Genomic DNA, 115,343 nt, shown 5'->3' with positions numbered 1-115,343 from the left:
ATTTCTCCGGTGATAATCAGGACTAAAAACTTTAACTTTTATTCTCCCATAGTTGTGCAAAGTTTGTCAAAGACCCTTGCAGTTATTGTTTAAAAATTAAACTCAACTCCTTCAGTATTCTTTTACAAGCTCCCGGATTTTTTTACCAGTGTTTTCTTCTGAAATTTCCATAAATAATTTACTTCCTCTGCTCAGGTGGGAATACGCGTAGGTACTTTCGTGTTGTTTTTATCTCGGATGAAATTATATTGCTTTTCTTACCAAAAAATACCTCCCTAAAAGCTGTCCCAAACCGACTGGATAGCAAGTGAGCTCCAGAGCATACAAAAAGACCACGAATAGACGCTTTATACGCTTCATTCGTGGCCTTGCTTTTATGGAATAAAATATGTGACCATTTTAGAAATGTTACAACGTTCCGTCTGATCCATTTCCTTTGAACCAACCAGTTTTACAGTTGATTGTCACTAGATAATAAGGTGTGGCTGGTTTCCAATTGTTAAATAAAGGTGCGCTGGTGTCAGTGGCATACAAATCATAATAACCTTCTCCATCGACAATTTTACTTTGAACTAGATAAAAGCCGCCTTCTACGATATACCCCCGACGGAAACATTCATTCAGGACGGTCTCTTGAACACCCGGCGCCCATACCCAAGGGTCGCTGGATACTGCTCCCGGATCAAGATTGCTTAACATCCCGCTTTGAACTGTCGGATTTTTCTCATGCCATTTTTGAATTCGGTCTGCCCCAAAAATATTGGTGCCGCTACCTTGAGCTGCTTGATTCGCCTGAGCGTTCTGGGACGGAGCAGCTCCAGCAGCCTGTGCGTTTGCTGCCGCTTGTGCAGCTTCTTTTTCTTTTGTTTCTTTTTCCTTAGCAACGAGAAAATCATCCACAGATTTTAATTGCTTTTCAAATGTTTCTTTTAATTCTTTTCGCTTGATTTTCCCAACAGCTTCTTTAGCTTTGTTGTAATCTTCCCGCTTGACGTTTTCAACGATTTTATTGTCTTTGAAAACAACTGTCATTAACTCCTTGGCTTTATTGTTGTCCTCTACCTGATCTTTTGCCAATTGAATGCCTTCGTTTATTTTTTTATCAAAAGCATCTTGTTCTTTGTCAGAAATTTCCAGTGACACACTGGAAATGTTCTCTTTGACCAATGCTTTATCATCCAAAGTATCTCCAACAAGGACAGGTTGGTCGAATAAAATATTTAAACCATCTTGTTTTTCAAAACGCTCTCTGACATCTGACTCAATTTCTTTCAAGTCTTCTTGAAATTCTTTGTTATCAATGGTTTCGATTTTATCGCTGGCTTTATCGATTTTATCTTTTGAGACATCTGAATGTAGGAAAATTTTATTCTCATCAAAATAAAGTTTCTCAAAATCTATTTTGGCTTGTTTATAAGCTTTTTCGGTTTGTGCTGCTCGTTTTTCTCTGGCATTACTTTCGTATTTGTTGTAACCCCAGATTCCTGCACCCAGCAACAAGACAATCACTACACCAAAAATGAGATTGTTACGTTTCTTATTTCCTGTTTTCTTGTCATCAGAAGTTTCTGAGGAACTTGCTTCATCTTCCTGACGCTTTTCTGGACGTTTCCAGCTTTTATCCTCTGAAATTTTGGCACTCTCTGTTTGTTTTTCTTGTGTCGCCGAAGAAACCGCTGCTTCTTTGACAGACTCAACTTCTGACTCTGGAACTTTATCTGCTTTATGTTTAGCTTCCGCTTCGTCTAAAGCTTCTTTGAGTTCCTCTTTTTCAAGTGTTTTAGTTTCCTGCTCGTATTTTTCCCTTAACCGTTGACGAATTTCTTCGTCAGTAGCCTGTTCCATTTGTTTTGCTGCTAAAATTTCTTCCGCTGTCGGCTTTTTATGAATATATTTTGAGTTAGGATTAATCACATCACAATTAGGACAAAATTCAGTTCCTTCATCATATTCAAAGCCGCAATTGGGACATTTTATTTTTTTTGTCATTGATTATTCTTCTCCATATTCATCAGTATGAACACAATTTTAACATATTTTTACGTTCGCTGAAACTTTTTCTATCATCTCAATCATTATCATCGAACTTTTCTTTTACTGCTGCTCTAGTGTGGTGATTTCAAAATCGGTCACGTAGCCTTGTACTAGCTCGTCAACCATTCGAGCCTTAAATTTCACATGGTCATTTTTCTCTAAAAAGATTCCTTCAGGATAGGTACTTTCCGACACCGTATAAATGATACCGTCTCCCATCAGAAATTTCACGATGATGCCGTCTTCTGTTTCGATTGGACTGCTGACCCTTAAAACCTTACCTTCTAACTCTTGTTCAACAATCTCATCTGTTGCACCCACATTAGCATTTTTCTCCCCTAACTTCAGCCGATAGGTTTGCAAAGCTCTGGTCACATTGTCTTCCATCGCTAAAATGTCGCTGTCAGTGGCATTCACATAAGCAATTTTTTTGAAAATCCCATTCTCATCCAACATGGACACTACCCAGGTCGGAATCCCGTCAATATTATAAAGTAAAGGCATACTGCCTTTGAGCTTTTTCTCCGGATAAACTAAATTTACCAAATTTAACAAGCCTTCACTGTCCATCATATTTTTCTTACTGTAATAGGTCAGCTCCCCTGTCCGTGCGTTGATGAATGAGTAGCCAATGGCTGAATCATCTGAACTGGAAGGAGAGGTAAAATCGGTAAAATAAAGCATTTCTCCTTTTTCATTGAAAATTGGTGTCACATCATCTTCTGTTCCATTTTCAGTGGCCAGCTTGACGCCTTTTTTAGCCATCTTGCTGTTGAGCCAGCCGTTTTCATACTTACCGTAGACACTGTTCATCTCGCTAGCCATTTCTGGTGAAATCGGCGCATCAATAAACTCAGGAACATCTTTTAAATCATACACCTTAACTTTTCCCGTGACAGTATCCAAGACAGCAATTTTCATCTTTCGATAGTTTGGGTTTTCAGAAATCCCTCTTGCCTTGTACAACGTCTGCACATAATAAGCTTTTCCATCGTCATCAACTTCTAGCTGTGGGACCCCCATTGTTTTGTAAGTAGATGTGGCAAAGTAAATTTTTCGCTCCACATCTTTAAAAAAGTAAGCACTAGGGATATATGTCATGGGATTCTTAACGGCTATCGGCTGGGCATAAATATCCGTTGCTGACATCATCAAGTACCCTTCAGAGGCTTTCCCTTTAAACCAGCGCCAAAACCCCTTAAATTCCAACGGGGCGATATAAACGACTTCATCTTTGATTTTTTGAACTTGTAATTCTCCTAAGTCATAAAATTGCTGATTATCAAACTGATTCATGGATTTTTTCATTTTATTACGAACTGTTTTCGGAGGAATCGTCACAGGAGTGTCCTCTTTATCCAATTCAGGGGTATCCGTTCCTTCCATGATATTCAACGTACGATACACTTGTTTCTTACTGTAAATATCATAGCCTGCCGAAGCAACCAGCAGCAAAATAAAAGCCGCTACAATCACAACAGACTGCCAGAATCGGGGTTTTAGAAGCTCGACTACCAGTTCATCAGCTTCTTTCAACAACCAGACCACACCTTTGGCCAGTGCCAGCATGATTAAGTTTATCAGCAAATAGTTCAACAAAGATTTGCTGGGCAAGATAAACCAAATAAAAATAAACTGACCCACAATTAAAAAAATGATGGACAGTGCGAGTCGCAACCGCTGCACTCGATTGATCGAAAATTTCTTTTTGATTAAATACACTCCGACCACGATTAAAAAAAGAATACTATTTAAAAATATTTGAATAATCATTATTGCTCCTCCCTCTTTGAAGTTATTCTAACCCTTTTTGATAAGATAGACAATGCTTGTTATAATTTACTTACACCCACAACTTTTTTTAGTATAATAGAAAATAACTAAAACAAATGAGGAATGGCCAATGAAAACAACGATATTTTTTCAATTAAAAAATAAGATTTCACGCTATTTATCATCACATGTTTCTAGTATTCAACGGATTGTTGCCTACTACATACTTTTAACCTTGATTTCTTTTATACTACTAAAAATTCCATGGTTTAGACACCCCGGGGTGAAAACTGCCTTCATCGATGATCTCTTTATGGCCATCAGCACGATCAGTGTGACTGGTCTGAGCACGTTCAATATTAATCAGGTCTTTAATCATCGGGGGATTATATTACTTGAAGTCCTTTTTCAAGTGGGCGGTTTAGGGATAATGATGATTGTGACATATTTTTTGATTATTTCACGAAAAAAGATCACGCTAAGTCAGCGTCAGTTGATCATGACGGACATGAATCAGCCGAAATTAAGCGGAGTCGTCAGACTGATTCGCGTAACATTGAATTTTCTGATTGCGATCCAACTGTTTTTCGGTGTTATTTATTCTTTTCATTTTTATCTCACTGATGCCCATGCAACAATTTCTGAATCGATTTTCTTTGGCTTTTATCAAGCAATTTCTGCCGTTACTAACTCAGGTTTTGATGTAACAGGTGCCTCCATCATGCCATACAAGAATGACTTTTTCTTTTTGATCAGCACCATGTTTTTGATTATGATTGGTGGGATTGGATTTCCGGTCATCATGGAAATTCGTGAATGGCTCTCCCACAAGCGAAAGAAAAATAGTTTTCCTTTTAGATTTTCACTTTTTAGCAAACTTGCTATTTTTTCTTTTATTATTTTATTTATTTTTGGGACGATTATGGTTTACTTGCTTGAAAAAAATCATCTCTTTTCTTCCATGGCAGAAAATCAAAAATGGATCAGCTCCATGTTTTATTCTATCAGCACCCGTAATGCAGGACTGCAATTGCACAGTTTAGACCGGTTTCAACCGGCCACTTTGCTGTTGTTTTCTTCTTTGATGTTTATTGGCTGCAGTCCTAGTTCAGTTGGAGGCGGGGTTCGAACGACCACTGTTGCCATTCTCTTTCTATATTTGGCTTCATTCATCAAAAGCGAGGAAAACGTCAATATTTTCGGAAGACAAATTTCCAAAGAAGACATCAAAAAAGCCGTTGTGGTTTTCAACTTATCTCTTTTCATGTGCTTCTTTTCTATTATTATTTTATCTGCCACGGAAAAGCATTCACTGCTAGCCATCATCATTGAGGTAACTTCTGCATTCGGGACCACAGGACTGTCTTTGGGGATTACTTCTGATTTAACTCCTATCGGAAAAATCATTATTGCTCTTTTGATGTTTATTGGACGAGTGGGAATGTTATACACCTTGATGACTTTTGTTCCCAAGGAAAAGCAAGACAAAGCGTTTGCCTATCCTACCGAACAAATCATCATCGGCTGACTCTCTTTAGTATGTTTTTATTAAATTGAGAAAAAACTCTCTTACAATAATTAAATCCCAGTCTAGGACTCAGGGATATCTATCTGATAAATTTGTTTAAAGAATTACCTGTCAGTTTTAAGAATATGGTATGATAGATGTTGTTTTGAATGATGCACACTCTCACAAATATTAGGGGGATTCATGATGAGTTTACGTAGTCAGTTAGCACTCGCTGTTGGTAAATCAAGCCAGTGGTTTCTAAAAACTTTTACCAAAGGCGGCAGCAGTCTGCCGGGAAAATTAGCTTTAAAAATTGACCCGGACATTCTAGACATGATTGCAAAAGATTATGAAGTCGTCGTCGTCACAGGAACCAATGGAAAAACTTTGACGACCGCTTTAACAGTCAATATATTAAAACAGGCCTATGACAATGTCCTGACCAATACGACCGGTGCCAACATGCTTCAAGGCATCGTTTCCACATTTCTATCTGCCAAAACACACCAAAAAGGAAAAAAGTTTGCGGTGCTGGAAATTGATGAAGCAAGCTTGGCCAAAGTCACCAGCTATTTCAAACCTTCTTTGTTTTTATTTACCAATATTTTCCGCGATCAAATGGATCGTTACGGAGAAATATACACGACCTACCAAATGATTTTAGATGGGGCAGCCAAGGCACCAGAGGCTGTAATTTTAGCCAATGGGGACCTGCCGATTTTCAATTCGAAAGAAACCAGCAATCCGCGGGTGTATTACGGCTTCGATCACGAACCTGATGAAGAAGTCACGCCTCATTCAAACACAGATGGATTGCTGTGTCCAAAATGTCATCACATTCTTCAATACAAAATGATTACTTATAGCAATCAGGGAAAATACTACTGCCCTCATTGCGGGTTTAAACGACCGGAACTAACGTATCAGCTGACTAAACTCAAAGGGATGGACCATACATATTCTGAATTTGAAATCGACGGAGAATCTTACCGCATTGAAGTAGGCGGTCTGTATAACGTGTACAATGCTCTAGCCGCAACAGCGGTTGGAAGCTATTACCAAGTCTCCCCTGAAAAAATCCGTCAAGGACTCTCCAGCGACCAAAAAGTATTTGGACGACAAGAAGTCATTCACGTTGGAGACAAAGAATGTACGTTGGTTCTCGTAAAAAATCCAGTGGGACTCAATCAAGTTATTGATATGGTCGCACTTGCGCCCCAACCCTTCCAGTTAGTTCATTTGCTTAATGCTAATTATGCTGACGGTATCGATGTCAGCTGGATTTGGGACGGCGACTATGAAAAATTTGCCCATATGGCTATCCCTCATGTCATCGCCGGGGGAGAACGTTCTGAAGAAATTGCCTTGCGTCTAAAGGTGGCGGGACTGGAAGGGAATCATTTTAAAGAAATCAAAGAAATCCCCAAAGTTGTCGAGGCAATCAAAGAACTCCCATCAGGCCGGGTATTTATTCTAGCCACTTATACGGCAGTTCTGCAATTAAGAAAAGAATTAGCTGCCCAAGGCTATATTGACGGAGGAATGTAAAATGACCGATTATTCGATTCATGCCTGCCACTTATATGGCAATCTTTTAAATACTTATGGCGACATCGGCAATTTACTTATTTTAGAATATTTTGCCAAAAAAATCGGTGTCTCGTTCACTTATGAAGTCATTAGTTTAGATGAAGCGTTTGAACAAACGGCCTATGATTTTGTTCTTTTCGGAGGAGGCCAAGATTTCGAACAATCTATCGTCTCCAAAGATATACAATCAAAAAAAGAGTCCCTCACAAACTATATACATAACAACGGTGTTTTCCTTGGCATCTGTGGGGGTTTTCAACTTTTAGGAGATTACTACATAGGGGCAAATGGTGAAAAAATCTCTGGTATTTCTGCCATCGATTATCACACCGACAGTCAGAAAAATCATCGCTTTATAGGTGATATAAAAATTTACAACAAGGAATTTGATGAAACATATGTGGGATTTGAAAATCATAATGGTTTGACTTATCTAGGAAAAGGCATCCAGCCTCTAGGGATTGTACAGGAAGGGTTTGGAAACAACGGAGAAGATCAGACTGAAGGAGTTCATTTTAAAAATACGTTTGGTTCTTATTTTCATGGTCCTATATTGCCTCGAAATGTACATTTAGCGAAAAGACTGCTGAAAATAATGTTGGAAAAAAAATACCAAGAAGATTTTTCATCTGTGCTGGAGTTGAAATAACTCATAATTTTTATCAAAACTAAACCACTTACTTTGATTTTGTCAAAGTAAGTGGTTTTTTAATTTTTTAGTAACTATCTCCGGTTTCTTCTGTATCAATAAACATCTCTCGGGTAAATCCTTCCCCTATGACACTTTGTGCATCGCTGATCGTCACAAATGCCAAAGGATCTATATCGTTAATCAAATTTTGGATAGCCATCAGCTGATCACGACTAATCACCACGTACAAGATTTTTTTAGGCTCTCTTTTATAATACCCGACCCCATTTAGCAGCGTAATTCCACGACTGATTTTTTGATCGATAGCTAAAGCTATCTCTTCGTAATGATCTGAAACAATCATGACAGTCTTCTTTGGATTAGAACCTTCTAAAATAAAATCCAGCACCTTAGTGGAAATCATGAGTGAAACGATTGTCAGCAAGAACTTTTCGATCCCGATCACAGAAAGAGAAGTAATCACAACAATAATATCAAAAAACAGCAAGGCATAACTAACTTTCCAACCTAAAAACTTATTCATGATTTTAGCTAAAATCATACTACCGGCAGTGGTTCCTTCTCCTTTCATAATAAATCCCATGCCTAATCCCATAAGACCGCCGGCTGCTATTGCCGCAACGATGCCTTCATCAGCTACAAATTGAAGTCCTTCAGTAAATTTCAGAAACACGGATAAAATTCCCACTGCAAGTATTGTATACAAAATGGTTTGTTTATCTAGCAGCTTCCAACCAATGACTAATATGACGGCATTGAACAAGATATTAGTCACAGCGGGTGAAATATTATGTGTGTAGTATAATATCATCGTAATTCCTGTCACACCGCCTTCACCGAGTTTGTTCGGCAATGCGAACATGTTGACCGCTACCGCAAAAACAAAACAACCGATCATAATCTTGATTACGTTAAAAATAATTTTTTTTCCTTCTTTTGTCATCTAAGCTCCCCCTTTACCCCACTCATCTACTTAAACAAATTTATATTTTTTAGTCAACCCCTTCAAGAAAAAAACTCTAAGATTGACTATTAAATTCTAGTGACAAATCAGTAATTTACACTCATTAAAAATATATCCTCCGATGATGTCCTTCACGTGTCAATTGAAATCTAGACAGTTACCAATAGAGTGAGCTTTGAGCGGCAATGCCAGAGACAAAATTGTTTCCACTTTTTTCCCGACAAAAAACTTCAACGGCTCTCGCAGTTGAAGTTATCGATAGTTTTTATTTCTTAAAAAAACGTCTTCGCTCACCATCTATTCACAGCTATAGTGGTGGATATTAACGTTGTCTTCTTCGCCCAAGATACGACAAGCTTTTTTAGTTGTTTCTCAGCTGGTCTACCACACTGTCCCGATGAATGAAACGGTAGACTAGGTTGGGCAAAAAGAGACAAATCCATGCCGCAAAAAAATAAAGTAGCAGCAACATGGTCAATGGTGCTTCATAGGTTATCTCGTACACATTGGTCAGGGAAAAAATCAGGTAACTCAAACTATTTCCCACAATGACCGAGAAGAGCAGCGAAATACCAGCATAAATCATCCCCTCGTGCAGAAGCATTTTTTTGATTTGCTGAGTGGTCATGCCGATGCTGCTCAAAACCGCTAAATCTTTTGACCGGCTAAATATACTTGTAGACAATACGTTGATATAGTTCAGCAAACCCAGAAGAGCTAAAACGAAAGCAATGACCGTACCCATGATCAAGAGCTGATTTTCTGATTCCTTCATATTTTCATAGCGTTCGATTTTTGATTCATGGTCAATATGCTTATTCTCTTTGATCATGGATAAGATTTCTAAGTCCGTTTCCTGATCATAGGCTTGCTGATAATCTATGACTAGATGATCCACAAAAGTTTCTGAACCTGTCAAACGGTCTAAATATTGATTAGAAACATAAATCTCAGGGAAAAAGCCGTTGTATTGGATGGAATCAAAAAGTTCAAAGGGCTTTGTGACATAGTCAATGTTGATTTCCAGAAGTCTATTTTCAAAACGATAGTCTATCCTCTGGTTTTCTAACGCTTTTAGCCCCTGATAATTATGTTCTAGTGTACGGGCGATTACTCCCACTCTGCCTTCATGAAACTCTTTTTCAGAAATGGTCAATTGAAATTTTTTCTTCATTTGCTGAAACTGCTGGCTGTCAAGACCGACAAGGGTCCCGAAAAAGTTCTCAGGTCTATCAATCATCATCTGCCGTCCTTCTTTTTCATAATCCACCCCGTAAGCCATCTCAAATTCTGGTTTTAAATACGCTGAAAATTGCTCATGGGGTTTTGTTATATCAATATTAAGTGCGCTCACCGGGTGAACAGCTTTTACTCCCTTTATTGATTCAATTTGAGAAATAAAGTCTTTCGAAAATACTTGAACCTGATTATCATCGCCCGAGCTGCGATTGAGCAGCTCCATATCAGAAACCTCCAGCGCTTCCAAGATCTTTTTAGCGTTATTATTTTTTATGATCGATGAAACTACCGTGAAAGAGGTCATTCCGATAAATAATGAGAGAAAAACCAGTATTGCCTGTTTTTTGTTACGAAAAACATTACGCCATGCCATTCCCCGGATACTGCTGCCAGTCTTGCTTTTATTAGATTGTTTTACACCCATGTCCTCTTGCTTTACCGCCTCGACCGGTGACATCTGCGCGATTGATTTTGCCGGCTTGGCCACACTGATAAAAATCGTCAGCAAGCTGAAAAATCCGGCCAGAACATAAATGACAGGCTGAAACTCCCCGCGAAAACTCACCACTCCCGGAATCATGGTAACAACCAGTTTTGGTATCAAATAGTTGGAAATCCCTGCTCCCAGTATTAAGCCAGCTGGAATCCCTATCATTGACAACAGAATGATTTGTCTAAAGACGATTTCTCGAATTTGTCTGCTAGTAGTCCCAATAGTTTTTAGCAAACCGAAATACAGTACTTCTTTTCTTAAAGATATATACACGATATTATAAATCAGCAAGTAACCGCTGATCATGATGACACCAGCGATGGCAATGACGGACACCGCTACTTTAAACAACATGTCGCCCATTTCAGTGTCAGCAAAAAAATGTTGATATTTATTCAGCTTTAGGGATTCTTCCATTTCTGCTTCCTCTTGTTCACTGATAAAAGGGGTGGAGAAATTGATATACAGACGACTCCTGTCCAAATCGTCAGACTTGATACCCGACTGTTGATAAAATGTTTTTGAAATAAATCCCCGATTTTTTCCAGAATAATCATTAAAATAACCGGAGAGTATCATTTCTTCATCCCTGAGTCCATCATAATAGGCCAAAGACATTGGCAGGACCATCCCGACTTCTGGCTGAGTGACTCCCATTTTTTTCAATGCTTTTTCTGAGAGCATGACTTCCTCTTTTTTTTGCGGATAAGAACCCACCAAATGGATAAACACTGGCTGGAGTTGTTCCTGCCAATGGTTCTCATCTGCCCAAACAAGGCTCGTGCCAACGGCGATTCCTTCATATTCTGCCACGGTGACACTCCCCACAGCCATCCCCACTGTTTTTACTTTTTTCATCTCTTTAACAACATTGATTTGTTCTTCGGTAGGTCCCGTCAGCATACCGTTATAATCGCTGCCGTACATTGATAAATTCCGTTGATTTAAAACGGTGTAGTAATTGATGCCGATACTAAATACAGCGACTAACATCATTGTGGCAAGAGCCACCGCCAACACGAGCAACCGATTTTTTAATGGCTGCTGTTTCATTTGAGTTCTAGCTAGACGTTTGATAACTTTACGATTATTTACTTTCAGCATCTCAGTCATCCCCCAACAGTTTGCCATCTTCGAGACGAATGATACGGTCTGCCAGCTGGGCAAAATCATCATTGTGTGTAATCATCACAATCGTCTGATGCCATTTTTTACTCGTAAATTTTAACAAACCTAAAACGTCTAGCGCAGTTTTGCTGTCCAGATTCCCAGTGGGTTCGTCTGCTAAAATAATGGCTGGTTTTGCTGCCAATGCTCTGGCAATTGCCACCCGCTGTTGTTGCCCGCCAGATAAATTATTAGGCATCTCAAATTTTTTATCCGCCAAGCCAAGTGTCTCTAAAATCAGTTGGATATATTCTTCATCAACTTTTTGTCCATCTAGTTGAATCGGTAAAACGATATTTTCATAGACATTTTGTAAAGGTAAAAGATTGAAGCTTTGAAATACAAAGCCTATTTTCCTGCGCCGGAAAATTGTCAATTCATCTTTTGAAAGCTGCGATATATCCTGATGTTCAATCCAGACTTTCCCTTCTGTTAATGTATCCAAACCTCCCAGCATATGGAGTAATGTAGATTTTCCGCTTCCTGATGTCCCCACGACAGCTACAAATTCACCTGCATCAACTGAAAAAGAAATACCGTCCAGAGCTTTCACTAGGTTATTGCCTGCCCCATAATATTTTTTCAAATTTTCTGCTCTCAAACTTTTCATAGTTTTCCCTCCTTTATACAGTTGATCATAGCAGGCAAATCTATCAGCTCTCTGTCTCAAATCTGTCATTTTTGACAGAATTAACTTTCTCTAGGGAAAAATAAAGAGAATTCAGCACCGCCTGTACTTGGAGTGCTGACTTTTACAAAACCATTTTGTTCTTCCATGATTTTTCTCACCAAAAATAACCCGATACCCAGTCCTTCTTTTCCCAGACTGCCCTTGCCGCGGAAGAACCGCTTGAAAATTTGCGCTTGCTCTCCTTCTGGTATTCCTTCGCCTTCATCTCTGATAGTGATCTTGGTGAAAAATTCTTGCTGTTCACAGGAAAAAGAAACCGTCCCATGAGAAGGAGAATATTTGACTGCATTATCTAAGACATTATTCAACGCTTCTAAAGTCCACCTTCTATCACAAAAAATTTCATTGGTAATAGCCGTCTGACCAACAAAGGAAAGATTTTTTGATTGCCCTTGAAGAGCAACGGATGACAGAGACTCTTCTAACAGTTGTTTGACAGAAATTTTTTCCTTGTGAATGTTAATTAAATTATTTTCCATATAAGAGGTTTTCATCAAACGTTCTACTAGAAAAGACATTTTATTGGTATGTGTCTGAATTTCATTTGCAAACATTTCAGCCTCTTTTGGCAAAGGCTGCTCTAATAACAATTGGCTGTAAATAGTCAAATTAGCCAGCGGGGTTTTGGTTTGGTGAGAGATATTGGAGACTAACTCCTTGACCCCATCCTTTTCCTCTTGGTTTTTTTCTTGTTGAAAAGAAGTCATGGAAAGAAAACGGTTGATTTTTTCTCCAATTTGTGAAATATAGTGTTCATCGTAAGATACTTCCACTAAATTTCCCTTTAGTGCTTCATCCAGCTGGTGGTTAAAAGTATCCAAGGTACGTTGCGCTTGAATTGATAAATAGCGGCTCCTGATACATATCGCCAGAGAAACTATTATGATTAAAATCATCAGCATTGTGCCCATTATATTTTTACCTCCCAACGATAACCGATTCCATAAACAGTTTTGATTGAAATATCTGAATTACCGCCTAATTTATCACGCAAACGTTTCACTGTGACAGATAAGGCATTTTCGTCGATAAAATCTGAGTCGATTGACCACAACAATTCTTCCAAATAATGTCGTTCCAGTGTTCGATTAGGATTGGCACAAAATACTTTCAACAGTTTGATGTCATTTTTGGTCAACGCCAGTGGTTGCCCGTTCTTGCTGAAAGTTAGATTTTCAAAATCAAACATCAGCTCCGAAAATTGATAAAATTTTCGCTGTTGAAGGTCACTTCTTCTTAAAATCGCTTCAACTCTTGCCCTCAAAATCGTCAAGCTGAAAGGTTTTGTGATATAGTCATCGGCTCCCAGACCCAATCCTGTCACTATATCCATTTCCAAATCTCTTGCCGTCAGAAGAATAATCGGTACTGAGGAAGTCCGTCTGACATCCTCGCACAAGTCAAAACCGCTGCCGTCTGGTAAATTCACATCCAGTAAAAGCAACTGGAAAAGGTCAGAGTTTAATTGCTCTTTTGCTTCTTTCAGCGTCCCGCATTCAATGATTTCAAAGTCTTTTAAGGCGAGACCGTAGATAATCCCTTTCCTTAAAGACACATCATCTTCCACTAATAAAATTTTCCCCATATTTTTTTATTCCTTTATTTATTTTTTGTGCTCTCTAGTTATTTTTTGTACTGTCTAAAAGTAAAATATCCTCGTCATTTTGACGATTATTAAGATCTAAGGCTGTTCGTCACTCAGACCAGATGGCATCTTGAACGATGCCGGCGGCCTTTAAAAATATCGTAGTGACCACTGGGCCGACAAAGGTGAACCCTCTGTTCTTCATGTCTTTGGCAATCCGCCTTCCCTCTGGCAGTGTATTCGATATGTCATCCAAAGTTTCATAGTGCTTTACTAAGGCCACATCGCCAACGAAATCCCATAAGTAATCAGCAAAACTTACCCCTTCTTTTTCCAACATCACAATAGCCCTTGCATTTTGGATCACGGCACGGATTTTTCTTTTATTTCGAATCATTTCCGGATCTTCAGCAATCCTATCAACATCTTCCTCAAAAAATCCGGCAACTTTTTGATAATCCATGTTGCAAAAATGTTTTAAAAAGACTTCCCGTTTACTTGCCGCCGCTTTCCAGCTCAAGCCTGCTTGAAAGACGCCCACTGTTAATAATAGAAAAAGCATTTGCGCATCTCTGGTTGGCTGCCCCCACTGCTGCGAATACCAATCATATTTTTTCACATTTGATTTCTCCATAACATCCCATTCCCTGATTGTAAATTCATCTTTTAATAAACAATGACGCTGATTTGACTGCTACTTAACTGAAACTATGATAGCATTTTCCAGACGCTAATTATAGCTTAACCGTTGAGATTATTGAGTGAGATTATTTTATCCTCAATTCAAAATATGATATGCTTGTGCTAATGAGAGAAGAGGGCTGACTATGTATCCTAAAACAAAAAATAAAATCGAAGAATTAGTGAACAAAGGCATCATGCCAGGGGCGGCGTATTGTTTTATCAAAGGAAATCAAATCTACCAAAGAGCATTAGGTCTGAGACAAATCATTCCTTCAAAGGAACAGATGACCATCGACACCCTTTTTGATGTGGCCTCTTTAACAAAAGTGGTGGGAACTAATTCAGTCATTTTAAAATTACTGGAAGAAAAGCGAATCAATATAGACGATGGCTTGCAGCTCTATTTACCTGAGTTTCAAGATAAATATGTCACAATCAGACATCTGCTGACCCATACTTCCGGAATCAACGGCTTTATTCCTAACCGACAGCAACTTTCTCAAGAGGAACTGATTCAAGCTTTCTTAAGCTTGAAATCAAACCCTAATCTAAGAGGGAAAGAAATCAACTATACAGATACCGGCACAGTTCTCCTTGGTTTAATGATTGAACAACTCTATCATAAACCAGTGCAGCGAGTCATTGAAGAAGAAGTTCTTCAACCATTGAAAATGACCCAAGCGACTTTCTCACCTACAGGAAATAAAATTGCTCCCACTGAACTGGACAGTCGCAGAGGGATAATCAAGGGAGAGGTCCATGACCCTAAAGCGTTCATCTTAAAGGAACGTTGTGGCAGCGCAGGACTTTTTGCCACGCTGAACGACTTGATGAGTTTTACTTTTATGATGCTTTATAGAGGCAAAATGCGTGATGGTGAATACTTTTTAAAAGAAGAGACGGTCACTTCTTTGTACCAAAGCTGGTCAAACATTGAGTCGGCCCCCCGTACTCTGGGATGGGATTTGAGATTCGAGCCGGAGACAAAAAAGCCGATTCTTTTCCACACAGGCTATACTGGTACGTTCATGCTGATTGACAGCGACCAGATGGAAGCCTTCATTTTATTATCCAATCGCGTCCACCCCTTAGATAACAAACCTCTTTACCAAATCAATCGGGACGAGTTAATCGATAGTTATCTAGAAGAAAAACAAGCTCTCTGAGACAAACATCTCTCAGAAAGCTTGTTTATTTTTTTATAAGTCTCTAACCTTTAGCTGTCGTATCTCTAATAGAATCATTACTGTCTTCATCTTCTTCAGAATAAAAATCTCCCGTAATAATCTGTGTGAGCTTGCGTTTATGTTTGAATTTAGTGTCAAGAATCAAAGGCACCCGTTCTGTCACTACATCGCTATATTCCAAACCAAACCAATTAGCCGTTGAAGTAGTGATCGTTTTAATCGCAATTTTTAACTGATAAATGACTTTATCAAAATTAGATAACCCAGTATTGACTCGTGCCAACTCTTCTTTCAACAGTACAAAACTGAAATCACCCACTTCTCGGCCTGGCAAAATCGTATACTTCTGAGGTTGTTTTTCAATCATGCCCTGTTCCATCAAGTCGTTGACAATTTGCCGGATATAAAGATTCACATCCTGACGCACACGGAAGCCTAATTTCAACTGCACATTGACGATGCAGTCGGTTCCCATCATGTCCACCAAATATTCCTTTGTATAAGGTTCATCAGTAACAAACACATTGACAAACCAGTAGACCTTCGCTCGTTTTGGTTTTTTGTCCAAAATAGAATACAAGATATCTCTGCCAATTCTATGTCCCCTGAGGTTCGTCGTTAAATAGACCACATTGGTTTGGAATAAAGGTAAAGACTCGTCATTACTCAATGAAACCAGCTGATCCACATAATCTTTTAAGTCGACACGGACGGATACTCTTTCTCTAATCAAATAGCTTCTTTCCCAAATAATCATGATAAGCAGAATTGCCAGGGCAATCCCTACTGCTGTGTATCCTCCATGGAGAAATTTCGTCGCACTTGACAAGAAGAAAATCGTTTCTATGGCGCCAAAAAAGATAAAAATACCAAAGGAAATAATTTTCGGCACATTGTTTTTCAATAGATAGAACAAAAGCAAAATCGTCGTCATCAACATGGTGATTGTAATCGCCAAACCATAGGCAGCTTCCAAGTGAGCCGATGTTCTAAAAGCCACAACAATGCTGACACACAACAGACATAACGCCCAGTTGATCGCCGGGATATAAAGTTGGCCTTTTTGATCTGTCGGATAGATGATTCTCAGTTTTGGGAATAAATGCAACTTGATTGCTTCCGATACCAAAGTATAAGAACCTGAAATTAACGCCTGAGAAGCAATCACTGCCGCTATTGTTGCAAAAACTACCGAAAAGATAGACAGGCTGTCAGGAATCATTCTGAAAAATGGATTCAAGACTTCAACAGCCAAATACTTAGGGTCATTGCTGACGGAAATAATCCATGCCGCTTGCCCCAAATAATTTAAAATCAGACATACTTTGATATAGGGCCAACTGCCTAAAATGTTTTTACGTCCCACGTGACCCATATCGGAATACAATGCTTCAGCCCCAGTGGTTGCCAAGAAGACACTGCCTAAAATAAAAATCCCTGCTTTATTTTGCGGGCTGGTCAATAATTTGATCGCATAGTATGGATTTATCGCCCGAATGACAGACAAATCCCCTAAAAAATTATACGCACCAACTAAACCGATGAACGTAAACCATCCGAGCATAATCGGTCCAAAGGCTTTACCTACTTTCTCAGTACCAAATCGCTGAATCATAAACAAAATTAAAACAATAGTGATGGTGATGGCCACAATGACGTTTTGGTTGTTTCCAAAAATATTGTAAAAAACTGGAATTCCCCGCAATCCTTCGACAGCTGTCGTAATCGTAACAGCCGGGGTCAATACACCATCCGCTAATAAGGTGGCTCCTCCGATCATTGCCGGAATAATCAGATACGGACTCATTTTTCTAACCAGTGTATAAAGAGAAAAAATCCCGCCTTCTCCATGGTTATCGGCACGCAGGGCAATCATCACATATTTGACCGTTGTCAAAAGGGTCACCGTCCAAATGACTAGAGACACAGCGCCAATGATAAAGTCAGGTGATACTTCACTTAATCCGCCATTCCCTTCAATGATAGCCTTCATCACGTACAGCGGACTTGTTCCGATATCCCCGTACACCACACCCATTGCGATTAAAGCGCCACTCAATTTAAATTTGTCAAATTGATTGTCCACAACAGTTTTACTCATTTTTTTCCTCCAAATTTTTAAGCACTTCTATAAAATTTTTACTAATCAAATGAAACACTGATAGTAATTATAAAACTTTTATTTTTAAAGTCAATTCGATTTTTATCCTCACATTCCCATTATTTTTCCTTCTGTGATAAAATGGTAGAAACAATTATTCGCAGGGGAATTTAAATGAACACAACGTTAAAATCGATTATTTCTAAGGAAAAAAAATACTGGCTTGCAGCCTTTCTGCTGCCAGTCGTTGTTATGGTCATCAGCTTACTGACAGTCGGCGTCTATCCCGGCAGTGACATCAGTATCATGGCCAGTGATTCTTTTTCTCAATTTTCAAATTTCCACGCCAGCTTTCATAATGTGTTGACTGGCAAGCAAAGTATCTTTTACACTTGGAATGCCTCTCTAGGCTTAAACTATCTTGCCTTGATTTCGTATTACCTAGGCGGTGTCTTTACGCCGTTAGTTGCCCTAGTACCAAACCAGTTTATGCCTGACACCTTATATTTTCTCACCTTATTGAAATTTGGCTTTTCCGGGTTATCCTTTTGGATTTTTTCGCGGAACACTTATAAAGTAGCACCGATTTTCCATGTTGGAATGTCAACTATCTACGCGTTGATGGCTTTCTCTGTCGTCCATTCAGAATTGGTCATGTGGCAAGACACCTTTGTTTGGCTGCCGCTGATTTTACTGGGGATTCATCGCTTAATGGACAGCAGAAACCCAAGACTGTTGTTTATTTCCTATTTTATTTTATTTGTCAGCAACTTTTATTTCGGATTTATGGTAGGGGTCTTCTCACTGCTTTATTATTTCGCCAGATTATTGACGGATTGGAAAAAATATAAAAACAGTCTCCCCCATTATTTTTTAACATCCTTTTTAGCAGGTTTCGCCTCGATGATAATTATTTTACCCACACTTCTTGACTTGCGCGCCAACGGTGAAACATTGACAGAAATCACTAAGTGGAAAACACCTGATTCTTCTTGGTTTGACCTGATTGTCAAAAATATGGTCGGCGTCTATGACACTACAAAATACGGCTCCATCCCGTTTATATATATCGGACTGCTGCCCCTGATTTTTTGTACGTTTTATTTTATTTCAAGGAAAATCCCGGGGAAAAACAAATTGCTTTTCGGCGGCATTCTTGCCCTGTTGATTGCCAGCTTTTATCTTGAACCATTAAATCTTTTCTGGCATGGGTTTCATGCGCCAAATATGTTTCTGTTTCGCTACAGCTTCCTTTTGTCTGTTTTGGTCATCGTTTTGGCAGGGTATGCCTTAGAAGTATTCAGGCGGGAAGACTTTTTGCTTTTAGCCAGCATTATCATCGGATGGTCGCTTTTATTCATTGCTGCCTTTAGTTTCAAAGCTCCTGCTGACTATTCTTATGTGACTGTGAGCCACTTAGCTATCACCGTAGGCTTGTTGATGGGGTATCTGATTTTAAGTGTCTTGTATGACTATATGACAGGAAAACATCGCTTTTCCAAAAACAGCAAACGGTTTTTCACACTGATTGTTTCTGCTTTTGTATTCGCTGAAGTGACCATCAACTCCATCCAGCTAGTTCAGGGAATTTTAGACGACTGGAACTATCCGTCCAGAAGTCTTTACACGGAACCTTATAAAGACTATAAAAATGCTGTGGATACCGTCAAAAATAAAGATGACGACGAATTTTATCGGATGGAAAATCTTACTCCTGTTTCTTCCAACGATGCATTCAATTATGGATTTAGCGGAGTTAGTATGTTCTCTTCCATCCGTAATCGCAACACGTCGAATTTTTTAAATACTTTAGGTTTCCGCTCACGAGGCACTAATCTGAATATTCGTTATTCGAACAACACGCTCATCATGGACAGCTTATTAGGTATCCGCTATAACCAAACCAAAAATAATTTGTTTAAGTATGGTTTTGGGATTGACTATCATAACGAGACTTATACGATGTATCGCAACCAATTCGCTGCAAGTTTGGGGATTTTGACAGATAACTCTATCTATTCTGTTTCTTTCCCGGAAAATGACAATCTGTCTTCTCAAGAAAGTTTATTAAATCAACTAGCAGGAACTAATGCATCCTACTTTTCTCACATTTCTCCTGAGGTTATAGGAACTGATAACACCCAGCTTACGATGACTGATAACACTTTAAACATTAGAGAAAAAGAAAAAGATCAAGGTCAGTCGATCACATGGACTGTCAATATGCCTGCACAAAAACAAGCTTACCTCAGTCTGTTTCCGAAAAACTTTTCTGAATTAGATGGTGCCCATGCTGAGCTGACGGTCAACGGCATCAATCAAACATCTCAAATAAACATCAGCGGACAATATTATGATCTTGGGTACTTTCCCAATGACAGCACCGTCGAATTTACGGTCACTTTTACTGGGTCGAAAAGTTTATCATTTATAAAGCCGCCAATCATTTTATTGGACATCCCTGCCTATGAAGAAGCTATGACCGGCATTCAGAAAAATAATGTTCCTTTCCAAGTGACAGGAAGAAAAGCAAACGCTGCTGTTTCCGTTGAAGAAAATAGTGTGTTATTTACCACTATTCCTTATGACAAGGGGTGGTCGGCAAAAGTCAATGGTAAAAAAGTTGAGATAAAAGAGTTTAAAAATGCCTTTATCACTTTACCTCTAGAAAAAGGTGTGAATACAATCGAATTGACATTCTTGCCTCAAGGATTTCTGATTGGTCTGCTGTTGTGTATCGGGTCCATCCTTATTTTTATTATTTATGAAAGAAAACTCAAGAACCGCGAAAAAACTTAGCGGTTCTTGAGTTTTTGTTCTCTTCACTTTTACAAATTTTAAACAAAAGCGGATGTTTAAATCAGCTTTCTTTTTCTTCTCCATAAACTAATTGCAGCAATTCAAATGGCCGTGAGGAAAAGACTTTACTGCCGGTCAAAAGCAGATGTAATTGAATGGCAATCAGCCAAAAGCCGCTGCGACTTCGGTAACTCAGATAACGTGCTTCCCATTCTGTGGCAAACCCTTCCTTGAAAACCCTCAAATCTTTCCAGCCATATTGAGGGTAGCTATATTGATACAACAAGTTCACAATTTTTTCTGAAATAAAAGACCCTTGATACTCTCCGACTTTCGCAAAAGGCGTCAGCCCGATGCTAAAGTAAGGCAAACCCTTTTCACGATAGTAGTCAAGCAAACTGACAAGCATGAACGCACCAATCGTTACAGGGGCTTCTGCTCGATATTGCAATAAGTCATAGGAGAGTCTCTCCCCTTCTTTAATCGGCTTCAATGTGACAAAACCTTGAACCACATGATCTTGATCGCGGACAATGCCAATCGGCGCCTTAGCTAAATAGTCTTCGTCAAAATGGCCGGTAGAAAAATAACGCCGCCCATGGACCTCCTGCCATTCGGCCGCAACTTCTTTCACTGGCAGTAGTAATTCTTCATCAGGAAGGGAATGGTACATGGTGAACGTGTATCCACGACTTCTTAATCGTTCCACTTCCAAACGGATTTCTGTTCTGTCACTTAACTCCCCAGAACTTCTTCCTTGTAAATCTACTATTCCTTCCTCGCCTATTTTGATAAAATGAAAGCCGATGTCATGTAAAAGCAAGGCAAAACGATCACTCACACTATAAAAAATCAGTTCATAGCCGTGCTGATCAGCATATTGATGAAAAGCTGTGACGCTCTCTTCAAAAAATTCAGCTTCCCCCACCGGGTCCCCCAAGACAAATAATTTATTAGCTTTGATTTGAAACTGAAAAAATACTTTGTCATAACCGCTTTGCTGATAGAAAAAGTAACGGCGGTCTTTTAAATAGTTAAGATGGGAATAACTGGTTCCTTCGTGCCGACTTAAAAGCCAATTGATTCGGGCATAGTCATAGCCTTCCCCGGGCTTTTCCTTTTCTGCCAAATAACGGTCCAGCAAAAAAATAGTTATAAAAGCAATCAGCAAGCCAAGCAGTCCTTTAAGCCAAACATTGGAAGAAGGAAATAAAATAAAATTCAGTTTCTCAAAGGCCACTGGCTGTTCTGAACTGGACAAATAGCCAACCACTGAATACAATGCGAATAAAACACCATAAAGCAGTGCATCAAACCCGATGGCTTCCCAAGAAAACACCAATTGCTTACGATAAAATTCTTTACGTGATAAGTATAAGCATCCTAAGATGAAAAGATAAAATGCTGTCAATTTCCAAGAACGAACATTACTGAGTGTGTTCACAATACAAAATACCAAGACGAAAACCGTAGGCCAATAGGCTTTTTTCACTTGATTAGCTACTCCCCTTGCCAATCCAAGAAGCAAGAATCCCATCATCATGTTAAGCGTCTGATCTAAAAAATCAAAAGAATAAGAAGAGATGCTGGCAAAAAAATTAGATAAGTGGGATAGATTAGGAATGGTAGATAAAATCACCATTAAAATCCCTGCTAAATAAACCAAAATGACTAAAAAAACATGGGCAAGCTTTTCTGAGATCAGCTTGGGCAAACCATCGAAAAAAACATTTATTTTTACGCCCGTCCTGATTAAATAAGTAGCTAATCCTGAAAGAAAGGGAATCACAAAATAAAAGATACGATAAAATAGCAGCCAGACCAACGCCATTTCTTTTGTCACACCCAAGCTCGCTAGCCCCATGATCATTAAGACGTCAAATGTTCCCATTCCTCCCGGTACCATTGTAATCATCCCGATCAAAGTAGCGGAAACAAACAGGGGGTACAAGTCCAGTGGGGAGATTTTTACATTTAAAGTAAAGCCGATAAACATGAAAAATACCATGGCAAACAACCATTGCCCCAGCGAAGCTGACAACAACTGGATCACTCTTGTGACGGTAAAACCTGAGAACAAATTTTTTCGGCGAATAATGATTACCCCGACTAAAACAGGTGTGTACAAGCTGCCCAGCAGCAGCCAAACCCAATAATTTTGAAAGATATGCTCCGGTCGAAAGAACAAAAGGTCCCCTAAAGTGACAAGAGAAAGAATAGACAGACCTGACAGCATAAACAGTGCCACTTTGGAAACTGCGGCGACAATCGTCTTGCCTTTAAGGTCAGACCCATAAAATTTCCCTCTCAGCGTAGCACCAATCACTCCGCCAAATCCCGCAAAATTATTCAACGTATTGATAATCCATGCAGCAGAAAAAAATTCTTTCTTTTCCATTGGTTCTCTGCCCTTGTCTTCCAGTATTTTCACCGTTGCCCAATCGTAAAGCATCAAGGGGACAGCGGCAAAAAAACCTAACAAAGCAAAGATGAACAGTGTGCTTTTACTTTGACTGAACATGATTTCTTTCAGCTCGGACCATGTCATCCCATGTAAAATTTGCGCAAATTGGTTAATGACAAATAAAATAATCGAAGCCATAAAAATCAGTTTGATTACCAGCTGATATTTTTTTATCACTGCCAGCCACTTATTGATATGAGCTTTCATCTGACACACCCTCCTAGCTTATTCTCTATTATTTTACCACATTATGATAAAAACAATTATGATTGCAATTCTATACCTGTTTGGATTATAGTAAATCTATTAAGAAGAAATGAGGTCATCCCATGCAAATTGGATTTATCGGGGCAGGCAACATGAGTACTGCTATTATCAAAGGTTTGATCGACAGCCGATTCACTTCCCCTGAACAAGTGACGCTGACTAAATCAACGGCGGAACGCTCTAAGGCACAAGCTGATCAATTAGGTGTTGCCTTCTCATCAAACAACACGGAACTTGTTCAGCAAGCGGATATAATTATTTTAGGGGTGAAGCCCCAGAAATTACCGGATGTACTAAATGAGATTGCTTCCGAAATAAAAGATTCTAAAAAAATCGTCGTTTCTATTGCTGCCGGTTTTAATATTACTAAAATACAGTCTTTTCTTGGCGATGAGGCAAAAATTGTCCGTGTGATGCCAAACATGAATATTGCTATCCGTCGAAGTGTCTCTGGACTATCCTTCTCTGATAATTTTTCAGTGGAAGAAAAACAGCTCGTTTCGGAATTGTTCGAACAGCTTGGAGTGACTTATGAGCTAGCTGAAAAAGACTTTGTCACATTTACTGCTATCGCTGGCTGTTCCCCAGCCTTTACCGCTATGTATATCGACGGTTTAACACGAGCTGCTGTAAAAAATGGTCTCCCTTATGAATTAGCTCAAGCGATCACTCTTGAAGCGGTGAGCGGTACTCTAGAACTGATGAAAGATAAAACTCTCAGTTCGTGGGATTTAATCAATCAAGTATCATCTCCCGGGGGCACCACGATTGAAGGGGTAGCTTCATTGGAAAATGACGGATTTATTCCTAGTCTTTTCCATGCCGTAGATGCCACAATCAAGAAGGACCAAGAGATGTCAAAGGAATAAAAAAACTCACCCCTTAAAAGCTAGAATAAACAATCTAACTTTTAGGGGGTGTATAAATTTATATTCACTTTTAGTACCATCATCACCATTTGACGAAAAGCCCCAACCTTGGGCGAAGATGACCCGAAGGACTTGCTTCGCCTAGTCTGATGCTTTAATAACACCATAGTCTTTTAATAGTTTTTGCTCATCCCCTGCAATCCAGCCAAATATCTGCAACTTGCCGCCAAGCTCTTGCATGAGATAATGTACTTCGAAATCAATTGCTATGTTTGATTTTTCAGCAGTGGCATAGGTTGCTGTCCAAGCTACATGAGCTACGCAATGAAGCTCGTCTATTGGAGAAGTTTTTACACTCCGAACTGTCATTTTTTTAGTACCAATTTGGCGGTATTGCTCGTAGCCTTGCACCAAGGCTTGCTGAAATTGATGGTCGTTTTTCCCCGACATTGTCCCCATGGGCGAAGCGGCAATAAATTCTTGTGCATACAACGATGATATTTCGTCAACATCTACATCTCCGTCAAGCGATTGCATGAAAAACTGCTCATAACGTAAGAAGAACTCTCTGATGCTTTCGTTCGTCATTTTCACAACCTCCTAAACGCTGTACACTTCATTTCTCTAAAACCAATTATACCATGCTCACATTCCACGACCAATTAGGAAGTACACGCTTCTGGCCAACTTAACACTCAGTAGTCAGAGTTCCGCACTATAATTCAGGAGCTTTAGAACTGATGTAAAAAAATGGATAAATCATTTACGGTGCATGCCGCGAGTCTATATCGTTAGCTCTCAAAAATACGGAAACAGTAAAAAGTGCGTTTCCTTTGCTGGGGAACGCACTTTTTGATGCCTTTATGAAATTAAGAAGTTAGAGCACAAAAGTTTCAGGTGTTCTTAAAGACAAACAAAGCATCCGGTCTCAGCTCCTGAACGAATATAAAAACAGAAAATATTCAGAGAACCTATCAAGCATTTCAGATTTCCAAATCCGGACTTTATCCAGTCTATGACTATGTTTTATTGGCTGATCAGTTTCATAAAGCTATTGTGCTATCTCTTTTAACGCTTGGATAGCCGCAAGGACTTCTTCCTCCGTATTAAAATATGAAAAGCTGAAACGAACCACGCTTTGTTCCTTGGTCCCCAGCGCTTCGTGAATCAACGGGGCACAATGTCCACCAGATCTAGTGGCAATACCATAGTCGCTGGCGAGTCTATCGCTGATTTCTGACGAATCTTCTTCACCAATAGTCAAGCTGACAATCGGGCAGCGTGCCTTAGTTGTAAAATCTCCATACACTGTCACCCCATCTATTTGACAAACCTCTTCGTAAAAAAGCTGAACTAAGGACATCTCATGTTGATGGATACTTTGTAAGGTTTTATTTAAAATAAACTCTATACCGGCTTTTAAACCAGCAATACCATGTCCGTTTAATGTCCCTGCTTCCAATGCAGTTGGCATAGTGGTCGGATGAGTTTTACTAAAGGTAGCAATCCCACTACCTCCAACCTTTAAAGGTTTTAGACTTATCATTGGATTGACATAGAGCCCTCCTGTGCCTTGAGGACCAAATAACCCTTTATGGCCGGTAAAACATAAAATATCTATTTGTTGTTTCTGAATATCGATTGGCAAAGTTCCTGCAGATTGTGCACTGTCAACAATAAATATCACATCGTTTTTAGCGGCAATCTTGCCAATTTTTTCCAGATTGACACTATTTCCTGTAACATTTGAGCCATGAGAAATAATCAGTGACTTAGTGTTCAGCTGAATGGCCTCTTCCAAACCTTTATAACTTATACACCCTTTTTCATCCACCGGTAAAATCGTCAACTCGATTATTTGCTGTGCCTCTAAGCGGTACAATGGGCGCAATACAGAATTATGTTCCATCATCGTCGTTATGACGTGATCTCCTTTTTCATGAAGACCATTGATGACTAGGTTGAGACTTTCTGTGGCTCCCGAAGTAAACACAATCTGACTTGACTGTTCCCCATTGAAAAACTCACACAACAGTTGGCGAGTCTTAAATAACAACTGAGAACTTTCCAAAGATGCCTCATGAACACCTCTATCAGGGTTTCCAATATGATTTAAGGCATCCATGACTGCTTGAATCACACTATCTGGTTTTTTCAACGTTGTTGCTGAGTTATCTAAATAAATCATTTTCCCTCTCCTTTTGAGGATTTTTAAATGAGCTAAAAATTCAGGCATTTTTTCAATAAAGAAGAAACACAATCACAAGGAACAACCTGCAAATATATCTCCTATATTTTATTCTATTGACTATACTTGAAATAGATTATAATCAACTCCAGTATAGCTAAAAGAAATTCTCATGGCAATCATCGAGAAAGACATGAGAAGGATGCGGAAATCACTTGAAAAATCAGCAAAAATAAAATCCCGCGAAATCTACACTGCCTGATGACCTCACGGAAACTTTATTTTTCTTCTGAATCTTCCTCTACAAGAATATTATTAAATTAAGAATTAATTCGTCATATAATCTTCCAATGCCAGCATAGCCTCTTTAATCACTTGTTGGTTGACCGGCTTCGCCAATAAATGAATAAACTCTTTAGGAGAGGCAGCCTTTTCAACCACCTTATCCAAGCCATCCAAGGGAATCTTCATGTCTTTTAATGACAATGGCAGACCTAATTCTTCATAAAATGGCTGTAAATTTTTAATCTCTTCCCATTTGTCTTCAATCACCAGCTGAACTAAAATACCGTAGGCCACCTTATTTCCATGAAGAACAGCACGGCTTTCCGGAACAACTGTCAGAGCATCGTGAATCGTATGTGCACCCGCCGTCCGCCCATAATCGTCCCCAAAGCCCCCAACAAGACCCGCCAACATGATATTGGTTTCGATCACTTTTTTAAAAGCTTCAGTTAAATTTTTTTCTCCATGTGCTTTAATAGCTTCACTACTATATTCAAGTAAATTATCACGGCATTTTTTTGCCATACTTTGAGCGATTTCCACCGCAACAGATTTTTCCTCCAGCTGGGAGATAATCGCATTAGATTCGTACCATTTGGCGATGGTGTCTCCGATGCCGGCAATCAAATATTCTTCAGGCGAATCCAGCAACATCTCCGGTTCTACCAAGACTAAATCTGTACTATAAGGAAAAATCCGCATTTCCGAATGTTCCCCGTTATCATTATAGACAGAACTCAAAGAAGAATAAGCAGCACACGTGGCAGCTAAAGTTGGTAAAATAACTATTCTGATTTTCATTTCATGGGCAATCATTTTACCTAAATCAGAAATTTTTCCTCCACCCACTGCAACCACTGTATCTATCTGATTTTCTTTCGCAACAGCGATGTGCTGATCCCGCAACGTATCCGTACAATGATTGCCATAATGACGGAACAGCACTTGAAAATCGGATAAATCAGGAAAATAAGGTTCCGCTGCTTTCCAAGACTTCTCCCCATGAAGAACTAAAATATTTTCGACGCCCCTTTTAGCTAAATGATCGGGCAATTCCTGCCAGCTGCCTGTCTTGCATATATATTCCTGAGGCGCTCCTCGGACGACTAAATTCATTTTCATTGCAATCAACTCCCTTTTCTTTCCCATATTATACATAAATATCACCAATAATTACAAGAGCATGAATAAATATCACTAACAATTTAAAAATAATGCATAAAAAATCTGTTTACATCGCTAAAAACATCTTATTTTTGACTTTTAATGAATATTCCAATTTTCTTATTGCATATTTTTCCATTTTACTTTATAATCCATACATATTCACATCTAGGAGGAGAATCAATGAAACACTTTAAAAAGTATTTTTCCATTTTAATGTTAGCTATTATTGGTATGTCTTTTTTTATTCCTATTAAAGCTGATGCAAACACAGAAGATAAAATTTACGACCGTATTCAGGAAGATGGTGTCCTGCGTGTCGGTTTATCAGCTGATTATCCGCCTTATGAATTCCATACGACTATCGATGGCAAAGACACCATTGTGGGAATCGATATTTTAATTGCCGAAAAAATAGCTGCGGACATGGGTGTAAAATTAAAAATCGAAGAGTTCGGCTTTGATGCCCTGTTAGGTGCATTAAAAACCGGTAAAATCGATTTGATTATTTCCGGAATGTCCCCTACACCAGAGCGATTACAAGAAGTTAATTTCTCCGACCCCTACATGGAAGTCAAACAGCGAGTTGTGGTTCGTAAGGGTGAAGAAGAACGCTTTAACAGCGTCAATGATTTTGACGGTATCAAAGTTGGTGCGCAAAAACAAACCACTCAAGAAGACCTTGCTAAAAATGAACTGATTGGGTCTCAGGTTGTTTCTCTACAAAAATTTACTGATATTATTTTACAGCTTCAAAACAAAAAAATCGATGCGGCAGTGGTAGAAGGTCCTGTTGCCGAGGCTTATCTGTCCCAAACCGAAGATTTGTCTTTCGCTGATAATGTTCAGTTTGCTGATGCAGACAAACAAACAGCGGTAGCTTTATCAAAAGAAGCTCCTGTGCTGCTGGAAAGAATCAATGAAACCATCGCTACCATCAAAGAAGAAAATTTAGTCGAACGATACAAAAAAGAAGCGTCTGCTCTTATGTTCAATGAAGAATCCTTCTTTGAAAAATATGCGTCTTACTTTTTAAAAGGAACAGGCTTCACGATTCTTTTAGCAATCGTCGGTGTATTTTTTGGCGCTATTTTAGGAGCGATTCTAGCTATAATGAAAATATCTGCCAACAAACTGCTGAAAATCATCGCTACAGTTTATATTGAATATGTTCGTGGGACACCGCTGCTGGTTCAAATTTTCTTGGTGTTCTTCGGAACCAACGTGATTGGACTGGATTTGTCAGCCTTAGCATCAAGCTTGATTGCTTTATCCTTGAATAGTGCTGCTTATGTGGCTGAAATCGTCCGTGCAGGAATCAATGCTGTAGATGTGGGCCAAATGGAGTCTGCACGTTCACTGGGAATGAATAAATTTCAAGCTATGAAGTTGATCATCATGCCCCAAGCCATCAAAAATATTTTGCCTGCACTGGGTAATGAGTTTGTCACAGTCATTAAAGAATCCTCTGTCGTCTCAGTCGTAGGGGTATCCGAATTGATGTTCCAAGCTGGTGTCGTTCAAGGCGCAAGCTTTAAACCATTTATTCCAATTGTGATAGCTTCAATTATTTACTTCATATTAACATTTGGTTTGTCTAGAGTTTTGGGAGTTGCTGAAAGGAGATTAGGAGCTAATGATTAAAGTTGAAAATTTACATAAGTCGTTTGATAAAGTTGATGTACTAAAAGGTATCGATGCCACCGTCAATCAAGGGGAAGTGGTCGTGGTTATCGGACCCTCTGGAAGCGGGAAAAGTACATTCCTTCGCTGTCTGAACTTGCTGGAAAAACCTCAACAAGGTAAAATATTGTTTGAAGGAAAAAATTTATTAGATGCCGATACAAATATTAATGAATTGCGTCAAAAAATGGGAATGGTTTTTCAAAACTTTAATCTTTTCCCTCACAAGAATGTCTTGGAAAATATTACAATTAGTCCCACTCAAGTGAAAAAAGAGTCGCCTGAAAAAGCAAAAGCCCACGCTTTAGAGTTATTGGATCAAGTCGGATTGAGTGATAAAGCCGACAGCTACCCTTCACAACTCTCCGGGGGACAAAAACAGCGGGTCGCCATTGCAAGAGCTTTAGCGATGGAGCCTACCGTCATGTTGTTTGATGAACCCACCTCTGCCCTTGACCCGGAAATGGTCGGCGAGGTACTAAACGTTATGAAATCTTTGGCTCAATCAGGCATGACCATGGTCGTGGTGACCCATGAGATGGGCTTTGCCAGAGAGGTGGCGGACCGCGTGCTCTTTATGGCAGATGGTATCATCCAAGAAGAAGGGGCACCGGAGGATATTTTCACCGCACCAAAAAATCCACGGACGCAAGATTTTCTAGGTAAAGTTTTATAAAAAATGAAGGGAACAGACTTATGAACCAACAGTTTTTAAATCATTATTATCAGCAGCCTGAGGAAAGTATTTTAATGGAAATTGCCAACTTAGCAAAAAAAAGCACAGATTTGATTGATCTTTCTATTGGAGATCCAGATTTGATTACTGATGAAAGTATCATTCAATCGGCTTTTGAGGATGTGAAAAGAGGACATACTAAGTATACTGCTCCCGATGGCAGTGCTGAGTTCATTGAGGCAGTCATTCAATTTTACAAAAAAACTTACGGTCTAACGTTTAATCCCGATCAAGTTAGAGGGACTGTCGGTGCATTACATGGTATGTACCTTGCACTGCAAGTTCTCTTAAATACAGGAGACGAAGTGATTATTCATGAGCCTTACTTCTCTCCTTATAAAGAACAAGTCATCGCTGCCGGGGGAACTCCTGTGATTATTCCGACCTATGAAAAAGACGGCTTTCAAATCGATACGGATATTCTGGAAAAAGCGATTACGCCGAAAACAAAAGCACTCATTTTGAATACGCCGAATAATCCGACAGGGGCGGTCTTTTCTAAAGAAACATCTGAAAAAATTGTGGCATTAGCCAAAAAATATCATTTCTATATTTTATCAGATGAAGTGTACGAAGCTTTTACTTTTTATGATACTTTCACGCCTCTTGCCTCGTTGGCTCCAGAGCACTCAATTACTTTCGGAAGTTTTTCGAAAGCATTTGCCATGACAGGCTGGCGTATCGGCTACATGATTGCTCCAAACTATATCAACGAAGCCGTCAGCTTGCTGAACGAGAATGTCACATATTCCGCACCTACCCCTTCTCAACGGGCTGGAATTTATGCGTTGGAACATAGTGAAGAGTTGATTCCAAAAGTTGTTGATGTGTTCAAGGAACGCATGGAATATATCGCTGACCGGGTTGCCGCTATTGACTATCTCTCGCTGCATGAATTAAAAGGCAGTATTTACGCCTTTATCAATATTTCCCGCACAGGCATGACTTCAGTGGCATTTTCAAAGTATTTGCTGGAGAAAACGAAAGTATTAGTCATCCCGGGAAAAGCCTTCGGAGATAGCGGAGATGATTACGTCAGACTTGCAGCAACACAAGAAACAGCTGTCTTGAAAGAAGCCTTTGACCGAATGGAAAAACTGGCATTTTAGTTTTTTTAAAACTCGTCTGTCCCTTGACAGCAAATCTTAAAACAAAAACGTTAAGCAGATTGACAAAAGTCGCTGCTTAACGTTTTTTAATCTGTCTCATCAAGACAACAATTGAGCCTTCCAGACACCTATCATAATTTATAAAAGTTTGGCTCCATCAGATCGTACGTACAAAAATAAGTGTAGCCGATATCTTTTAACATCTTTCTTGCTTCTTTGATATGATACCCTAAATGTTCAGGTTCGTGACTGTCACTCCCGATGGTTAAAATAGTGCCTCCCAGTTCACGATAAAGTTTCAAAATTTCTAGCGAAGGTGTCAATCCGGGAATCCCGTAGCGAAAAGAAGAGGTGTTTAACTCTATCCCCTTGTTATCTTGAATAACGATTTTTAAAATCTCTTCTATTTTTTCTCTGCTGTAATTAACTGTATCTACTTCTTTATCCAAATATCGTCTGACCAAATCCATGTGTGCCAGCACGCTGTAATCTTTATAAGTAGTCACCAGTTGATACATTTCATCGTAATATCTGTCACAACTCTCCTGATGGGAATGCCCTTGTTGGAATTCTCCTGTCCAAAATTCTTTGTCATCTATTTGATGGACAGACAGTAAAATAAAATCAAAAACATAGGATTCATAAAGTTTTTCAAATTGAGGGATCGTGTGTATCTGCATGCCGAATTCTAGTCCTGTTTTGATGGAGATTTGATTGCTATATTTTTGAGTCAATGCACGCAACTCAGAAAAATATCGCTCATAGTGGACATTTTTAACTTCTTGATTTTTTCCAACCAGAAAAACATCCTCTGGTTTCCAATCCGGCTTAACGCCATAATCCACATGATCGGTAAAACAAAGCTCCTCTAGTCCCATCTCAAGAGCATCTCTGACGACATCTTCCATCAAGTACCAAGAGTCATCACTATAGTCGCTATGAACATGATAATCAGCATACACCATGTAAGAATCCCCCTTCCAATTTTAAAAATTCTGTTAACTGTACGATTACCGGTAAAAAATATCAATTTCAAACTGCTGATTTGTTTCTCTGGGAATGACTTCAATCACTGTGTTCCCCTCATGCGTTAGGGCTATAACGGCGTGACTGGCTGCAATCCCCAAGTCTATTTTATTTAATTTGTTTTTCAAAAACATCCGCTTGATGCCGCTCCCCACATCGGTAATGGTTACTTTTTCCTCTCCAAATGCCAGTCGCCAAGGTTGCGAATTTAATGACGAAGGGGCTAAACGAACGGCCGCTGCCACTGCGTTAGCCATAGGACTGATTGTCTCAATGGATTTTCGTTTAAACTCATCCTCACTTTTTCTTGCGGGAACATCGGTTTTTCCGAAAGCCAGACCAATACAAAAACGATCATCGTGACGTTTAGGCTTGACGCCAGCAAACCAGCCGCTGCCAAGGCCCAGACTTTGAAGATACAAATCTCCTTGTTGCAAAACAAACCCTGCGTTCCCATAGGCTGAACTATGGTTGTCACAATAGACTAACAAATAATACGGAGCACCTTGTCCATGGCTCACTTCATTGTCGGTTACCAACGCCACCTTCGCCTGTTGACCGGAAAACTGTTTTGCATTCAAAATCCATGTTTCAATATCCAAAAGTTGCTGCTGGTCCAACAAATCATCTCTAAAGCGCCTGACTTGTCTTCGTGTAAAAATCGTTTCATATAATGTCATTTTGCCACTCCTTTTTAGTATCGAAAACGTCACAGATGAAAGAGTTTCATTTTAATTTATTTATTTTCTAGCCCGATTTTTTGATGATTCAGTTCTACTAAAAGGGCAGAAAAAATAATATCGATAATATATTGGGCAGAAAAAAGCGATGAAAGAGTGTCGATATGAAAATATCGGTTAGTGTCCAACTTAATTAATTCATCACAGTAATCGAGAAGGTCTGCCGCCCTTCCACCGCCTATGACCACCGTATAAACATGGTTCTTCTTTAATCTTTTGGCGATTTTTAAAATCGTTTCATTCATGCCCGTCAGTGTGATAAGGACAGCCACTGTCTCATTTTTATGAGCGGATTTGTAAACATAACTGCCATTATATCCGCTGTGGGACTGGCAAAAAACACCTGTAGAATTTAACTTGAAAGCCATTTGGTCCGCCAATGATGACGTAATCCCGATACCATAGACATCCACCATCTTCGCCTGAACAATTTTTTCACACACATGCTGTAAAACTTTCCTGTCCAATAACAACTTCGTATTGATAGCTGTTTTCTGATAAAGATTAGGCAGGGTTTCTATAATGTCTTCTAGCTCCAATTCATCGTGAATCGGATTATTATCCACAATCAAATTCTCAGCACGGCGGAGTTCCTGAAGTTCGTTATTCAAGTCTACCACAAATTCCCGATAAGATTTGCTGCCGATTTTTTGATAAAACCTTGTCACCGTTGCTTGTGAGGTGTAGGTTAATTTTCCCAACTCTTCACTGGAGAGATTGATCACATCGTTGTCACGGTCTAACACAAATTCTGCTATCACCCGTTCAGAAGGAGTCAAATTTTTCTCATCTTTTAATTTTTCTATCAGCATATTTACACCATCCGTTTATCTTTTCCCAAAATTATGATTTGATTCTAAAAAGCCCTAACGCTCCCTCTATAAAAAAATCTTGTTGTTTTTTCACACACTCGTTTAACAATCTACCATCATTTTTTGCTTCAATCGATTCCCAACTACTTCCTTTATTATAGCAATAATTCTTTGTTTCCAAAAACATTTATGAAGAAATATTTCATTTTGCTGCCGTTCCCGTCATTGCTTTTGAATACTTCAACCATAATTGGCAAATCTATTGTTTCTCCCGTCAGAAACCGTTAACATAGTGGTATGAGTATTTTTACATCATTATTTTAGGAGGAATTCTTAAATGTCAAAAAACGCACTTAAAATTGCAACAATCGGTGGCGGTTCCAGTTACACACCAGAATTGATTGAAGGTTATATCAAAAGGAAAGATGAACTGCCAATCAAAGAAATTTGGCTGCTCGATATTCCTGAAGGAGAAGAAAAATTATCTATCGTTGGTGAAATGGCCAAGCGAATGGTCAAAGCTGCCGGATTAGACTGGGAAGTCCATTTGACCCTTGACCGTCGCGCTGCTTTGAAAGATGCAGACTTTGTAACGACACAATTCCGTGTCGGCTTACTTGATGCCCGTGTGAAAGATGAGCGTATCCCTCTGTCTCATGGCGTTTTAGGTCAAGAGACTAATGGAGCTGGCGGAATTTTTAAAGCACTTAGAACTATTCCTGTGATTTTGGACATCATCGAAGAAATGAAAGAGCTCTGCCCTGATGCTTGGTTGATTAACTTTACCAATCCAGCTGGAATGGTCACAGAAGCTGCTATCAAACATGGCGGATGGAAAAAAACTGTAGGATTATGTAATGTTCCTATTGGACATACAAAACAGGCGGCTGAAAAACTTGGATTAACTGAGGACGACATATTCGTCAAGTATGCAGGTATCAACCACTTCCACTGGCACCGTGTTTGGGATAAAGAAGGCAATGAACGGACAGATGAGCTGATCGACTTGATCTATGGACCGAAAAGCGAAGCTGAAAGCCATCTGAAAAATATCCATAGCGTACCATTCCCTTACGAACAAATAAAAGATTTAGGCATGCTGCCATGCGGTTACCATCGTTATTACTATATCGAAGATGAGATGCTGAAACACTCTATCGAAGAGTTTAAAGAAGGAAAAACCCGTGCACAAGTCGTTAAACAAACAGAAAAAAGTTTGTTCGAACTTTATAAAGACCCTAACCTAGACTATAAACCAAAAGAATTAGAACAACGAGGCGGAACACATTATAGTGATGCTGCCTGCGAAGTGATCGCAAGTATTCAAAACGATAAACGTACGAATATGGTTGTTTCAGTTGAAAACAATGGCACAATCAATGATCTTCCATACGACTGTGCGGTTGAAGTATCTGCTTCTGTCACAGCTCACGGACCTGAAAACTACAATTGGGGCAAATTCCCGCCAGCTGCTCGTGGAATTCTTCAATTAATGAAAGGGATGGAAGAAACGGTTATCAGAGCCGCAATCACTGGTGACTATGGTGCTGCACTCCATGCGTTTACTATCAATCCTTTGATTCCAGGTGGTACAATGGCAAAAACATTATTGGATGAGCTCTTGATTGCACATAAAAAGCATCTACCTCAATTCTCTGATGACATCAAACGTATTGAAGAAACACAGCCTGAAACTGTTTCTTACGTTGAAGAATTGATGAAGAGCAACTAGAACATATTAAGCATTAGCGTCAGTCAACGGAAACACGAGTTGAATGACTTAACAAAAACTGCTTTATTCCATAAAAATTTGGAATGAAGCAGTTTTTCTTTTTTATCGGACTGCCGTCTAAAATCAGTGCTATTTAAGAATTATCATACAAGACAAACTTGATTTTTGCTTTATTATCGCTGTCCTTTTATAATTTGATAAAAGGAAATGATTAAAAGAAAGCTGGTGCAAATCGATGAAATTCCACTTTATTGATATTTCCCTCCAATGGATGGAAATCATGACAGAACAAGAGGTGCATTTTTATATTGACCAAAAAGACAGAAACATTCATTTAGGAGACATTGTTCAGTTTATTCCCTACACTGGTTGACGTTTCTCTTCTAGACAGTCTGTCTATGGAAAAGTTACTTTCATCACAGATTATGAACAAAAACCCGGGATGGTCGTATTCAGTTTTAAAGAATTATCCCCACAGTCTGTGATACTCTTTAATGAATTACTCGATGTGTTCTATGATGCGTTTGACGATGACCTCATAAATCTTTCTGACATTCCAAAGGATTTTAGCCTCTTGGCAGAAAAAAATGAACAGGTCAAAGAGGCCTATTTGACCTTCAAAGCAAGTCTGGCATAAGCCATAATTTTCAGCAACACCCGATATCTCAATCGAAACTTTTCATTAGCAAGCACTGAAAATCAAAAACATTTTCAGTGCTTGCTAGGCTAAATGCTACCCTAAGCCTAGGCTATAATTGATGCACCGCCCATATAAGGACGTAATATTTCAGGAATCGTGACCGTGCCGTCTTCATTTTGATAATTCTCTAAAATGGCAGCCACGGTTCGCCCCACCGCCAAGCCTGAACCATTTAAAGTATGGGCATACGTTACCTGCCCTTCTGTGTCACGATAGCGGATTTTAGCACGACGAGCCTGAAAATCCGTACAGTTTGAGCAAGAACTGATTTCACGATAAGTATTTTGTGCGGGCATCCAAACTTCGATATCATATGTCTTCGCTGCTGAAAACCCCATATCCCCTGTACACAATACTATCCTTCGAAAAGGTAAGCCTAATTTTTTTAAAATATCTTCGCCATTATCAGTCAATTTTTCTAATTCATCATAAGATGTTTCCTTGGCCGTAAATTTGACCATCTCCACCTTATGAAATTGATGGAGCCGGATAATCCCACGGGTGTCCCGCCCCGCACTGCCCGCCTCAGACCTGAAACAAGGACTCAAAGCTGTCAGATAAACCGGCAATTCTTCTTCTTTCAAGATTTCGTTTGCGTAATAGTTAGTCAGCGGTACTTCCGAAGTGGGAATCAAAGTATAATCAGCGCCTTGAATTTGAAAAACATCTTCTTTAAATTTCGGGAATTGTCCCGTTCCAAACATGGCTTGACTATTTACCATATAAGGTGGGATGATTTCCTGATAGCCGTGCTCATTGATATGTGTGTCCAGCATGAAATTGTACAATGCCCGTTCCAAACGGGCGCCTAAGCATTTGTAGTAAAGAAAGCGGCTGCCTGCCACTTTTGCTCCCCGCTGAAAATCAAAAATATCCAAATTTTCCCCAATTTCCCAATGGGGTTTCGGTTCAAAGTCAAATAGCGCTGGCCTCCCCCATCGTCTGATTTCCACATTGTCTTCCTCATCTTCTCCCACTGGAACTGTTTCGTGAGGAATATTCGGCAAGCCTTCCATCAATTCTTTAAAAGAATTTTCTACGCCTTCCAACTCTTTCGTAAATTCTTTTGTTTGCTGGTTGAGTTCCTTTGTCTTATCGATGATTTCTGACAAATCTTTACCCTCATTTTTCAAAAGTGCTGCCTCATCAGAAAGTTGATTTCGCAAATTATTTCTTTGCTCAATTTTAGGTAGCAACTCTCTTCGTTTTTGATCCAATGTAAAAAGGTGAGCCAGCTCACTTTCCAAAACCCCACGAGAATTCAGCGCAGAAGAAAGCGTTTTAAAATTTGTTCTCAATTCTTTGACATCAAGCATCCAGTATCATTCCTTTCAGTTTTATAGTCTAAAAAAGCTTTCCCGCCCAAATAGAATTTATCTATTGGGACGAAAAAGCATCACTTTTATCCGCGGTACCACCCAAAATCAACGACATCTGACCGGCCGTTGCACTTTGTCAGTTGATAACGGTAACTATCCGAAATAAATCAACTTTATTTCCTCTACCAGGAATGGAATTCATCCAGTCATTCTGCCGATTTTCACCAGATATCGGCTCTCTGAAAAAACGACTCAGATTACTAGTTTCCATGAGTATTTTCTAATATATCTCTCACTTCATATAATACCCGTTATATACAACTTGTCAACTTTAGGTCTATTTCTAAAAAATGCTGTCGAGATGAAATCATAAAAATCCCATTATCCTTTGTTATTAACCATGAAATGATATACTATAGAAAGTATTTAGAGAGAGTTGTTAGAAAATATTTTTGTATTGGAAGGAGTTTTTTAACTTGATGGATGAAAAAAAAATCAAAACTGCAGTAAAGATGCTCCTCGAAGGCATGGGCGAGGATATCCAAAGACCGGGCCTTTTGGAAACCCCTGAACGAGTAGCAAAATCCTATAAAGAAATTTTTGGCGGTCTCTACGAAGATGCTGCCGTACATTTAACCAAGACTTTCCCCGTTGAAAGCAATGAATTTGTTTTGGAAAAGGATATTCCTTTTTATTCCACCTGTGAACATCATCTAATACCTTTTTTTGGTGTCGCCCATGTGGCTTATGTCCCCACAGACAAAGTTGTTGGTCTGAGTAAATTGGCCCGGACGGTTGATATTTTTGCAAGACGTCCGCAAATTCAAGAACAACTGACGAATCAAATAGCGGATGCCATCACAGAACATCTGGAACCTGCCGGCGTCATGGTCATCATCGAAGCTGAACATCTTTGCATGTCCATGAGAGGCGTCAAAAAACCGGGTGCTAAAACTCTGACGATGGTTTCCAGAGGTGTTCTCCAAACAGATAGTGAATTAAAAAACACCATTTTAAGCATGGTGGGCATTAAATAATGAAACGAATCAATCAACTCATTCGTCATCGGGACTTTCAATTTTATTTAAAAGAAATCGAAAGGTTTGAAGCTGAACGTATTTTCTGTAAACATGACATCGCTCATTTTTTTGATGTAGCAAGAATTGCTTACATCCTAAAACTGGAAAATCATTTAAAAGTAGATAGAGAAATAATTTATGCCGCTGCTCTGCTCCATGACATCGGCCGGTATCTGGAATATAAAAAAGATATTCCCCACGATCAGGCAAGTGTTCAATTAGCTGAACCATTATTGATAGAAACTAAGTTCAATCAGGCTGAACGAGAAATAATTTTATCTGCCATCAGCAGCCATCGGCGAGTACCTGTGGAAATCAGCAAAATGAATGAAAGCCAAGAATTGGCCTATCTGCTTTTCCACGCAGACAAATCATCTCGACTGTGCTTGTTCTGCCCTGCCAGAGATGCTTGTTACTGGGAAGAAACAAGGAAAAACAGAGACATCAATTATTAATTGAAAGAAGGTTATCAAGTGATTATTGGCAATAAAAACTTTGACGTGGCCCATCACACCTATATCATGGGCATTTTGAATGTCACACCCGATTCTTTTTCAGATGGAGGAAAATGGCATGATAGAGATGCTGCTTTGAAACATGCAGAAACCATGATAACTGAGGGGGCTGATTTGATCGATATCGGCGGAGAATCCACGAGGCCGGGACACGTCCAAATTACAGAACAGGAAGAAATCGAGCGAGTGCTTCCAATCATTGAAGCAGTCAAATCTCATTTCGAAATACCTGTGTCCATCGATACCTACAAAGCATCAGTCGCAGAGGCCGCCATCAAAGCGGGAGCTGATTTAGTGAATGACATTTGGGGACTGCAATATGATTCCCGTATGGCTGAGGTCATTCAAACCGCCCAAGTCCCCTGCTGTTTGATGCATAATCGGAAAAAAGCGGACTATCAGCATTTCGAAACTGATTTTATCAGCGATTTAGAACAAATCGTCGCCCGTGCTAAAAAAGCTGGTATCCCTGATGATAAGATCATCCTTGATCCCGGTGTGGGCTTTGGCAAATCGTATCAGAATAATCTTTCGGCCGTTGCCAATGTGGGGAAAATCCATCAGCTTGGCTATCCAATCTTGCTGGCAACTTCTCGCAAAGGGTTTATCGACAAAACCCTTCATGTTTCTGTGGATGATCGTTTAGAAGGAACCTTGGCCACCACTGTTATTGGGGTACTCAATCAATGTGCTTTCATCCGAGTACACGACGTCAAAGAAAACAAAAGAGTTATTCAGATGACCGAAGCCATCATGGCACAAAAAATCTAAAGACAAGTGAGGAAATTAAGGTGGCAGACATTATTCGTATTAAAAATTTAGAAACCTTTGGCAATCATGGACTGATACCCGAAGAAAATGTTTTGGGACAGAAATTTTTTATTTCCGCAGATATGTACACAAAGACACGTCAAGCTGGCAAAAATGACACCATGAATCAGTCCATTCATTACGGAGAAGTGTGCCATGAAATCGATTCGTTTGTCCGTCAAAAGACGTTCAAATTAATCGAAAAAGTAGCAGAAAGCTTGGCAGAGCACTTATTGCTCACTTATCCCCTAATGACTGGTATCGAACTGGAAATAAAAAAACCATGGGCACCTATCGGATTACCTCTGGACTTTGTTTCTATTGAAATCTTTCGTTCATGGCATGATGTCTATATTGGCCTTGGGTCAAACATTGGCGAAAGTGAACAACTGATTCATGAGGCGATAACTCAATTAGATGAGTTAGAAACCAGTCAGGTGGTAAACGTCTCCAAGTTGATTAAAACCAAACCTTATGGCGGAGTAGAACAACCTGATTTTATCAATGGGGCCCTTCACCTAAAAACGTTGCTGACTCCAAATGAATTGCTTGAGGTCCTGCATCAGATAGAACACCAAGCCGGCAGAGAACGCTCCATTCACTGGGGACCACGGACATTAGATTTAGATATCCTGCTTTATGATGAGGAACTTATCTTTGAAGAAAATCTGACGATTCCTCATATCGATATGACCAATCGAGAGTTCGTCTTGACCCCTCTAGCTGAAATAGCACCCTATGCTATCCATCCGGCAAGCGGTAAAACTATTTTAACACTGCAGCAAGAATTGATGAGAGAAAGTAGTCATCACAGTTTATAAAAAAATGAAAAAGTAGAATTCTCCGTTATTTCTACTTTTTTATTTTTTCATCTATTTTATTGTGTCTATTTCTAAACTTAGCCTTTATAATAGACTTGGATGTAAATTCACATAACACGTTGAAAAGAAGAGGAAGCCACATGCAGACAAAACAATTATTTAATGCCTTAGCTCTTAATCCAATCATTGCCGCAATCAAAGATATGGATGATCTGGAAGCCGCATTGCAAACGGATGTGGAGGTCATTTTTGTCCTTCATTCGGATATCTTCAATATCAAGGAAATCTCAGGTAAAATCAAAGCATCCGGTAAAATCGGATTTTTACACTTTAACTTTGTCAAAGGTTTGTCCGATGAGGATATCAGTTTAAAATATATACGAGAAAACACTGATTTTGATGGGATTATCTCCACAAAAGCTAATCATATTTCTGCTGCAAAAGCTTTGGGTTTTTTCACGATTCAGCGACTTTTCCTGCTGGACTCCATGTCTTTGGAAAATATCCACTCCCAAGTTCAAATGAAACATTCTGATTTAATTGAAATTTTACCCAACGTCAATAAAAAAATAATTCACATTGTCAGGCAGAAAATCAAGCGTCCTCTACTGGTCAGCGGACTGATTTTGGATAAGGAAGATGTGATGAATGCCTTAGCCAATGGGGCTGCCGCCATCTCCTCCACCAATCACTCCGTATGGGAGCTTTAATTTAAAATTGGATTGTCAAAACATGTGAAAAATAGTATACTTGAGATAAGTTAATAATTGCTAGAGAGATGAGTGCATACAATTGATTGCCATAGACAATATGGGGTCAGTTTTGTGCACTCTTTTTGTATTGATGACAGGAGGAAAGAAAATGTACGATATCATTATTATTGGTGCAGGCATCATTGGAACATCTGTTGCCTACGAATTGGCAAAATATCAGCTGAATATCTGTGTTTTAGAAGCTGAAAATGATGTGAGTGTGGGGACCACAAAAGCTAACAGCGCTATTCTCCATGCAGGCTATGATCCTAAGACGGGCTCTTTGAATGCCAAACTGAATGTGGAGGGATCAATCTTAGCGAAAGAGCTTTGCGAAAAACTCGATGTGCCGCGAAAGCAAATCGGTTCACTAGTAATCGCTTTTTCTAAAGAAGATTTGTCCACTTTGGAGGCGCTTTATGAGCGAGGCAAACAAAATGGGGTAGCAGACCTGCAACTGCTGACGGCGGAAGAAACACTGGAGATGGAGCCTCACTTGAACTCAGAGATTTTTGGTGCCCTCTACGCTCCTACTGCAGCCGTTGTCAATCCTTGGGAGTTTGCATTGGCACTTGGTGAAACAGCCAAAATAAACGGTGTTGAATTTAAATTCAATCAACGAGTATTAGATATCCAAGAAGAAAACGACTTTTTTTCAGTCATCACAGAAAAAGGGTCCTTTAAGACAAAACAAGTAATCAATGCTGCCGGTATCCACGCAGAGGAAATCCATCGTTTGGTAGCGCCCCCAACCTTTAAAACGATTCCTTGCCGGGGTGAATATTATTTACTGGATTTAGAAGAGGGAGAAACTGTCAACCATGTGATTTTCCAATGCCCGACAAAGGCAGGCAAAGGGATTTTAATCAGTCCCACGACTCATGGCAACATCATTGTAGGACCTAATGCAGAAAATATTGCTCCCGAGCTGATAAATACTGGCGCAGACATCGCCAACACTTCCATGGGGCTGGAACAAGTGGCCAAAGGAGCCAGACTTAGTGTGCCAACGATTAATTTGTCAAATTCTATCAGAAATTTTTCTGGTATCAGAGCAAACACCGATCGGGAAGAATTTGTAATTGAAAAAGTCATTGACGATTTTTATGATATTGCAGGAATCAATTCGCCGGGACTCACAGCAGCTCCTGCAATTGCCCGTTACTTGGTGGATTTGATGGCTGAAGATGGTCTAGTTCTCACAGAAAAAGAAACATTTATTGATGAAAGAACAAGAGTCCATTTTAATGATGCTTCTATTGAAGAAAAACAAAAAATCATCAAAGAAAATCCTGATTATGGCCGTATTATCTGTCGTTGTGAAAACATCACGGAAGGCGACATTCGCCAGAGTCTTCGTCAGACTTTGCCTGCCAGTTCAGTAGATGGGGTCAAAAGACGGACTATTGCCGGAATGGGAAGATGTCAAGGAGGCTTCTGCGGCCCCCGTGTCGTGGAAATTATCGCAGATGAATTAAACATTGCTCCGACTGAAGTAGATTTGGATAAGCTGGGAAGCCGTATCTTGACCGGCATTACAAAGGAGGTTAACTAAATGTATGATTTAATCGTCGTTGGCGGTGGCCCAGCTGGTCTTGCTGCTGCCTTAAGCGCCTATGAAAATGGCTGTGAAAAAATCTTGATTGTAGAACGTGATCTCGAACTGGGAGGAATTTTAAATCAATGTATCCATAATGGATTTGGCTTGCATTATTTTAAAGAAGAATTAACTGGTCCAGAGTATGCAGAGCGTTTTATCGACCAATTAAAAAATACTTCCATCGAAGTGATGCTGGATACTATTGTTTTAGAAATAACTGAGGATAAACAAGTACATACCATGAGCAAAGAAAATGGCTATCAGCTGTTGCAAAGCAAGGCAATTGTCTTGGCCATGGGCTGCCGTGAAAGAACTCGAGGAGCTATTCAAATGCCCGGCTCTCGCCCTGCTGGCATCTTAACTGCCGGGGCTGCCCAACGTTACGTCAACATTGAAGGCTATATGGTCGGAAAAAAAGTCGTGATTTTAGGTTCAGGAGATATCGGTCTGATCATGGCCAGACGTATGGTTCTGGAAGGTGCTGAGGTGCTGGCGTGTATCGAACTGATGCCCTATTCAGGAGGACTCACTAGAAATATTGTTCAGTGCTTGGATGATTTTAATATTCCCCTTTATCTCTCCCACACGATCACTGATGTAACCGGAAAAGATAGACTGGAATCCATCACTATGGCAAAGGTGGACGATAAAAGAAAACCAATACCAGGAACTGAGCAAGTCATTGATTGTGACACCCTTCTTCTGTCTGTCGGCTTAATACCGGAAAATGAATTGTCCCGCAATGTGGGCATCCAAATGGACCAGCAAACCCGAGGCGCCATGGTGTATGAAAATATGGAAACCTCTATCTCCGGGATATTTGCTTGCGGAAACGTACTCCATGTTCATGATCTGGTGGATTATGTCAGTGCAGAAAGTTCTCTAGCTGGAAAAGCAGCGGCAGAATATGTGCAACAACAAAATAACATCGCCGAAAAAGACTTTTTAACAATTAATAACGGTCAAGGGATTTCATACATTTTGCCTCAAAAAATCCGCAAGGAAAATGTTGATAAAAAAGTGGATTTATACTACCGTGTCAATCAAGTGTACGATACTTGTATCGTATCTATCCAACATCAAGGAGAAGAACTGGCAAAATTCAAACGGAAAAATCTGGCTCCGGGGGAAATGGAAACTATTCCCCTTAGAAAAAAATTGTTAGACAAAGTCGACATTAAAGAACTAGACATTGTCGTAAGGGAGGCGTAAAAAATGGCTGAAATCATTTGTATCGTTTGTCCAGTGGGCTGTCATCTTACAGTTGATGAAGAGAATGACTACAAAGTAACTGGCAATCAATGTAACAAGGGAGCAATCTACGGAAAACAAGAACTGCAAAATCCGGTAAGGACGGTCACTTCCACTATCAAAATCAAAGCCGGCAGTCATCCCCGTCTGCCAGTGAAAACCAGTGACACGATTCCTAAAGGAAAAATAACAGACATCATGACTTTAATCAATCAAACAGAAGTTACTGCTCCTGTTTCAGTTGGTGACGTAATTATTCCAAATATTTTAGACACTGGGGTCGATATCGTGGCCACAAGGAGCATGTCGTAAAAATAGCGACCTCCAAATGTTAGATTTTTGGTCTAACTTTTGGGGGTCGTTTCAATTTTAAGACTGTTTTTCTAATTCTCAATGAAAGTATCTTTTTTAGCTTTTTGATAGACATAGGAAATGGCTAGGCAAATGATACTGATATATAAAACGATGATAAACACAAAGATGAAGCTGAAATGTAGTAATATGTCTAAAGTGCTATATATTTTTAGAAACTTTGAAAACAAGAAAATAACAACCAACATCAACACGGGTAATGGTATCACAAAGCGAGTGATAATCTTCCTTTTCTCGATTTTAAATATATTACCTGATAATGTACTATCCATACCAACCGCTTGATACAGAAAAAGGTCTGATTTTCTTTTTAAAAATAAATTATAAAAGGCAAAGTAACATCTGTCTTGAAATCAAAAAAATGTTTAGCCTCAGCAAGATTGCGAGCTAAAGTTACTGAATAACCCTCATTTTCTAAAAACGTTTTGATACCAAATCCTAGAGTTTCATCATCTTCCAGTAAAAATATCTTGGCTTGTCCCATCCTCTTTTCCTTTCTAAGTCTCTACTTATTTTTCTTTTATTAAAACGAACACCCTCGTTGTTTGCTGCTTTTTAAATCAGGAATAAACAACTTTAGCTTAACTTTACAGGATAAATATTTAGGGTGCAACTTTACTTTCGACCAGCTTCTTCCCTATCTAAAAACTCAGTATTTAAAAAACAAATCCATCAAAAAATCTTGAAACTAATTCCGTGCTTGAGTTGTGTTCTTATTGTTTGTTAATCCATTACGTTAGCGCTTATGATTAATTTAACTGTGCTTTCCCAAAAATAATGTTAAGGCATTTTATCATGAACTTAGTTGCCAATGAAAATGAAAAAAACCGAAAAGAGGAACTTCCCTCTTTCCAGTTTTTTTATAACTTGATTAATTTAGCTATTTGACTACGCTCGGCATCTTCGATTTTCATCTTGATATAAGCGATGGTCTCCGTCAAATCTGGTATTGTTTTATACTCTAAAGAATTCACTCGACGTCTGGTCGCAATGATTTCTTCCCCTATCAGAAAACATTTTTTTTCAAGTTCTGCCAGCTTCACCAAATTTTCACTTAGTTCTTCCTGATCCACCTCTAGCTCTTTGATAACAATTGGGGTATAGTAACTGCTTGTCTCCCCACCAACGGGGACTGAGTTTTTGTCAGGCAGTTCGGCTAGCCGGTAGCTGGGAACACGTACTCCCAGCACATGATGCAAAGAAGTGCTTACATCCATTTGGAATTGGGAAGCATTTAAACTGTGCTGCAAAAAACGATCATCAGATTCGATACTTGCGTGCTGATAGTTTTTAAACAACGTTCCCAATCTTTCTTCTACGATTCGGCGCTGAATCACCGCTTCTTCCGTCATCTCTCTGAAATTTCTGACTAAAGAATCCTGTTTTTCTTTCAATAACGTATGTCCGCGAGTGGCGATTTGAAGCCGGTCAGTTAAATTTCTCAACTCCACCCTCGTCGGATTGACATTTAATCGGGCCATTCTATCACCCCTTAATAATATTGCTCCAAGTAAGTACTGCGAATCCGTTTCAATTGATTTTTTGGAAGCATCCGCAATAATTTCCAGCCTAAATTCAATGTTTCTTCGATAGTACGATTTTCATAAAATCCTTGATCAATATATTCCCTTTCAAAAGCCCGCGAAAAGGCTGCATACTGATGGTCAAGTTCAGTTAAGGCGCTGTCGCCCAAGATACTGGCTAATTCGATTGTTTCTTTCCCTTTTGCATAAGAAGCAAACAGTTGATTCATCACGTCTGCATGGTCTTCTCTAGTTTTATCCTTACCGATACCTTTATCCTTCAGCCGCGAAAGACTTGGCAAAACATCAATCGGCGGACGGTACTCAAGTTTGGATAAATCTCTGGAAAGAATGATTTGCCCCTCCGTGATATAACCAGTCAAGTCAGGAATCGGATGGGTCTTGTCATCTTCGGGCATGGATAAAATCGGCATCATTGTAATAGAACCGACTTTATTCTGCAAGCGTCCGGCACGTTCGTAGATACTCGCTAAATCAGTATACATATAGCCAGGGTAGCCTCGTCTTGAGGGAACCTCTTTTCTTGACGCCGATACTTCACGCAAAGCCTCACAGTAATTACTCATGTCCGTCATGATAACCAGCACATGCATATCTAAATCAAAGGCCAGATATTCTGCGGCTGCTAGAGCCATCCTCGGGGCGGACAATCGCTCGATGGCGGGGTCGTCGGCCAGATTCATAAATAGAACTGAACGTTCGATAGCACCAGTCCGGGTAAATTCATCAATAAAGAAGCGAGATTCTTCAAATGAAATTCCCATGGCACAAAAAACGACGGCAAAATTTATATCGTCTTCCAGCACTTGCGCTTGTCTGGCAATTTGTGCCGCCAATTCATTATGGGGCAGACCTGAACCAGAAAAAATCGGCAGCTTTTGACCAACCACGAGCGTATTCACACCGTCAATGGCACTTATCCCTGTTTGGATAAACTGGTTAGGGTATTGACGCAACACCGGATTCATCACACTTCCATTGATATCCCGGCGTTCGTATGTCAGCAAATCAGGACCATTGTCTATCAAACGGCCTTGCCCATCAAAAATTCTGCCCACCATTTCTCGAGAGACGTTTAGACTGACTGGACGTCCTCTAAAACGTAGCTTAGCTTCATCAGGATTTAGACCGATATTAGAATCATACAGCTGGATGACCGCATAATCCCCTTCGATCTCCAGCACTTTTCCCACCCGAACATCATTTTCACTCTGATAAATTTCAACTTCTTCGTCGTAGGCGATATCAGAAACACCTTCGACAATCAGCAGTGGACCGGCAATTTTTTGAATATTTTTAAATTCCTTCAATAATCTGGTCCTCCTTTAAACTTTCGGCAATTTGCGACAATTCTTCTTCATTTTCTTTGATGATTTGACGAATCTTATCCAAATGAGTTTCATCGATATACTTCATCTGTCCGATTTTTTGAATACTCTCTCCGTTTAAAATATCTGCGATATAGACATGTTCATGCATCAGAGCATCCCGCGCCTCGGCAAAAAACTCCATGATACACGTCAGCATCAGCATCTGTTTCGTGTGGGAAGTAAACATATCTTCTTCCACAAACGCATTTTGCTGAAGAAAATCTTCTCTAAGCATCCGGGCGATCTCCAGTTTTAAAACTTCAAAATCCGATAGCCCGTCTTTTCCAATTAATTGAACGACTTCCTGTAACTGTTGTTCTTCTTTTAACAAAGCCATGGCACGTTTTCGATATTTAGGAAAATTCCGATTCACTTGCCTGCGCATATAATGGTCCACTCTCTCTTGATACAAAGAATAACTTTCCAGCCAATCAATGGCAGGAAAATGTCTGGCATAAGCCAAACTTGAATCAAGGGCCCAGAACACTTTAGCTACTCTTAATGTGGCTTGGGTGACTGGCTCGGATAAATCTCCCCCTGCAGGAGAAACAGCACCAATCATTGTCACAGAGCCTTCTCTTGTCTTTTCGCCTAAACATTTGACGATACCCGCCCGCTCATAGACTTGCGCCAGACGAGATGCTAGATAAGCGGGATACCCTTCATCACCGGGCATCTCTTGTAAACGTCCGCTCATCTCACGCAGAGCTTCCGCCCATCTTGAAGTAGAATCTGCCATAAGCGACACATCATAGCCCATGTCTCTAAAATACTCTGCAATCGTGATACCAGTATAAATAGAAGCTTCACGAGCCGCCACAGGCATATTTGACGTGTTAGCAATCAAAACCGTCTTGTTCATCAGCGGTTCTTTCGTTTTCGGGTCGATCAACTCAGGAAATTCATATAACACATCTGTCATTTCATTTCCCCGCTCACCGCAACCAATATAAACGACCACATCTGAGTTAGACCACTTAGCCAACTGATGCTGAACCACTGTTTTTCCTGAACCGAAAGGACCGGGGATACAAGCCGTTCCCCCTTTTGCCACGGGGAAAAAGGTATCAATCACACGCTGTCCAGTGACCAATGGAACTTCAGGTAGACCTTTTCCTTTATAAGGCCGCTGTTTCCGAATCGGCCAATATTGACGCATAACAACCCCTTGCTCCTGTTCATCATCTTTTAAGACGGTGGCAATCCTCTCAATGATTGTATATTCTCCGTCAGCAATCCAGTTGACAACACCTGCCACTCCCTCGGGTACAAGGATGTAGTGCTTAAATTTATTTTCCATCACATAACCGAGATAATCTCCCGGAATGACCCTCTGACCTATTGTTGCGATGGGATGAAAATACCACTTGCGTTTATCATTTAAAGTCGTAATTTTTGAGCCTCTAGTCAAGTAATACCCTTCTTGGGCTGCAAATTCTTTTAAATCACGGCCGATACCATCCAGCATACTTGATAAAAGTCCCGGTCCCAGTTCCACACTGAGGGGACGATGTTGGGAAACGACTTTTTCTCCCAACTTTATGCCAGACGTTTCCTCATAGACCTGGATAGAAACTTTATCGTCATTGACTTCAATGATTTCTCCAAGTAATTCCAAATCAGAAACTAGCACTGTATCAAAAAGACGGGCATTTTTAATCCCGTTTGCCACTACTAAGGGGCCGGATACTTTGATTATTTGTCCATCTTGCAAACGTCTTCCTCCTAACTAATTGTGACGCCTAAAGCTTCTTCCGTCAGTTCTTTGAGTCTCTTTTGCGCCAGTTGATGATGGTGCAGCTGATTAGAGAGAACACTTATAGCCACTTCGAATTCCTTATTATACTGTTGAATAACATCCTGATAGTCCTGATAAATTGCTTCGGTAACAAAAATAATATTGATTCCCCCATGCTGAAGCTGACGGACCAGATGTTTGAAGTCTCCATTTTTCTCAAGAGTAACGACCTCAAGACCTAAAGTTTTCATCATTCCTTCTGTCTTCTCATAACTTAAATAGACAACTTTAGCCATTTATCGTCCTCACCCTTTCCAATACTTCTTTATTCGGCAAATGATACAATTTGCTCTTTAAAATCAGTCGTAGATTAAACAACTCATACACTTTTTCCAGACTGTAAGTAAAAATACCTTCCAGACCAATCGTTTGATAACGATAGGTTTGGTAATTTTCGATTAACCAGTTATCAAATCTTTTTTCTAGTTCGATCGGGTGAAATCTATCCCGAAAAACATCTTGATAAAATGAGTGCTGCAGCCAGCGAATCCCTTCTTTTAATCGTAAACTTTCTAAATGATCTAAATCTGCCCGCGAAAAATTCCCATAAGCATACTCTTTAAAAGTGATTTGATGATTTGAATGACGAAAATAATCATTTAGAAAAAACTCATCAATCCTGCTTTTGGCGTAGCTGGAGATGATCGGATGCAGGCCGTTTTGGGCGTATTTGCTATACTCAGCTAACACTTTTTCATCTAAGTTTTGATAACCTGTGCCCTGATTTTTCTGGAAAATATCCCGCTTAACAAAAAGAACTTTCAAATATTCATCGGGAAAATTCAGCTGAAACAATGTTTCCTCCAGCTTTGCCAGATTATCCTGATACAGGTCATCGATTGTTTCAACGGTGACCTCCCCTCGAAGGGAATAATCAAAGCGAGCGAGAAATCTGCGGATATCCTCCCATTGATTTAATTGAATCAACTCATGAAAATCAGATTTTTTCAGCAGTTTTTTCTGCATATACACCACTTGGATGTTAGACATTAGAAAGTCATCTAATTGTTTACTTTTTCTCATCATGCTCATCCTCGAATAAGTAGTCCATCATCTGGTTAGTCATTTCCTGTTTCCTGTAGCGCATGACTTGGTTCATATCATAGTTGATATCAAAAGTTTTGTAGCATAAGAGGAAACCGATTTTCAACTCCTCTTTCAGCCTGATGTCATACTCGTGGCCAAAACGTGAACGGGCACTTTCAAAACGGGAAGGTCCAATAAAGATAACCGGATGCTCATCATGCTGACCTAAAAAACGGGACATCCAATCGAAAAATATCTCATCAGGCAAATCATGAAAGTATTGAACACATTTTTCCAACTCTTGATCGATTAATTTTTGTCTAAATTCATTGACTCTTAGTTGTTCCGACATTGAGATGCGAATCATCTCCTGTCTTTTTTCCGCATTCAATTTCCTGCGGTAGCGAGACTTTCGTTGCTCTAACCGGGCAACCCCTTCATCAAAGATTTTTTGATAAGCTTCATCTGCCTTTTGTTGAGCAGAAACAAAGAAGGCAGTTTCTTTTTTTAGCTCTCTTTCTTCGAGATTTTCGATGATGTTTGATAGATTTCCATATCTCATCAGAAACTCACCGTATTCAAAATAATCAAGGAGCTAACGAACGCCAGTAATGCGTAAGTCTCCACCATGATTGTATAAATAATCGTCTTGGTCATCTGCTCTTCGTCACGGGCCAGTAAGGCAATACCGTTGACTGAAATACGACCTTGGGCCAAAGCACTTGGATAGCCGACGATAGCCATTGGCAGACAGGCCGCTAATACAAACAGGCCTTCTTGTAATGGCATGGATGCTGAAAGACGTGCCAGACACATAATAGCAATAACGAAACCGTAAAGTCCCTGGGAAGCCGGCAGCAACTGAATAATCAGTGTTTTACCAAATTTTTCAGGTTCTTCTGCCATCAAGCCAGAAGCCGCATCACCGACCATCCCCACACCTTTAGCACTTCCGCTTCCCGGTATGATGATGACTAAAGCCATACCTAAAACGGCCATGATGATACCGCCATTTTCTATAAAAAATTCTGTGAATTTCATTTATCTTCCTCCTGAATGATATTAATATATGTGTTGGGACTTCTAAATTCATGGAATCTCTTTCCTCCACCAACATAAAATTTCCCGAAAAATTCAACATAAGTCAAACGCGCCGAGTGCACATAGGAACTTAACCCGCTGATCCCCAAATTAAAGGTATGTCCTCCGACAAAGACGATTGCACCGGCAATCACGCCGATAACACCAAAGCCGCTCAGCATTTCAACAATCAAGTTGAAAGCAAACCCGATGGAAGCACCGGCCAAGCCTAGAGCCATCAGACGGGAGTACGATAAAACATCTCCGATATAACCTGTCATGCCATACAAGCTGTACAAGCCGCTGGCAAGCTTACCAAAAGGTGTTTTGGCATCTCGTCCGTTTGTCAATACGATGCCTACCATCCCGGCGATGAGAATAATCGTTCCCACTTGAGTATATGGTTCAAGTAAAGGAGTAAACATTTGGGAGACTAATATGATGGCGCCGCCCAAAGCTAAATACCAAAAGATAACATCAAACAAAACATACCAGGGCTGTTTCCATTTGATAAAAAGATAGCCTTTGATTGCCAGACCGATGAACAAATGACCGATCCCAAAACAAATCGAAAAAATCAAGACAGTCATAAAGTCTTTGTTGATATCTAAAAGTCCTTTAACTCGAATAAGTCCGCCGAAGAAAGAACCGTAAGCCCAGCCGATTAAAATGGTTGGAACACTCAGGCACATCAAAAATCGAATGAAATTTGCGGTACTTTCTTTAAATGACCCGAATTTAAGGGCGAGAAGAGTAGCCAATCCCATCAGCAAACCATAACCGATATCTCCTAGCATCATTCCAAAAAAGATGGCGTAAAATGGCGTAAATAACGGTGTGGGGTCCAGTTCGTTATATCTAGGAAGAGAATACATATTAGTAATTCCTTCAAAGGCCCCAAAAAGTTTGTTGTTTTTTAATTTTATCGGAACATCTTCCGAGTCGATTGGTGTTTCTATAATGTCTACTACATAATGGTCGTCGGTAACTTGTTTGAGAAGCTGAACAAATGTTTCAGTATCAGAAGTGAAAATCCATCCATCAATCCGGGTCGTAGTTTCAGAAACCAAGAATTTTTCAACGGTTTCATAACGAAGCATTTCATTATTCAAGTATTCATAATAAAGTTGTAATTCCTCGCGGTAATTACCAATACTTCCTAAGCGATCCTCAATAGTTTTTCTTTTTTCAATGAGTTGAGTTAACTGATATTGCAGTTCTTTCATGTCATCAGTTATTTGAAGTGACTTGCTGCTGCGTTTTTCGAAGTGATATTTATCAAGGATGATATCAATTTGTGCTCTTTTATCTATCCCGGGGAGAATCACCACCACATTCAGGTGATTCGCTAAAGTTTTCGTCATGTAAAAAGTATTGCCGATTTTTTCCAGATCTTTGGCAAAACCCTCATAGTCTTTTTTATCTACTGTACCAATAATTGGTTTTTCTTTACTTAATTGAATGATTTCTTCACTGCTCATCCGGACATTTTCGTTCCACGGACGGTAATACTCAAAATCAGCAATTGTTTTTTTCGATGCATCGTAATACTTGTCATAAGTATCCAGCAGCATTTCAATGTCGATATGCTGACATCTCTGAATAAGCTCATCGAAAGTGATGGATAATACGGGTTGCTTTTTTCTTTTTTTCTTTACTTTTTGACTCTTTTCAATCTTTTTGATTGCATTCAATATGTCTTTTAAATGTTCACGCATGAATCGATTTCTCTCAAAGTCGTAAGCACTTCTTTCATTCTTAAAAAAAGACGTTCCCTCAGAAGAGATATCTTTAAAAGAAATGTTTTTATAGTGCTGCAGCCTTTCAAGAAGCGGTTCAACATGCTCATTTAGAAGAATGAGTTGAAATTCACTCATCTTTACTATGGCCATAACCGAATATCTCCTTTATTAATTCTTCTCTGGCGTAACTTTTATTTTCTTCATACTGCTTACGATAAAACTCTATTTCATTTTCAACTTGTTGAGCCATTGAAATCTTATAAGCTTCGACTTCTTCTTCAACTTGTTTTCGCCAGGTGGATTCTTCTTGATCAAAATCATGATTCATGTCTTGCACTAATTTATGCGCCCGTTGTTTAGCGTCGCGAATCAACTTTGATTCTTTTTCAAGAAGAACAGATTGATTTTCATCCGTCTTTCTTGCTATTGTCTCAAGTTGCTGCATTTCTTTTTCCAAAAATCCAGAACCCCCTTCCTGTCATTCAGTGATCAGCAAGTGTTTATTTTTTTATTATAACCTGCCAAATTTTAACACTATATCTCTAGTATAAATAAAATTTTATAACGGATTCAATAAAAAGACAAGATTCTCATAATTTTATTAGATTTATTTCTTTAAAAAATCTAACAATACCAAAGCTTTAGATGACAAAACCAATAATTCATGAGTTTATCTTAATTTTAAAATACGTCCAGTATTTTTCTTCTTCTCTTAAAAAAAAGAATTTTGTATTAAAAATATATTATCGAATTATAAAATGACTAGAACCTCTATTATAGAACAATTTTCACCTATTAAACAAGGTTAATCCCTTAAAGAGTCCTCTGATCAAATTAAAAACAGTCCTGAAAAGCTATCAGGACTGTAAATAAAATATAGATTTTTTATTTTGTGAAATTATCAAAATAACCTTGAATATAGACTATTGGTGTACCTTTATCACCACTGCCAGATGTCAAGTCTGCCAGAGAACCAATCAGGTCGGTCAATCTCCGAGGAGTTGTTCCTTGTGCCTCCATAGCGCCGGTCAAGTCATCACCTTTATTATGGATATGCTGTTTGATAGCTTCTTCTAATTCGGCACCATCTAGGTCAGAAAAATTATTGTCTGCCAAATATTTTAATTTCACTTCATTAGGTTTTCCTTCCAAGCCTGATGTATAGGCTGGAGAAACTACAGGGTCGGCTAACTCCCAAATTTTTCCTACAGGGTCTTTAAACGCACCATCACCGTAAACCATGACTTCTACGTCTTTCCCAGTTTCTTTTTTGAAAATTGACTGAATAGTGTCAACTACCGGCTGGCTTTCCCGAGGAAATAATTTTACCCCGTCTTCAGTAGACTTATTAGAACCTAACAAACCGTACTGTTCATTATAGCCGCTGCCATCCACTGACTCAGATAAAATATTGTCTAAAGTATAAACTTTTTCTGCCCCGTTTTGTTCTAATATTCTTTTCGTACGGTAACGTGTGTGAATATCACAAGCGAGGATATTTTTTGTATAATTTAAAATCGTTTTCGGTTTTTGAGAAAACACCACTTCACATTGTGCGCCCTCAGCCGAAATCAATTCTTTATAATACTCTATATAGTCAACACCGGTAAAACGATGCTGATTAAATCCGAACAAATCGCGGAATTCTTTTTCAGTCAGCACGTCGGTCCAAGGATTGACTCCTTTTTCGTCCAGCATGTCGAGAGTAATTAAATGGTTGCCAACTTCATCAGAAGGGTAACTTAACATCAGCACGATTTTTTTTGCCCCTCGTGCAATCCCTCTTAAACAATTAGCAAATCGATTGCGGCTCAAGATCGGAAAAATGACTCCGATAGTATCATCAGCAAACTTACTTTTAATATCCGTTGCAATTTGGTCTATGCTAGCATAATTATTTTGGGCACGGGCAACGATTGATTCGGTAATCGCAACAATATCCTGATCAAGGATATCGAAATTTTCGGCTGCCGCTGCTCGTAAAATACTGTCTACTACAATTCGTTCAATGTTATCTCCAGTTTTGATGATAGGGCAACGAATACCTCTTGACACTGTTCCAACTGTTCGTTCCACTAAAGATCGCTCCTTTTAGACTCAATGGTCTCATAAAATATCATTACCCTAGTACTATACACGTTTTATGACCATAAGTAAAATAAATTTAAGTCAATTGAACCGGTATTATTTATCACAGCTAAATTTTAAAACTAAACAATCTTTTCCAAGATGTAAGAAGACCTTGTCCCCAGAAAAAAAACTTGCAATGTCTAGTAAAGTAACCAACAACTGGACAAAAACAATGGATTAAAAGAAACAAATAATATGTAGCTTTCGGCAATAATTTTTCAATTAATTCGTATTCCTACTCTTCAAACATTTCTGCCAAAAACCCTACCGTTAATTGTTCTTTTTCTTTTTGAGAAAATTCCCGGTGAATCTTACCATCCTTTAAAAGAATCAGCCGATTTCCATATGTTATGGCATCCTCCAGCCGATGAGTAATCATCAAACACGTCAGATTTTTTTCTCTGATTCGTTCATCTGTCAATGCCATCAACGACCGAGCGGTTTTGGGGTCTAACGCTGCAGTGTGTTCATCCAGCAGCAGCAAATCTGGTATGGTGATGGTGGCCATAATCAAGCTCAATGCCTGACGCTGTCCCCCAGAAAGCTGACCTGTGGGCACATCCAAGTGCTTCTCCAGTCCATTGCCGATTTGGCTAGTGAGCTGATAAAATTTTTCCTTATGTTGTGCCAGCTGACGATTTTTAAACAACCTTTTTTTTCCGCGAAGTGTGGCCAGTAATAAATTTTCGGATACAGTCATTCGAGGAGCGGTGCCCATTTTAGGGTCTTGAAACACTCGTCCGATATATTTTGCACGCTCTTCTTCTTTCTGCTGACTAACTTCTTGATTGTTTAATTTCACATGACCCTCAGTCAGCATCAAACTACCGGAAATACTATTGAAAAGTGTTGATTTTCCAGCACCATTACCACCTAAGACGACCACAAAGTCACCCTTTTTCACTTTTAAATTCACATGATCGAGAATATTTCGGGTCGCTTCAAATTCCCCTTTGATTGTTTTCGTCGCATTGACTAATTCTAAAACAGTCTCTGTCATCTGCTATCCCCTGCCTTTCTTCACAAATTTTCGTGTGGAAATCTGCGGCAGAATTAAAAACAGCGCTAAGATAGCTGAAGAAAAGATTTTTAAATAGTTGGTATCTACTCCTAGCTTGATTACGCCTAAAATAAGCAATTGATAAAAAATACTTCCCACAACGATGGCGACTAATCGTTCACCTAAACGCAATTCGCCAAAAACAACCTCACCAATGATGATTGACGCAAGCCCAATAACAATTACACCAATCCCTTTACTCATGTCGGCACTGCCCTCATACTGTGCCATCAAGGAACCTGAAAGAGCAATGATGCCGTTGGAAATAGACAATCCCAGTAATTTCATATTATCAGTTTTAATCCCTAAAGATTTCGCCATAGATTCATTATCTCCTGTAGCGATGTATCCTTGCCCCAATTGTGTATGAAAAAAGAAAAATAAGAATAAAACAATGAGCGCCACGGCAATCAAACCAATCAAAATCGTATCATAATTTTTCGGCAAGCCAGAACCGGACAAAAAATCACTCAGACGGCGATGATTTAGTAAAGATAAATTTGAACGCTTCATCACAAAAAGCATGACCGACTGCAACGCAGACATCACCAATATCCCGGATAAAATGACCGGAACTTTCCCTTTAGTATAAAGCAGACCTGTCGCTAATCCTGCCAGCATGCCGGCAAGAATACCTAAAACAGTCGCTGGCACTGGATGAATCCCCATCGTGATGGCAGTGACACTCACTGCCCCGCCTAGGGGAAAAGAACCCTCAGCTGTCATATCTGGGAAATTTAATATCCGGTAAGTCATAAAAATCCCCAAACCTAAAATCGACATTAATAACCCCTGTCCAATACTTAATATCATTAGTCATCTTCCCCCTTGATAAAAATCGCTTCATCCTGATACTTTTCAGGTAATTGAAGATTGAAAAATGCCAACTGTTTCTCATTGACAACTAACTCTCCTGTCTTGTAGGCATAGACCGGTGTCGTCGCCGGATCGCTTTTTCCATCCAGCACATCTGCTGCCATCTCACCAGTCTTTTCACCTAAAGCATACTGGTTGATGCCAATCGTCGCCAGACCGCCTTCGACCACCATCGTATCCACCGCAGGAAAAATCGGAACTTTATGTTGATTGGCGATTTGGACAACGGTTGAAATGGCATTGGCAATTGTATTGTCTGTCGGGATATAAATCACATCCACTTCACTTGCCATGACCGTTACCATCTGAGTAATTTCATTGGTGGAAGGCACTCCATATAACTTTGCTTCAAGGCCCATTTTTTGAGCTTTATCTTTTACGATTTCCACCTGACTTTTAGAATTATCTTCAGATAACGAATATAAAATTCCCATGGTTTCCGCGTCAGGAAGCAATTCTGTTAAAAATGCCAGCTGCTCGTCTACTGGCGATTCCAAGCTGACACCAGTGATATTTCCTCCGGGTTTGGCATTAGACGCCACTAGCCCTGCCTGTTGCGGATTAGTGATACCGCCAAGGATAATCGGAAGCTCTTCTGTTTGATTAGCCAATGCTTGGACAGCAGAGGTGCCAATGCCAACAAATATATCTGATCCCTTATCCAACAACTGCTGGCTCATGACCCCCAGTTTATTTTGATCCCCTTGCCCGTTTAAATAATGGATGGTGACTGTTTCTCCATCCTTGTAACCTCTTTTTGCTAAATAATCTACTGTTCCCCGATGAATATCGTCAAGTCCGGGATGGGTAATATATTGTAAAATCCCAACTGTGGGAAGGTCTGTTTCTCCCTTGACCTTCGTTGAACTTGGCAGGAGGCCTCCATCAATCAATCCGTAAATCAGAAAGGCACAGACGAAACTGAAGACTGCAAGCACAACAGAATTATTCGTTAGTCGTTTCATCCACTTTCTCCTCCTTTTCTCCTGTAACAAATGTTGCCTCTTCTTGACGTTTTTTCGACAGTGTCACGTTGAAACGGGCCATCTGCTTTTCATTGACAATCAAATCACCTGTTTTAAACGTATAAACTGGGGTGGTCGCAGGTTCGCTCTTTTCTTCCAGTATATCGGCAACCATCTCTCCTGTTTGAAGGCCTAACTCGTACTGATTGATGCCGATAGTGGCCAGTCCCCCTTCTGCCACCATTGTATCCACTGAAGGAATGATAGGAATGTTTTCCTGATTGGCAATTTGTGTGACTGTAGGCATCACATTGGCGATTGTATTGTCCGTCGGGATATAGATGACATCCACCTCACCTGCCATGACTGACACCATCTGAGTAATTTCATTGGTGGAAGGAATCGCATAACGCTTGGTTTCCAGCCCTCTTTTTTTAGCCTCTTTTTCCACCATTTGTACTTGAAACTCTGAATTATCTTCTGCTAATGAAAATAAGATACCGATTTTTTGGGCTTCCGGCAATATTTCTTTCAGTAATTCAATTTGACTGTTCACTGGCGACTGATCGCTGACACCGGTGATGTTTCCGCCGGGTTTTTCATTAGAAGCCACCAAGCCGGCACTTTCAGGATTAGTGATGGCTCCCAATATGATGGGGATATCTTTGGTGACATTAGCCAAAGATTGGGCAGCTGGTGTGGCAATACCGACCAAAACATCAGATTTTTTATCTAACAACTGTTGGCTCATCATCGTCAGTTTATTATGATCCGCCTGACCATTTTGAAATTCGATTGTCACGGTCTTACCGTCTTGAAAGCCCCTTTCTTCTAAACGATCCACCATCCCTTGATAAATTTGATCTAGCGCAGGGTGGCTGACAAATTGCAAAACACCAACAGTGGGAATCTCAGTGACCGCCTTTTTTTCATTTTCAGCTGGTTCATTTTTCCCAGCAATAAACCCATACGTTAAAATTCCCAAAAGTGCAGCAATCGCTACTAATAATCTCTTGTTCATCTCATTTAACCTCCAATAAAATAATAAAAAAAAACAATAACCAAAACTAATGTTAGTGTGGTTATTGTGTCATACAAAAACCCACATAGACTATCCGCTCTATGTGGGTTCAATTATTTATAATCAAATAAATCATTACCGACATAGATACAAAATTTAGATGTACTCTAAAGTTGTATCTACGATATCTTCAATCAAAGAAATCATACATACAACCATCTACGCCAGTTTTGCCAAGCCTTATTCACTTTTACGACATTTTTGTTAAGATGTTGCATGTTAATCCCTCTTTTCTCTCTAAGTTGCCTATAAGTTTACACATCATTCATTCATTTGTCAATCGGATTTTGAATAATTAAACATCCGTCTCTGTAGCGTTACAATTGATGTGAGACCATAATGAAGTTAAGGAGGTGATAGTTATGTCAAAACTTCATCATACACAACGATACTTACCTCACGAAGTGATTACTCGTTTTCATGCTTGTAAACTATATGATACGAAAAGGTATAGTGTTTCCTTTGTTTGTAGACGCTATAAAATATCTAAGGCATCATTGATGCGCTGGATGAATTGTTATGATGGCACTATAGAATCATTAGTAGATAAATCTCATAGACCACACTCTAAGCACCCAAACTCTCATACAGACACAGAAATCAAATGGATTAATAATTACTTAAGACGCAACCCAAACATATCTATGATTGAACTTTACACCAAATTACGTATTAAACGTGGTTACTCAAGAAACCCCGCTTCTTTATTCCGTTTTCTTAGAAAACAAGGTTACTTCAAGAAAGAAAAGCCAAAGAAGAAACCCTATAAACCACAACCTTATGACACTCCTACTGAGTTAGGGGGTAAGTGGCAAATTAATGTAAAGTACGTTCCAACCGAATGCAAAGCAACTACTTTACCTCACGATAAGCAATTCTTTCAATATACAGCGATTGATGAAGCTTCAAGAGAACGCTTCTTATTCTACTATGACGAACAAACTGCTTACAACTCTGTTGATTTCATTAAACGAGCAATTAAGTATTTCAAGTATCAACCTCAAATAATTCAAACAGATAATGGTAACGAATTCACCTACATTATGAAGACTGATAAGGTTCATCCTGTAGATCAACTGTGTAATTCGCTTGGAATAAGACATCAACTAATCAGACCACGAACTCCACGACACAATGGCAAGGTTGAAAGAAGTCATCGTAACGATAATGAACGCTTTTATAGATATCTTAAGTTCTATTCTCTGAAGATTTACGTTATCAAGGGAAACAATATCTTAAACGAGCAAATAACACTGCAATGACGACTTTAGGGTATTTCACTCCTTCAGAAAAAAGAAAATCACTAAAAGAAGTTATATAAGTTATTCTTTTATTTCCGACACAATAGTTCCTATTACGACCCCAAACAGAAGTCCAATGGAGCTTCCAACAGGTATTGCGTATAAAATTTCAAATTTAAAAAACAATCCAACAAGCAATCCTAAAGCCGTTCCTATCATTGTCCCAAACGATATGAATAATGCTAATTTATTGTTATCAAACGAGTTTTGTTGTTGATTTTTTTTATCTTCCATTACTTTATTATGAAATCTGTTAACTCTCACCATATTATAAATGCAGACTATTAGCAATATGCTTATCAAAACTACAATAGTAAGTGATATAATAGAAACTATTCCAAAATCTTTATCAGATAGAAAAATCATGTAGCCTATCGAAGAGATTAAGGACAATATTGTTACTACAAGCACTCTATCGGTTGCTTTTTTTACATCCGTATCATTGTACAATTTGTTCATTACTTTTTCCTCCCCTATTAATAAATAGTCTAAGGAGACGTGATATAGAGAACTAATTAGAACAATACTTCTCAGGTCAGGCAAGCTTCTGTTATTTTCCCAATTAGAAATTGTCTGCCTAGACACTTGAATATGTTCAGCAACTTCCTCTTGAGTTAAATTAGCCTTTATCCTACTATCTTTTAACTTAGTTCCAAACTCCATATCTTCCTCCTAAACCAACTATATAAGAGAGTAAATGTTTCATCAATCTAAAATTCTTTTACATGGTTGTTTTGTTAATGTAAAAAAGCTTTTACACTACTAAACAATCATATCATAAATGACTTATTAAGAATCTAAGGATTAATCTATCATAATTTAGCACATAAAATTAAAATTATGGTCTCACATCATTGACAAGTCTACAATTTTGAATAATTAAACATCCGTCTCTATTGGATAATAAATTCAGAACCTTAAAGAGATTCTTCTCCTGCTGCTTCAGGATTTTTTAAATCATCGATCACATCGCCATTGTCAGCTTCCTCAGAAGTTCCTTCTGTTGTTTCTGCTTCTTGATTACTAGTTTTAGTTTCCTCTGTTTTTTCCTCAGATTTTTCCCGATGTATCGGCTGACGGACACTCTCCAAATGATCCATAAAATAAAGATCGATTTCTTGAGGCTCAGTGAAACTCACCCGCCGAACTTCTGTCTGATTTGAAAAATGTATTAGCGTAACGTCTGATGTCAAATTAAAAAATCGTTTCGTTTCCTTTATATCGTAGATCAAAGGGTAAACATAAACCTTTTTAGTCATCCCTTCCTTCTTTTTTTCATCTTGAATGACTTTTACTAAATTAGAGTAGTTTTTCCCATTGGGATCGACAAACAAAAGGGTGACTTCATTTTTATCAAGAATCAAGGGCTTGGCGCCTTGATAATCTACTGCAATAAAATTTTCTCCATCCACCAGACGTGAAGATAAAACTGAATGTATCTGCTTGTTTCTGATGTTTGCCCGAACATTTGGAACGACACCAAAACCTAACAGAAGAAACATGACCACTGTCAAGGCAATCAGGATATATCTCTTCTTCTGATCATCTAAATTGTTATTTAAATTTGCCAGTTTTTCTGACAATTGTTCTTTTAAATGTTTTATTTTATCCAATCATCTCACCTCTCACATAGCCTTAGTATACTCATTCTTTTAAAAAAAAGAAAGCACTTATCAAATTAAATTGGACATCCTTTTGATTTAACGATATATTTAAACCAGTCGAATTAGAAAGGGGGATTTCCCATGTCCTTTGACGGTTATTTTACACATGGCATGGTTCAAGAACTCAATCAAATCCTTAGCGGCGGTCGAATAGCCAAAATTCACCAGCCTTTTGAAAACGAAGTCATCCTTGTGATTAGAAATCAACGGAAAAATTTCAAACTGCTTTTATCTGCCCATCCCAGCTACGCACGGATGCAGATTACAGAAGTGGATTACAGCAATCCAGACAATCCTCCAAACTTCTGCATGATGTTAAGAAAATACCTTGATAGTGCAATTTTAGAGAAAATAGAGCAGATTGAAAATGACCGTATCATTCATTATTCATTTTCAAGAAGAAATGAACTTGGCGATCTGGAAGATATCGTACTGGTCGTTGAACTCATGGGCAGACACAGTGCAATTATTTTAGTCAATAAAGAAACGGGTAAAATTTTAGATTGTCTCAAACACGTCGGCCCTTCGCAAAACTCTTATCGTTTGCTGCTGCCAGGGACCAATTACATTGAACCACCAAAAAATGAGAATCAAAGCGATCCGTTTTTCGTAGATGAAAAAAAACTGTTCCATTTATTGTCAACCGCAGAAGAATTGACGCCTCATTATCTGCAGCAGCATTTTCAAGGTCTGGGATTTGATACTGCCAATGAACTTTGCTTTAGATTAACACAACGCAGTCAAGAAAAATTAAAAATTTGGCGGAATTTTTTCACGCCACAACAAGAGTTAGTACCCTCAATCTATGAAAAAGATGCCAAAGAATATTTCAGTTCTGTTCCTTTTACCAATCTGGGACATCCTGCCGCAACTTTTTCCAGTCTCAGTCAGTTGCTAGATGTTTTTTATGAAGGTAAAGCAGAAAAAGATCGTGTCAGACAACAAGCTGGGTCTTTAATAAAAAAAATCGAGACAGAATTTAAGAAAAATCAAAAGAAAATCAAGAAGCTGGAAAAATCATTAGCAGATACTGAATCTGCCGACACCTATCAATTGAGAGGGGAATTGTTGACAACCTATCTATATCTTATCAATCCGGGGGATCATGAAGTCACCGTAGAAAACTATTATGATAATAACCAGCCGTTAAAAATAGCCCTCCAGCCGGAATTGAGTCCCTCAAAAAATGCCCAGCGCTATTTCAAACGTTATAATAAGTTGAAAACCGGTGCAAAGATGATAAGAGAACAACTGGAAAAGGCCCGGCAGGAAGAAAATTATCTTGCTTCTGTGTTGTCACAACTGGAGATTGCCGCACCAAGTGATATCCCCGTGATTCGTGAAGAATTAATCGCCAGCGGTTATGTTCGTGAAAGACTTAAAGGAAAGAAAAAAGCAAAGGCCAGCAAGCCGCAAGTTTTTTATAGCAGTGACGGAGACCAGATTTTAGTGGGGAAAAATAATCTGCAAAACGATCAGTTGACACTGCGCACAGCAAAAAAAACGGATATCTGGCTGCATGCTAAAAATATCCCCGGCTCCCATGTCATCATCAAAAATGATGCTCCCTCGGAACAAACTATTGCTGAGGCCGCTAATCTAGCCGGATATTTTTCTAAATACCGTTTATCCAGTCAGGTCCCTATTGATTACGTACCAGTCAAACATGTCCGTAAGCCAAGCGGTGCCAAACCAGGATATGTGATTTATGAAAATCAGCAAACAATTTATGTCACACCGGATAAACATTTAGTCGAAAAACTTAAAAGCAGTTAATCATAAAATGTCATGGGCCCCAAAAGTTAGATTTTTAGTCTGACTGTTGGGGTCCATGACATTCCTGTTTGTTTCATGTTATTAAGCATCTGCCTTCATTAATTTGAACATCAACGCTTTCTGTGCATGAAGACGATTCTCTGCTTCCTGATAAATGATCGACTGAGGACCATCTATGACGCTGGCGGTAACTTCACTTCCCCGGTAAGCCGGTAGACAATGCATAAACTTGCAGTCTGAAGCGCCCGCTTGCATCATCGAATCATTGACTTGATAGTCCGGCAAGAAAACTGATTCTCTTATTGCTTTATCTTCTTCCTGCCCCATACTTGCCCACGTATCTGTATAAATAAAATCCGCTGAGCCTGTTACTGAGTCAGGATTATCAGTGATAGTGATGACCGCCCCCGTCTCTTTTGCCAGTTCTTTAGCTTGGGACACAATGTGAGCAGCGGGCTCAAAACCTTTAGGAGAAGCGACCGCTACATTCAAACCGACTTTCGCTCCGCCAATCAGTAAAGAATGTGCTACATTATTTCCATCCCCGATATACACTAGATTGACGTCGTTGAAGGTTTTTTTCCACTCATAAATTGTTTGTAAATCAGCTAGACACTGACACGGATGATGAAGGTCTGTCAATCCGTTGATGACCGGTATCGTGCTGTTTTCTGCTAATGCGGCCACCTCTGCATCTTCGTATGTACGAATCATGATGCTGTCAAGATAGCCTGACATTACATTTGCTGTATCTTTGATGGGTTCTCCCCGGCCTATTTGGGAATCCTGACTATTTAGCACGATGGCATGCCCTCCCAATTGCAACATACCAGCTTCAAAAGACAGACGCGTCCGAGTAGATGCTTTTGCAAAAACCATTCCTAATATTTTACCTTTTAAAGAATCAGCATAGTCCGATGGCTTTTTTTTCATCTCGACTGCCAACTCGATGATCTCCATTATTTGCTCTGTGGTCAATTCGGTCAAATCCAGTATATCTTTTCCATATAATTCATTTTTCATCTGCTTCTCTCACTTTCGTCAGCGTGTCTATTATTTTTTCCAAACCTATTTTCAAGTCTTCTTTACTGATGACTAACGGCGGCAGTAAACGGATGACCGACTGTCCCGCCCTGAGAACTAAAAGCTTTTCCGCTATCAAAGATGCCAAGACCGGCTCAATGCCTTCAGTCAATTCTATCCCTATCATCAAACCTTTCCCTCTGATTGATACCACATTCGGACAATTTTTTAGCCCTTCACGCAAATAGTTCAACGAAAATTTTCCAAGCTCCTCAACATTCCCTAATAACTCCGGTGTATCAATTAATGCAACTACCTTATCGGCTGCACTCAACGCTAATCTATTTCCTCCAAAAGTCGAACCATGGGTGCCTGGACCAAATGAAGCTGCCAGCGAACTTTTTGCCAGCATGGCACCCACTGGGATACCATTCCCCAGACCTTTCGCCAACGTCACAATATCTGGCTGAATATTATAAGTGTCACTGGCATATAAATTTCCAGTCCGTCCCATCCCTGTTTGAACCTCATCAACGACAAGAAGCAGTCCATGAGAGTGGCAGAGTTGTACCACTTCGGCAAGCCACGCCTCATCCGCTGGGATAACACCGCCTTCCCCTTGGATCAATTCAAGAAAAACAGCTGCGGTATCTTCGCTAATGGCTGTCTTCAAAGCTTGGCTATCATTGAACGGGACGTGGACAAAGCCTTCCACGATGCTGCCAAACCCGTCATGAATCGCTGATTGTCCAGTTGCTGACATACTGCCAAACGTACGGCCATGAAAAGAATCTTCAAAGGCAATGATTTGATTTTTCCCTGTGTGTTTACGAATCAGTTTGATAGCCGCTTCATTGGCTTCTGTTCCACTGTTGCAAAAAAATGCCAACATGTCCCGATTCCCGATTAATTTTTCAGCTACTTTCTCCTGCAGTGAATTTTGATACAAATTTGGGGTATGCCACAACAGCTCTGCTTGATTCTTTAAAGCTGAAACTAAATCTGGTTGGGAATAGCCAAGGTTTGCCACACCGATGCCGCTGGTAAAGTCTAAATATTTCTCCCCATCAGTATCATAAAGGTAAACATCTTCACCGTTGACAAATTCTATTGGCATTTTATTATAGTTTGGCAGCAAATAGTTGTTCTTCATACTCTTACCTCCACCCATGATATGGTCGTACCTGTCTCATGAATGCAATCAGTGATATGCACGTTGCGCACCCCTTTTTGTACGGCACTTACTGCATGTTCGACTTTAGGAATCATTCCGCCAGTCAGAACGCCATGTTTCAAATCGGCAGCCTCTTCCAGCGATAAATTATCTATCCAATCATCAGCTACTTTGATTCCCGGCACATCCGTCAGCAAATACAAAGACTCAGCTTTCAAACTTTCAGCTATTTTGCACGCCGTATCATCAGCGTTCACATTCAGCCATTGATTAAATTCTGTCAGTGCAAGCGGTGCGATAATCGGGATAATATCGTCTTTCAATAAAGTTTCAAAAAATGGTACATTTACTTGTGTCACGCTGCCCACATTGCCATAGACGGCTTGATCAACGTAATCACCAATCAAACAATGCTGATCGGCAGCATTCAGTCCCACGACTGGCAGTCCCTGTTCAAGAAACTGGTTAGTAATATTTGGCTGAACTTGTCCGATCAGCACCATTTTTGTGACATCCAACGCCTCTTTAGAGGTGACCCTCAAACCATTTACGATTTTTACTTGAATATTTAATTTCTGCATCATCCTGGACACGTCATTGCCGCCCCCATGAACCACAACGACTTGCTTACCTTGATTTTTCCAGAAATGGATTTTTTCAAAAAATTGTTTCGTCAAGTTTTTTCCGGCAACGCCGCCTAGTTTGACCACAATAGAATCTGTCATGTTATCTCCTCCGATTAAGTATGATATGCGGCATTAATATCAACATATTCGTACGTTAAATCGCAACCCCATGCTCGGCCCGATTTTGTACCAGTCCCCATATCAATGGTAATGACCACTGTATCCTTTTTCAGCACCTGTGCCATTTCTTCATTAGAAAAGTCGCAAGGCTCTCCTGCCTGAAGCACGTCAACATCGCCAATCGCTATTTTGATTTTTTCAGGTTCCACCTCTTCATCTGCGTAACCAATGGCACAAATGATTCTGCCCCAGTTGGCATCTTCACCGAAGATGGCTGTTTTCACCAGATTAGAACCAACAACTGTTTTGGCGATATGATTGGCACTTTTAACTGACCCACAGCCGCTCACCTGTACTTCAATCAGTTTAGTAGCTCCCTCTCCGTCACGTGCCACTTTTTTCGCTAAATCTTCCGTGACAGTCAAGAGCATCTCTTTAAATAATGAATAATCGGGATCAGACACCGTCAATGGCAGATTACCGGCTTGACCATTTGCAAGCACCATTACCATATCATTTGTCGATGTATCACCGTCTACTGTGATTTGATTAAAAGACTGGTCCACACATTCTTTTAGTGTGGACTGCAACAGAGTATCTTCAATACAGACGTCTGTCGTGATGAAGGCCAGCATGGTTGCCATGTTGGGATTAATCATGCCGGAACCTTTGGCCACCCCTGCAACGGTAACTTTTTTGTTCTGTATCACATTACTGACAGTTAATTCTTTTGTTGTGAGATCAGTCGTCAAGATTGCTTGATGAAAATTTTTGGGTTTTCCGGAAAAAGCATTGAGCAAGTCAATACCAGCAGCCATACTGTGCATTGGCAATTGCTTACCGATAACACCAGTCGAGGCAATCCCAACCAAGTCATTAGAAATAACCAACTTCTCCGCAATCATATTCAGTGTTTTTTGTGCATTAGCTAATCCTTGACTACCCGTACAAGCATTAGCTACACCTGAATTGACCAGTACCGCTTGAATTTTTCCTGAACGGCTGATTGTTTGTTGATTCACAAGTATAGGTGCCGCTTTAACTTTATTTGTTGTATATACTGCAGCTACTGTCGCAGGAACATCGGAATAAATTAGTCCCAAATCATGTTTTTTTCGCTTAATACCACAATGAACGCCGTCAGCATAAAATCCCTTAGGACTAGCGATTGTTCCCTTTTCTATGATATTCATTCCTCATTCTCCTTTGTTAAAAATATGATGGGACCAAATCCAGTCCATCGTCTTCAGGAAATCCGGCAAATAAATTTAAGTTTTGAATCGCCTGTCCTGCTGCGCCTTTAATTAAATTATCGATAACCGAAACGATCATCAACACATTAGTTTTCTCATTGTAGACCATGCCGATGTCGCAATAATTAGACCCCACTACTTGTTTCAGATCCGGCAGTCTTTCTTTCGGCTGAATTCTGACAAATTTTTTGTTTAGATAGGTTTGTTGATAAATATCGTGAAGATTGTCTACTGATTTTTTTTCTCTCAGCTGGACATACATCGTACAGAAAATCCCTCTGGAAACTGGTATTAAGCTAGTCGAAAACTGTATTTTATCATACGTTGCCGACCATGCTGTCAACTGCTGTGTAATTTCTGGAATATGCTGATGCTGATTGGCTTTGTACAGTGTCATATTGTCATGTGCATTGACAAAATGGCTGCTTTGGGAGAGGGATTTGCCTGCCCCTGACAGTCCAGATTTAGCATCGATAATGATTGTTTCTTCAATCAAATTATTTTGAACCAATGGAGCCAATCCCAACAATACCGCAGTCGCATAGCACCCGGGATTAGAAATAAAGCGACTATTTGCTGTTTTCTTAAAAAATTCAGGTATCTGATAAGTAAACTCCTTTAAGTAACGATAAGGTGCTGATTTTTTCTGATACCATTTTTCATAAAGTTTTTCATCCATGAATCGAAAGTCTCCCGATAAATCTATCACTGGATGCTTCTTGTCAACAAAATCAAGCGCTAGACGACTTGAAACACCAGAAGGCGTCGCAAGCAATACGATATCACTGTTGGCAACTATCCAATCGCTTTCCACAGGTCGTAAGAGCATATCTGTCACCCCGTCCGTATGGGGATAAATTTCTGAGAGCATCTGACCTGCCGCTGAATCACTATGCAGTGATGATATACGAGCATTTGGATGTTTATGCAATAACTTCGTTAGTTCCATTCCACCATACCCTGTAGAACCAATAATTGAGACATCCACATAATCACCTCTACTTATTTTTATTCATTATATATGCAACAAGATAGAAGGTCAACAAATATTTATACATTTTTTAATAAAAAATACATATTTCTGTTTATTTATACATAAAACTCATTCATACAAAAAAGAACGCCATCTAGATGTTATCTCTAGAAGACGTTCCTTAACTGTTAATAATTAAAAAATTTGACTCACACGTTACTCCACGACAACTGAACAATTTTATCGACAGAACGCCTTATTTCAATTTAACTGGCATCTGTCCAGACACTGAGAGTTCATGGGCCAAGACACTGACTGATTTTTCTAATACAAAACTAGAAGGCTCGTAGGTAAAGACGATTTCCTCAATATGTTCATTGTGAATCAAATCTGCATCATAAGGATTGCGCATGACAATATGCTTTGTTCTCACTGGTAAAGTTTCAGCTGCTGACACAATCCAATCATCTTTCATAACATTGACGGTGCAAAGCACTACCATCTCCACATTTGAAAGCAAACCAGACAAATCAGCGCCAGAATCAGTCAGCCCTTGTTTATCATATAAAACAACTTGAACATCAGACCCAAGTTTTTCAAATAGAGTAGAGAAATCATAGGAGTGACGGATATCTTCCACCCGGAGCATCCCCTTTTCATTTGGAAACAAGACCAAAACCTTGTCAGACATTGCTGAAGAATGATTGCCAGAACGCTTATCGACATACGTAAGACCTTTTTGATAGGTTTCATCTGCAAGGTGCTGGTGATTTTCTTTTTCAGATACTGTTAGGGTTATCGGTTCATCTTCCCAACTCACATACCGCTCTTTCAACTGACGAATCCGATCAATCGAAGCATGGACTCGCGAAACATCTAATTCCTTGTCAGCTATTTTCTCGGAAATATACTCCATCGCCGCTATTTGTTCTGCCAGCGTATGGGAAACCATTAGAAAATCACAACCTGCCAGCAAGGCTTGATAACATCCTTCTTGAACACCAACTGTTTTTGCTATCGCATCCATTTCTAAACAATCAGTTGTGACAACCCCGTCAAATCCGAGCTGCTCTCGTAGAAGTCCGGTTACCATTTTATGAGAAAGACTTGCAGGTCTTCCATCTACTGAATTAAACTGAATATGAGAAATCATGATGGTATCGCAATGATTCTTGATACCAGCTTTAAATGGTACAAGTTCAGTTTTTTCTAATTCTTCCTGACTTTTATCGATGATAGGTAATGACAAATGAGAATCTACTTGTGTATCACCGTGGCCGGGAAAATGTTTGAGACAAGATATGACTCCTCCAGCTTGCATACCTTTCATACTTGCCACTACCAAATCAGCAACTTTTTGCGGATTGTCGCCAAAGGAACGAACGCCGATAATAGGGTTTTCCGGATTGTTATTCACATCAGCAACTGGTGCCAAATTCCAATTAATACCGCAAGAAGCCAATTCTTTAGCTGAAGCTTTATACACGTTAGTTGATATATCTGTTTCACCAGTGGCAGCTAAAGTCATGCCACCAGGAAAACGAGTCAACAAGTCATCGATTCGTCTAACCACACCATTCTCTTGATCTAGGCAAATTAACATCGGTTCGCTGTATCCAGCATTTTTTGCTTCTTTTTGTAAATCTTCCGTCAATTGTTTCAACTGTTCCAAAGTTCCAATATTTCGATTAAATAAAATAACCGCCCCGATATGATACTCGTGAATCAACTGTTTAAGCGACTCTGTCATGGTAGTACCATCAAAACCAACAACAAACAACTGTCCAACAAGTTTTTTTATATCCACAAGCTTATGCTCCTTTCAGAGGGACTAGTTTGATATTGACATTTCCTGTCACATACGGAAGCAGTCCAAGCAATTCTGGGTGAAGGAACCCGATTTTATTTCCTTGCGGTGAAAACGACAAATCTTGCTTACAGAATTGAAGTTCCCCCGCATATCTGCCGGCCAAGTCATTCTGCATGATGATGTCTCCTTTATGCCGAGAACCATTATTTTCAGGAGAAATTCCCTGTTTCCTTGGCGTCATCAATCTGACCACTTGTTCTGAAACATCTTTACGACCTCGCAGCTCTTCTTTAAATAAATAAGTATAATCTGGGTGAAGAACAACAGGAAGTGTTAATACATTGTTATGCAAATAATCATGAATCCACTCCATTGTTTCATCGTAAACCATACTGTCCCCAATCATTATGCCGGTAGTATCTGCCGTTTGAATCAACTCAACAGCTGCAACATAAGGGTGAATGCTGCGATGTTTTTCTACGGTAGGCAGTCCTTCATACAATGGGAATCTTTTTAATTTATCCCCGGGAACAAAGGTAATAACTGGAATATTATATTTAGCAAAAACGCGGTTGGTCTGAATCACAGAGTCCAACGACAAACCGGTGTCTGTTTTGGGATAAAAATTATGTACCCCGATGATTTCTTCAATAGCAACGCCATGCGCTTGACATTTGTTGATATAATCTTCAGAAACCACACTTGCATTCAGCATGATTTCAAAATCTTGCTGCAGTTCTTTAACCGTATTCAAATCATCAAACCCGTAATCAAGTCTTAGTGCTTTGACTCCTAACTGTTTTAACGCTGAGAAATCCCCTGAATCGATTTCTAATTTTTCAAAGGTAATCGGGGAAACATCTGGTACCAGATGCATCCCGAATTTTTCACAGTAACCAAGCAGTTCTTTGATCTTAGATGTCGCCTGAGAAAGATCTTCCTCAGGGATATGCAAAGATGTAAAAACATATTTTGCACCATTTTCTGATGCGATTTTAAGATAATCTTCAGTCATATCTTGTAAATATACTGAGATTCCAAATAAGTAAGTCATGTGATGATAACTCCTCCTATTCCATTTCGCTTTCTAAAACAAGTTCCTGTTTCTCAAGTGCTTTAACAAATGGCGAGTAAATCAAGAAGCTGATAATCCAACCTGCTATGACAAACAACATCGCTGCCCAACTGCCGTTAGTTGACAGAAACGCCTTGATTGGTGCCGGAGTTATCCAAGGCACATTTAAAACCGGGACTGGAATCAAACCAATCGCTTGGAACACAGCTGAACTTATTGCAAGAACCAACGATGATAAAATAAATGGAATCATCATCAGCGGGTTCATCATGATTGGCAAACCAAAAATCAACGGTTCTCCAATATTAAACAAGGTTGCTGGAAGTGCCAATGCACCCAGTGCTTTAAATCTAGGCAGTTTAGAACGTGTCAACATGAATGCCAATGGGAACAAACCTGACCAGATATAGTTATCCATAAAGACACTAGTGAACGTGTAAGGCAATACTTCACCAGCTTGCATAGCTGTCTGGTTTGCCGTCATCATCTGTGTCCAAAAAGTACCTGCTACTCCAGAGACGATATTACTACCATGGATTCCCACAGACCACAATATCCGGTTTAGAAGTGTGACGATAATCATGGCAAAAGAAGAATCTCCTACTGTAACCAATGGTTCAAAAATACTGCTGATGATTTCACTGATATTGATATGAAGAACTGATCTTAGCAACCACCAGAACACGATAACAAAAAATGATGGGAACAATGATGTGAAAGCATTTGATACCATTTCAGGAACGCCGTCCGGAAGCTTCATAACAATTTTCTTTCTAACGAAAAATCGATACATTTCAACAGTCACAATTCCAACAATGATGGCAGTAAAAACACCCAAAGCTCCTAAAGCAGCACTAGGAACACCAGTAAATGAGCCAGGCTCTTTTGCTCCCTCGATTACTGTGGAAACAGTCTCTGCAGGGTTAACCAAAAGGAATGAAGCAACTGCCAAAATCATTGGCTGTACTACATCCATTTTTTCATCTCTGTTTTTAGCATACCACTCTACTAATGCATAAGATGTCGTGATTGTCGTATACAAAGCGATAAACGCTGTGCCGACTCCAGAAGCTTCAGCTAAAGTCCAACGAAAATCCCCTAAAAAATTCAAATATGTTTCACTCGGAAAGGAAGCAAGTAATAAAAACACAGAACCGATAATCAGCAAACTCATGATTCCAAGACCTGTCCGTTGAATTACCTGGATATACTTCATTTGGGAAAATCTGATAAGAGGTGGAGCCAATTTTGTTTCAATAACCTTTGTAAGTTTTGTCATTTCTTTTCTCCTTTATGATTGATAAATGATTTCGTTTCCAATTATACACTTTGTGGAATTAAATTTCAATACTTTTTTATCATTAATAAAACTAAGTTTCATTATGTGCGAGAAAACTGTTGTTGTTGATACATTTCCAGCATTGTGAATAGCTGTATTGCAAATATTAAAACTAACCATCTTAATATTTATATTCATACTCTTTGTCCCATACATAAACAAAAAATTCGTTTTCGGGATTCTGCACGAATGACTTTTTTTAGATTTTGTCTAATATTTGAACGTTTTTATAATCTTCTGTTTTTTTCATTTCTTTATCTAGACATTTATATTTTAGAAAAAGATGCCTACAATTCGTCTTATAAATACGAAATTCTTTTTATCATTGAATACAAAAAAACTCTACGCGAAGCAACAATGCCTCTTAGTAGAGTTTTATCTTTCAAAAAAATATCCATATTTATGCGTTAACCAAGAAGAATGAACACAAGATAAGACAAGATTAAATGACACCTAAATATTTCAATAAAACACTGATAGCCATGATCGAAATAATAATCAACGCAGAATGTTTCCCACTAGTTTTTTTCAATACATTATACACTATAATTGTAACCAGAAGTCCCAAAAAATTAGGCATGATTGTATCAAGCATTTCTTGAAGTTGAATAACATTTTCTCCTGCTGATATCTCAAGAATCGTATTAATTTTTACTGAGCTTGCAATCATTGAGCCCACTACCATCAATCCAACAACATTTGCCATGCTGGAAATTCTTTGTATTATCGTATTATCTTCTGTTTTTGTAAAGAAGTCAATCCCTTTCTCATATCCATAGACTAGACCAAAATATTTACCACCCATGTTAACTATATTAAACAAAACAAACATTAGAATTGGACCCAAAATACTGCCATTGAGTGCCAAAGATGCACCTATACTTCCTATAATCGGTACCCAAGTAAATTTTAATAAGCTGTCACCAATTCCAGCCAACGGACCCATCAAACCAGTTTTCAAAGCTATGACCCCTTCTTTGTCTTCTGGAGTTGTTGTTATTTCTTCCATTGCTGCAGAGATTCCTAGAATTATTGCGTTACCTACGACGTGAGAGTTATAAAAGGTATTGTGACGTTTCATCGCCTCCGCTAAATCCTCTTTATCCGGATAAAACTTTTGTAGAACCGGTGCAATTGCTCTCATAAAACCTGGTGCTTGCATCGTTTCATAGTTTAATGTTACACGAACACTTTGAAGTCGCCAAAATAATTTGTTCAAATCCTTTTTTGTTAATTGTTTTTCCATTACAAATCATACTCCTCTTCATTAGAAAAATCAGAAACAACTGTTTGAGCGGCCTGTTTCTTTAACGCTCCATTATGATTGCTTTGATCATGTAATAAAGCAAATGCCAGTGCTATTAGTGCTATTGGCAATACTGCCAAACTCAAGTATGATGATAAGACAAAGCCTAAAATCAAATAAATCCACATTTTACCTTCTTTAATCATCACGCTCATCAATAGAGCCATACCAACTGCTGGAATAATTTTTCCAGAGGCAGAAAGTCCGTCTAGCAAAGTGGTTGGTAATGAATCAACAATGTTCTGTATGGCACCGCTACCAAATTTAATAGCAATAAATGTTGGTGCAGCTCTAATAAAACCAATTAATAACATTGGGGGATAGATCAGCCAGTTAGTTCCTTCTACATCTGCATTCTCTGCCAACCGTTGTGCCCAAGGATTCAAAGAAACATTGATAGTTTCCCAAAGAATTAATAATTGTTGGGCTAAAATAGATGTTGGTACAGCTAAAGTAGTCGCAACCGCAATTCCCCCACCACTAGAAATAGCTAATGCACAACTAATAATTGAGCCACTCACAATATCTGGAGCCATATAAGCCCCTACATTACCAATACCCATCCACATTATTTCTAAAGTTGCTCCAATCAGCAGACCTTGTTTGATGTCTCCCATAATGATTCCAGTAACAAAACAAATCATTAACGGACGACGAAGCATTTGTGTTGTCGCATCGTCAACTCCACAAATAAAAGCCCATAATGTTAGTAACAAAGTAGTCATCTACACCAACTCCTTCAATTTTATTGGCGAATCATTGGGAACCATTTGAATGTTTATATCAATTCCGTTCGCCAATAATTTTTTAAACACTTTTCTTTCATCTTCAGTTACGGAAACAGCCTTTGTTAGCTGCTCTCTTTCCGGATTTAATCGCATACCACCTACATTAAGTTTTTCCATTTTAAAACCACCGTTGACAATCTTCTCAACATCATAAACTGAAGAAAACAACAACATTGTTGCACGATTTATCGGATTTTTCTGAATGATTTCCAAAAATTTCTCTGGTGAAAAAATTGCTAGCTTTACATTCGCAGGAGCCGTCATTTTTAAGACAGATGACTGAACTTGGTCTTCAGCCACTTCTTTATTCAAAATAATAATTTGTTCAATCCCATGTACGTTCACCCATGTTGTTACTACTTGTCCATGAATCAAACGATCATCAATCCTACAAAACTTCACATTCATCTTCATTGTTATCCTCCTTGCTCAATACTTCTGTTATATTAGTAAAACCAGATAAATATGTTTTCTCAAGATCTTCAGCAAGTTCATCAAGTGACATATGACGATTTAACAACAGTTGAATTAACATTGGTAAGTTTAAACCGCTAATTGCTAATATCTTGTCATTTTTTAGTACGATATTTCCACTCACGTTTGAAGGTGTTCCTCCAAACAAATCCACAAGAACTACCGTTCCTGCCGAAGTTTCAAGGCCGTCTAAAATAGATTGCATCTCCTCTATGGCTTCCTTCAAGTTAACATCCATTTCAACAGACAAACATCCACAGTTTTCTTGTTTTCCAACGATCATTTCTGCACTTTCTAATGCAGCCTCAGCAAATCTTCCATGGCTTGCGACTAAAACTGCAACTTCTTTCATCTGCTACATCTCCTCTAAATAATTATTCTTCATTTCTTCAATCTGACTTAACGATAACCCCAACTGGCTCACTGAATAATTTTCTATCGATCCATATTGTTCCTTTATATAATCTATCGTAGAAGTGATAAACACTTCTTTAGTATCCAAAACCGCCATTAAATAATCTAAATATCGCTGATTATCGGTCAATTCTTGATACATTTGTAATTTCAGTGCATTTCTTCGCTTTCTAATGTCACCAGTCAACATATAGTCTTTTACTACTAATTCTTCCTTTACACCGAGCAACAGCAACAATAGCATGGAGCCAAAACCAGTTCTGTCTTTTCCACCTCGACAATGCTGTATAATTGGAGCGTTTTCAGAACAAACGTAAACATGAATCATTTTTTTCAGTGCCTGAATCGACTCTGGACTATTCACCATATTCTGATAACTTTCAATCACTTTAAGGTCAGGATTTTCAAGATACCTCTCTTCAATTAATCCTTGCTCCAATGACCTAACTAATTTTTGATTTTCTGAATGAAGGTCAACCGCTTCAGCTGCTGCTTCAGAAAAACTTGAATGAGGATCACTGAGGATGGTTTGTTCCACGCTAGAAATTTCTCGATTAGGATTTAATCCTCTTTCATGGCTAGAGCGGAAATCAATAATTGTTTTTAAACCTATTTTTTTTAATAGTTCAACATCTTTATCCGTCAATTTAGATAATTGATCGCCTCTATACAACACACCCCATTTAGTTCTACGATTATCATTTGTTTCATATCCTCCCATATCCCTTATATTGATTGCCCCTTCCAATGGAAGAACACGTTCAGAAAATAAAATTGATGAGTCAGATTCATTTAAATATTTAAAGTAAGGGCGTCCCTTCTCAATAGGCGAATAAAAGCGGAAAATTCCTTTTATGTTTTTTCCCACCAAAGTATTAATTGTTTCTTTCTTAGGAGAAAATCCAACATACAGCGCCACATCTTGCTTTAGATCATTAATGATTTTTATTTCAAGTTCATCATTATTTCTCATCATGCTTGTATTTTCTAATACAAAAGGTTGTTTCAAATTCATACAAATCCCTCTCTTTCAACTATGTAACTGCTTTCAGTTTATCATTTGATATTAATTAACGCAATGATAATAAGTGAAAATAATTACCATAAAAGAGCATTTAAAAAAATGAAAATACGAAATAGACAGCAATAAATTATACAGTAATTGTAACAATCCTTTAGGGGATATAAATAAACTTAATCTAAAACTATCGATAATTATTTACATCTTTTTTTATTACGTTAATAATTATCCAAAATTGTTTCTCTAGTTTGAGTGAATTTTTCATGGAGTTCTTTATTTCCCAATAAAAGCGTCGTAATCACATCAATCAAATACACCATCGAAAATTGTGAGTTAATAAATTTTTGATTGTCAATAAATTTTGTACTATATACATATAAATCTAAATTACTTAATGCTGCCAAAGGATTTTCTGAAAAATTAGTAATTGAGGTCAGTATGGATCCATTTTTTTTTGCTTGTTTGAAAGAATCCAATACGCATTCTGTCGTACCTGAATTTGAAATAGCTACAAATAAATCCGATTTACTTGCAATGCTTCCCCTCATAACCATATCAATAGAATCAACATAACTGACAACGGGCAACCCCATTCTCATCAGCCTGTTGCTAAATGTTGATGCTGTAGTACCTGAACTATTTAATCCTATAATAATTATCTGATTGGCTTCAAGCAAAAACCTAATAAAAGTTTCCAACTTATTCATTTCAATCAGACTTTGAGTGTTTTTTATCACCATTTGATAGTAATTAAAAACATCTTCTGAAATTCCCTTAGTTTGAAATTGAACTTTCGGTACTGACAATGAATTAATTTGAAACTTCATATCTGAAAAATTTTTACAGTCAATTTTTTTTGCAAACCTTGTGACTGTAGCTGTTGATGTACCTGTCTTTAAAGAAAAATCTTTAATATTCATATTTTTTATTTCCGAGCTGAATCTCATGATATAATCAGCAACTTTTTTTTCTTGTGGTGATAAAAATAAATAGTCATTTTGGATTCGTTTTAAAATATCCATAACAGTCCCCTCCTATTGATAGAATAACATTTTCTAACTATAAAATCTAAACAATCTAAAAACAGTAGGCATTTAAAAAGAATATTCCGTTATTCTAAGTAATAAGATTAAAATATATTTAATTAGATACAAAAAAAGCCCCAACATTTTCTGTTGAGGCTTGTCACCTTGCTAACATTTGTACTATCTCACTTTAAACGGCTCAATAATGTCTTTTTGCTTCTCTGCTGCTGACTAACGCATTGACGAGGGATAATATCAGGGCAATCATGAACGCCGACCAAAAGCCGTCTACATAAAATCTTCCCGGTCCCATGATGAATGATGTCAACTGAAGCATTAAACCATTAATCACTAGACTGAACAGTCCCAAAGTCAAAATCGTAATAGGCAAGCTTAGAATATGTAATATCGGTTTGACAAATCCATTTAAAAAGGATAAGACAAAACTGGCTATAAAAGCAGTCAAAAAACCGCTGATATAAAGCATATTGGGAAACAAGTAAGCTAAAGCCATAAATGTGATCGTATTTATCAATAGGCGCTGAAAATATCCCATCTAAAAATCACTCCACTCATCTTCTTCGTCAACTTTTTCTGCTTCTTTTCTAGGTCGTTTTTCTTTACGTTCACCATAGTAGGCTTGATTGCCGTAGAATCTCGTCTGGTTATTTGGACGATAAGGTCCTGCAGCTGACGGAATGACTATCGACAAAATGATATATAAGAAAAAGCCCGGAAATCCTGCCGTGAAAAATGACAAGGCTAAGTAAATGACACGGATGATTGTTGGATCGATACCGATATACTCTCCGATGCCTCCCAAGACACCTGATACGACAATATTATCTCTTGATTTTGTTAATCGTTTCTTCATCAAACTTCCTCCTTTTAGCATCAGCTAAAGAAGGGGAACTCCCCTCCTTTAACTACTGATCTGTATCCTTCATATAGACAGTTCCCGTTGTCGTACTTAAACGGACATGGGTTGTTTTTTCCGGATTAAGTCGGCGGAACTGAAGCATTTGATTGGTTTTTTCTTTTCTCTCGCGGACAACTTCAAAATCAGTCAAACGATTTCTGATAGAGCCTGTGTTAGTCTTTGCCAAGCCTTCAATACCAATGGTCGTTGGTAATGCAAGCTTGATGGCACCATTAACTAGACTGACTTCGATTTTTTTCGTTTCTTCTGATTTGACGGTCATACGGATATCTCCGTTCACATTTGAGACGACAATGTTTTCGATAGTGGAAAGCAATGTGAAATCGCCATTCACTGAATCAGCCATGAAATCTAAAATATCAGATTCAGTCACCTTGACATTTCCGTTGACACCTTTTACCTCTAACATTGTAGCACGGAATTTATTAAAATTCATGTCTCCGTTAGTACTTTTTACAAAAGCATCATTTGCCTGTACCTCAGTAAAGGAGACATCTCCGTTTAATAACTTTACAGACACATGGTCATAATCCCGTTGCGGCAAGTAGAAAACCAGATCTGCTTTGATACGTTTGTTAGGAATTTGGAAGGAGATTTTTTCATCAGTCACATCAATTTGGCTTCTTTCCAAAAATGCTTCCAATGGTGTGTCAGCATCCATCTTTCCGTAAAGCTTGATATTCGACTCAACTTTCAAGTCCTCAGACTCCCAAGTTTTAAATACAACTTTTCCATTTGCCAATTTAACATCTAAAATGGATGCCGTAGTTTCTGGATAATAAAATTCGTGCTGGAAGCTGCTGGAAGTCATTCCCGGCACTTTAATATTGATATCTTTCCATTCTACGTTGTCATTGACAGTTTCACTTACTGTTTTAACCGTATCTCGGAAGAATCTTCCTAATTGTGAGCCGGCTTCACTCATCTTTTTACCAAATTTATCGCCAGCTTCACCCATTTTTTTGCCGAACTCATCAAAGTTTTTCTCCCAATCTTCAGGGATATCAAATTTTTGACCCCACTGCTCTGTTGATTCTTCAAACTGCTCTTTACGAATCGCTTTAAGTTTTTCTTCTAAACTTTCTTTGTCCACTTCCAGTTCAACGACTTCCTGTTTTAATTCGTTCAACTCTGTTTCCAAAATTTCGCGTTCTTTGATTTTTTCGTCTTCCAGTGTTTCAAGCTCCTCAATGGTGTTAATCACCATGATTTGCTCTTCTTTATCTTTGAGCTTATCAGCCAGCTCTTCCAATGCCACATTCACTGCATCCAATTCAGCAGAGGCCTTATTGGCTTCTGTGGCTAATTCATCTAAAATCTTTTCTAAACGTTCCTGATCGACTTTATCACTATCTTCGAAAAACTCTACATCACTTTTTTCTTGATCTGTTTTTTCCTTCTGATCATATTCAAACGTGTGCACGTTTTTCTTTACTTTGCTGGCTTCTTGATCCAGCGACTTTTCATCTTTTTCAGTTGCCATATTTTCTAACAATACTAAAGCTTCCTCAGAAGTAATAATCCCTTTTTTGACTAATTCGAATACTCTTTCGCGTTCATTCATTGTTGATAGCCTCCTTAGCTAAATATATCTATCTGACACTACCTATTATGCATGGTTTCCATCGAAATGTCATAGGTCCTAGGATGGATTTATTCTTAAGACCTTTAACAAATAAAATATTTTTCCCGTGTTATTTAATACAGATATACTCAGCAGGATGCCTTTAGTTGTAGATGGCCTTGATCGGATCCATCCGAGAAGCACTAAAGGCTGGAATAATTCCGAATATCACCCCTGTCATCACAGACACACCAGAAGAAATCAAAAATATCTGGGGAGTCATCACAGGGATTATCTCTATAAAACCACCTGCCAACATGGATAAGCTATAACCAATACCTACACCAATCAGTCCGCCTAAAAGGGTAATAAAGGCTGCCTCAGACAGAAATTGAAACAGAATCACTCTTGGTTTAGCACCTATGGCCCGCCGTATCCCGATTTCTCTTTTACGCTCTGTCACTGAAACATACATGATGTTCATGACGCCGATACCGCCCACTAAAAGTGAAATAGCTGTAATTGCCATTAAAAACATCGTCAAGCTGCCGATAGCATCTTCCATTTGTTTCATTTCTTTCTGATTCATGTCATTTTCAGCAAAGAATCCTTTGACATCTTGATGACTTTCTTCCATGATTCCGATAGCCTCAGCTAACACTTCATGTTTGTCCACACCTTCTTCTAATTTGAAATTGATGCCTTTGATTGCCTGACTTTTTGACAATTCATTGTAAGACGCACGAGACACCAAACTGCTGTCCACAGTAGTCCAGTCAAGGGCCATTGCTTCAGACTGACTCAAGCTTTCATAGCTGAATTTTTCCAAAATCCCGATAACTTTATACATGTAACCGTTGATCGACACTGCTTTATCAAGCAATTCTTCAGGGTTTTCAAATTGATTATCATAATCAAATAAACTGTGATTTAAGATGATCGCATTTTTCCCCACATCACTCTCATTGAAATCTCTGCCGCATAAAAAAGTTTTTTCTGCATTATTATTGGGTGCTACTTGAAGATAGGAAACAATATTGAAGTAATTCATTTGAACTTGCAAGTTGTCCCCGCCGTAAAAATTCCCGTATTCTGGGTAGATGGCTTTGACACCGTCAATCCCTTGAACTTTTTTCATATCAATTCTTGAAAAAGAAAAATCCGGTTCCTCATAATAATAAACACCTTCTTCGCTGTCCTGTTGCATCGTGTAATGCAATTTTACTACGTCAGTGTTCATGGCACTGGTAGAACTTAGAATTTGCTTTTTCATTCCTTCCCCTAGGGTCGAAATCGTGACGACTGAAGCAATCCCAATGATGATACCAACCATCGTCAAGAAGACTCTCAATTTATGGGCTTTCAGGCTTAAAAAAGTGCTGATGAATAAATTCCCTATCATTGGATCGCCTCCTCAAGAAATCTGCCGTCTTTCATGTAAACCACTCTTGTCGCATAACGGGTCAAGTCTTTATCGTGGGTGACCATGACAATCGTTTTTCCATGTTGATTCAATTTCTTTAACATTTCCATCACTTCAGTGCCCGTTTCACTATCCAAAGCTCCTGTGGGTTCATCGGCCATGATCAACAATGGATCATTGATTAAGGACCGGGCAATCGCTACACGCTGCTGCTGTCCGCCCGAGAGCTCCGTTACCTTTGATTTCGCTTTATCTCCCAAGCCTACAGCCGCCAAATACTTTTTACCCAATTCGTTTTGTTCCCGGCCGCTTTTCTTTTTTTCATAAACACAAGGCAGTTTGACATTTTGAATGACATTTAGTGAATTGATCAAAAAGAATTGTTGAAAAATAAAACCGAAATATTCGTTGCGAAATTCTGATTTTTTATTTTCTGTTAGTTTAGAAACATCTTGTTGGTTAAAAAAATAGCTGCCTTCTGAAATTCGATCTAAAAAACCAATAATATTCATCAACGTAGTTTTCCCGCTGCCAGATTTTCCCATAACCATGATGAATTCTCCTTGATAAATCGTTAGATTAAGGTTCTTTAGCACATGAAGCTTTTCTTTCCCGGCAGGAAAATATTTGTTGATATTTTTCAAGACAACTAAAGGTTCCTTTTTTTCACCGATTTCTTCCACTTCTTCTCCTCCTTACTCCTCATTTCCAGAAGGAGAAGATTTTTCTTCTGAAGCTTTTTCATCCAAAATATCCCCTTCTTTGACAGCTTTCTTCGAAGTCACAATAATACGATCCGCTGATTCAATTCCTGAAACCACAATCGTATTTTCTCCGACAGCTTCACCAAGTTGAAGTTCACGACGGATAACAGAACCAAAGTCATTGACCAAAACATATTTTTTATCTCCGTCTTCTTTGATTGCTTTAGTAGGAATTTCGACTTGTTTATCTTCTAAATTAATCGTTGCCTGTACGTGATAGCCGTTTTTAATTCCTTCAGTTGATTCAAGAGTCAGTTTCACCCCATAGTTTGACATTGAGCCGCCGCTGCCTTCTTGGGACTGCATCTCACCATCGCCTTCAAGCGGGTTATCATCGATATAAGAAATTTTCCCTTTGACTGCGATATTGTTGGAAATAACAGTAATTTCAGCTGGTTTATCAACAGCAATTTTAGGTAAGTCTTTTTCATTTACTTTTCCTGAAACATAAAACCCGTCCGATGTCAGGGTCAAAATAGGTGTGTTCTCTTCTTTGACTTCTGGAATGGACACACGTCCTTTAAATTTTGCTGTTGTCGAGAGGTGCTGCTTTGTGGAAAGATCATTTAACTGTTTATTTATAAAGAAAATCTCTTCATCCACTGAATCGATTTCTGATTGATATTGTTCGTCCAACGTGCCTCCTGTCGCCTGTTGTTCTTCTGCGGAAGCATTATTATAATTATCGATGGCACGTTGCCATTTCACTAAGACATTTTCCCGTTTAGTATAATTCCGTGATAACTGATTGTTCAATTCCTCTAGTTCTTTTGTAACTTCTTTATCTTCATAGACGTATAAGACCGTTCCTTCTTCGACCACATCTCCATGGTTTACTTTGATAGTCGGTTCGCCGCTTATCCTGGTATCTTTTGAGAAAGCCTCCATCTGATTAGGTTGCACAATACCATTGATGTAGACTTGCTCCACATCAGGAACCTCAAAATATTCAATCCCGTACTCGTCTTCCAAGGATTTCGAAGTCTCTGCTTTAGGGGCATTCCCATTGACAACCTTTAGCACCCCAAAAATCACTACTATTACTGCGATTAAACCTCCTATACCAATCAACCATTTCTTTTTCGTCATTTTTCCCTCTCCTTTTTAAACAACTCATCCAATATTTTAAAATTTATCCTCGAGCAAGCAGCCATTTGAAGAATATTTTTAAAGTCTTTTTGTTCGAGACACCCTTTTAAAAAAAGAGCCTTTCAGAATCTTATTTTATCACAGGTAATAACGTTAAATAATCAGACCTTAGTCTCAATTAAACTGTCATTGGCAAATAATCAACATATATCTGGAAAAATCCATAAAAAAATCCTAAAAAGAACCACCTTTTTAGGAAAGACTACTTATATCATCTAAATAATATCCAACTCTTTAAATTCACTTAAAATCTCCACATCGCGAGACACACTCACAAAAGCATTAGGGTCCGCTTCTTTCATAATTTCTTTAAGGATTTCCATCTCATAGTTTGTGATGACCGTAATCAATACTGCTCGTTCTTGTTTAGTATAAGCACCGATGGCGTAGCTGATGACCGTGATCCCCCGTATCAATTGTTCTTGAAGTTGGGTGGAGACTTCCATCGGATGCTGGGTAATAATCATTACTTGTACTTTTTTATGTTTAACATAAACTAAATCTGTTGCTTTAGCGGCGACAAAAATTGATAGGACACTGTAAAAAGCGTGGGGCCAGCCGAAAATAAAACCTGCCGTCAGCACAATGATCCCATTGATAATCATAGAAATATTTCCGATGCTCTTGCCGGTCACTTTTCTAAGGCTCAGAAGAATGATATCCATCCCGCCCGTAGACAGGCCATGTTTCAAAGCAAACCCTAAGGAATACCCGCTGAGAGCCCCTCCGAAAATCGCACAGATGATCGGGTCCTTCGTTAGTTCAAGACTTGGCGTGATTTGAATCGCAAAAGAAGCAAAGGTGACACCTATCACTGTAAACAAAACAAATTTCCGATCAACTAAAAACCATCCCAGAATAAACAAAGGCACATTGAGGGCATAATAGACGAGCGAAATTGGAACTGGGGAGGAGGTGATTCTTTCTAAAATCGTCGTGATGATTTGTGAAGCTCCCGTTATTCCCCCTGCATAAATATTCCCATTCCGCCAAAAGACATTTAAAGCCAAAGAATATAAAAAAGCGTAAATAACTAAAACAAACAATTTTGTTGCATAATCCTGTAATTGATTTCTATATTTTAATAATAGTCCCATGATCGTCTCTCTCTCAATTTATTAGTTCCACTTCTTATCATACACTCTCAAAAATGCCGTTTCAATCACTTTTCAATTTCTTCCAGCAGAATATTCCAATAGACTATATTTTTAACGACGGTCAGATTTTTATCTTGATGATCTGCAATTCAGCTGCTTTTTTAGATAATTATAAAAAAATATCGACTGTCATCGTCAAAACCCATTGAGACCAGTCTCTTCTACAAATCAAGCTTTCATAAAAAGTGTAAAATTTCACAAGATGAACTATTCCTAAACTATCACTCCCAAGCCCATTAGTCAAATCACCTTATAAACCTGATAAGATTTTGAAAAGTTTTTTTACTGCTTATCATCATCCCTAATCAAGGCTCCTATCTTTTTGACTCAGTTTATAAAAACACAAAAAATCCCTAAAACATCTTCAGGAATTTTTGAGAAGTTAGTTAAATTGAATATCTAAACGTACTTTTTTCTCAACAGCTTTTAAAAAGTCTCCTTTAACTAATAGGTCTGTTGCTTTTTCTAATTCGTCATACATTTCTATATCTTTATCATTTTCAATAAACTTCACACTTTTACGAAATTCTTCGTGAGCAGTCTTTGTCCCTTCCCCTAAAGACCCTTTATCAAGGACAAAATCCAGTGCTTGACAGGCAGCCAAGAGTTCCGTTGCAATGATTCTGCGTGAATTGCTGACGATGTCTCTGGCAGTTCGAGCTGCGGTAGTTCCCATACTGACAAAATCCTCTTGATTTTCACACGAAGTGATAGAATCCACACTCGCCGGATGGGACAATATTTTATTTTCAGATGCTAAAGCTACTGCTGCGTATTGAATAACCATCAGTCCAGAGTTGACTTCCAGATATTTGACCAAAAAAGATGGCAGACCGCTCAAATTAGTATTGACCAGTCTTTCTATTCGACGTTCCGAGACATTGCCGATTTCAGAAGCACCGATGCCTAAAAAATCAAAATATTAGTCCTCTGATACTTTAATGAGAGCTTTTAAATTAAAATAAGGGAAGAGCAACATTTCTGTCGTTTCTTCCCTATCTACATCAACAATCATCTAGTGCAGCTAAAACTTTGTCAGCATCCCATGACTTTTTAGAACAATCCTGAGATAATTCCATCTTCATTGACATCGATTTTTTCAGCAGCTGGTACCTTTGGCAAGCCCGGCATTGTCATCACTGCACCTGTCAAAGCAACAATAAAGCCTGCTCCGGCAGATACTTTTAAGTTTCTGATTGTAACTGTAAAGTCCTTAGGTGCCCCAATCAGTGTGGCATCATCAGAAAAAGAATACTGGGTTTTTGCCATACAAATCGGATATTCTCCAAAACCAAGTCTCTCTAAATCATTCATTTCACGACGGGCTGCCGGTGTTAATTCAATACCTTTACCGCCATAAATTTTTTGAACGATTTTAATTAATTTTTCTTCAATACTGTCCTCTAAGTCATAAACAAAATTAAACTTATTGTCTCTTTCAGCTAATTCAACGACTTTATGTGCAAGATCGATTCCCCCTTCGCCGCCGCTGCCCCAAACATCTGAGAGGACAACCTCTACCCCTTTTTCCTCACATGCTTTTTTCACCGCATCTAACTCCGCTTCTGTGTCTGTAGGGAATTTATTGATGGCTACCACCACTGGCATGCCGTAAACTTCTTTAATGTTAGACAAATGTTTTTCCAAGTTAGGCAAGCCGGCAAGAACTGCTGAGACATTTTCCGGCCCTAATTCTTTTTTAGAAACACCGCCGTGCATTTTCAATGCTCTGATCGTAGCGACTAAAACCACCGCATCCGGTTGGATATCAGCTAGACGACACTTAATATCAAAAAACTTTTCAGCGCCCAAATCAGCTCCGAACCCTGCTTCTGTAATAGTATAATCAGCATACTTCATTGCCATTTTTGTGGCTAAAACACTGTTACAGCCGTGAGCAATATTAGCAAAAGGCCCACCGTGAATCAAAGCTGGTGTGTGCTCGAGAGTCTGAACCAGATTAGGATGAATGGCATCTTTGAGTAACGCAGTCATCGCTCCTTCAGCTTTTAAATCCCCTGCGGTCACAGGGTCTCCCGAAAAATTATACCCGACGATAATTCTTTTCAACTTGTTTTTTAAATCAACGATGCTGTCGGCAAGGCAAAGGACCGCCATGATTTCAGAGGCTACTGTAATATCATAACCGTCTTCCCGGGGCACACCATTTATTCTGCCTTGCAGTCCATCAACAATATGACGCAACTGACGGTCATTCATATCAACCACACGTTTCCATGTGATTCGGCGACTATCGATTTGCAAAGTATTTCCGTGATGAATATGATTGTCGAGCATGGCAGCAAGTAAGTTATTGGCTGCCCCAATCGCATGAAAATCTCCTGTAAAGTGAAGGTTGATATCTTCCATTGGTACCACTTGGGCATATCCTCCGCCGGCCGCACCGCCCTTTACACCAAAAACCGGTCCAAGAGAGGGCTCCCGCAAAGCAAGCATCGCTTTTTTGCCTATTTTTGACAAGCCATCAGCTAGACCAACAGACGTTGTTGTCTTTCCTTCTCCTGCCGGGGTCGGGGTGATTGCGGTCACCAAAATCAACTTGCCGTTTTCTTGGTCTTTCATTTTGTCTAATTCTCGCGAATCCAATTTTGCTTTGTACTTGCCGTATAAACTATAGTCTTCCTCACTTAATCCCAAAGAAACAGCTATGTCTTTGATTGGTTTCATCTCAACCTTACTTGCAATTTCGATATCTGATAAGTATGCCATATTAACCAATAACTCCCTTTCCTTTTATATAAGTGTTAACACTTCATCATAAATACTGTCTGCTAATGCTGTACTTTCTACAAGCAGTGCTTCCCCTGCCCCTCGATATTTTTCAACAAATGACTGATCTTGGATACTTGATAGATTAATCAAAACATTCAGCCACGCACCCTGCAAACCTGATTTCAAATTCAAAGCAGCTACACCTAAATCACTGGCTGCATTCACATTGGATTTCCCAACTGCCTGTTTGGTCACTCTCAGAGCAGCAACACTTATCACCATCATTTCATAGGGGGATATTGCTGCCCCTTGCAAGGCTTTTTGCATTGCTTCACGTCTCACCGTTTTGTCCTCTTCAGTTTCCTTAGGCATTGAAAATACGGCAGAGACTTCATTAAATGCTTCTGTGTCCTTGTCAATCGCTGCGAGCAATTCTTCTTGGAGCCGGGCGGATTCTTCTAATATTTTTTGAATCAGCGCTTCATTTTCTACATATCTTTTTTTCCCTATAGTCAACTCGCCGACCATTTTGACCAAGGACACACCCATGGCGGCTGCCAATGCAGACGCTGACCCGCCCCCTGGTGCCGGTTCGTTGGAACCCAAAACTGACATAAATTCCTTTACTTGTAAATCAACTAATTTCATTAATTTATCACCTCAAATTTAATTTAATAAATGATTTTCCAACACTTGTTTAGCATAATCAAACTCTTCGATTTTCAAATAGTACTCTGCTGTATCAATCAGCGCCTTAGCTGGTGTCAAACCTATCACTTCACTGCCGATAATATTGACACCATACCTTTGAGCTTCGAAACGAATGGTTTCAAATACACGGTACAATGGTGTCCCTTCAAAGTTGACCATGTTCATAGAAACCTGAGCGATATTTCGGTCTTCAAGCATCACACCGATTCCCTTACAATACTTAAAACCGCCGCCGGAAGCACGAACAATTTTAGCAATTTTGTTGGCAATCGTGATATCAGAGGTGTCAAGATTAACGTTAAATGCGACAAGAGGCATTCTGGCACCTACGGCTGTGATACCAGCGGTGGGATGTATTTTTCTTTCACCAAAATCTGGTGCCCATTCTTCCTGCAGCAATTTTTCTGGCATTCCTTCGAACTGACCCTTCCTGACCCGTGCTAAATTGACACGATCTGATGAAACGGCAGATGCTTCATATAAAAATATCGGAATGTGGAGTTCATCGTTGATACGCTTTGCCACTTTTTTTGAAATCTCCACACATTCTTCTATGGTCATATCTTTTATCGGAACAAAAGGCACCACATCTGTTGCCCCCATCCGAGGATGTTCACCTTTATGTTTTGTCATATCAATATGTTCACTGGCAAATTTCACTAAATTAAATGCTGCTTCTTGAATTCCCTCAACATCTCCCACCAGTGTAAACACACTTCTGTTATGACTTGCATCGGAAGAATAATCTAAAAGTGTAACTCCACTAACACTCTTAGCTGTCTCTACTAACCCGTTGATGACACTCTCATCTCTTCCTTCACTAAAATTCGGAATACATTCAACTAATTTTGCCATCTCAAAACTCCCTTTCAATTTATATAAAAACCCATTGTTTTTAACAACATTTTATACCCGAAAGTTTCGATTTAACCCTTTTGACTAGCCTTTTAAAACTCCTATTATTTTTTACCTATGTCAAAGTTAACACCCTAGATTCCCAAAGTCAAATCAATCAAAACCACTAATATATAGTGTTTGCGAACGTTTTTCCTTGTTTTCCTATCACAGAACACGATAGATTGTCAAAATTATTTTTTTAATGTTTTTGAAAATAAAGCGAACATTATCAGAAATTCCATTGATAATATTAGGATATCATATTTCCCGAAAATGTGAATAAATCTTTATTTTTATTTTAACACGAAAGATTGTATGCAGAACTTTTTTCTTCAAAGTTTTATGCTTCTTTTGGACAATCCTTAAGATGATCGTTTCTTCTTAAATTAGAATTTTTTTAGTTATTACTTTTAGGAGGATTTTTTTACAAAAATGTTTTATGAGTAGACTTTGCTAATACATCAACCAAAGCAGTTTTGATTGAGTTAAACTGTATTATGCTTTTGTAAGAGCATTAATGACAACTTATAGTAAATTTAAACAAGAGCCAATAAGTATGCTGTGCCATAGATTCATTCAAAATGTTCAGCCTATACATCATATCTTGCCAATGAGAATCAAATCACTACTGCTGTTGATGATTTCTTTAATTAATTATTTCAAATTAAGATAAGGGAAAGACATTGACAAAACATTTCTAACGCTAGATTAAATTTTTGAAAACTAATAGTGACACTGTATATCTTTTTTTAGTTTTGATTTTTTTCTATAACAAAAACACACTTGAATCACAAAAAGTTGATTCAAGTGTGTTTAATTATCGTTTAAATTAACCTATTCCTAGGAAAGGAGCAGGGTTCATAAACCCGGACCAGTTTGGAGTAGTCGCGATACCAAAGTGGAGGTGGGAGCCGGTAGAATTTCCTGTATTACCAACTGCGCCGATTACTTGCCCAGTTGAGACACCGGAACCTACGCTTACACCAATTCTGCTTAAATGTAAATAATATGTGTATTTGCCATTCCCATGTTGAATGATGATATAATTTCCTGCACTGCCGTCAAATCCGCTGGCAACCACTGTACCTTCTAAGCTTGCGAAAACACTTTGGCCGGTAACACCAGCAAAGTCTATTCCGTCATGACGATTTCCAGAAAAACCAGTTGGGTCTTGACGATAGCCATAAGGACTAGTCACTTGCAAGCTGCTCAAAGGTGAACAAAATGCACCTGATGTTGCTTGCGGTGTTGTATTGCCTGCATCAATTACAGTTGAACCGCCATTTGAAATAGGCGTTTGTGCTTGGGCTACAAGCTGTTCTTGTTCATTTGCTATGTTTTTAGCGTATTCTGCTTCAATCCGAGCTTTTTCTTTCGCTGCTTCTTCTGCTTTACGTTGTCTTTCTTCTATTTCAGCTTTTTCTTTTAATAAAGAATCCTTTTTCGAGGTTTCTTTAGTCAAGTTCGCTTCTACTTCTTTTTTAAGAATTGCCTGATCATATCTCTTGGCATTCAAATCATCTTGCTGGACTTTTAAACTAGCGGTTTTTTCCTCTACTAAAACTAGCTTTTCCTCTAAAGCAGCTTTTTTCTGACTCAATTCTTCTTTATCTTCTTTTTGAGATGTAGCAATTTCATCATTGGCTTTCATTATCTTTCCGTAAGCAAATGATTTAGTCACCGCATCAGAAATATTTTCTGAATCAAGTACAACCTGAAGCAAAGAATTTGACGCTTGATTTACTTGCGTCACACGAGCCTGTTCCGAAAGTTTATCAGTTCTCATTTCGATAGCTTTTGTCAAATTGTCTATATCGTTCAATAGTTCAGTTACTTCTTGTTCCAAAGCTACTTTTTCTTGTAAAGTTTTTTCTACTTCAACTTCCAAAGTTGCAATCTGGCCATCTAAGGCAGCTAACTTATTTTCAGCAGATTGTTTTTGTTGCTTTAAATCATTAATTGTTGTATCTACTTCATTAATTTTTGAGTCAATTGAATCTGCTTGGACCGTCAAAGGCGCCACAGCAGTTATAGAAATAACTGACAATAAAGCAATATATTTTTTCATGAATTAAATCCCTCTTTTTTTACTTTTCATTTAACTTACTCAACTATACCACACTTTATGTATTAGGTATTTTACATTTTTATTACATTCAGATGAAAACAAAAAAACACCTAGAGTCGCATTAAATCGCTCTCTAAGTGTTTTCCAAACAATGTTATTCAGTCCTGTTCGTATTTAGCTCCAATATTTTCCCTGTTTGCAGATAGACAATCCACTCACAGATATTTGTAACATAGTCCCCGATTCTTTCAAGAAACCCTGCCACTTGAAGATAATCGGTGCCCCCAACAATGGTATCAGGATTTCTTTTCATTTCCTCGATACTCATTTTATATATTTCTGAAAAATGCTGATTCACTGCACTATCTTTTTTAGCGATTTCCCGTGCTTTGCCTTCGTCATTTTCAATGTAGGCTGCCATCACTTCATCTAGGAGTTCTTTTACTGCATCTGACATTTCAGAAATTTTTTCTTCTACTTCCAGTATTCTCGTTTCGCCTTTGACACGAATCGTTGACTTTGCAATTGCAACTGCATGGTCACCGATTCTTTCCAAATCAGACACAGCTTTCATTACTGTTATGATGATGCGTAAGTCTTTCGTTACCGGTTGTTGTAAAGCTATCATTTCCAAACTTTTTTTCTCTAGCTGCAGCTCTGCTTCGTTAATTTCCACATCGTCATCAATGACTCCTTGAGCAATCTCTTTATCGTGTCTAATAAAAGATTTGACTGATTTATCAACTGCTGAACTTACCATTCTCCCCATTTCATAAAATTGGCGATGGAGATTCGCTAAATCTTCTTCAAATTGTGTTCTTAGCATCGTGACATCCTCTCCTTAAATTTAATGATATTTCACTAGTTTTTTTAATGTGCAGTGATTACCCCACATGGTTTTGATAGATTTCTCTCACTTTGAAAGCAAATAATCCTATTAACCGAACTTCCCTGAGATGTATTCTTCCGTTTTCTTTTCTGAAGGATTTAAAAATATTTTTTTGGTTTTGTCAAACTCTATCAGCTTGCCATCCAAAAAGAACGCTGTTCTATCAGAAATTCTTGACGCTTGTTGCATGTTGTGAGTAACAATGATCATTGTGTACTGATGCTTCAATTCAAATAACATATTTTCTATTTTACCGCTGGAAACCGGATCCAACGCACTTGTAGGTTCATCCAGCAAAATAACTTCTGGTTTGACCGCAAGAACCCGCGCGATACACACACGCTGCTGTTGACCGCCAGACAATGCTAACGCACTTTTGTCTAATTTATCCTTAACGTCATCCCAAACAGCTGCATCTTTCAAACTAGTCTCAACGATTTCATCAAGCTCTTCTTTTGGTCTTTTTCCTTCTAATTTTAAACCATACACAACATTTTCGTAAACGGAGAATGGAAAAGGATTCGGTTGTTGAAACACCATTCCTATCTTCTTTCTCAATTCTACAATATCTGTTTGAGGATTGTAAATATTTTCATTGTTGTAAAGAACGTTACCGGTAATAGTCACATTAGGAATCAAATCGTTCATTCGATTCAATGTTCTTAAAAATGTTGACTTTCCACACCCAGAAGGACCGATCAAAGCTGTAATTTCACCTTTATTAATCGTTAGATTGATACCTTTTAACGCTTCTTTTTTTCCATAGAACAGATGTAAATCTCTTGATTCTATCACGACTCTAATCCCTCCTTAGCCAAAATGTCCAGAAACATAATCTTCCGTTGCTTTAATTTTCGGACGTGTAAATATTTTACTCGTCTGGTCATATTCAATCACATGTCCAACATAAAAGAAGGCTGTATAATCACTAATTCTGGCAGCCTGCTGCATATTGTGGGTAACAATGATAATCGTATAATGTTCCTTCAAATTCAAGAGAGTTTCTTCGACCTTTCCTGTAGAAATTGGATCCAAAGCACTTGCCGGTTCATCTAAAAGCAAAATGTCCGGTTTCATTGCAATAGCTCTTGCAATACACAAGCGCTGCTGCTGCCCACCTGACAACGCCAAGGCACTTTTATCAAGAGAATCTTTCACTTCATCCCACAAAGCTGCTTGTTTTAAACTGCTCTCTACAATATCATCCAGAACTCTTTTATTTTTTTCCCCATGTTGTTTCAAAGCAAAGGTGACATTTTCATAAATTGACTTGCTGAAAGGATTAGGCTTCTGAAAAACCATTCCGATGTGTTTACGCATCTCATAAACATCTACTTGAGGAGAATTTATGTCAACACCTTCGTACAACACTTCTCCTGTGATTTTTGTTCCGGCAATCTCATCATTCATCCGGTTCAGCGAACGTAAATACGTTGATTTACCACAGCCGGACGGACCGATAAGGGAGGTGATTTTATTTTGTTCAAAGTCTAAAGAGACTCCTTTTATAGCTTCATTTGTTCCATACCAAACATGTAAGTCATCCGTCGATAGTGCTAATTTTTCTTCTTTAAGACTGATTATGTGACGGTCTGACAAATTATATTCTTTCATTCACTGACTCCTTCACTAAGCTGAGGTAATTTTTTTATGGATTTTCTTCCCAAGAAAGCGAGCAAAAAGATTAAACATCAAGACAGCAATAATCAAAACTGCAGAAGCGCCAGCAGATACTTGTGGTCCATCAGGCATTGTTCCTTCACTATTTACTTTCCAGATATGCACAGCCAATGTCTCAGCTTGTCTGAAAAGATTTAGAGGACTTGAGATATTCAATGGATTCCAGTTAGTGAAATCAAGGGCTGGGGCACTTTGTCCTGCAGTGTAAATCAAAGCCGCTGCCTCCCCAAAAATACGACCCGCACCTAAAATCACACCCGTTAAAATCCCAGGCAGAGCTTCCGGCACGACTACTCGCGTGACTGTCTCCCAGCGTGATAAACCTAGTGCCAATCCGGCTTCTCTTTGTGTAAAATGAACAGCTTTTAAAGATTCCTCAACATTTCTAGTCAACAAGGGCAAGTTAAAGAAAGTTAAAGCCAAGGCGCCGGAAATAATTGAAAACCCTAGTCCTGCTTGTACAACAAAAACCAAAAAGCCAAATAAACCGACGACCACAGAAGGCAAAGAACTAAGAATTTCAATCGCGGTCCTAATAAAATCTGTCAGCCAATTCTTCTTAGCATATTCAGAAAGATAAATTCCTGCCCCTAATGAAATAGGGACACTTATAATCATCGTAATCAGCAATAAATAAAATGAATTGAACAATTGAATGCCGATACCGCCGCCAGCTTGAAATGTTTTCGCTGGTTGCGTTAAAAATTCCCAAGAGATATGAGGTAATCCCCGTGCTAAAATATAAGTAATCAATCCGGCTAAGATGAGAACAATCATGCTGGAAATAATATATAAAATGACTGTTGAAATCTTATCAGCTTTTTTCGATGTCATGATTTAAATTCTCCTTTCTTTCCGATGATTCGAATCAGAATATTAAAGAATAAGGACATCAACAATAGCAGCATTGCCAAGGACCATAACACATTGTTTTCCAAAGTTCCCATGATTGTATTTCCGATTCCCATAGTCAGAATACTGGTTAAGGTAGAAGCTGGGGTTATCAGACTGGCAGGCATAATGGCTGCATTACCTATTACCATTTGAATTGCCAAAGCCTCACCAAAAGCACGGGCCATACCGAACACCACAGCGGTTAAAATACCTGGAATAGCGGCACGCAGCACCACCTTGTATGTGGTCTGCCATCTTGTGGCACCAAGGGCCAATGAAGCTTCCCGGTAATGACGTGGAACGGCAGTCAAAGCATCCACTGTCATCGAGGTAACAGTTGGTAAAATCATGACAAATAGCACAAAGGTTCCGGCTAAAATACCAAAACCGCTGCCTCCAAATGTTCGGCGCACCACTGGGACTACGACCGTCAAACCAACAAATCCATAAACTACTGATGGTATTCCCACAAGCAATTCAATCACTGGCTGTAATATTTTTTTACCGATTTTCGGTGAAATTTCAGTCATAAACACTGCGGCACCTATAGCAAAAGGAGTAGCCACAATCGCAGAAAGCAATGTCACCAGAAAAGAACCTACAATCATCGGCAGGGCTCCTGTTAGAGGTTTCCCATCAGCTCCAACTGTTCCGGGACTCCATTCCGTTCCAAAAAGAAAATCAAAAAAATTCACACCATCTTTAACAAATGTTGCCAGTCCTTTACTCATGACAAAGTAAAAAATCGCCGCCACAACCACTACTATAAATAAAATACATATAAAACTGACGGTTTTACCGATCTGCTCCAATCTGGCTTTCTTAGACTTTTGAAGCAATCTCCTTTGAATATCTTCCAAAGATGTTACCCTCCTAGTTTTTCGCGTTTTTATATAATAAGATTCATTTGATTACTATCATTAGTTATTTTTTTATGATTTCTCCAGCGGCATTACGCTCAACTTTCATTGAGGTGACTGGAATATATCCTAACTGCCCAACCATACCTTTTTGAACATCGTCAGACAAAACAAAATTGATATAATCTTTGGTCAAACCAGTTGGTTCCCCTTTAGTATACATGTGTTCGTAGGACCAAATCGTCCATCGGTTAATAATAACATTTTCATCCGTCGGAGCCACACCGTCGATTGTCAGCGGGTGGACGTCTTCATTAACATACGAAAAGGCAACATAGCTGATAGCTCCCGGGGTGGTGCTTACGATTTGACGAACCATACCAGTTGAATCTTGTTCTTGTGCTCTTTTTGCTGGTTCACCATCTAAAACCCAACGTTCAAATGTTGACCTTGTCCCGCTTCCTGATGCCCGATTGATTAAAACTATGCTTTGATCTTTGCCGCCTACTTCTTTCCAGTTCGTTATCTCACCGGTAAAAATCCGTCTCAATTGATCCATGCTGACATCATCCACTTCGACTTCCTTATTTACAATCGGCGTGATACCAACTACAGCGACTTTAAACCCAACTAACTTATCTGCATCAATACCATCTTTTTCTTCGGCAAACACATCTGAATTTCCAATATCCACGGCTCCTGCCTGAACTTGGCTTAAACCGGTGCCGCTTCCGCCACCTTGAACGTTAATAAATTTTCCTAAATTTCGACTACTAAACTCTTCACCAGCTGCTTCAGCAAGAGGCTGCATAGCAGATGACCCTACCACTGTTATAGACTCTCCATGATCCACTAATTCACTACAACTACTCAGAAAAAAAACACTTAAAAAAAATATAGAAAATTTCAAGATTTTTTTCACATAGAAACCTCCTCGTGTTATAAAACGTACTCCACACTTCATGGGTTTTCCCCCATCATTAACATAAAGGGAATATGCAAAAAATGCAAGCTTTTTAAGTGAAAGTTTCAAACATTTATGGAAAAGGCGTTTACATATTCATTCTGTATGATTACTACCATGAATCGGAATAATAAAGAATAATCAGTTCCTTTTTAGAACATTATGTGTTATAATTAACACGAAACAATTATTCGTACCATAGTTGTGATTTGTTTTAATATAATTCCCCAAATTAATAAATATATCAAATTACTTTATCGATTAATTGTTTCTACCCTTCTGTTTGGTATGTAAATGCCAACAGTTGATGTGTACATCCCTTAAACAAGAAAAGAGTGCTTATGCACTCTTTTCTTGTTTTTAATTTTATATTTTTAAAAATCTTCTCATGGATAAGATTGATCCTAGAGAACCAATGACCACCCCGACTGTTACCATCGCAATATTCATTCCTAAAACCAGCTCTGCCGGCGGAATCAATGAATAACTTGCAGAAGATAAAAAGTTTTTAGTGATGATTTCGTATGCTTTTGAATACGTCACTGTTACCAGCAAGATTGGAATAATAGAACCCAGTATGCCGATCCACGCCCCCTCAAGGAAAAATGGCCAGCGGATAAACCCGTTTTTGGCACCGACGAGACGCATAATTTGAATTTCTCTTTTACGCGAAATAATCGTGATCCTAATGGTGTTGGAAATCAAGAAAATAGCAACGAACAATAGCAGCGCTGTACCGGCTAGTCCGTATATACGGACATTTTTAGAAATATCCATGATTTTATCAGACGTCAGTCCGCCATAACTTGCTTCTTTTACGAAGTTCAGTTTTTCTGCTGACTTTTGTATTTTCTTTATGTCCTCAGGAGTTTTCGCACTGACTATAAAGACATCATAGAGTGGATTATCATCCTCCTCAAATGTTCTAAATGTATCTCCCAGTTTTTCAATCAGCTTTTGGTATTGCTCATCACTGCTTGAAAAATCAACTTTTTCTACTTTAGGCAATGCTTTCAGTTCTTGCTCAAGTTCGTCAATCTCTGCTTGTTCTGTGCCAATGTCAATAAAAACAGTCACATCAACAGCTGATTCGATATCTTGTGCTAACTTTGTCACGTTGAGAATAACCGATAGAAACACGCCTACCAGTACTAAGGTGACAGTCACTGCACTGACCGAAGCCAAGGTCATCCATCCATTACGTTTCAAACTTTTTAAACTCTCGCCGATATGACGGAAGAAAACTCTAATCATCGTATCCGTACTCCCCTTCCGCCTGATCTCTGATAATTCGTCCATTCTCAATAGCAATCACACGATGACGAATCGTATTCACGATTGTGCTGTTATGGGTCGCCATAACAACGGTGGTTCCTTGAGTATTGATTTTTTCCAATAATTTCATGATTTCCCATGAATTTTCCGGGTCAAGATTTCCCGTTGGCTCGTCAGCTATCAAAACTTTTGGTGTATTGACAATTGCTCTGGCGATTGCCACCCGCTGCTGCTCCCCTCCAGACAACTCTGAAGGAAACACTCTAACTTTATGACGCAACCCGACTAAATCAAGCACTTCCATCACCCGTCGTTTGATTTCTCTTGGGCGTTTGCCGATTACCTGCATTGCATAAGCAACATTTTCATAAATCGTTTTTTGATGCAGTAGTTTATAATCTTGAAAAACGATTCCCACTTCTCGTCTTAATAGTGGTATATTCTTGTTTTTAATTTTCAGCAAGTCATAACCGACCACATTCAAATTTCCTTTTGTCGCTTTTTCCTCACGGTACATCAATTTTATAAATGTAGATTTCCCAGCACCACTTGGACCTACCACATAAACAAATTCTCCTTGATCGATCTTTACAGAAAGATTTCGAACAGCGGTCGTACCATTTGAATACTTTTTGGTTACATCATTCATCTCTATCATTTAGCATTCTCCTACCTTTAAATACTCGTTCGACATCTTGTATTATATCACTATGTCAGTGTAAATCATCTTACATTTCATTACAATTATGTTTCACTTTTGCCATTTTCATTAGTAACGTCTATCAAGACAGACCCAGTCTCAAGTAAGCATCTATGAAACCATCGATATCTCCGTCCATTACGGCTTGCACATTACCAACTTCATAATTGGTCCGATGATCTTTTACCATAGAATAAGGATGAAAAACATAGGAACGAATTTGAGAACCCCAGCCGATTTCTTTTGTTTCTCCACGAATTTCTGCTTCTTCTGCTGCTTTTTTCTCTAGTTCCAGCTGATAAAGTTTGGCTTTCAGCATGCTCATGGCCTGTTCTCTATTTTTTAGTTGAGAACGCTGTGCCTGACTGGCGACAACAATACCTGTGGGAAGATGGGTAATCCGAACGGCCGACTCCGTTTTATTGACGTGCTGTCCGCCCGCACCACTAGCTCGGTAAGTATCTATTTTTAAATCATCAGAATTTATCGTGATGTCAATGTCATCATTCAACTCCGGCATCACATTGATTGAACAAAACGATGTATGACGGCGACTGTTGGAATCAAAAGGAGAAATCCTCACTAGGCGATGCACCCCTGTTTCGGATCTTAAATAGCCGTAAGCATTGAACCCTTTGATCAATAAGGTGGCACTTTTTATCCCAGCTTCATCTCCGCCAGAATAATCTAAAATTTCTACTTGATAGTCATGTTGTCCAGCCCATCTAGTATATAAACGCAAAAGCATATCTCCCCAGTCTTGAGACTCTGTTCCGCCTGCACCGGGATGTATTTCCATGATGGCATTATTTTTGTCATAAGGTTCATCCAAAAGTTGTGAAAGCTCATAGGCTGCCAGCTTGTCATCAAACATTTGTTTCCGAGAGATCAGTTCTTCTAAAATCTCTTGGTCGCTTTCTTCTTGCAGCATTTCTAAAAAAACATCTAATTCTTCTTGCTCAGACTCTAGTGCTTTAAAACTTTCGAAAGTCTCCTTCAATTCATTGGAGCGAGAAATAATCTCTTGGGCTTTTTTACTATCATCCCAAAAATCCGGCAAACTCATCTGGTATTCGAAATTAGCAATTTGTTCTTCCAAACTATCTAGGTCAAAGTGACCTCCTAAAATCTTGAATTTTTTGACTGGATTTTTGCAAATCATTTTTTATTTCATTAAGTTCCATACAATCATTCCTTTCACTTTTACAAAACGAAATGCGACTAGGAAAATTCCTATGTCGCATTGTTTAGTCATCCCTTAATTAGGCTTGCTTACCATGGCAATTTTTATATTTTTTGCCGCTGCCGCATGGGCATAATTCATTACGACCCACTTTTTCCACCCGTATAGGTTGTGGTTTATGTTCGCCGCCGCTGACACGTCCTTGTTCTTCGGTTGGACGTACTGCTTCGCCTTTTGCGACTTGCTCCCGCTGAACATTTTGTCTGATTTGAGCTTTCATGTACAATCTTGTAACGTCATAGTCAATCGCCCCGACCATATTGTTGAACATTTCATAACCTTCTTGCTGATATTCAACAAGTGGGTTGTTCTGACCGTAGGCACGAAGACCGATAGATTCACGCAACTGATCCATGGCATCGATATGATCTGTCCACTTTTGGTCGACGACTCTCAAGATGACCACTTTTTGGAACTCAAGCAACTGTTCAGGACCGTTGAGCTGTGCTGATTTTTCATCAAAAATCTCTTTTGCCTGATCAAATAAAAGTGTCTTGATTTCTTCTGCAGATTTATTTTCGATATCAGTTAAACTAATAGCATTTTCGTGGACTAATGCTGAACGGGCAAAGTCGATAATGCCTTCCAAATTCCAGTCTGCTTGCTCTTCAGTTTGGGTGTGGTCTGTCACCACCCGGTCAATCGTCCGTTCAATCATGCCTAACACGACATCACTTAAAATTTCGTCTGCCATGATGACTTGATTACGCTGGGCATAGATGACTTCCCTTTGTTCACGCATGACATCGTCATACTGTAATATATTTTTTCGTGTGTCGTAGTTGTTTCCTTCAACACGTTTCTGAGCACCTTCCACTTGTTTGGACAACATTTTACTTTGAATCACTGCGTCGTCTTCTTCAAGCTTGAATCGTTCCCACATCATTTTGACACGATCTGAACCAAAGCGACGCATCAAGTCATCTTCAAGAGACAAGTAAAATTGTGTCACACCCGGATCTCCTTGACGTCCGGAACGTCCTCTCAGCTGATTATCAATACGGCGGGATTCATGACGCTCTGTTCCGATAACGGCTAAACCGCCCAATTCCACCACGCCAAATCCGAGTTTGATGTCCGTTCCACGACCGGCCATGTTAGTAGCGATTGTGACTGCACCTTTTTGCCCGGCATTTAAGATGATTTCTGCTTCCTTAAAGTGATTTTTGGCATTCAATATTTCGTGAGGGACTTTTTCTTTTCGCAACAGTTGAGAAAGATATTCTGACGTTTCAACTGCCACAGTCCCGACTAAAATCGGCTGTCCATTGCGGTGTCTTTCCTTTATATCAGCAACAACGGCTTTAAATTTACTTTCTAAAGTTGGATAGAGTAAATCAGGACGATCGTCACGTATGATCGGTTCATTAGTCGGAATTTGAATAACTTCCATATTGTAGATTTCACGGAATTCTTCTTCTTCAGTCTTCGCTGTTCCTGTCATACCAGCCAATTTTTTATACATCCGGAAATAGTTCTGGAAAGTAATATTTGCCATGGTCTTTGTTTCGTCTTCAATTTCAACTGCTTCTTTAGCCTCAATCGCTTGGTGAAGACCATCAGAATAACGGCGTCCATCCATGATACGTCCCGTAAACTGGTCTACGATCATGACTTTGCCCTCTTGGATGACATAGTCGATGTCTCGAAGCATGATATAGTTCGCTCTCAACGCATTGTCCAAATGATGGGTCAATGCCGTATTATCGATGTCATACAAGTTTTCCAAACCAAAGTTTTCCTCTGCTTTGGAAATTCCTTCTTCAGTCAGAGCAATTGTTTTTGATTGAACGTCGATTTTATAATCTTCCTCTTCTTTTAACCGTTTGACAAAGTTATCTGCACGATTATAAAGTGCAGTGGATTTTTCTGCTTGTCCAGAAATGATTAAAGGTGTTCTAGCCTCATCAATTAAAATAGAGTCCACCTCGTCGACAATAGCATAGCTCAAAGGACGCTGAACCATTTGTTCACGGTAGACAACCATGTTGTCACGCAAGTAGTCAAAGCCCAGCTCATTATTAGTACTATAAGTGATATCGCAAGCATAAGCGAGGCGCTTCTCATCAGAAGATTTTGAGTTCAAATTAAGACCGACAGTCAGTCCCAAAAAATTATACAATTCGCCCATTTCAGTGGCATCACGTGTAGCCAAATACTCATTAACAGTGACGACATGGACCCCTTCACCTGTCAAAGCATTCAAATAGACCGGCATCGTTGCTGTCAAAGTTTTTCCTTCACCGGTTTTCATCTCAGGGATGTCCCCGTTATGCAGCACAATTCCTCCCATTAGCTGAACTTTAAATGGGTAAAGACCTAAAACTCTTCGTGAAGCTTCCCGGACTACAGCAAAAGCTTCAACTAATAAATCATCTAATGTTTCTCCCTTTTGGAGGCGTGTTTTAAATTCTTCTGTTTTAGCTTTTAACTGGTCATCAGACAATGCTTCCATGGTACCTGCCAAAGCTTCGATTTTGTCCGCTATTTTCTCTAAACGGCGTAATTCTTTCTTATCACTCTCAATGATTTTCTTCAGAAAATTCATTTATTTGTCGTTCCTTTCTTCATTTAAACTAATTAATTTCTTATCTACTAAATCTTTTCAAACGCTAGATATGAATCCATCTTTAATAGTTTAGCACTTTTAAAAAGAAAAGGAAACATTTTTCAATTATTTATCATGCTTACAAGTGAACATATCCTATCATCGAAAAAAAAGAAGGAGGCAAGTGCGGACACTTTGCCTCCCATGTTTAAACTAACCATTCATTAATCTGTTTCGATCAAACCGTATTTTCCGTCTTTACGGGCGTAAACGATGCTGATGCCATTTGTTTCAGCATCTTCAAAGATAAAGAAATTATGACCGAGCATATTCATTTGAAGGACAGCTTCTTCACTATCCATCGGTTTTAATGACAAGCGTTTCGTACGGACAATTTCTAATTCGTTTTCAGCAACATCTACTGAATTATTGTTTTCCACAAATAGCTGAGCTACTGCTTCTTTCGAAACTTCCCTTTGTTTTCTATTGATTCTTGTTTTGAATTTTCTAATTTGTCTTTCTAATTTATCTACTACCAAGTCGATACTCGCATATAAATCATGAGATGTTTCTTCTGCCCTCAAAACTATATAAGGTAACGGGATTGTCACCTCAACCTTAGCATTTTTGTCAGAATAAACTTTTAAATTCACGTGCGCCGTAGATTCTGGAGTGCGATCTTCATCGAAGTATTTTTCTAATTTGGAAACTCTTTTCTCCACGTAATTCCTAATCGCTTCTGTTACCTCAATATTTTCTCCTCGAATGTTGAATCTCAACATAACACATTGCCCCTTTCGTCTACCATCTAAAAAAGAAACAACAAGCCAAAAACGTTAATTGTCTCTTCTTAGATACATTATATCTAATAAAATACTTAAATACAATTAATCTCATTTAAAAAACCTGAAATCAGCGGGCAAGACTAAAAGTGTGCACTAGCTTTGCCCCGTTGAGATATAAACAATCCACGCCATGAAGCAATGTTCTGCCTGTGGTATAAACATCATCCACCAGCAAAACTTTTTTTTGAAAAACACTTTCTCTGCTTTTTAGTGAAAAGATTTGCGGCATATCCAGTCGATCTTGCCGGGTTTTATTTGATTGAGGCAAAGTATCAATTGTTTTTTCCAAAATATCAGCATACTTGATATCTGCAAAATAAAGCAAAGCTTCTACTTGATTAAATCTTCTGATTTGTTGTCTTTCTTTTGAAAGAGGGGTTGGAATAATCAAATCATAATTTACATGTCTGAAAAATACTTTTAGGTCATGCTGAAAACATTGTGCTAACTGAAAATCTCCTTTGAATTTAAACTTCTCAAGCCATTCCCCCATCCAATCATTATAATAATACAGGCAGTCATGCTTGAAAGAATATTTAGGATAAATTTTTTGCCATGCTAGGCACTCAGGGCAGATATGGCTGTGACCTGATTTTTTACATATTGGGCAGGAGATATCTGGATCAACTTTTTCAAATTTAGCTTGGCACCGTTCACATATACTTAACTTCTCCACTGGAATAAAATACAGCCATTCTTTTAAAGACAGGTTAGTCCTGATAAAATTGTCGCATAACTTACATCTCATCTCTTAACAGTCTCCCTTTAATCCCTTCTGCATTCATTCGCTTTATTTGGCTGACTGCCTGTTTCATTGCCAAAGACCAACCGTCATGAATGAAAAAGACTGCTCCCTTGGGAAATTCTGCTTTTCGGCCGACTCTTCCTGCGATTTGAATCAAAGAGGCGGTGTTAAACACATCATGATTGCTTCCGATGACTATAACGTCGATATCCCTAAAAGTAACTCCCCGTTCCAAAATGGTCGTAGACAAAAATAAATCGTAGACTTCTTCACGCATATTTTTTACTTTACTTAAACGCTCTTCATCTGTAGAAGATGCACTGGAAATGTGATGATTTGGAAAAACTTTTGTTAACAACTTTTCAGTCCGCTCCATCAAATTTATCGTCGGTAAAAAAACCAATGTTCTCCTGCCTGCTTCTAGTTGCTGTTCTAAAATTATTTGGAGTGGTCGAGGGAGTTTCCCCTTCATTAATTTCTGGTGCCATTGCCATAGCCAAATAGTTTGCGGTACCGGTAGGGGATACCCGTGATATCTGACAGAAATCCCACTCACCTCCATGGCACCAGTCCTTACTTGATACTCTAGCTGCTTTGTTGGTGTCGCGGTCAAATAAATCATACTTCCTTGGGGTCGCAACGCTTGGGTCACACCATATTCCAGCATTGGATTCCCTCGAAAAGGGAAAGCATCCACTTCATCTACAATCAGTAAATCAAACGCCTGATAAAATCGCAATAACTGATGGGTGGTGCATATCACTAATTGGCTATGGTAATAATCTCCCCTCTGTTTACCGTGGAGCAACGCAATGGCTACATCAAAGGCTGCCTGAAATCTTGGATATAATTCTAAGCAAACATCTACTCTTGGACTTGCCACACAGACAAATTTGCCATTCACAAGGGATTTATGAACGGTCTCAAAAATCATTTCTGTTTTTCCTGCTCCTGTCACTGCATGGACTAGAATATCTTTCTTTTTTTCCACAGCTTCAAGAATCATTTGCGAGGCTCGCTGTTGACTGGGAGACAATTCACCTTCCCAATAAAAATTCACCTCATCAATCTTAGACGTTTGCGGCAGATGATAATAAGTGTCTCCAACCGTTGCCTTTCCCATTACCAAACAATAAGAACAATAATGTTCAATAAAGCCAAGATAATTAACTAAAAAATCACTTTCTTCGAGTTCATTACCGCAACGGAGGCACTGATGCTTATTTCTATTTGAGAGCTTAAAGGCTGGGAGTTTGTTTACTTCTGCTTCATCAAGATAAGCCAGCAAACTTTCTGGGATATCGCTTTTCAGCAATCTTCTGCCATAGAAAAATTCTTGCCACATGGCCGCTCCTAATTTTTCATTTTATTAGTATAACCAAAAATCATTACCTCTTCTTCTATAACTAAAATACGAAAAATAAAGAGATTTATTTGTTTGTTTCATCTTTTTCTCTTATAATGACTGTAATAGATTATAGACTGGGAGAGTGCTGACAAATGAAGAAACATTTTTCCTTTTTATCCCAAGACAATAAAACCGACCTCCATGGTATGGCTTGGATACCAGAAGAAAAGCCTCATGGAGTTTTACAAATCGTTCATGGCATGGCGGAATATATCGAGCGTTACGAGCCCCTGGCAAATTATCTCAATCAAATGGGCTGGCTGGTAGTCGGTCACGACCACCTCGGACATGGAGATTCGGTGACAGACCCGAAAGACTATGGATTTTTTACAAAAAAAGACAGCGACAAAATCGTCGTGGAAGATACGTTTCAACTCACGACTCTCACGAAAGAAAAATACCCTCAGCTGCCCTATTTTATTTTAGGCCACAGCATGGGGTCCTTCATCGTGCGAAATTATTTGAAAACCCATAGCAGTGAATTGACTGGAGCGATTCTCATGGGGACGGGCAGTTATAAAAAAGAACTCAAATTAGTTTTGCCAATGTTGAAGCAACTGAATAAAATTGCTCCTAAAAAAGTAAATCCTACGATGGATAAACTGGTATTTGGCAATTTTTCAAAAGCTTTCCCAGAAAAACAGTCCTCTTTCAACTGGCTGTCTAAAAATCAGACAAATGTTACCAACTATGAAGCTGATCCAAAACTAGGTTTTATTTTTACTAACAACGGTTTCTACACTTTATTAAAATTGATGGCGAGCGGAACAAAAGAATACTGGTCTGAAAATATCAGTGAAGATTTGGCGATACTTATTATCAGCGGGGAACGAGATCCAGTGGGTGATTTTGGAAAAGGCCCTAGAAAAACAGCAATACAATTACAGCAACACGGTGTTCACGATTTGACACTTCACTTATATCACGAGTTACGTCACGAAATCCTCCATGAAGAAGAAAAAGAATTAATCATGAGTGATATCGCTGAGTGGATGGAAGTTCGAGTATAAAACACAGTCCTTGCCGGCAGAATACTTCTCTGCTGATAAGGACTGTGTTTATTTCCCATGTGTTCAAATATATGAAGAGACTGGCAGTCCTTGTTTTTTAATAACTTCCAAGATATATGAAGCCCTGTCAAAAAAATCAGTGACTGGGACGACTGCCCCATCCCGTTCAATCTGAGTAATCTCCTCCAGACGATTCATACAGTCTCCATCAAAAGAAACTTTTTCTTCTTCACCGTCAAGCAACTCCAATATAAGATTACGATGGCCTGTCAGCTTGACTTTATGAGGATTTTTTAAATCTATTTTGCGTTTGATTTGTTTAGACCCTTCAGTAAAATAATGAATGGAACGCGTAGGCCGAATTTCTCCTTGGACCAATTGTTCCTTGTCATAACCCTTCTCCGTAGAAGAAGGATAGATGACTTTCATCAAAGTCTGTTCAAAACAATCGCCTTTTTGACGCCATACTTGGAAAATCAGATAAGGTGCTACTACAATTTTTACTTGTCTGATTTTTTTTAGTGGAATTTTTTTACCATTTGACAATAAAATATGTTCACCATCGAAGACTCTTTCGATATTTTCCATCACTCTTAACACCTCATTACAAAATTAATCCTCAGTTATTCTACTCCCAGCGCAGAAAAGTTTCAACTAATTTTCATTTTGTTTTTAACTTGCTCAAAAACTTGCCATTGAATATACTAGAATGTAAGAGAGGTGCCAGTATGGAGGAATCTTATATCACCATCAAAGAAAATGGTGTACATGAACTTGAAATCAAAAAATCACGATTTATTACTAAACTCGTCAGAATCCAGTCAGAGAAAGAAGCAAAGGAAATTATCCAAGCGACTAGAAAAGAACACTGGAAAGCTAACCACAACTGCATTGCCTATGTTTTAGGACAACATCACGACATTCAGCGCAGCAGCGATGACGGGGAACCTAGCGGAACGGCAGGCGTCCCAATGCTGGAAGTTTTGAAAAAACGCAATGTCATCAATACGCTAGCGATTGTCACACGGTATTTTGGGGGAATAAAATTAGGCGCAGGAGGATTGATTCGTGCATACAGCAGTGCAGTAGCCGAAGGACTGGACACAGTTGGGCTGGTCAAGGGCACACTCCAGCAGGAACTTTTTATCACCGTTGACTATGCCAGTCATAATGTTCTGGAACATTTCTTACGTCAGGAAAATTTCAGTATCGCAGAAACTAACTTTACTGACAAAGTAACGGTAACTTTGATGATTGATGAAAAGATGGTTGCTGAATTTGAAAAGCAATTGACTAATTTGCTTAGTGGACAATTACAAGTAGAATTGGGCGAAAAAAAATATTTTGAACACCCCATTTAAACTGGTCAGTGCAATCTGCTATGTGACCTTTTATGACCATGATACCTTCCAAAGAAGAAATCTTGCTTGATCCTGCAAAAAAAGTAAGTTTTTAGAGATGAACCGCTCTAAAAACTTACTTTTGTTTATAAATCTATCTAACTTCTGAATCAAAATATTGATACTTTATTTGCCGTTAACATGACTATCTATGATTTCTTTAATCTTTTCAAAATCCTTCGTGATAAATAATTTCGAAGGAACTTTAATTTCAACAGCTGATGTATCATTGACGAAAGGTACAAAAGGATCAGGAATGATCAAATAATCTGCCGTCCCTCTGTCATCATAATTCAAAGAAACATCATAATACGGTTCAAAAAATTTCTTCAATCCCTTTTCATTCAGTGGCAGTCCTCGTAAACTTGTGTAACCCATAGCGTTTGGCAAAGTTAGGAAAAAGCATATCTTTTTCATATAAATCCCCTTCTTCAAGTATTTTTAGAAGCCAAATCTTGAAAAATATCTCCTTGCTCTTTATTTTAGCAAGTTAGCTATACCTTTACAAACAAAAATCAGTATGAGACTTGCTAAGGCATGCAAGTATTTTTTTGAAAACTATTTTTTCGCACACGTCTACCCATCGTTTTCATTAACTTCTTCAAGGCAGGCAGTTTCTAAGCGGTCGCCAACCTGATTTTTTAGCCGTAATTTATGGAATTGATGAATCTAAAAATGATTTGTCAACACTATAAACTTTTAAAAAAGAGGCCTGCTTCAGACCTCTGCGCTTAATATCTTTCTAACACAAACTCGAATCTGTCACCCACATAATACGACCGCACCAGTTCAAAGGGACGACCATCTTCCAAATAAGTTAATTGGATCAATTGAAGCATGGCTTCCCCTTTTTTAATGTTTAAAAAATCGGCCGTTCTCTCTTTCGCAAGGGTAGCTGAGATATTTTGTTTTGAATGACTGATACGATAATTCCCCTTTGTCTTCATTGTTTCGTAAAAAGACTGCGTAATTTCTTTTTTATTAAAATGCTTGATCAGCTCATAGGGGATACTCATAACCTCAAAACAAATCGGCAAGTTGTCAGCGTAACGAACTCGTTCCATTCTTAAAATTTTATCTTGAGGGGATAAATTTAATTTCTCCATTTCATTAGTACTTGGTTGGGTCACAAAATATGAAACTGCCTTAGTAGAAGGTTTCTTTCCTTGCTCACGGACAATCTGGGAAAAACTGGTGGTTCCTTTCAGCGTCTCCTGAACTTTTTTATCTGCGACATAGGTCCCCGACCCGATTTTTCTTTCCAAAATCCCATCATCTGCCAAGGTTTGGACAGCTTGCCGAAGAGTCATGCGGCTAACCTCAAAACTTAGGGCTAAATCCCTTTCAGACGGCAGCTTATCACCAACTCGCCATTTTCCATCCTCAATCTCTTGACGCAGCTGATTATATATTTGTAAATATCTCGGTATAGTCATATTTGACATTATATTAAGCCCCTCTCCTTCATCATTAGATAGTCTCTCTTATTATCAGCTATTGGTCTAATGATCAAACAGCTTTCTCATAGATGTTTATACTTCTGTATTATAACTGGTATATACCGTATAAACAACTAAATTAACCCTTAAACGTCAGGTCATCAAACCAAAACATCTAAGGGTTAATCTATAATGATTAGAACTTTCCGATTTTGACCTCCTCTTCCATTGCCTTATGAGCTGTTGCCATCATTAATTTGATACGATTTAATTGATTGACAATCGAAACTCCCGGATCATAATCAATAGGAGAAATGTTAGCCTGTGGATATCTTGAACGCAATTCTTTAATGACACCTTTTCCAACCACATGATTTGGCAGACAGCCAAAAGGTTGAAGACAAACAATATTAGGAACATCATTCTTCAGCAACTCAATCATTTCACCTGTCAAGAACCAGCCTTCACCTGTATGATTGCCGATAGACAAAATTTTCCCTGCCTCCTCGGCCAAGTCATAGATGGAGGTCAAGCCGCTGAAACGGTTGGATTCACGTAACGCTTTGTCCATAGGCTTCTGACATAGTTCCACTACTTTGATTCCAAATTCAGCCACCCATTTACTCTTTTTAGACATGCCCAAGTTTTCATGGCGCCAAATACTATTATACAAGGAGTAAAGCAAGAAGCCTGCAATATCAGGGACGACAGCTTCCCCACCCTCGTTTTCAATCACTTTAACAATGTTGTTGTTAGCTACCGGGGAATATTTCACTAAAATTTCACCGACCACACCGACTTTTGGTCTGACCTCATCAGACAACGGGATATTATCAAACTCCGTGATGATGGCCTTCATATTCTTTTGAAACTGACGGAAAGAACCGGAACGGACACTAGGTTCGATTTTTTTCATCCATTCCTCATGAAGACTGTCAACCATTCCAGACTCTAACTCATAAGGACGAGTTCGATACACTACACGCTCGAACAAATCGCCATAGAGAAAAGCTACAGCAAGACGTTTTAACAGCGGCAGAGTTAGCTTGAATCCGGGCTGTTCTTCCACGCCTTTATTTCCCATTGAAACTGAAACGACAGGGACATTCTCAAACCCTGCGTCTGCCAACGCTTTACGCAACAAAGGTATATAGTTGGTGGCTCGACAGCCGCCGCCAGTTTGTGTCATCATGACACTGACATTATTCAAATCATACTGGCCGCTTTCTAAAGCTTTAATTAGTTGACCGATTGAAATAATTGCCGGATAACAGGCATCATTATTCACAAATTTTAAGCCTATATCAACTGCTCCAGGATCTTCCGCAGGTAGACAAACCACGTTATAGCCTGCTTCCTGCAGTGCAACGTCTACCAAACCTGTTTGATGGATAGGACTTAGCATAGGTAAAAGCAACGTATGTTTTCTGCTCATTTCTTTCGTGAAAATGATTCTATCAGGCATTTCATATTGCTTTTTCGGAGTAAAATCCAGCTTGTCCCTTTCCTTGACAGAAGCTTTCAACGAACGCAGACGAATGCGGATAGCCCCTAAATTAGAACCTTCATCAATTTTTAGCGCTGTATATATTTTGCCATACTGCGCCATGATTTCCTCAACTTGATCTGTAGTAACTGCATCAATCCCGCACCCGAAAGAATTGAGCTGGACCAATTCCAGATTTGTTGACTTAGCCACCACTCTGGCAGCAGCATACAATCGTGAATGATACATCCACTGATTGACCACTCTCAACTTTCCAACATCTTCTAAATGGGAAACCCCATCTTCAGTCAAGACATGGAATCCTTCCTGAGTGATGACATTTGCGATACCGTGATTGATTTCAGGATCAATATGATAAGGGCGCCCTGACAAAACGATGCCTTTTTGATTTTTGGACACCAGCATACTTAAGATATCTTCCCCTTTTTTACGGATATCTTGTTTAAAATTATCCAATTCCTCGTAACCATGTGCGACTGCGGCAATCATTTCTTCTTTAGTGATGCCAAAATCTTTAAACGTTTCAAACATAACGTTGCTCACAGATTTTTGATTGGCAAGGTTGAGAAAAGGATTACGATAATCCACTGACCCTTCACGAATATCATCTACATTATTTTTTATGACATCTGGATAACTTTGCACGATAGGACAATTAAAATGATTATCCGATTCTGCAAATTCCTCCTGCTCAAAAATAACTCCTGGATAAAAAATCAACGGAACGCCCTGATTAATCAGAGCTTGAATATGTCCATGAGAAATTTTTGCCGGATAACACACCGTGTCGCTTGGGATTGTCTCAATACCCGATTCATATAGTTCTTTATCTGATCTTGGAGATAATTCAACTCTAAAGCCTAAGTCTGTGAAAATCGTATGCCATAAGGGATAGTTTTCATACATATTTAAGACTCTAGGAATCCCAATGACACCACGGGTTTGGTCTTTCATACTCAGTGGCCGGTACTTAAATAATTTTCGATATTTATAGTCCACCATGTTTTCCCGGCGGTCTTCTTTTTGAACTTTTATTTTTGCTCCCCGTTCACACCGATTTCCGGTAATAAACTGCCGGCCATCTGAAAAAATAGTGACTGTCAGCATACAGTTGTTTTCACACAGGCCGCAGACCGTATGCTCATTCTCTGCAGTGAATTTTTTCATCTCATCTAGGGACAAAATTGACGACACATCTCCGTCTTGATAATTTTCCAAAGCGATCAACCCCGCACCGTATGCCCCCATCAGACCAGAAATTGACGGTCGAACAACTTCGATACCGCTGACCAATTCAAACGCACGGAGCACGGCTTCGTTATAGAACGTCCCCCCTTGGCAAACTATTTTTTCTCCTAAATCTTCCGGACGACGAACTTTTATCACTTTATAAATAGCATTTTTTATCACTGAATAAGATAGTCCAGCTGAAATATCTCCAACAGAAGCTCCTTCTTTTTGCACCTGTTTGACTTTAGAATTCATAAAGACCGTGCACCGAGAACCTAAATCAACAGGGGCACGAGAACTTAATGCCAACTGAGAAAATTCCTCCACATCATAACGCAAGGATTTAGCAAAAGTTTCAATGAATGAGCCGCACCCGGAAGAACAAGCTTCATTTAGCTGAATAGACGTCAAAACGCCGTCTCTTACTTTCATTGCCTTCATATCTTGCCCACCAATATCCAGTATAAAATCCACGCCTGGGTAAAAGCGGTTGGCAGCTTTATAATGTGCGATCGTTTCCACTTCACCAATGTCCAACTTCAACGCATTTTTGATTAAATGTTCACCATAGCCGGTCACCGCAACTTTTCCGATAAATACATCGTCAGGCATCTGCTGATATAACTCTTGCAAGACCGCCATGGTCGTTTCCAACGGCTGTCCTTCATTATTGCCGTAATGCTGAAATAAAATAGCACCATCTTCATCAATCGCAACAACTTTTGTTGTTGTGGAACCCGCATCAATACCAAGAAAAATTGCTCCCGAATGAGCTTCTAGACTGCCCATTTCCGCTGAAGCTTGACTGTGACGCTGCCGGAATTCTGCCAGTTCTTGCTCGGAATGAAACAACGGCTCTAACGTGTCTTCTGACACCATGATGTTTCCTTCGTCGCTATCAATTCTTTCAAGAAGTGTCTCGATTGTAAAACAATTTTCATGTTCCTGACTGTCGAGAGCTGCTCCCATAGCTACAAATAACTGAGAATTTTCCGGAAAAATAACATCCTCTTCTTTAATGTCCAAGGTTTCGATAAATCGTCGGCGAAGTTCGCTCATGAAAAATAATGGTCCCCCCAAAAAGGCGATTTTCCCGCGTATTTTTCTTCCCGATGCTAGACCGGCAATCGTCTGATTCACAACAGCTTGAAAAATACTAGCCGCAATATCTGCCTGAGCCGCTCCTTCATTGATTAAAGGCTGAATATCTGTTTTGGCAAATACTCCGCACCGCGAAGCAATCGGATAAATGTTCTGATAATTTTTAGCTAATTCATTAATACCGTTTGCGTCCGTTTGCAGCAACACGGCCATCTGATCGATAAAAGCCCCTGTGCCTCCTGCACAACTTCCGTTCATCCGCTGTTCTAAAGCACCGTCAAAAAAAGTAATCTTGGCATCTTCTCCGCCCAGCTCAATAGCAACATCTGTTTCAGGAATCAATTTTTCAACTGTTTTTGTACAAGCAATAACTTCCTGTACAAAATCGATCTGCAAGAGTTCTGCTAGCCCCATGCCCCCTGAGCCTGTGATGGAAACAGAAAGTTCCTGATTCCCTAAAATATCTTTCGCTTCATTTAGAATTTTTTCCATTGCTTGTTTCACATCTGAATAGTGCCGCTCATATTTTGAAAACAATAGGTTCAAGTTATCATCCGTCACAACTAGCTTCACAGTGGTTGATCCTACATCTATACCCGCTCGTAACACAAAAGCACCTCAACTTGTTTCTAATTTCACTACATAAACAACAATCTGTTGATTATGTGACAAAGTGTTTGATATAATCATTTTATACCATGTGAATTATTTTTCAACAAACAATATGCATCGAAATGTGGGTTAACCAACAATACGAACATCTTTGTTGCTTATCCACTAAAAAAGGAGAATTTGTTATGAAGAAAAAAACTGACTTGCGGGTTATTAGAACAAAAAAAATGATTATTGAAGCGTTTGTCGCTTTAAGCAAGACAAAAGAATATGAAGAAATCACGATTCAGGAAATTGCTGATGCCGCAATGATTAATCGTGCGACTTTTTATGCCCACTTTAAAGATAAACAGGATTTGTATGATCAAATCCTTGAAGTATCCATTAAAGCATTTGCCGAAATCTTAGATACGGAGAAGTTGTTGTCGGGAAAAACAGTAAAATTAAAAAAAATGGAACGGATGCTGACAAAAATTTTTCAAGTTATTCAAGAAAACAAGCCGTTTTTTTCTTCCATTTCCGATGGAAGAGCGACTATTCAATTCCGTCAAAAATTAATCGAACTTTTATACGATAAGTACGAAGAAATATTCAAAAATCTTAAAATCACAGAAAATGACATAGAAGTGCCAATAGACTTTATTGTCCAGTATATGACGTCTATTTTTTTAGGGACGGTCCACTGGCTAGTGAACTATGAAAATAATTTTAATCCCGATCACATGGCTCGCCTCGTCATCAAGCTGGTGGGAAATGGCCACCTGACAGTGCTGGGAATAGAAATAGATCGGGACTGACCCAAGGAGTAAATCTTCTTAGTTTTCATGAATGAATATGATTCAAATAAAAATTTATTTTTTATCTTTCATTTGTCAAATTAAGTTAGAATAAATTGCGTCTTGTACATAACTCAAAAAGACTTCAATAGGTGTACGATATTTCAATGATTTTCTGGGAATATGATTTCTGTGACTACTCACAGAGGAAATA

At 38.9% G+C, this 115,343-nt stretch carries 98 protein-coding genes, 3 pseudogenes and 1 other annotated feature; of the genes and pseudogenes, 23 read left to right on the top strand and 78 right to left on the bottom strand.

Annotated features, from left to right (window positions below):
- Window positions 1-408 precede the first annotated feature (408 nt).
- Both CBF29_RS04735 and CBF29_RS04730 read right to left on the bottom strand, forming a co-directional pair.
- Window positions 409-1,989, bottom strand: a complete 1,581-nt coding sequence (locus tag CBF29_RS04735; protein WP_126807905.1) for a cell division site-positioning protein MapZ family protein — start codon at window positions 1,987-1,989, stop codon at window positions 409-411.
- A gap of 105 nt (window positions 1,990-2,094) precedes the next feature.
- The gene (locus CBF29_RS04730; protein ID WP_126807903.1) at window positions 2,095-3,807 is read right to left on the bottom strand and encodes a DNA-binding protein; all 1,713 of its coding nucleotides are present in this window, start codon (window positions 3,805-3,807) and stop codon (window positions 2,095-2,097) included.
- Window positions 3,808-3,937: 130 nt separating this feature from the next.
- Here CBF29_RS04730 and CBF29_RS04725 point away from each other — a divergent pair, with 130 nt between their 5' ends.
- The 3 genes from CBF29_RS04725 to CBF29_RS04715 all read left to right on the top strand — a co-directional run bounded on the left by CBF29_RS04725 (window position 3,938) and on the right by CBF29_RS04715 (window position 7,556).
- A complete protein-coding gene (locus CBF29_RS04725; protein WP_126807901.1) occupies window positions 3,938-5,335 on the top strand; it encodes a TrkH family potassium uptake protein in 1,398 nt (465 codons plus the stop codon).
- 186 nt (window positions 5,336-5,521) lie between these two features.
- Window positions 5,522-6,865 (top strand): Mur ligase family protein, encoded by a 1,344-nt coding sequence (locus CBF29_RS04720; RefSeq protein ID WP_126807899.1) that lies wholly within the window; start codon window positions 5,522-5,524, stop codon window positions 6,863-6,865.
- 1 nt (window position 6,866) lies between these two features.
- Complete coding sequence (locus CBF29_RS04715; RefSeq protein WP_126807897.1) at window positions 6,867-7,556, top strand: type 1 glutamine amidotransferase; 690 nt, start codon at window positions 6,867-6,869, stop codon at window positions 7,554-7,556.
- A gap of 67 nt (window positions 7,557-7,623) precedes the next feature.
- On the opposite strand, the gene CBF29_RS04710 is transcribed toward CBF29_RS04715, so the two are convergent.
- The 6 genes from CBF29_RS04710 to CBF29_RS04685 all read right to left on the bottom strand — a co-directional run bounded on the left by CBF29_RS04710 (window position 7,624) and on the right by CBF29_RS04685 (window position 14,317).
- Window positions 7,624-8,502: a YitT family protein gene (locus tag CBF29_RS04710; RefSeq protein ID WP_126807895.1), complete on the bottom strand. Its 879-nt coding sequence runs from the start codon at window positions 8,500-8,502 to the stop codon at window positions 7,624-7,626.
- Between the two features lie 382 nt (window positions 8,503-8,884).
- A complete protein-coding gene (locus CBF29_RS04705; RefSeq protein WP_170169992.1) occupies window positions 8,885-11,359 on the bottom strand; it encodes an ABC transporter permease in 2,475 nt (824 codons plus the stop codon).
- Between the two features lies 1 nt (window position 11,360).
- The gene (locus tag CBF29_RS04700; protein ID WP_126807890.1) at window positions 11,361-12,032 is read right to left on the bottom strand and encodes an ABC transporter ATP-binding protein; all 672 of its coding nucleotides are present in this window, start codon (window positions 12,030-12,032) and stop codon (window positions 11,361-11,363) included.
- An 80-nt stretch (window positions 12,033-12,112) separates the two neighbouring features.
- On the bottom strand, window positions 12,113-13,024 hold the full coding sequence (locus tag CBF29_RS04695; protein ID WP_126807888.1) for a sensor histidine kinase: 912 nt from the start codon (window positions 13,022-13,024) through the stop codon (window positions 12,113-12,115).
- Window positions 13,024-13,698, bottom strand: coding sequence for a response regulator transcription factor (locus CBF29_RS04690; protein ID WP_126807886.1), 675 nt, complete (start codon window positions 13,696-13,698; stop codon window positions 13,024-13,026). Before CBF29_RS04690 ends, CBF29_RS04695 begins: the two co-directional genes overlap by 1 nt.
- A gap of 109 nt (window positions 13,699-13,807) precedes the next feature.
- Window positions 13,808-14,317: a DNA-3-methyladenine glycosylase I gene (locus CBF29_RS04685; RefSeq protein ID WP_126807959.1), complete on the bottom strand. Its 510-nt coding sequence runs from the start codon at window positions 14,315-14,317 to the stop codon at window positions 13,808-13,810.
- A gap of 208 nt (window positions 14,318-14,525) precedes the next feature.
- Here CBF29_RS04685 and CBF29_RS04680 point away from each other — a divergent pair, with 208 nt between their 5' ends.
- Window positions 14,526-15,548: a serine hydrolase domain-containing protein gene (locus tag CBF29_RS04680; RefSeq protein ID WP_126807884.1), complete on the top strand. Its 1,023-nt coding sequence runs from the start codon at window positions 14,526-14,528 to the stop codon at window positions 15,546-15,548.
- A gap of 43 nt (window positions 15,549-15,591) precedes the next feature.
- On the opposite strand, the gene CBF29_RS04675 is transcribed toward CBF29_RS04680, so the two are convergent.
- On the bottom strand, window positions 15,592-17,670 hold the full coding sequence (locus CBF29_RS04675) for a KUP/HAK/KT family potassium transporter (protein ID WP_126807882.1): 2,079 nt from the start codon (window positions 17,668-17,670) through the stop codon (window positions 15,592-15,594).
- A 174-nt stretch (window positions 17,671-17,844) separates the two neighbouring features.
- Between CBF29_RS04675 and CBF29_RS04670 the strand changes: the two genes are divergently transcribed.
- Complete coding sequence (locus CBF29_RS04670) at window positions 17,845-20,469, top strand: YfhO family protein (RefSeq protein ID WP_126807880.1); 2,625 nt, start codon at window positions 17,845-17,847, stop codon at window positions 20,467-20,469.
- A gap of 61 nt (window positions 20,470-20,530) precedes the next feature.
- Here the strand turns inward: CBF29_RS04670 and mprF are convergent, their stop codons facing one another.
- Window positions 20,531-23,140 carry a bifunctional lysylphosphatidylglycerol flippase/synthetase MprF gene (gene mprF, locus CBF29_RS04665; protein WP_126807878.1) on the bottom strand — a complete coding sequence of 870 codons (2,610 nt, stop codon included), beginning with the start codon at window positions 23,138-23,140 and terminating at the stop codon, window positions 20,531-20,533.
- Between the two features lie 122 nt (window positions 23,141-23,262).
- Here mprF and proC point away from each other — a divergent pair, with 122 nt between their 5' ends.
- Window positions 23,263-24,069 carry a pyrroline-5-carboxylate reductase gene (proC, locus tag CBF29_RS04660; RefSeq protein ID WP_126807876.1) on the top strand — a complete coding sequence of 269 codons (807 nt, stop codon included), beginning with the start codon at window positions 23,263-23,265 and terminating at the stop codon, window positions 24,067-24,069.
- A gap of 141 nt (window positions 24,070-24,210) precedes the next feature.
- Here the strand turns inward: proC and CBF29_RS04655 are convergent, their stop codons facing one another.
- The 3 genes from CBF29_RS04655 to CBF29_RS04645 form a co-directional block, all read right to left on the bottom strand.
- Window positions 24,211-24,657 (bottom strand): nuclear transport factor 2 family protein, encoded by a 447-nt coding sequence (locus CBF29_RS04655; protein WP_126807873.1) that lies wholly within the window; start codon window positions 24,655-24,657, stop codon window positions 24,211-24,213.
- Window positions 24,658-25,120: 463 nt separating this feature from the next.
- A complete protein-coding gene (locus CBF29_RS04650) occupies window positions 25,121-26,257 on the bottom strand; it encodes an aminotransferase class V-fold PLP-dependent enzyme (protein ID WP_126807871.1) in 1,137 nt (378 codons plus the stop codon).
- 327 nt (window positions 26,258-26,584) lie between these two features.
- Window positions 26,585-27,664 (bottom strand): iron-containing alcohol dehydrogenase family protein, encoded by a 1,080-nt coding sequence (locus CBF29_RS04645; protein ID WP_126807869.1) that lies wholly within the window; start codon window positions 27,662-27,664, stop codon window positions 26,585-26,587.
- A 225-nt stretch (window positions 27,665-27,889) separates the two neighbouring features.
- Here CBF29_RS04645 and CBF29_RS04640 point away from each other — a divergent pair, with 225 nt between their 5' ends.
- From CBF29_RS04640 to CBF29_RS04630, 3 genes are read left to right on the top strand one after another with little or no spacing between them, the layout of a single operon-like run.
- A complete protein-coding gene (locus CBF29_RS04640) occupies window positions 27,890-29,350 on the top strand; it encodes an ABC transporter substrate-binding protein/permease (protein ID WP_126807867.1) in 1,461 nt (486 codons plus the stop codon).
- On the top strand, window positions 29,343-30,065 hold the full coding sequence (locus CBF29_RS04635) for an amino acid ABC transporter ATP-binding protein (RefSeq protein ID WP_126807865.1): 723 nt from the start codon (window positions 29,343-29,345) through the stop codon (window positions 30,063-30,065). Before CBF29_RS04640 ends, CBF29_RS04635 begins: the two co-directional genes overlap by 8 nt.
- 20 nt (window positions 30,066-30,085) lie before the next feature.
- A complete protein-coding gene (locus tag CBF29_RS04630) occupies window positions 30,086-31,234 on the top strand; it encodes a pyridoxal phosphate-dependent aminotransferase (RefSeq protein WP_126807863.1) in 1,149 nt (382 codons plus the stop codon).
- Between the two features lie 131 nt (window positions 31,235-31,365).
- Here the strand turns inward: CBF29_RS04630 and CBF29_RS04625 are convergent, their stop codons facing one another.
- The 3 genes from CBF29_RS04625 to CBF29_RS04615 are packed head-to-tail and all read right to left on the bottom strand — an operon-like array spanning window position 31,366 to window position 33,812.
- Entirely contained in the window at window positions 31,366-32,199 is an 834-nt protein-coding gene (locus CBF29_RS04625) for a histidinol-phosphatase HisJ family protein (protein WP_126807861.1), read from the bottom strand.
- Window positions 32,200-32,244: 45 nt separating this feature from the next.
- Entirely contained in the window at window positions 32,245-32,940 is a 696-nt protein-coding gene (locus CBF29_RS04620) for a nitroreductase family protein (protein ID WP_126807858.1), read from the bottom strand.
- Between the two features lie 56 nt (window positions 32,941-32,996).
- Window positions 32,997-33,812, bottom strand: a complete 816-nt coding sequence (locus tag CBF29_RS04615; RefSeq protein ID WP_126807856.1) for a MurR/RpiR family transcriptional regulator — start codon at window positions 33,810-33,812, stop codon at window positions 32,997-32,999.
- A gap of 337 nt (window positions 33,813-34,149) precedes the next feature.
- Between CBF29_RS04615 and CBF29_RS04610 the strand changes: the two genes are divergently transcribed.
- Window positions 34,150-35,544, top strand: a complete 1,395-nt coding sequence (locus tag CBF29_RS04610; RefSeq protein WP_126807854.1) for a 6-phospho-beta-glucosidase — start codon at window positions 34,150-34,152, stop codon at window positions 35,542-35,544.
- 744 nt (window positions 35,545-36,288) lie between these two features.
- Here CBF29_RS04610 and serS read toward each other — a convergent pair.
- The gene (gene serS, locus CBF29_RS04605; RefSeq protein WP_126807852.1) at window positions 36,289-37,560 is read right to left on the bottom strand and encodes a serine--tRNA ligase; all 1,272 of its coding nucleotides are present in this window, start codon (window positions 37,558-37,560) and stop codon (window positions 36,289-36,291) included.
- Window positions 37,561-37,622: 62 nt separating this feature from the next.
- Window positions 37,623-37,845, bottom strand: a binding site (T-box leader).
- Between the two features lie 197 nt (window positions 37,846-38,042).
- Between serS and folE the strand changes: the two genes are divergently transcribed.
- The 8 genes from folE (at window position 38,043) to CBF29_RS04565 (ending at window position 44,703) form a co-directional block, all read left to right on the top strand.
- Window positions 38,043-38,600, top strand: a complete 558-nt coding sequence (gene folE / locus CBF29_RS04600) for a GTP cyclohydrolase I FolE (RefSeq protein ID WP_211334251.1) — start codon at window positions 38,043-38,045, stop codon at window positions 38,598-38,600.
- Window positions 38,600-39,097 (top strand): HD domain-containing protein, encoded by a 498-nt coding sequence (locus CBF29_RS04595; RefSeq protein ID WP_126807848.1) that lies wholly within the window; start codon window positions 38,600-38,602, stop codon window positions 39,095-39,097. The genes folE and CBF29_RS04595 overlap by 1 nt, the downstream gene beginning before the upstream one ends.
- An 18-nt stretch (window positions 39,098-39,115) precedes the next feature.
- Window positions 39,116-39,928, top strand: coding sequence for a dihydropteroate synthase (folP, locus tag CBF29_RS04590; protein WP_126807846.1), 813 nt, complete (start codon window positions 39,116-39,118; stop codon window positions 39,926-39,928).
- A 20-nt stretch (window positions 39,929-39,948) separates the two neighbouring features.
- On the top strand, window positions 39,949-40,788 hold the full coding sequence (folK, locus tag CBF29_RS04585; RefSeq protein ID WP_211334250.1) for a 2-amino-4-hydroxy-6-hydroxymethyldihydropteridine diphosphokinase: 840 nt from the start codon (window positions 39,949-39,951) through the stop codon (window positions 40,786-40,788).
- 140 nt (window positions 40,789-40,928) lie between these two features.
- Window positions 40,929-41,498, top strand: a complete 570-nt coding sequence (locus CBF29_RS04580) for a glycerol-3-phosphate responsive antiterminator (RefSeq protein WP_126807842.1) — start codon at window positions 40,929-40,931, stop codon at window positions 41,496-41,498.
- 151 nt (window positions 41,499-41,649) lie between these two features.
- Window positions 41,650-43,095: an NAD(P)/FAD-dependent oxidoreductase gene (locus CBF29_RS04575; RefSeq protein ID WP_126807839.1), complete on the top strand. Its 1,446-nt coding sequence runs from the start codon at window positions 41,650-41,652 to the stop codon at window positions 43,093-43,095.
- On the top strand, window positions 43,096-44,352 hold the full coding sequence (locus CBF29_RS04570) for an NAD(P)/FAD-dependent oxidoreductase (protein WP_126807837.1): 1,257 nt from the start codon (window positions 43,096-43,098) through the stop codon (window positions 44,350-44,352). It abuts the gene before it with no gap.
- 3 nt (window positions 44,353-44,355) lie between these two features.
- On the top strand, window positions 44,356-44,703 hold the full coding sequence (locus tag CBF29_RS04565; RefSeq protein WP_126807835.1) for a DUF1667 domain-containing protein: 348 nt from the start codon (window positions 44,356-44,358) through the stop codon (window positions 44,701-44,703).
- A gap of 370 nt (window positions 44,704-45,073) precedes the next feature.
- On the opposite strand, the gene CBF29_RS04560 is transcribed toward CBF29_RS04565, so the two are convergent.
- The 15 genes from CBF29_RS04560 to trpX (CBF29_RS04490) form a co-directional block, all read right to left on the bottom strand.
- A complete protein-coding gene (locus tag CBF29_RS04560) occupies window positions 45,074-45,247 on the bottom strand; it encodes a response regulator (RefSeq protein WP_126807833.1) in 174 nt (57 codons plus the stop codon).
- A gap of 376 nt (window positions 45,248-45,623) precedes the next feature.
- Window positions 45,624-46,244 (bottom strand): V-type ATP synthase subunit D, encoded by a 621-nt coding sequence (locus tag CBF29_RS04555; RefSeq protein WP_126807831.1) that lies wholly within the window; start codon window positions 46,242-46,244, stop codon window positions 45,624-45,626.
- Window positions 46,245-46,255: 11 nt separating this feature from the next.
- A complete protein-coding gene (locus CBF29_RS04550; protein WP_126807829.1) occupies window positions 46,256-47,617 on the bottom strand; it encodes a V-type ATP synthase subunit B in 1,362 nt (453 codons plus the stop codon).
- A complete protein-coding gene (locus CBF29_RS04545; protein ID WP_126807827.1) occupies window positions 47,604-49,391 on the bottom strand; it encodes a V-type ATP synthase subunit A in 1,788 nt (595 codons plus the stop codon). The genes CBF29_RS04550 and CBF29_RS04545 overlap by 14 nt, the downstream gene beginning before the upstream one ends.
- 11 nt (window positions 49,392-49,402) lie before the next feature.
- Window positions 49,403-49,711, bottom strand: coding sequence for a V-type ATP synthase subunit F (locus CBF29_RS04540; protein WP_126807825.1), 309 nt, complete (start codon window positions 49,709-49,711; stop codon window positions 49,403-49,405).
- Window positions 49,704-50,498 carry a V-type ATPase subunit gene (locus tag CBF29_RS04535; RefSeq protein ID WP_170169991.1) on the bottom strand — a complete coding sequence of 265 codons (795 nt, stop codon included), beginning with the start codon at window positions 50,496-50,498 and terminating at the stop codon, window positions 49,704-49,706. Before CBF29_RS04535 ends, CBF29_RS04540 begins: the two co-directional genes overlap by 8 nt.
- Entirely contained in the window at window positions 50,485-51,063 is a 579-nt protein-coding gene (locus tag CBF29_RS04530; RefSeq protein WP_126807820.1) for a hypothetical protein, read from the bottom strand. Before CBF29_RS04530 ends, CBF29_RS04535 begins: the two co-directional genes overlap by 14 nt.
- On the bottom strand, window positions 51,063-51,542 hold the full coding sequence (locus CBF29_RS04525) for a V-type ATP synthase subunit K (RefSeq protein WP_126807818.1): 480 nt from the start codon (window positions 51,540-51,542) through the stop codon (window positions 51,063-51,065). The genes CBF29_RS04530 and CBF29_RS04525 overlap by 1 nt, the downstream gene beginning before the upstream one ends.
- Window positions 51,539-53,473, bottom strand: a complete 1,935-nt coding sequence (locus tag CBF29_RS04520; protein WP_126807816.1) for a V-type ATP synthase subunit I — start codon at window positions 53,471-53,473, stop codon at window positions 51,539-51,541. Before CBF29_RS04520 ends, CBF29_RS04525 begins: the two co-directional genes overlap by 4 nt.
- On the bottom strand, window positions 53,451-53,780 hold the full coding sequence (locus tag CBF29_RS04515) for a hypothetical protein (RefSeq protein ID WP_126807814.1): 330 nt from the start codon (window positions 53,778-53,780) through the stop codon (window positions 53,451-53,453). The genes CBF29_RS04520 and CBF29_RS04515 overlap by 23 nt, the downstream gene beginning before the upstream one ends.
- Window positions 53,781-54,208: 428 nt before the next feature.
- Entirely contained in the window at window positions 54,209-55,399 is a 1,191-nt protein-coding gene (locus CBF29_RS04510; protein WP_126807812.1) for a coenzyme F420-0:L-glutamate ligase, read from the bottom strand.
- A 289-nt stretch (window positions 55,400-55,688) separates the two neighbouring features.
- The gene (locus CBF29_RS04505) at window positions 55,689-56,453 is read right to left on the bottom strand and encodes an ABC transporter ATP-binding protein (protein ID WP_126807810.1); all 765 of its coding nucleotides are present in this window, start codon (window positions 56,451-56,453) and stop codon (window positions 55,689-55,691) included.
- Between the two features lie 3 nt (window positions 56,454-56,456).
- Complete coding sequence (locus tag CBF29_RS04500; RefSeq protein ID WP_126807808.1) at window positions 56,457-57,326, bottom strand: ABC transporter permease; 870 nt, start codon at window positions 57,324-57,326, stop codon at window positions 56,457-56,459.
- Entirely contained in the window at window positions 57,326-58,354 is a 1,029-nt protein-coding gene (gene trpX / locus CBF29_RS04495; protein ID WP_126807806.1) for a tryptophan ABC transporter substrate-binding protein, read from the bottom strand. Before trpX (CBF29_RS04495) ends, CBF29_RS04500 begins: the two co-directional genes overlap by 1 nt.
- Entirely contained in the window at window positions 58,335-59,375 is a 1,041-nt protein-coding gene (gene trpX / locus CBF29_RS04490) for a tryptophan ABC transporter substrate-binding protein (RefSeq protein WP_126807804.1), read from the bottom strand. Before trpX (CBF29_RS04490) ends, trpX (CBF29_RS04495) begins: the two co-directional genes overlap by 20 nt.
- Before the next feature lie 422 nt (window positions 59,376-59,797).
- Here trpX (CBF29_RS04490) and CBF29_RS04485 point away from each other — a divergent pair.
- Window positions 59,798-60,756: pseudogene (locus CBF29_RS04485) on the top strand (DDE-type integrase/transposase/recombinase).
- 1 nt (window position 60,757) lies between these two features.
- Here the strand turns inward: CBF29_RS04485 and CBF29_RS04480 are convergent.
- Both CBF29_RS04480 and CBF29_RS04475 read right to left on the bottom strand, forming a co-directional pair.
- On the bottom strand, window positions 60,758-61,399 hold the full coding sequence (locus CBF29_RS04480; RefSeq protein WP_126807802.1) for a helix-turn-helix domain-containing protein: 642 nt from the start codon (window positions 61,397-61,399) through the stop codon (window positions 60,758-60,760).
- 254 nt (window positions 61,400-61,653) lie between these two features.
- Window positions 61,654-62,349, bottom strand: coding sequence for a hypothetical protein (locus CBF29_RS04475; protein WP_126807800.1), 696 nt, complete (start codon window positions 62,347-62,349; stop codon window positions 61,654-61,656).
- Between the two features lie 132 nt (window positions 62,350-62,481).
- Here CBF29_RS04475 and CBF29_RS04470 point away from each other — a divergent pair, with 132 nt between their 5' ends.
- Window positions 62,482-64,176, top strand: coding sequence for an NFACT RNA binding domain-containing protein (locus tag CBF29_RS04470; protein ID WP_126807798.1), 1,695 nt, complete (start codon window positions 62,482-62,484; stop codon window positions 64,174-64,176).
- Window positions 64,177-64,257: 81 nt separating this feature from the next.
- Here CBF29_RS04470 and argF read toward each other — a convergent pair whose 3' ends face one another.
- The 39 genes and pseudogenes from argF to CBF29_RS04275 all read right to left on the bottom strand — a co-directional run bounded on the left by argF (window position 64,258) and on the right by CBF29_RS04275 (window position 105,991).
- The gene (gene argF, locus CBF29_RS04465) at window positions 64,258-65,199 is read right to left on the bottom strand and encodes an ornithine carbamoyltransferase (RefSeq protein WP_126807796.1); all 942 of its coding nucleotides are present in this window, start codon (window positions 65,197-65,199) and stop codon (window positions 64,258-64,260) included.
- Window positions 65,189-66,352: an acetylornithine transaminase gene (locus CBF29_RS04460; protein ID WP_126807794.1), complete on the bottom strand. Its 1,164-nt coding sequence runs from the start codon at window positions 66,350-66,352 to the stop codon at window positions 65,189-65,191. Before CBF29_RS04460 ends, argF begins: the two co-directional genes overlap by 11 nt.
- Entirely contained in the window at window positions 66,349-67,098 is a 750-nt protein-coding gene (argB, locus tag CBF29_RS04455) for an acetylglutamate kinase (RefSeq protein ID WP_126807792.1), read from the bottom strand. Before argB ends, CBF29_RS04460 begins: the two co-directional genes overlap by 4 nt.
- A 14-nt stretch (window positions 67,099-67,112) precedes the next feature.
- Window positions 67,113-68,312, bottom strand: coding sequence for a bifunctional glutamate N-acetyltransferase/amino-acid acetyltransferase ArgJ (gene argJ / locus CBF29_RS04450; RefSeq protein WP_126807790.1), 1,200 nt, complete (start codon window positions 68,310-68,312; stop codon window positions 67,113-67,115).
- A 16-nt stretch (window positions 68,313-68,328) separates the two neighbouring features.
- Complete coding sequence (gene argC, locus CBF29_RS04445) at window positions 68,329-69,360, bottom strand: N-acetyl-gamma-glutamyl-phosphate reductase (RefSeq protein ID WP_126807788.1); 1,032 nt, start codon at window positions 69,358-69,360, stop codon at window positions 68,329-68,331.
- A 241-nt stretch (window positions 69,361-69,601) separates the two neighbouring features.
- Window positions 69,602-71,152: a beta-N-acetylhexosaminidase gene (gene nagZ / locus CBF29_RS04440; protein WP_126807786.1), complete on the bottom strand. Its 1,551-nt coding sequence runs from the start codon at window positions 71,150-71,152 to the stop codon at window positions 69,602-69,604.
- 4 nt (window positions 71,153-71,156) lie between these two features.
- Window positions 71,157-72,209 carry a MupG family TIM beta-alpha barrel fold protein gene (locus CBF29_RS04435; RefSeq protein WP_126807784.1) on the bottom strand — a complete coding sequence of 351 codons (1,053 nt, stop codon included), beginning with the start codon at window positions 72,207-72,209 and terminating at the stop codon, window positions 71,157-71,159.
- Window positions 72,210-72,225: 16 nt separating this feature from the next.
- Window positions 72,226-73,509, bottom strand: a complete 1,284-nt coding sequence (locus CBF29_RS04430; protein ID WP_126807781.1) for a PTS sugar transporter subunit IIC — start codon at window positions 73,507-73,509, stop codon at window positions 72,226-72,228.
- Window positions 73,510-74,011: 502 nt separating this feature from the next.
- Window positions 74,012-74,815, bottom strand: coding sequence for a PTS system mannose/fructose/sorbose family transporter subunit IID (locus tag CBF29_RS04425; protein WP_126807779.1), 804 nt, complete (start codon window positions 74,813-74,815; stop codon window positions 74,012-74,014).
- Window positions 74,815-75,600: a PTS mannose/fructose/sorbose/N-acetylgalactosamine transporter subunit IIC gene (locus CBF29_RS04420; protein ID WP_126807777.1), complete on the bottom strand. Its 786-nt coding sequence runs from the start codon at window positions 75,598-75,600 to the stop codon at window positions 74,815-74,817. Before CBF29_RS04420 ends, CBF29_RS04425 begins: the two co-directional genes overlap by 1 nt.
- Complete coding sequence (locus CBF29_RS04415) at window positions 75,601-76,077, bottom strand: PTS sugar transporter subunit IIB (RefSeq protein WP_245987267.1); 477 nt, start codon at window positions 76,075-76,077, stop codon at window positions 75,601-75,603. It lies immediately after the preceding gene.
- A complete protein-coding gene (locus tag CBF29_RS04410; RefSeq protein WP_126807775.1) occupies window positions 76,052-76,489 on the bottom strand; it encodes a PTS sugar transporter subunit IIA in 438 nt (145 codons plus the stop codon). Before CBF29_RS04410 ends, CBF29_RS04415 begins: the two co-directional genes overlap by 26 nt.
- 3 nt (window positions 76,490-76,492) lie before the next feature.
- Window positions 76,493-77,566: a tyrosine-protein phosphatase gene (locus CBF29_RS04405; RefSeq protein ID WP_126807773.1), complete on the bottom strand. Its 1,074-nt coding sequence runs from the start codon at window positions 77,564-77,566 to the stop codon at window positions 76,493-76,495.
- Window positions 77,567-77,790: 224 nt separating this feature from the next.
- The gene (locus CBF29_RS04400) at window positions 77,791-78,594 is read right to left on the bottom strand and encodes a MurR/RpiR family transcriptional regulator (protein ID WP_126807770.1); all 804 of its coding nucleotides are present in this window, start codon (window positions 78,592-78,594) and stop codon (window positions 77,791-77,793) included.
- Between the two features lie 202 nt (window positions 78,595-78,796).
- Window positions 78,797-79,153, bottom strand: coding sequence for a phage holin family protein (locus CBF29_RS04395; RefSeq protein WP_126807767.1), 357 nt, complete (start codon window positions 79,151-79,153; stop codon window positions 78,797-78,799).
- Complete coding sequence (locus CBF29_RS04390) at window positions 79,154-79,471, bottom strand: PspC domain-containing protein (protein WP_126807764.1); 318 nt, start codon at window positions 79,469-79,471, stop codon at window positions 79,154-79,156.
- A gap of 52 nt (window positions 79,472-79,523) precedes the next feature.
- Window positions 79,524-81,101, bottom strand: a complete 1,578-nt coding sequence (gene liaX / locus CBF29_RS04385; RefSeq protein WP_126807762.1) for a daptomycin-sensing surface protein LiaX — start codon at window positions 81,099-81,101, stop codon at window positions 79,524-79,526.
- Between the two features lie 163 nt (window positions 81,102-81,264).
- A complete protein-coding gene (locus CBF29_RS04380; protein ID WP_126807760.1) occupies window positions 81,265-82,503 on the bottom strand; it encodes an ABC transporter permease in 1,239 nt (412 codons plus the stop codon).
- The gene (locus CBF29_RS04375) at window positions 82,500-83,198 is read right to left on the bottom strand and encodes an ABC transporter ATP-binding protein (RefSeq protein WP_126807954.1); all 699 of its coding nucleotides are present in this window, start codon (window positions 83,196-83,198) and stop codon (window positions 82,500-82,502) included. Before CBF29_RS04375 ends, CBF29_RS04380 begins: the two co-directional genes overlap by 4 nt.
- Window positions 83,199-83,219: 21 nt before the next feature.
- Entirely contained in the window at window positions 83,220-84,377 is a 1,158-nt protein-coding gene (locus CBF29_RS04370; RefSeq protein WP_126807758.1) for an efflux RND transporter periplasmic adaptor subunit, read from the bottom strand.
- Window positions 84,378-84,652: 275 nt separating this feature from the next.
- Entirely contained in the window at window positions 84,653-85,534 is an 882-nt protein-coding gene (locus tag CBF29_RS04365; RefSeq protein WP_126807756.1) for a YitT family protein, read from the bottom strand.
- A gap of 442 nt (window positions 85,535-85,976) precedes the next feature.
- Window positions 85,977-86,513 (bottom strand): annotated as a pseudogene (locus tag CBF29_RS04360) (aromatic amino acid lyase); the annotation flags it as partial.
- Between the two features lie 134 nt (window positions 86,514-86,647).
- On the bottom strand, window positions 86,648-88,324 hold the full coding sequence (locus tag CBF29_RS04355) for a formate--tetrahydrofolate ligase (RefSeq protein ID WP_126807751.1): 1,677 nt from the start codon (window positions 88,322-88,324) through the stop codon (window positions 86,648-86,650).
- Window positions 88,325-88,348: 24 nt separating this feature from the next.
- A complete protein-coding gene (locus CBF29_RS04350; protein ID WP_126807749.1) occupies window positions 88,349-88,975 on the bottom strand; it encodes a cyclodeaminase/cyclohydrolase family protein in 627 nt (208 codons plus the stop codon).
- 18 nt (window positions 88,976-88,993) lie between these two features.
- A complete protein-coding gene (gene ftcD / locus CBF29_RS04345) occupies window positions 88,994-89,893 on the bottom strand; it encodes a glutamate formimidoyltransferase (protein WP_126807746.1) in 900 nt (299 codons plus the stop codon).
- Between the two features lie 871 nt (window positions 89,894-90,764).
- The gene (locus tag CBF29_RS04340) at window positions 90,765-92,003 is read right to left on the bottom strand and encodes a murein hydrolase activator EnvC family protein (RefSeq protein ID WP_126807744.1); all 1,239 of its coding nucleotides are present in this window, start codon (window positions 92,001-92,003) and stop codon (window positions 90,765-90,767) included.
- Between the two features lie 154 nt (window positions 92,004-92,157).
- Window positions 92,158-92,829 (bottom strand): phosphate signaling complex protein PhoU, encoded by a 672-nt coding sequence (gene phoU / locus CBF29_RS04335; protein WP_126807741.1) that lies wholly within the window; start codon window positions 92,827-92,829, stop codon window positions 92,158-92,160.
- A 111-nt stretch (window positions 92,830-92,940) separates the two neighbouring features.
- Window positions 92,941-93,696 (bottom strand): phosphate ABC transporter ATP-binding protein PstB, encoded by a 756-nt coding sequence (pstB, locus tag CBF29_RS04330; protein ID WP_126807739.1) that lies wholly within the window; start codon window positions 93,694-93,696, stop codon window positions 92,941-92,943.
- Between the two features lie 6 nt (window positions 93,697-93,702).
- On the bottom strand, window positions 93,703-94,506 hold the full coding sequence (pstB, locus tag CBF29_RS04325) for a phosphate ABC transporter ATP-binding protein PstB (protein ID WP_126807737.1): 804 nt from the start codon (window positions 94,504-94,506) through the stop codon (window positions 93,703-93,705).
- Window positions 94,507-94,521: 15 nt separating this feature from the next.
- Entirely contained in the window at window positions 94,522-95,406 is an 885-nt protein-coding gene (gene pstA / locus CBF29_RS04320) for a phosphate ABC transporter permease PstA (RefSeq protein WP_126807734.1), read from the bottom strand.
- A complete protein-coding gene (pstC, locus tag CBF29_RS04315) occupies window positions 95,403-96,326 on the bottom strand; it encodes a phosphate ABC transporter permease subunit PstC (RefSeq protein ID WP_126807732.1) in 924 nt (307 codons plus the stop codon). The genes pstA and pstC overlap by 4 nt, the downstream gene beginning before the upstream one ends.
- 64 nt (window positions 96,327-96,390) lie before the next feature.
- Entirely contained in the window at window positions 96,391-97,248 is an 858-nt protein-coding gene (locus tag CBF29_RS04310) for a phosphate ABC transporter substrate-binding protein PstS (RefSeq protein WP_245987265.1), read from the bottom strand.
- Window positions 97,249-97,656: 408 nt separating this feature from the next.
- Complete coding sequence (gene ftsX / locus CBF29_RS04305) at window positions 97,657-98,544, bottom strand: permease-like cell division protein FtsX (protein WP_126807728.1); 888 nt, start codon at window positions 98,542-98,544, stop codon at window positions 97,657-97,659.
- Window positions 98,537-99,223 carry a cell division ATP-binding protein FtsE gene (gene ftsE, locus CBF29_RS04300; RefSeq protein WP_126807726.1) on the bottom strand — a complete coding sequence of 229 codons (687 nt, stop codon included), beginning with the start codon at window positions 99,221-99,223 and terminating at the stop codon, window positions 98,537-98,539. Before ftsE ends, ftsX begins: the two co-directional genes overlap by 8 nt.
- Window positions 99,224-99,347: 124 nt before the next feature.
- Window positions 99,348-100,449, bottom strand: a protein-coding gene (gene prfB, locus CBF29_RS04295) for a peptide chain release factor 2 (protein ID WP_211334249.1) whose coding sequence is annotated in 2 segments (ribosomal slippage) — window positions 99,348-100,376 and window positions 100,378-100,449 — 1,101 coding nt in all. Because the reading frame shifts where the segments join, the coding sequence is not laid out codon by codon here.
- A gap of 78 nt (window positions 100,450-100,527) precedes the next feature.
- The gene (secA, locus tag CBF29_RS04290) at window positions 100,528-103,056 is read right to left on the bottom strand and encodes a preprotein translocase subunit SecA (protein WP_126807722.1); all 2,529 of its coding nucleotides are present in this window, start codon (window positions 103,054-103,056) and stop codon (window positions 100,528-100,530) included.
- Window positions 103,057-103,280: 224 nt separating this feature from the next.
- Window positions 103,281-103,838: a ribosome hibernation-promoting factor, HPF/YfiA family gene (gene hpf / locus CBF29_RS04285; protein WP_126807720.1), complete on the bottom strand. Its 558-nt coding sequence runs from the start codon at window positions 103,836-103,838 to the stop codon at window positions 103,281-103,283.
- A 130-nt stretch (window positions 103,839-103,968) separates the two neighbouring features.
- On the bottom strand, window positions 103,969-104,649 hold the full coding sequence (locus CBF29_RS04280) for a ComF family protein (protein ID WP_126807717.1): 681 nt from the start codon (window positions 104,647-104,649) through the stop codon (window positions 103,969-103,971).
- Window positions 104,639-105,991 carry an ATP-dependent helicase ComFA gene (locus CBF29_RS04275; protein WP_126807715.1) on the bottom strand — a complete coding sequence of 451 codons (1,353 nt, stop codon included), beginning with the start codon at window positions 105,989-105,991 and terminating at the stop codon, window positions 104,639-104,641. The genes CBF29_RS04280 and CBF29_RS04275 overlap by 11 nt, the downstream gene beginning before the upstream one ends.
- 155 nt (window positions 105,992-106,146) lie before the next feature.
- On the opposite strand from CBF29_RS04275, the gene CBF29_RS04270 reads away from it, so the two are divergent.
- On the top strand, window positions 106,147-107,064 hold the full coding sequence (locus CBF29_RS04270; protein ID WP_126807712.1) for an alpha/beta fold hydrolase: 918 nt from the start codon (window positions 106,147-106,149) through the stop codon (window positions 107,062-107,064).
- 63 nt (window positions 107,065-107,127) lie between these two features.
- On the opposite strand, the gene CBF29_RS04265 is transcribed toward CBF29_RS04270, so the two are convergent.
- Window positions 107,128-107,652, bottom strand: a complete 525-nt coding sequence (locus CBF29_RS04265) for a hypothetical protein (RefSeq protein WP_126807710.1) — start codon at window positions 107,650-107,652, stop codon at window positions 107,128-107,130.
- 140 nt (window positions 107,653-107,792) lie between these two features.
- Here CBF29_RS04265 and CBF29_RS04260 point away from each other — a divergent pair, with 140 nt between their 5' ends.
- Window positions 107,793-108,425 carry a YigZ family protein gene (locus CBF29_RS04260; RefSeq protein WP_126807708.1) on the top strand — a complete coding sequence of 211 codons (633 nt, stop codon included), beginning with the start codon at window positions 107,793-107,795 and terminating at the stop codon, window positions 108,423-108,425.
- A gap of 165 nt (window positions 108,426-108,590) precedes the next feature.
- On the opposite strand, the gene CBF29_RS04255 is transcribed toward CBF29_RS04260, so the two are convergent.
- The 3 genes from CBF29_RS04255 to CBF29_RS04245 all read right to left on the bottom strand — a co-directional run bounded on the left by CBF29_RS04255 (window position 108,591) and on the right by CBF29_RS04245 (window position 114,350).
- Entirely contained in the window at window positions 108,591-108,881 is a 291-nt protein-coding gene (locus CBF29_RS04255; RefSeq protein WP_126807705.1) for a hypothetical protein, read from the bottom strand.
- A 314-nt stretch (window positions 108,882-109,195) separates the two neighbouring features.
- The gene (locus CBF29_RS04250) at window positions 109,196-109,900 is read right to left on the bottom strand and encodes a GntR family transcriptional regulator (protein ID WP_126807952.1); all 705 of its coding nucleotides are present in this window, start codon (window positions 109,898-109,900) and stop codon (window positions 109,196-109,198) included.
- A gap of 199 nt (window positions 109,901-110,099) precedes the next feature.
- On the bottom strand, window positions 110,100-114,350 hold the full coding sequence (locus CBF29_RS04245) for a 2-hydroxyacyl-CoA dehydratase (protein ID WP_126807703.1): 4,251 nt from the start codon (window positions 114,348-114,350) through the stop codon (window positions 110,100-110,102).
- 188 nt (window positions 114,351-114,538) lie between these two features.
- On the opposite strand from CBF29_RS04245, the gene CBF29_RS04240 reads away from it, so the two are divergent.
- A complete protein-coding gene (locus CBF29_RS04240; RefSeq protein WP_126807701.1) occupies window positions 114,539-115,150 on the top strand; it encodes a TetR/AcrR family transcriptional regulator in 612 nt (203 codons plus the stop codon).
- A 75-nt stretch (window positions 115,151-115,225) separates the two neighbouring features.
- On the opposite strand, the pseudogene CBF29_RS04235 reads toward CBF29_RS04240, so the two are convergent.
- Window positions 115,226-115,343, bottom strand: a pseudogene (locus CBF29_RS04235) (IS30 family transposase); the annotation flags it as partial.

It is taken from the genome of Vagococcus elongatus (assembly GCF_003987645.1).
GTDB lineage: Bacteria > Bacillota > Bacilli > Lactobacillales > Vagococcaceae > Vagococcus_A > Vagococcus_A elongatus.
Note: the sequence above shows the minus strand (reverse complement) of the source record. Positions and strands in the feature narration are given on the sequence as shown.

Bases quoted from the DNA above. Each gene is read 5' to 3' on its own strand.
- CBF29_RS04260 (WP_126807708.1), top strand. From the start codon at position 107,793: ATGGAGGAATCTTATATCACCATCAAAGAAAATGGTGTACATGAACTT.
- CBF29_RS04370 (WP_126807758.1), bottom strand. From the start codon at position 84,377: ATGACGAAAAAGAAATGGTTGATTGGTATAGGAGGTTTAATCGCAGTA.
- CBF29_RS04690 (WP_126807886.1), bottom strand. From the start codon at position 13,698: ATGGGGAAAATTTTATTAGTGGAAGATGATGTGTCTTTAAGGAAAGGG.
- CBF29_RS04680 (WP_126807884.1), top strand. From the start codon at position 14,526: ATGTATCCTAAAACAAAAAATAAAATCGAAGAATTAGTGAACAAAGGC.
- CBF29_RS04700 (WP_126807890.1), bottom strand. From the start codon at position 12,032: ATGAAAAGTTTGAGAGCAGAAAATTTGAAAAAATATTATGGGGCAGGC.
- CBF29_RS04425 (WP_126807779.1), bottom strand. From the start codon at position 74,815: ATGGAAAAACAATTAACAAAAAAGGATTTGAACAAATTATTTTGGCGA.
- CBF29_RS04595 (WP_126807848.1), top strand. From the start codon at position 38,600: ATGAAACGAATCAATCAACTCATTCGTCATCGGGACTTTCAATTTTAT.
- CBF29_RS04415 (WP_245987267.1), bottom strand. From the start codon at position 76,077: ATGAAGATGAATGTGAAGTTTTGTAGGATTGATGATCGTTTGATTCAT.
- CBF29_RS04670 (WP_126807880.1), top strand. From the start codon at position 17,845: ATGAACACAACGTTAAAATCGATTATTTCTAAGGAAAAAAAATACTGG.
- CBF29_RS04530 (WP_126807820.1), bottom strand. From the start codon at position 51,063: ATGAGATATGGAAATCTATCAAACATCATCGAAAATCTCGAAGAAAGA.
- argJ (WP_126807790.1), bottom strand. From the start codon at position 68,312: ATGAATATCATAGAAAAGGGAACAATCGCTAGTCCTAAGGGATTTTAT.
- CBF29_RS04390 (WP_126807764.1), bottom strand. From the start codon at position 79,471: ATGAAGAAACGATTAACAAAATCAAGAGATAATATTGTCGTATCAGGT.
- pstB (WP_126807737.1), bottom strand. From the start codon at position 94,506: ATGAAAGAATATAATTTGTCAGACCGTCACATAATCAGTCTTAAAGAA.
- CBF29_RS04380 (WP_126807760.1), bottom strand. From the start codon at position 82,503: ATGATAGGGAATTTATTCATCAGCACTTTTTTAAGCCTGAAAGCCCAT.
- CBF29_RS04430 (WP_126807781.1), bottom strand. From the start codon at position 73,509: ATGACAAAACTTACAAAGGTTATTGAAACAAAATTGGCTCCACCTCTT.
- CBF29_RS04635 (WP_126807865.1), top strand. From the start codon at position 29,343: ATGATTAAAGTTGAAAATTTACATAAGTCGTTTGATAAAGTTGATGTA.
- CBF29_RS04615 (WP_126807856.1), bottom strand. From the start codon at position 33,812: ATGCTGATAGAAAAATTAAAAGATGAGAAAAATTTGACTCCTTCTGAA.
- CBF29_RS04710 (WP_126807895.1), bottom strand. From the start codon at position 8,502: ATGACAAAAGAAGGAAAAAAAATTATTTTTAACGTAATCAAGATTATG.
- CBF29_RS04675 (WP_126807882.1), bottom strand. From the start codon at position 17,670: ATGAGTAAAACTGTTGTGGACAATCAATTTGACAAATTTAAATTGAGT.
- serS (WP_126807852.1), bottom strand. From the start codon at position 37,560: ATGCTTGATGTCAAAGAATTGAGAACAAATTTTAAAACGCTTTCTTCT.
- CBF29_RS04640 (WP_126807867.1), top strand. From the start codon at position 27,890: ATGAAACACTTTAAAAAGTATTTTTCCATTTTAATGTTAGCTATTATT.
- CBF29_RS04350 (WP_126807749.1), bottom strand. From the start codon at position 88,975: ATGAAATTAGTTGATTTACAAGTAAAGGAATTTATGTCAGTTTTGGGT.
- ftsE (WP_126807726.1), bottom strand. From the start codon at position 99,223: ATGATAGAGATGAATGATGTAACCAAAAAGTATTCAAATGGTACGACC.
- CBF29_RS04735 (WP_126807905.1), bottom strand. From the start codon at position 1,989: ATGACAAAAAAAATAAAATGTCCCAATTGCGGCTTTGAATATGATGAA.
- argB (WP_126807792.1), bottom strand. From the start codon at position 67,098: ATGACAGATTCTATTGTGGTCAAACTAGGCGGCGTTGCCGGAAAAAAC.
- CBF29_RS04520 (WP_126807816.1), bottom strand. From the start codon at position 53,473: ATGGCCATAGTAAAGATGAGTGAATTTCAACTCATTCTTCTAAATGAG.
- trpX (WP_126807804.1), bottom strand. From the start codon at position 59,375: ATGAACAAGAGATTATTAGTAGCGATTGCTGCACTTTTGGGAATTTTA.
- CBF29_RS04620 (WP_126807858.1), bottom strand. From the start codon at position 32,940: ATGACATTATATGAAACGATTTTTACACGAAGACAAGTCAGGCGCTTT.
- CBF29_RS04270 (WP_126807712.1), top strand. From the start codon at position 106,147: ATGAAGAAACATTTTTCCTTTTTATCCCAAGACAATAAAACCGACCTC.
- CBF29_RS04565 (WP_126807835.1), top strand. From the start codon at position 44,356: ATGGCTGAAATCATTTGTATCGTTTGTCCAGTGGGCTGTCATCTTACA.
- pstA (WP_126807734.1), bottom strand. From the start codon at position 95,406: ATGACATCGAAAAAAGCTGATAAGATTTCAACAGTCATTTTATATATT.
- CBF29_RS04265 (WP_126807710.1), bottom strand. From the start codon at position 107,652: ATGGAAAATATCGAAAGAGTCTTCGATGGTGAACATATTTTATTGTCA.
- CBF29_RS04655 (WP_126807873.1), bottom strand. From the start codon at position 24,657: ATGACGAACGAAAGCATCAGAGAGTTCTTCTTACGTTATGAGCAGTTT.
- CBF29_RS04240 (WP_126807701.1), top strand. From the start codon at position 114,539: ATGAAGAAAAAAACTGACTTGCGGGTTATTAGAACAAAAAAAATGATT.
- CBF29_RS04470 (WP_126807798.1), top strand. From the start codon at position 62,482: ATGTCCTTTGACGGTTATTTTACACATGGCATGGTTCAAGAACTCAAT.
- CBF29_RS04695 (WP_126807888.1), bottom strand. From the start codon at position 13,024: ATGGGCACAATGCTGATGATTTTAATCATAATAGTTTCTCTGGCGATA.
- CBF29_RS04275 (WP_126807715.1), bottom strand. From the start codon at position 105,991: ATGTGGCAAGAATTTTTCTATGGCAGAAGATTGCTGAAAAGCGATATC.
- CBF29_RS04580 (WP_126807842.1), top strand. From the start codon at position 40,929: ATGCAGACAAAACAATTATTTAATGCCTTAGCTCTTAATCCAATCATT.
- ftsX (WP_126807728.1), bottom strand. From the start codon at position 98,544: ATGATTAGAGTTTTCTTCCGTCATATCGGCGAGAGTTTAAAAAGTTTG.
- liaX (WP_126807762.1), bottom strand. From the start codon at position 81,101: ATGAATGAACGCGAAAGAGTATTCGAATTAGTCAAAAAAGGGATTATT.
- folE (WP_211334251.1), top strand. From the start codon at position 38,043: ATGGATGAAAAAAAAATCAAAACTGCAGTAAAGATGCTCCTCGAAGGC.
- CBF29_RS04625 (WP_126807861.1), bottom strand. From the start codon at position 32,199: ATGGTGTATGCTGATTATCATGTTCATAGCGACTATAGTGATGACTCT.
- CBF29_RS04435 (WP_126807784.1), bottom strand. From the start codon at position 72,209: ATGACTTACTTATTTGGAATCTCAGTATATTTACAAGATATGACTGAA.
- CBF29_RS04410 (WP_126807775.1), bottom strand. From the start codon at position 76,489: ATGAAAGAAGTTGCAGTTTTAGTCGCAAGCCATGGAAGATTTGCTGAG.
- CBF29_RS04630 (WP_126807863.1), top strand. From the start codon at position 30,086: ATGAACCAACAGTTTTTAAATCATTATTATCAGCAGCCTGAGGAAAGT.
- secA (WP_126807722.1), bottom strand. From the start codon at position 103,056: ATGAATTTTCTGAAGAAAATCATTGAGAGTGATAAGAAAGAATTACGC.
- CBF29_RS04365 (WP_126807756.1), bottom strand. From the start codon at position 85,534: ATGGGACTATTATTAAAATATAGAAATCAATTACAGGATTATGCAACA.
- CBF29_RS04355 (WP_126807751.1), bottom strand. From the start codon at position 88,324: ATGGCATACTTATCAGATATCGAAATTGCAAGTAAGGTTGAGATGAAA.
- CBF29_RS04505 (WP_126807810.1), bottom strand. From the start codon at position 56,453: ATGACAGAGACTGTTTTAGAATTAGTCAATGCGACGAAAACAATCAAA.
- CBF29_RS04395 (WP_126807767.1), bottom strand. From the start codon at position 79,153: ATGGGATATTTTCAGCGCCTATTGATAAATACGATCACATTTATGGCT.
- CBF29_RS04560 (WP_126807833.1), bottom strand. From the start codon at position 45,247: ATGGGACAAGCCAAGATATTTTTACTGGAAGATGATGAAACTCTAGGA.
- CBF29_RS04725 (WP_126807901.1), top strand. From the start codon at position 3,938: ATGAAAACAACGATATTTTTTCAATTAAAAAATAAGATTTCACGCTAT.
- argF (WP_126807796.1), bottom strand. From the start codon at position 65,199: ATGAAAAATGAATTATATGGAAAAGATATACTGGATTTGACCGAATTG.
- CBF29_RS04575 (WP_126807839.1), top strand. From the start codon at position 41,650: ATGTACGATATCATTATTATTGGTGCAGGCATCATTGGAACATCTGTT.
- CBF29_RS04340 (WP_126807744.1), bottom strand. From the start codon at position 92,003: ATGAAAAAATATATTGCTTTATTGTCAGTTATTTCTATAACTGCTGTG.
- CBF29_RS04500 (WP_126807808.1), bottom strand. From the start codon at position 57,326: ATGATATTAAGTATTGGACAGGGGTTATTAATGTCGATTTTAGGTTTG.
- CBF29_RS04460 (WP_126807794.1), bottom strand. From the start codon at position 66,352: ATGAAGAACAACTATTTGCTGCCAAACTATAATAAAATGCCAATAGAA.
- CBF29_RS04555 (WP_126807831.1), bottom strand. From the start codon at position 46,244: ATGGCCCGATTAAATGTCAATCCGACGAGGGTGGAGTTGAGAAATTTA.
- CBF29_RS04645 (WP_126807869.1), bottom strand. From the start codon at position 27,664: ATGAAAATGAATTTAGTCGTCCGAGGAGCGCCTCAGGAATATATATGC.
- CBF29_RS04405 (WP_126807773.1), bottom strand. From the start codon at position 77,566: ATGAATTTGAAACAACCTTTTGTATTAGAAAATACAAGCATGATGAGA.
- CBF29_RS04610 (WP_126807854.1), top strand. From the start codon at position 34,150: ATGTCAAAAAACGCACTTAAAATTGCAACAATCGGTGGCGGTTCCAGT.
- CBF29_RS04250 (WP_126807952.1), bottom strand. From the start codon at position 109,900: ATGACTATACCGAGATATTTACAAATATATAATCAGCTGCGTCAAGAG.
- CBF29_RS04400 (WP_126807770.1), bottom strand. From the start codon at position 78,594: ATGGATATTTTAAAACGAATCCAAAATGACTATTTATTTTTATCACCA.
- CBF29_RS04540 (WP_126807825.1), bottom strand. From the start codon at position 49,711: ATGGCTAAAGTTGTCTATTTAAGTTATGAGAAGACAGAAGGAATGATG.
- CBF29_RS04420 (WP_126807777.1), bottom strand. From the start codon at position 75,600: ATGACTACTTTGTTACTAACATTATGGGCTTTTATTTGTGGAGTTGAC.
- CBF29_RS04720 (WP_126807899.1), top strand. From the start codon at position 5,522: ATGAGTTTACGTAGTCAGTTAGCACTCGCTGTTGGTAAATCAAGCCAG.
- CBF29_RS04535 (WP_170169991.1), bottom strand. From the start codon at position 50,498: ATGAGAAAAAGTAAACAATTAGATGACTTTCTAATGTCTAACATCCAA.
- trpX (WP_126807806.1), bottom strand. From the start codon at position 58,354: ATGAAACGACTAACGAATAATTCTGTTGTGCTTGCAGTCTTCAGTTTC.
- phoU (WP_126807741.1), bottom strand. From the start codon at position 92,829: ATGCTAAGAACACAATTTGAAGAAGATTTAGCGAATCTCCATCGCCAA.
- proC (WP_126807876.1), top strand. From the start codon at position 23,263: ATGCAAATTGGATTTATCGGGGCAGGCAACATGAGTACTGCTATTATC.
- CBF29_RS04730 (WP_126807903.1), bottom strand. From the start codon at position 3,807: ATGATTATTCAAATATTTTTAAATAGTATTCTTTTTTTAATCGTGGTC.
- CBF29_RS04570 (WP_126807837.1), top strand. From the start codon at position 43,096: ATGTATGATTTAATCGTCGTTGGCGGTGGCCCAGCTGGTCTTGCTGCT.
- mprF (WP_126807878.1), bottom strand. From the start codon at position 23,140: ATGAAAGCTCATATCAATAAGTGGCTGGCAGTGATAAAAAAATATCAG.
- CBF29_RS04280 (WP_126807717.1), bottom strand. From the start codon at position 104,649: ATGAGATGTAAGTTATGCGACAATTTTATCAGGACTAACCTGTCTTTA.
- CBF29_RS04705 (WP_170169992.1), bottom strand. From the start codon at position 11,359: ATGCTGAAAGTAAATAATCGTAAAGTTATCAAACGTCTAGCTAGAACT.
- CBF29_RS04650 (WP_126807871.1), bottom strand. From the start codon at position 26,257: ATGATTTATTTAGATAACTCAGCAACAACGTTGAAAAAACCAGATAGT.
- CBF29_RS04255 (WP_126807705.1), bottom strand. From the start codon at position 108,881: ATGAAAAAGATATGCTTTTTCCTAACTTTGCCAAACGCTATGGGTTAC.
- ftcD (WP_126807746.1), bottom strand. From the start codon at position 89,893: ATGGCAAAATTAGTTGAATGTATTCCGAATTTTAGTGAAGGAAGAGAT.
- CBF29_RS04480 (WP_126807802.1), bottom strand. From the start codon at position 61,399: ATGGAGTTTGGAACTAAGTTAAAAGATAGTAGGATAAAGGCTAATTTA.
- CBF29_RS04715 (WP_126807897.1), top strand. From the start codon at position 6,867: ATGACCGATTATTCGATTCATGCCTGCCACTTATATGGCAATCTTTTA.
- hpf (WP_126807720.1), bottom strand. From the start codon at position 103,838: ATGTTGAGATTCAACATTCGAGGAGAAAATATTGAGGTAACAGAAGCG.
- CBF29_RS04525 (WP_126807818.1), bottom strand. From the start codon at position 51,542: ATGAAATTCACAGAATTTTTTATAGAAAATGGCGGTATCATCATGGCC.